Here is a 115343-nt window from a genome sequence, read left to right as displayed (position 1 = left end):
AAAGACTTTTTTATTGACAAAAAAATTGATAAATATGAGAGAGATTTAATGCCTATTATAGAAGTTAACGAACGAATTATTTGTGTTGGTGATATTTACACAGATAAATATTATAATGAAAAAATTTATATTTTAAAGGAGAAATAATGAAAAGACAGAAATCGAATTTTTTATCATTTTTAATACTAGTTATATTAATAATTCTGTTATTTCAGTTTGTAGGAGATTTTTTTCAATCTAACAATGAAATAGCTATTGAAAAGTTAATAAATAATATTGAAAATGATAGAGTCAAAAGTATTACAACAAAAGGTTCAAAAGTAGAGGGAATACTTAAAGATAATACTACTTTTAGATCAGAGTTGCCTCCAGAATTTCAATTTAATTTTTATGATAATTATTTAAAATCAAAGGTTGAATCTGGAAGTATTCAATATAGAGGATTACCTGTAGAAGGTGAGAGCATATTTTTTCAAATTCTACCAACAATTTTAATGATAGGTGGTTTTGCATTGATTTGGTATTTTATTATAGCTAGATCAGGTGGTGCAAATCAGGCTATGAAGTTTGGTAAAAGTAGAGCTAAAATGAATCTTGATAAAAATAATAATATCACATTTCAAGATGTAGCAGGATTAAAAGAAGAAAAAGAGGAAATGGAAGAATTGGTTGATTTTCTTAAAAATCCTAGAAAATATATTGAACAGGGTGCAAGGATACCAAAAGGTGTATTACTTGTAGGTCAACCAGGTACAGGTAAAACTTATATTTCAAAAGCAGTAGCAGGTGAAGCGAAAGTACCATTTTATAGTATAAGTGGGTCGAATTTTGTTGAAATGTTTGTCGGTGTCGGAGCATCAAGAGTTAGAGATATGTTTACTGAAGCCAAAAAAAATGCTCCTTGTATCATATTTATAGATGAAATTGATGCGGTAGGTAGAAAAAGAGGTTCAGGACTAGGTGGTGGACATGATGAAAGAGAGCAAACGCTAAATCAACTTTTAGTAGAGATGGATGGTTTTGATAAAAACGAAGGAATCATTATAATTGCAGCAACAAATAGACCGGATATACTAAATCCTGCATTATTAAGACCGGGTAGATTTGATAGAACTATTCAAATCGGTATGCCTGATGTTAGAGAAAGATTAGAAATTTTAAGAGTGCATACTAAGAAAAAGAAATTATCACCAGAAGTGAATTTAGAAAATGTAGCGAAATCTTCTGCTGGATTTTCACCAGCTGAATTGGAAAACTTAACAAATGAAGCAGCACTCTTAGCTGCTAGAAATAGACAAGACTGGATCACGCCGTCTATATTAGACGAAGCAGCTATAAGAGTTATGGCAGGACCTGAAAAGAAATCTAGGGTAGTTGTTGAAAAAGAAAGAAAACTTACAGCATATCATGAGGCAGGGCATGCAGTTACAGCACAATTCATTGAAGATTATGATCCAGTTCATATGATTACAATAGTTCCTAGAGGAAGTGCAGGTGGATTTACATCATATTTACCTAATGAAGATATTTCGTTTAATACAAAGACAGATATGCAAAATAGACTGATTGTATTATTGGGAGGTAGAGCAGCTGAGGAAATTGTGCTTGGCGATATATCTACAGGTGCATCTAATGACATTGAAAGAGCAACTAAAATTGCAAGAGCGATGATTAAAACTTATGGTATGAGTGATAAACTTGGACCAGTTCAATATAATGACGGTAGTGGAAATGTGTTTTTAGGAGGATTTGACTATTCAAGCGGAGACCATTATTCTGAAAAAATAGCTATTGAAATTGACAACGAAATCACAACACTGATTAAAAATGCTTATGAAAATGCTAAGGAACTTATTATTAATAATAGAGAATTCTTAGAAGAGTTAGCTCAAAGACTATTAGAAGTTGAAACAATAAGGATTGATGAGTATATAAATATCGCTAAAAAATATGATCAAAGTATAATAATTAGAGATAAGGAAGAAGATAATAAATTGAAGGAAGACGAGGTATAAAATGTTATTAACTCAAAATCAAAAACCAGGACCTAGTTCCGGGCTTGTTATATATATAATGTATGGAGGCCTTTCTCTATTTTTTATCTGGAAAATATTTAAGACATATCAAGCTCAAAAAAAATTAGAAGGAAAAATATTTAGATTTAAGAAAAATATTAGTAAAGTTATGATGGGACTTGGATTCCTAATTCTTGTATTTTCAGTATTAAGTATTTTTCAAGGCCAATATGTTACAGGTCTTTTAATGGCTTTACTAATAATAGTTTTGACTGTTGAATACACGACCCCTAATCATTTTGCAGAGAATGGATTTGTAATCGATTCAAAATTCATAGAATGGAATCAAGTAAAAAAATGGGCTTTTCAAGTTGAAAAGGGAGAGCTTGTAGTAGATTACAAAGAAGGGTTTCAAGAAAAGACTTCATATATGAAATTAAAACCACAAGATGTATCTGAAGTTGATGGATTATTTAGAACATATAAATTAAAAAAATAAATTAAAATAAAATATAACTGGTATCTTTATGAACTAGATTGGAGAAGAAATGAAAAATTTGAAAGATTTAACACTTTTAGGAGTTATGACAGCAATAATACTTGTAATGCTAGCAATACCTGGAATAGGATTTATACCAGTAGGGCCGATAAATGCAACAATAGTGCATATTCCTGTTATCATAATTGCAGTTGTAAAAGGTCCAAAGCTTGGAGCTATTTTAGGAGCTATTTTTGGTTTTGCATCTATGGCAAATGCACTACTTAGGCCAACAGTAACATCATTTATTTTTATGAATCCGATTATATCTGTCTTACCGAGAATTTTAATAGGATTGGTAGTTGGATATATATCAAAACATTTTGTTTTGTCTCAAAAAGGAAAAAAGATATATATTATGTTAGCTTCAGGAATTGGGTCATTGGTAAATACGATAGGAGTATTATCATTAATCTACATTATATATGCACAGCAATATATGACAGCAACAGGTAGAGCGGGTAAATCAGCACTAAGATTTTTATTTGGAGTAGCTACCACAAATGGTTTAGTGGAGATGATTCTAAGTATAGTAATTTCAACACCAATTATATTAGCTTTATTAAAATTTGAAAGAAAAAGGATTTAAGATGTTACTTTTAATAGATATTGGAAATACAAATATAGTTTTGGGAGTTTACGAAAATAAAAAAAAGTTAATTTCGTGGAGATTAGAGTCTAGAATCACAAAGACTTCAGATGAATATGGTTCTCAAATTACTTCTCTTTTAAAGACAGAAAATTTTAGCATTAATGATATTGATGATGTGATTATAGCTTCAGTTGTACCTACTTTACAGCAAACATTTAAGAGTATGAGCATAAAATTTTTAGACAAAGAGGCGGTAGTTGTAGGTGAAAATACAAAAACTGGCATGCCGATTAAATATGATAATCCTAGGGAAGTAGGAGCTGATAGAATAGCCAACTCTGTTGCTATGATTGAAAACTATAAACTGCCAGCTATTCTCATAGATATGGGAACGGCAATTACATTTGATGTAGTTTCTAAAAATGGGGAATATTTAGGCGGAGCAATTGCTCCAGGAATGGGAATTTCTTCAGAAGCATTATTTGAAAGGACATCAAAACTTCCGAGAGTTTCATCTGAAATACCAGAGTCAGCTATTGGAAAAACAACAATAAATGCTATAAAATCAGGGGTTGTATATGGTTTTGTGGGATTGGTTGATAATATAACAGAAGAAATAATAAAAGAATTGGGAACAAACACAAATGATTGCAGCATAATTGCTACGGGAGGATATTCAAATATGATTTCTGAAAAATCAAAATATATCCAAAAAGTAGATAAAGATATAACCCTTGAGGGTATGAGGATAATATATGATAGAACACAGAAGAGTAATATAAAAAATGAGAAAAAATAAAAAAATAAACCTATTAGAAGGTGATATTTTAAACAAATTAATACTACTTAGTGCTCCACTGATGGCTACAGCCTTTGTAAATATGGCATACAATATGACAGATACTGCATGGCTTGGACGATTAGGAAAAGGAGCAGTAGCTGCCAGTGGTGCAGCTCATTTTTTTGTATGGATTGCATCATCTATAATATTAATTTCAAGAATTGGAACTAGTGTTGATGTTGCACAAGAATATGGAGCAAATAGAAAAGAAAAAATGAATAATAGTATAAAAAATGGATTTATTCTATTAGTGATATCAATGGTAATATATACTTTGATAGTAAATTTATTTTCTAACTCTATTATAGGATTTTATAATCTTGAACCTCGTATACACGGGTTTGCAATAAGCTATTTAAATATTATGTCACTTGGATTTATAATTATGGGAACAAATATACTATTTTCAAGCATATATTATAGTCTTGGAAATAGTTTTTATCCATTTATAGCCAATGTAATAGGTTTGATGCTAAATATTATTTTAGACCCCCTTTTTATATTTGGTATAGGCCCATTTCAGAGTTTTGGTGTAGCAGGGGCAGCATACGCATCGGTTATATCACAGATAGTCGTATTATTAATATTAACATTTGACATTGTAAGAACTAAAAATGAAATTTATTATGGGATACTAAAAGGAAAATTTGAAATATCAGACATAGTAAATAAATTTAAGATTGGGATACCTGTTGGTATAATGAATATGTTTCATGCAATAATATCAATGATCTTAGTGAAATTTATTTCTGAATTTGGTACTACGCCAATGGCAGCATTATCAGTTGGCTCTCAAATAGAATCATTAACATGGATGACTTCGGAAGGTCTTGGTGGAGGAATAATTTCATTCGTAGGACAAAATTATGGTGCAAAGAAATTTGATAGACTAAATCAAATTATAAAAAAATCTATTACATTCATTGCAATTGTAGGTATATCTAGTACAGCGATAATAATAGGGTTTAGATACCAGTTATTTAATTTATTTGTTCCAAATGATCCTGTTACATTAGAAGCCGGAGCTAAGTATTTATTAATATTAGGATTTTCACAACTATTTATGGCTATTGAAATCGGAGTATCAGGTATATTTAATGGTCTAGGTAAAACCAGAATTCCCTCTACTATTTCAATAATATTTAATGCTTTAAGAGTACCTATTGCATATATTTTAATGCAGTATTATGGATATGTAGGTGTTTATTCTGCTATTTCTATATCATCAATACTAAAAGGGACTATAATTTTATACTTCCTGAAAAGAAATTACAATGAAATTCTTACAGAAAAAATATAAAAAATAAAAGAAAATAGATTCAAAATAAATATGATTCATTTTATTAAAGTTGTGTAAAATTAAACCACACGCTATTCCTATAAGAATTGAAAAATATTGCTAAAAAACCCTCCTTACTGTTTTGTACAGTAAAGAGGGTACTTTTCAAATCAAAATTTATACTGATAGAAAAATCACCAGTGTTATTATTATATTTAATTATTTATTGTAATAATAAACTCACTTCCTTTTTTAGGTGTAGAATTAACAGAAATATTATATCCAAGTAAGTCTATGAAATTTTTTGTTATTGATAGTCCTAGTCCATGACCACTTACTTTTGTGTTTCTTACATTATCAACTCTATAAAATCGATCAAATATTTGACTAATTTCATCAGTATCCATGCCGATACCATTATCGCTAATTCTAATAACATGTCTATTTGAAAATGATTCAATTGAAATTTCTATAAGGCCATTGTATTCTATAGCTTTTATAGCATTTGAAATGATATTTATAAGTATTTGTGTCATTTTGTTTTTGTCTGTTTCAATTATAATATTATCATTATAATGTTTTTCTAGTTTAATATTTTTTTCATTCATAAGAGGTAAAAATGAATTAGAAACATTTGTTACCAAATCTGATAAATTAATTTCTTCTATATTTATGGATACAAGCTCTTCAGTTTTGTTGAAAGAAGTTTCTAAGTTATCTATCATAACATTAATTCTTTTTACTTCAGATAATAATAGATCAATAGTTGTCTTATCAGCCTCAATAATTTCATCGTGGATACCTTCAAGATGAAGTAATAAATTGGTTATAGGTGTTCTAAGTTCATGTGCAATATCTCTTGCATAATCAGATCTATATTGTTCTTGCATATTGAGAGATTTTGCTAAAAAATTAATATCATCAGACAATTCGTCTAATTCGTAAATATTATATTTAACAGGAGTTAAATTATAATTTTTATTTCTAATTTTTTTAGTTTTTTCTTTTATATCAACGATAGAATTATTTAGTGACTTATTTATATAAATTGTAGCCCAATATGCTAAAATAAGAGTTAAGATAAATATAAAAGCATAGTTTCTTATCATATTAGTATAAAACTCTTTTGAGCTTTGATCATATTCAAAAACATCTTCAACGTATGAAATTTTCAGATATCCAATTTCTTTTTCTTCATCATTTACCAGAATATATTTCTCAGAAACTAAATTTATATTATTATTTTTTTCAGCGTTAATACCAATATAATGTCTAAAATATTCTTTATCCCTTTTTAAAAAATAAGTAATATTTATATTTTTATTTTTTGCGTAATTTTCTAAAGAATAGTCGGTTAAAGTATCTTTAGAACGTACTAATTTTTGAATATCTTTAGCTATTTGATTAAATTCTTTTCTTCTTTGATTTATGAGAAAATTATTAAGTGAATTATTAAAAAGTATAGAGGAACTTATTCCTGTTGCTAACAGTAATATTACTAAAACAACGATAAAACTCCTTTTTATTCTTTCACTAAACCTCATTTACGTCACCAGCTTTATATCCAAGACCATAAATGGTCTTGATATAAATAGGGTTTTTAGGATTATCTTCAATCTTTTGTCTGATATTTTTTATATGTGTATCTACAGCTCTATCGAAAGCGTCATAACTATAACCAAACGATATTTCTATTATTTCGTTTCTTGTAAAAGTTTTTGATGGATTTTTATATAGTGTTTGAATAATGAGAAGTTCGTTTTTTGTTAAAGCAACATCTTCATCGTTTTTTAACACTCTATTATTTTTAAGATCAATTTTTAATTTACCATTTTTAGTCACAATCATGTCGTCATTATTAGACGTTTTTACACGTCTTAAGACGGCTTTAACTCTTTCTACTAATTCATTTCCAGAGAATGGTTTTTTAATATAGTCATCAGCACCATTTCTAAGCCCAGAAATAACATCTTTTTCATTCACTTTAGCTGTAACTAAAATAACAGGAACATCAGAATGTTCTTTGATTAAACTTAATACTTGTTCACCACTTAGCTTTGGAATCATTAAATCTAATATTATTAAATCGTAATGATTTTCATAAAATAAATTAACAGCTTCCGAACCATCATGAGCTATAGTACATTCAAATCCAGATTTTTTTAAGTAATTTTGCTCCATTATAGCAATTCCTTTTTCATCTTCTACAATTAAAATATTTTTTTTCATGACACTCCTTTCACAATAATATAAATATACTATAATTATATTTATTTAAATTTTTAATCTTCTAAATCCTCTTCTTTATTAGTTTCTTCTGAATCTTGATTTTCCTGATTTGTTTCATTTTCTGTTTCAGGCCTAATTATTTCTGTAGAAACTGATCCATCAAGATTAGTTGTTTGAATTATAGTTATACCATCAGGACGGCTCTGTTTAACAACCACTACACCATTAGCTTTAGTAGTAGTCTCTATAATAGTGCCATCTTCAAGTGTTTTAGTTGTTGTAACATCTGTCCATGGTAAATCAGAAACTTTAGTTGGAGCATTATACGCCCAATCATCTGGGACTAATCCATTAAATTTTTGTGGATCATATTTAATAGGTCTATTTATAAATACTTTCTGATATACAAAAGAACTTGGTGTGTTTTCTTGAGCGATTAAATTATTTCTTCTATCAACATTAAGTAATACATGAGAATTAGATTTAACTGAAGGAACATAATTTTTTCTAAAGTATTCAGTTATAATTTTGCTTCCTCTTGGATCACGACTTGTATATTCATTTGGTAGTAGACCATCAACAGCACTTACTTCAGCTTGAGTTATATTTTTCGGTTTCTCAAAATTTGCTGATTCTTTTCCTTCAAGTATCTTATTCATATACATACCAAAGAATTTTGCAGCTAAGTTTGATGATCCTGGCATTGTTAATCTTGAATCGTCATAACCAATCCAAGTTGTGGCTGTGTAATATGGGTTATATCCACTAAACCAAAAGTCATTATTTGAGTCAGATGTACCTGTTTTACCGGCAGTGTCTATTCCGTATGAATTTGTAGTGCCTTTATAGTAACTTCCACTTACTAAGTCTTTCAAAACATCAGTCACTAAAAATGTTGTTTCTTTTGAAAATATTTTTATCGGCTTGTCATCCTTAATATATATATCTTTATCTTTAGCAGAAATTTTTGAAATAATAGTAGATTTTATTCTTTCACCATTATTCGCAAGAGTTTGAAAAGCTGAAGCAACCTCTTTAACTGTAAATCCTTTAGACATTGCCCCTATTGATAGTGCTAAATTTTCATCATTTTGTTTTGGATTTTCTGCTTTAGTAATAAAATTATCATTTTCTGGGTTAGTTTCACTAATGATACCGTATTTTTTCAAATATTCTTTAGCGTTTTCTATTCCTACCTCATCATTAAATATTTTAACTGCAGGAGCATTCATTGATTGTCTTAATGCTTCACGTGTAGTTACTATACCTTTATAACCATGATACACATTTTGTGGCCATGGTTTATTATTTAACATTTGTAAAGGTGTATCATCGACTGGAGAAGCTAAGGTTCGACCGGATTCAATAGCAGGTCCATATACTAATAATGGTTTAATAACTGAAGCGGTAGGTCTAGGATAGTTAGTTGCTCTATCAATAGTGTTATCTTTACTATTACCTCTTTTACCAACCATAGCAACAATATCTGCAGTTCTACTATCTATAATGACAGTTGATGATTGTGGTTGTACGGTACCCTCAGTTTGAACGTTGTAATACTTTTTGTTTATTACTAATTTATTATCTTCAATTCTATAAAAATCTTTTACTTTTTTTAGGTATTCGGATTTTATTGTAAATCCATTATTAGTTTTTTCAACACTTTCTTCAGGTAGTTCAACAGAAGAAATATTGTATGTTACAATTTCATCTTTATCATTTATTTTATAGAATGGTGAAACATAAAAACCGTATTTAGTTCTTGTTAATCTAGATGCTTCAATTTTTAAGTCTCCATTATCAGACACATTAAAGTATCCCTTTGGTACGTAAATTTCGTTATTTTTTGTAAGTAAATTATCTTCTTTATAGAATAATGTTTTTCCATTTGCAATAATATTTTTATTTTCATCTAATTGAACTTGTTTTCTAGGATTGCCATTATTTTTCTTAAATAAATTAGTGAAATTTTCGTAGGTTTCCTCTAGTTTCTTTTGAGCATCCCAGTCAATTGTTGTATATATATTTAGACCACCAGTATATAAAAGATTTCTCGCTTCATCTTTATTAAGTTTTTGACTTTCCATAATATGATTTATAGCTTCGGTCTTTATATAATTTGAAATTTGTGATGGGATATCAGCAACTTTTTTAGTTCCAGCTTTAACGGATGCCATCACATCTTCATCCTTAGCTTTGTCATATTCTTCTTGAGTAATAAATCCTTGTTTCAACATATTATTAAGTACAAGATTTTTTCTAGGAATAACTTTATCATTTTTTACTGCGACAAATTTCATTCCAACAGAACTGTATTCACCAGCTGTTTCAGCATTTTCAGGTACTGTGGAAGGTTTATATGCCTTAAAGAGTGAAAATGACGAAGGAGATTGAGCTATAGCAGCGATTGTAGCTGATTCAGCTAAAGTTAAATCTTTTGCTGATTTTGAAAAATAAGTCTGAGCTGCAGCTTCTACTCCATAGGCGTGTTGCCCTAAAAAAACTCTATTTAGATATGCTTCAAGAATTTGATCTTTTGATAAGGTTTTCTCAACTTTTAGAGCAAGGTACATTTCTTTTATTTTTCTATCCCACTTTACTTCGTTTGTTAAATAAACGTTCTTAACTAATTGTTGAGTTATTGTGGAACCACCTTCAACTATATTACTAGATTTCATATTTTGTATAATAGCTCTAATGATACCAATAGGGTCAATACCAATATGTTTATAAAACCTTTCATCTTCAATTGCAACAATAGCATCGAGTAAATGCTTTGGAATATCTTTATGTTTCAATAATTCTCTATATTCATCTAATGCAATTGACTCTATTAATTTTCCATCTTTATCATATATTCTAGAATTTTCATTTAATGATAATAAAATATTATTCGGGTCTATATCAGGAGATTTTTCAGCAACTTTTACCATAGATATTCCCAACATGGCACCTATGATTGTCACTATAATTCCTAATACAAACAAGAATAAAAGCAGTACTTGAAATATTTTTTTTGATACACTTAATAAAGTATTATTTAAATTTCTTTTCAATTTAGTCTCCTTTTAATAGGTTTTGTTATTTTTAATTATAGCATATTGGGTATCTAAATTAAATATTAAGACTAATTGGTTATGTTATAATAAATAAAGGTGTAAAAAATATGTTTAAAGAAAAAATAATTGTAGTACATTTAAATAGAGATAGTAAAATAACTCAAGAAGAATTAGATTCTAAAATTACTGAAATAAAAGAATTGGTTAGAGCATCTAAGTCAGAAGTTGTATCAACAGTGATCCAAAACTCGGAAAAAATAGATGCTAAATTTTATATAGGATCTGGAAAGGCACAAGAAATTTGTGAATTAGCCAAAAGTTTAGAAGCTGATACGATCGTATTTAATAATGAATTGACTGGTTCTCAAATTAGAAATTTAGAAGAGGTTATAAATAAAAAAATTATAGATAGAACAGGCTTAATATTGGATATTTTTGCTACTAGAGCAAGAACTAAAGAAGCTAAATTACAAGTTATGTTAGCTCAGCTAGAATATAGATTACCCCGTCTTGTTGGATTTAGAAATTATCTTTCTAGAGAAGGTGCTGGTATAGGTACAAGAGGACCGGGGGAGCAAAAATTAGAAACTGATAGAAGAGCTGTGCAAAGGGAAATTAATACCATTAAAAATAAATTGGAAAATGTTGCAAGACAAAGAGGTGTAAAAAATTCCAGAGATCCAATTCAAGCATACCTGTTGTATCACTTATTGGATATACTAATGCTGGAAAATCAACAATCTTAAATAAAATAGTAGAAAAATTTTCTGAACATGAAAAAGGGGTATATTCAGATAATTTACTTTTTGCAACTCTAGATACATCAGCTAGAAATATAAAATTACCAAATAATAAAAATATAATTTTAACGGATACAGTAGGATTTATTTCAAATTTACCAACAAAACTAGTTGAATCATTTAAATCTACATTGGATGAAATAGAATATTCGGACCTAATCATAATAGTTGTGGATAGTTCAAACGAATATTATAAAATTCAACTAGATGCTACAAATAGTGTATTAAAAGATATGAATATAGAGGGTAAGAAAATTTTGTATGTGCTTAATAAAATTGATAAAAATAAAAATTTTAGATTTTATGAAGAGGCGGAAAATGAAATATATATTTCTGCATATAATGATGAAGATATAGATAAACTTGTTGAAGAAATACAAAAATTACTTTTTGAAGATTATAATTCCTACAAAGTATTATTGCCATACAATAATTATGACAAGTTTTTTGAATATATAGATATAGAAAAAAAAGATGAAGAAAAATTCAGAGGAGATGGAGTTGAAACTCATATTTATATTAAAGATAAACAAATGGAAAAATTTAGAAAGTATTTTATAAATGAATAGAGAATATAAAACAATATTAGGGCAAAATAAAATCGAGAACGAAATTAAGAAATCTAGATTTATTGCGAATATTAAGAGATGTAATAATGAAGAAGAGTCTGTAAAATTTATTGAAACAATTTCTAAAGAACATAGAACAGCAACACATAATTGCTGGGCTTATATTAATGGTGATACTAAATTAACACAAAGATATAGTGATAATGGAGAACCTCAAGGTACAGCAGGGATACCAATGCTAGAAGTTCTTTTAAAAGAAGACTTAACAGATGTTGCAGTAGTTGTGACAAGATATTTTGGTGGTATAAAACTTGGTGCATCGGGGCTTATACGAGCATATGGCGGTGCAGTAAGTGATGTTTTAAAATTAACAGATATAGTCTGGATGAGAAATCACTATAAAGTAAGTATTTCTTTTGATTATACTTATTTGGGTAAGATAGATAACTATATAAGTGAAAATAATTTTTATATAAAAAAAAGAGATTATTTAGAAAAAATTAAAGATATAATGTATATTAGAATAGAAGAATTTGAGAGATTCAAAACCGACTTATTGGAAATAACGAGTGCAAATATAGAAATTAAAAATCTTGAAACTATTTTACTACAGGTGAAAAATGGAGAAATAATTGAGTGACTTTAAAAATAAATTAAATAATATTTGGATAAACAAATTTTTCAGAAAAATACTTGCCTTTATATTGGCTTTATATTTTGTTTTATATAATATATTAGTTCCAGTAAAAAATATAACAAATGATACGGATTATTATAAAGAATTTTCTCTTAAAAATGATATAAAGAGTTATGCAGGGGTAAGTCAGGAAAAACTAGAAAAAACATATAATAAGCTTATAAAATATATAGATATAGGTGATGAAAATTTGTTGGATGATTTTAACGAAAAAGAAGTTCGACATATGAGAGATGTTCATGGACTTTACAATATTGCAGATTACTTTAGTAATAGTTTTATTATTTTTGTAATTTTAGCATATTTATTTATTTCTAAATCAACAAAAATTAAAAGTGAAAACATAAAATATTTTACATTTTCATGGTTTAGTATACTAACTATTTTTACAATAATTGCAATATTAGCATCAATAAATTTTGATGTAGCTTTTGTTAAGTTTCATGAAATATTTTTTAATAATGATTTATGGTTATTAAATCCAAATACAGATTTAATGATTAGAATGTTGCCGCAAGAATACTTTATGAGTCTAGCTATTGAAATAGCTAAAAGTTCGGGAATGATACTAGTAATAAATTCAGTTATTATTGGTGCATATTATTTTATAAAAAAAGATAGGAGTTAAATATGTTTGAATATAATGGAAGTAGAATAGCATTTTCATTTTTAGGTATAGAAGTGTATTGGTATGGAATATTAATAGTAGCAGGGATGCTTTTAGCTACAATTTTATCAGCAAGAGAATTAAAAAGAAGAGGTGGAGATGAAGATATAATCTACGACTTAGCATTATGGATATTGCCAGCAGCAATAATTGGAGCTAGAATATATTATGTAATTTTTGAATTCGATAAATTTAATAATATAATTGATATGATAAATATTAGGGATGGAGGTCTTGCTATATATGGAGGTGTAATAGCTGGTGTGATAGTAGGTTATATACTAGCAAAAAAGAAAAATTTAAGTTTTTTCAAGATATCAGATATAATTGCAATATTTATACCGCTAGCACAGTCAATAGGAAGATGGGGGAATTTTTTAAATAATGAAGCACATGGAGGACCGACAGATTTACCATGGGCATTAATTATTGATGGAAAAAAATATCATCCAACTTTCTTTTACGAATCTTTGGGTAATTTTATAATATTTGCAATACTATATTTTTATGTTAGAAATAAAAATACAAAGCCGGGAACTGAAACATCGATTTATTTAATAGGATACGGCGTTTTAAGATTCTTCGTAGAGGGATTGAGAACTGATAGTTTATGGTGGGGACCAATTAGAGTATCTCAACTTGTATCTATTATCTTTATAGTGATTGGATTAGTGATATTATATATAAATAGAGAAAAAAACAGGGACAAATTTATTACAGTAAAGACAAATTAAAATATCTAAAAAGTAGGAGATAACTCCTGCTTTTTAGATTAAAAATATTTATTGCAATAATGTAATTATAAATATATAATGTATCAGATAATAAAAATATACTTATTAAAGAATATAAACACATAATTATTAGGGAGAAAAATATGCAATCTACAAGCGAAGTTCTAATGATAGAACCAATTAGATTTAACTATAATAAACAGACTTCAATAGATAATTTATATCAAAATGAAACCGAATTAAATGATGAAACCATTCAATTGTTAGCGCTTAATGAATTTAATAATTTTGTGAAAATACTATTAGAAAAAGGTGTAAAAGTAAATGTATTAAAAGATACACTAACACCATATACACCAGATAGTATTTTTCCTAATAATTGGTTTTCTACACATAATGGAGATTTAGTGATTTATTCAATGTTTACTAAAAATAGAAGAAATGAGATAGATAAATTTAAAGACGAATTATTAGAAATATATAATCCTTCGAATATTATTGATTTATCAAAACAAGATGTTGTATTAGAAGGTACGGGAGCAATTGTTTTTGATAGGAAAAATAAAAAATCATATTGTTCATTATCTAAAAGAGCTGATAAAAAATTATTTGAGGATATATCTTTGAAATTAGGATATACCCCATTTTCTTTTATTTCTAAACAAATGGGCAAAGAAATATACCATACTAATGTGATGATGAGTGTAACATCGGATTTTGCATTTGTTGCTAAAGACCTGATTGAAGAAGAATATAATGATGATATTATATCCGAACTTTTAAAAACACATGAAGTAATAGAGTTAAATGGAGAGCAAATATTAAATTTTTCTGGTAATATACTTGAGCTTCAAGGAGAACAAGGAAAATTTATAATAATGTCAAGAACAGCTTTTAGTGCATTAACAAAAGAACAAATAAAAAAAATTGAAGTAAAACTTCCAATCACCATAGTAGAAATAGGTATAATTGAACAATTGGGCGGTGGTTCAGCAAGATGTATGATAGCAGAGATATTCAGATAGAGATTTCATACTAATGCGTTTTATTTATTTTTCAAAAGAAAAAAAAATAAATTATTACAAAAGTAAATAAGGAGATTGTGATGGACATAAAGACAATAGTTTTAGATATAGATGGAACACTATTAGATAGTAATTTTAATATTATGCCTAAAACAAAAAAGGCCTTACTAGAATTGCAAAAAAAAGGTGTTAGATTAATTTTAGCCTCAGGAAGACCTATAAAGTCTATGTTAAATCTAGCAAAAGAATTAAAAATTGATCAATATTCTGGAATTATTGTTTCAAATAATGGTTCGATAGGTTATGATATTAAAAATAATAAGTATATATATGATACACCCATAGATAAAACTTTGGTACAGGAAATATTAAAATCTTTTGAAGATAAACCAATTTAACCTATGCTAGAATATGGCAAATATTTTTTAGTAAAAAATGTGTATGGTGGAAATATAACATTGAATGGAGAAGCTCATAATATAATGGAAAGAGAAGCTAGGGTAGGCGGATTTTTATTAAAAGAAGTTGAATTTATTGAAAATTATGCCAATGATCATATAAATAAAATATTAACCATAGTTGAACCTGAAATTATAAAAGAAACTATAAATGAATATAAGGATAAATTTGGAGATAAAATACATGTTGTGCAAACGGCTCCATTTTTCATGGAATTTATAAGACCTGAATCGAATAAAGCTTATGCTTTGAAAAAATTAAATCTTGATCCTGAAACTATGATGTCCTTTGGTGATTCTATGAATGATAAAGAATTAGTAGAGTTTTCTAAGTATGGTGTTGCTATGGGAAATGCACAAGAAGAGGTAAAAGAGGTAGCTAATTATGTAACTAAAGATAATGACAGTGAAGGAATTTACGCAGCTTTATTACATTTTGGATTTATACAATAATTATATGGTCAAAAAAATACGTATATACATTTTTTAATATCATTAAAATATAAATATAAAAATAATGTAATAATATCAATGTAATTATTTAATTAAATAGCTACTTTACATATTATATTCACATTAATTTTACGACTTTTTATTATAAAAACTCGTACTTAATAAAAAAAACAAAAAAATTGCTGATTAATTTTTTAATCAGCAATTTTTTTATTTAAAAGTCTTGCAATTTAGATAATAATTATATAAAATATAATCAAGTGGATAGATAGTGGTAGCTTAGTGGAAGAAAGTGGTGTAATATGTTTATTGGCGAATATACACATTCAATTGATAATAAAGGAAGAGTCATCATGCCATCAAAATTTAGAGATGGTTTAGGTAATAGTTTTTACGTAACCAAGGGAATGGAAGGTTGCGTATTTGTGTATGATCAAAATGAATGGAAAAGATTGGAAGAAAAGACAAAGCTGCTTAAACTAACATCAAAAAAAGCTAGACAATTTGAAAGACTATTTTATGCACCTGCTAGAGAACTAGAATTTGATAAACAAGGAAGATTTGTAATTCCACAAAATTTAAGAGAATATGCCAATATTAGTTCTGAAGCACAAATCATAGGTGTTTCATCAAGAATTGAAATTTGGGACAAAGAAAAATACGAAGAGTATATAAACGACTCTACAAATTCATATGAAGATATAGTAGAAGATTTTGAAGAATTAGATATTTAGATATTATATTTAAAAACAAATAAAATAAATGAGAAAGAGATGAAAGTTATGCAATTTAATCATGAGCCTGTATTGTCAAAAGAAACAATAGAAGCGTTAAATATTAAAGAAAATGGAATATATGTAGATTGCACAGTTGGAGGAGCTGGCCACTCAATAGAAATTCTTAAAAATATGGGGCCAAATGGTAGGCTTGTAGCCATAGACCAAGACCAAGATGCACTGATTCATGCAACAGAGGTTCTAAAAGAATATAGAAATAGAGTATTTTTTATAAAATGTAATTATGCATATTTAGGTAAGATTTTAGATGAATTAGGAATTGATCTAGTAGACGGAGTTTTAATGGATATTGGAGTTTCCTCATATCAGTTAGATGAGGGAAAGAGAGGATTTTCGTATCATCAAAACGCTGAATTAGATATGAGGATGAATCAAGATTCTGATTTTACAGCAAAAGACATAATCAATACTTATTCAAAAGAAGATTTAGAAAACATTTTTTGGAACTATGGAGAAGAAAAATGGGGAATGAGAATAGCTGAATTCATTGTAAATGCTAGAAAAGAAAAAGAAATAGTTACTACCTATGATTTGGTAGAAATTATAAAAAAAGCAATTCCTAAAAAAGTGAGAATGGAAGGAAAGCATCCAGCAAAAAAAATTTTTCAAGCATTAAGAATTGAAGTGAATAAAGAACTGGATGTACTTGAAACAGGGATACATTCTGCGGTAGATAGGTTAAAAAAAGGTGGAAGATTAGCAATTATAACTTTTCACTCTTTAGAAGATAGAATTGTAAAGTCTAACTTTAAGGATTTATCAAAGGGGTGTTCATGTCCACCTGAATTACCTATTTGTGTGTGCAATAAAAAAGAACAAGTAAAAGTCATAAATAAAAAACCGATAGTAGCAAGCGAAGAAGAAATTAAATCTAATAATAGATCAAGATCTGCTAAATTAAGAGTTTGTGAAAAGTTATAGGAGTAAAAATGGAAAATATTAAATCCCTTAATATGGAAAGACAATACGATAACTTACACAAAAAAGAAAAAATTATTAGTTCTGAAAGAATTGCAAAAAGAAAAAAATATTTAACAATTAAGAAAAAAATTATCGTCATAAATATTTGTGCAACAATAATTTTAATAATGATGTTTATCGTAGGTTACGCAGAAATGGTAGGCATAAATAGTAATAAAAATGTTATTACTGCTGAAAATAAAGATTATAAAATAGAAATTAATAATCTTGAAAATATAGCTAAACCATATAGATCAGCTGAAAGGATTAGAAGTCTTGCCACTTCAAAGCTGGGGATGGCATTTCCGAAAGATGAACAAATTGTAAAACTTGAAAATAAAGGTACCAGTGTGGAAATACGTGATTCTAAAGCTGAATCTACAACACAAAATCCTAAAACAAATATATTTTCAATATTTTCAAATATATTTAGATAATGAGGAATAAAATGAGAAAAAAAAGAGAAAGCTAAAAACTAATGAAAAAATACGTATTTTCACATTGTTTTTAGCTTTATTTCTTTTTATATTTATATTTAGACTTTTTAATTTGCAAATATTAGATGCATATGATTATAAACATAAAGGAAAAAACACATCAAAAGTAGGAGAGATTATAAAGCCTGAAAGGGGAAATATCTTTGACAGAAAGGGAAACCCACTAGCTATTTCGCAAGAAATCGAAAATTTATACATTATGCCCGTGACATCTGTAGAGAAAAGTGAACTGGCAGAAAATATAAAAAAGTCTGATAAAGAATTTAGTAAATTGAACGAGGCAGAAAAAGAAGAAGTTTCAAAGTTGGCATCCTTACCAACTTATAAAAGAGAAGATATATCAAAGATCGCTAAAATACTTGAAATAGATGAATCGCATATATATAAGTATATTAATAAAGAAATAGAAGGACAAATATATAAAAATATTTCTAAAAGTCAAAAATCACGATTGGAACTATTAAATATAAGCTATTTAAGATATATAAAATCTAATGAAAGATTTTATCCAAACAATGATCTTCTTTCTAATACAATCGGATTTATTGACAATAATGGAAAAACTAAATATGGATTAGAAAATTATTATGATAATGTGCTGTCTGGGAAAAATGGTTATAGGGAATTTTATAAAACAATACAAGGAACAGAAATTCCATATTTAGATAAGAGTAAAATTGATCCAGAAAAATCAAGAGACATTTCCACGACCATTGATTTAGATATACAAAAAATACTTACAAAAACACTAAAAGATGCATTTACTAAGTATTTACCCATGAATATAAAAGCCATAGTTATGAATCCAAATAATGGAGAAATCCTTGCCATGGAATCTCTTCCAGGATTCGATTTAAATAATCCTAGAAAATTAGAATCGGAAATAGATCAAATTTTCTTAAACAATTTAAAGCCTGAAGAGATTGGGAAATATTTACAATCAAGATGGAATAACAAGACAGTTTCAGATCAATTTGATCCGGGCTCAGTCCATAAAACAGTTACTTCGGCAATAGCATTAGAATCACATCCAGAACTAGAAAATAAAATTTATGAGGATAAGGGATATCTTGATATCGCTAGAGGTGTTAGAATATACAACTATAAAAAATCTCCTTTTGGAGAAATGGATATGAAAAAGGCACTTGTAATGTCTTCAAACCCTGTTTTTGTAGAAATAGCAAAAGATATAGGTGTTAAAGATTATATTGATTTTGGAAAAAAATTTAGGTATGGCAAAAAAACTGGAATTGATCTACCAAATGAAGTTAGTGGATTTTTCCCTCAAAAATATGATATTAAAAATGTTGATTTTGCAACATTAAGTTACGGTCACTATTTAAATGTAAATTCATTTCAAATAATATCTGCTGTAAACTCTATTGTAAATGGAGGTTATTATTATAAACCACATTTATTAAAAGAAGTAAAATCAAAATCAGGTGAAACCATTCTAAAAAATAATAGTAATTTTTTAGGGAGAACAATTTCTAAAAAAACGTCAGAAATTATGAGAGAACATATGAGGGCAACCGGTGAAGATTATAATCTATATAAAGACTTAGGAATTAATGTAGCAGCCAAAACAGGTACTTCTGTTAAATATAAAAAAGAAACTATATTTGATATAAAGAGTGATGAAGAAAATGATGAAGCTGTAGCTACATCTATATACGTAGCTTTTCCTGCTGAAAATCCTAAGTATTCTATATATATAAATTTTGACGAGCCTCAAATAAGTAAGCGTTCATCTGGGGCGCCAACACAAACTGTTAAAAAAATAATAAAAGAAATTTTAGATTTAGAGTCTCAAAATTCTCCAATTATAAATGATAAAAATATAAATGTACCTAATATCGAAGGTAAAAGTGTAGAAGAAGCGATGAAAATATTAGAAGATATAGGATTATCATTGAAATCAAATAGAAAAGTTGGAAAATATAATATTATTAACGAGCAATATCCAAAAGTAAATAATTTGATTGAAAAGGGTCAATCGATTAATATTGATATATCAGAAAACATTAAAATGCCTAACCTTATTGATATTGATATAGATCAAGCTAAAGAAATTTTAAAACAAAATAATATTAAATTTAAGATAGAAGGAAATGGTAAAAAAATAAAAAAACAGTCGATTGAACAAGGTCAAATATTCAATAATAGTAAAGAAGTAATTTTATACACGGGGGAATAAAATGCAAGCACAAATAGTAATATTATCAATATTGTTTACTATTATATTATTGATAATACAGATACCTGTAATTAAAAATCTAAATTTTGGGCAACCAATCAGGAAGGAAGGTAATCAAGGGCATTTATCAAAAAGTGGTACACCAACAATGGGAGGGATAGCATTCATTATATCTTTTTTAATAATCAGTATACTTTTTGTTAAAATAGATTCAAATTTTATATTTATAATACTATCCACTTTAGCATTTGGAATAATCGGCTTTATAGATGACTTTGAAAAAGTAACTAAAAATAGTAGTCTTGGATTAAGTGAAAGACAGAAATTATTAATTCAAATAATCACTTCATTTGTATTGTTGCTAGTATTTTATTTTATATTACCAATACCAATGGGAAATTTAGAGATACCCTTTTTTAATTCGAGTTTGAATTTAGGAATATTATCAATTCCAATTTTAGTTTTTATTATGGTTGGTTCAGTTAATGCTGTAAACTTTACGGATGGTATAGATGGGTTACTCTCGTCTGTATCAATACCAATATTAATAGGTATATTTATAATGACAAGTATTGAAAAATCATCAATAGCAGGATTGGCATTATCATTAATAGGAGCATTAATAGGATTCTTAGTTTTTAATACTTATCCAGCTTCTATTTTCATGGGCGATACTGGTTCTATGGCTATAGGGGGAGCGATAGTTTCAATGTTGATTGCAATCAATAAGCCTATATATTTAGTTATAATCGGTGGAATATTCTTCATTGAAGCACTTTCTGTTATTATTCAAAGAATTTATTTTAAGAAAACAAATGGGAAAAGATTTTTCAAGATGACCCCTATACATCATCATTTTGAATTAGAGGGATACAAAGAAACTAAGATAGTTGCAACATTTACAACTATAAGTGTACTGTTGACGTTGTTGACTTTGGTAATAATTTAGGCGAGTAATATGAAAAAAGTTATAGTTTTTGGAATTGGAATTACAGGAAAGGCCTCAATTGAAGCGTTAAAATTAAAAGATTATGATGTACTAATTTATGATGATAGAGAATTAAACTTTATTTTATCAGAACTTTCATTTTTGAAAATTGATGAAAGTAAAATATTAAAAAACATTGATTTAATAAGATGGGATGAAATAGAGTTTGTTTTAAGAAGCCCAGGGATAAAAAATACGCATAAATTAATAGAAAGTGCCATAGAAAATGATATAGAAGTAATATCTGATATTGAACTAGCATATAGGTTTTATGGTGGGGATAGATTTATTGCTATAACTGGTACAAATGGTAAAACCACAATAACGTCTTTAATTACAGAAATACTTAAAAAAAATAATATTAAAGCAAAATCTGCTGGAAATATAGGTACGGGAATATTATTAGATATGTTAAATGAAGATGAAGACACTATATATATTATTGAAATGTCAAGTTTTCAATTAGACTCTACGTATATGTTTAGGCCTAAAGTCGCCGTGATTTCAAATATTACCGAAGATCATATCGACTGGCATGGTAGCTTTGAAGCATATAAAGATGCAAAGCTGAAAATTTTTAAAAATCAATTAGAAACAGATATACTAATTTTAAATAAAGATGATGAAATTTTAAAAGACATAAAGTCAAAATCAAAGATATTATATTATTCTACAAAAGAAAAATCAGATGCTTATTTACAAGATGATTTAATATATGTTATGGGCTCAAGTATTAAGACAAGTGACGTTAAACTTTTAGGAAAACATAATATGGAGAATATTATGGCGGCAATACTTGCCACAAAAGAATATATAAATGATATAGCAAAAATATTTGAAACTGTAAAATCATTTAATTCAATTGAGCATAGAATGGAATATGTGACAAGTATAAATGGTGTAAAATATTTTAATGATTCTAAAGGTACAAATGTAGAATCGACAAAAGTAGCACTAAATTCATTTAAGCATAATGTATTATTAATCGCAGGTGGATATGATAAAGATTCTAATTACGATAACTTATTTATGAACAATAAAAACATTAAACTTTTGGTGCTTTTTGGAGTTACAAAATATAAGATTGAAAAATGTGCAAAAAAACATAATATCAAGGAAATAAAAATAGTAGAAGATTTAGAAGAAGCGGTTAAATTAAGTTTTGACAAATCAGTAAATGGAGATACTGTATTATTTTCTCCAGCTTGTGCAAGTTGGGATATGTATAAAAATTATATAGAACGTGGAAATCACTTTAAAAAAATAGTAATGGACTTATATGAAAAAGAAATATAAAAAACTCGGAATAATAAATACTTTTAAAAATGAGTATTTTAAGAGTGAACATAATAAAGTAAAATTTAATAATAAAGTTGCTTTTATTGTTATCGCACTAGGAATAATGGGTTTATTTATTTTATTGAGTTCTAGTTCCTATTTAACGGTAAAGTTTGGATTAAGTAAATATTATTACTTTACAAGACAAGCTATTTTTTTTATTGTTGGAGTATCATTGATGTTTATAGTATCTAGATTAGATTTTAAGCTCTATTACAGACATTCATTTACGCTTTATGCTATTTCTATAGTATTACTTATATTGTGTTTTGTTCCGGGAATATCAGTACCGATAAATGGTGCTAAAAGAATGATAAAGCTAGGGATAACATTTATGCCATCAGACATTGCTAAAATTACTAGTATAGTTTTTTTTGGATGGTTCCTTGATAAGACTAAAAATACTCAACAAGATATAAGACAATTTATAGTAACCGGATCAATAATATTTGTTCCTTTTATCCTTATATTTTTGCAAACAGATTTATCTACATCAATTGTATTGTTATTAACATTAGGAATAATGTATTTTGTAGGTGGATTTAATAGTAAACACATACCTTTACTACTAGTTTTAGTTATACTATCTATTTTTTTATCTACAAAGATTTTGAAACCATATCAGTTAGCGAGAATTACTGGTTTTATAAATCCAGAAGCACACTATAAAACATTAGGATGGCAAGTCTTAAATGGTTTATTTGCTGTTACAAGAGGTGGAATAGATGGTGTAGGATTTGGGAGATTTATATTCAAACAAGGATACCTAGGTAATGAAGTGAACAGTGATATGATATTTGCGGTGATAGCAGAAGAATTTGGATTTATAGGTTCGGTAACAATACTTTTAATTGTTTTTTTATTATCTTATCTTGTTATTCGAGAAGCTCTTAGATGTAGGGATAGATTTCCTAAACTTGTAGCCTTTGGAATAGGTGTTATGTATTTAATTCAGTCGTTGATCAATATAGGTGTATCATTATCAATAGTTCCAAATACAGGAATTAATTTACCATTCATATCAAATGGAGGGACCTCAATGATATCTTTTTATATTATGTTTGGAATATTTTTGAACATATCTAGAAAAAATAATTATGATGAAAAAAAAGAAATAAAAAGCAATAAATTTTAATAAAATCTATTTTAAAAATTAGTAATTTACTGATATAATTGAATTAGATTAATTTAATAAAATATGAAATAAACTATTATCGGAGGAAAAATGAGTAATTTTAATATGGAAGTTAGTGGCGATGGTTTAGCAAAAATCAAAGTAGTTGGTGTTGGTGGTGGTGGTAATAATGCCATTAGTAGAATGAAAGAATCAGGATTGGTAAAAGGTGTAGAATTTATAGCTATTAATACTGATAAGCAAGCATTAGATTCACTAAATACAGATCAACAGTTACAAATTGGAGTTAAATTAACAAGAGGACTTGGCTCAGGTGGTAATCCTGAAATAGGTGAAAAAGCAGCTGAAGAAAGTAAATCAGAAATTGAAAATATTTTACAAGGTGCAGACATGGTGTTTGTAACTGCAGGTATGGGCGGTGGAACAGGTACAGGTGCAGCTCCAGTTGTTGCACAAATAGCAAAAGATATGGGCATATTAACAGTTTCTGTTGTAACAAAACCATTTATGTTTGAAGGTAGAAATAGACAAGTTCAAGCTGAAAGCGGTGTTGATAGACTAAAAAAAGCAGTTGATACATTAATCATAGTGCCAAATGATAAATTATTACAAATGGCTGAAAAAAGAACATCATTTATTGAATCATTTAAGATGGCGGATAAAGTCTTATTAGATGGTATTAAAGGTATATCTGATTTGATTGCTGTTCCAAACATAATTAATTTAGATTTCGCTGACGTTCAATCAGTTATGAAAGAGCAAGGTGTTGCTCACATGGGTATTGGTTTTGCATCAGGTGAAAATAGAGCAATCGAAGCAGCTAAAGCAGCTATCAAGTCACCATTATTAGAAACTTCAATAGATGGAGCAAAGGCGGTACTAATCAATATTACATCATCAGACTTAGGCTTACTTGAAGTTCAAGAGGCAGCAGATTTAATTAAAGAACATGTAGACGTAGATGCAAATATTATATTTGGTGCAGGTCTTGATGAAAATCTAAAAGATGAAGTTAAAATTACGGTAATTGGTACTGGATTTGATTTTAATAAAATAAGTTCTTCATCTTCAAATAATGATAAAAAAAATAAGAATAAAGACAATGAAGATAGAGGATTTATAATTCCGGACTTTTTAAGATAAGATTGAAGGTGATTTATGAAATGTCCTTTTTGTGGTTTTATTGATTCTAAAGTAATAGACTCAAGACCAACTGATGATAATGAAAGTGTAAGACGTAGAAGATCTTGCTTAAATTGTGAAAAAAGATTTACAACATATGAAAGAGTGGAAGATCAGACTATAGTTATCATCAAAAAAGATGAAACTAGAGAAACATTTCAACGTGGAAAGCTATTGAATAGTTTAATAAAATCTTGTGAAAAAAGACCAATAAAAATTGATGTTTTAGAAAAAGCAGTCGATAAAATTGAACGTGATTTAAACTATTTAAATCAAAAAGAAGTTACATCTGCATACATTGGAGATTTAGTAATGACAATGCTAAAAGAAATCGATAAAGTCGCATATATTCGTTTTGCTTCTGTATATAGAGAGTTCGAAGATGTAGAATCTTTTGCTGATGAAATAGAAAATTTAAGAGACTAATTATAATGCCTTATATTAAAATAAGGCATTTATTTGTTTAGGAGCTAAAAATGTATGAAAATATGGATTTTTTCAATATGAATAAGGAAGAAGAAATAAAACGTAACAAACCCTTAGCAGCTAGATTGAGACCTAAAAATTTAGACGAATATATAGGACAGAGTCATCTTATATCTAAAGACAAGCCACTTTATAGAATGATTAAAGCAGATAAATTATCATCTATGATATTTTACGGCCTTCCAGGAACTGGAAAGACAACACTTGCATATATAATAGCAAAAACCACAAAAATGGATTTTGTAGAATTATCTGCAACTTCATCGGGGGTAAAGGAAATTAAGTTAGTAATATCCAGAGCTGAAGAAAATATATCGATGTATTCATTAAAAACATTATTGTTTGTCGATGAAATTCATAGATTTAATAAATCACAACAAGATACACTCTTACCTCATGTTGAAAGTGGCCTTATAATCTTAATAGGAGCTACAACCGAGAATCCTTTTTTTGAAGTAAATAAAGCACTTATTTCTAGATCTCAAGTATTAAAGTTAGAGAGATTTAATGATGAAGAATTAAAACAATTAATAAAAAGAGCATTAAATGATAAAATAAATGGATATGGCGACCTTGATATAGATATTACAGAAGATGCACAAAATTATCTAATAAGGACTAGCTCGGGAGATGCTAGAATTTTACTTAATAGCTTAGAAGTTTCAGTGTTGTCGACTGAAAAGATAAATGGAAGAATAATATTAAATTTAGATGTAATGCAAAATTCTATTATAAAGAAGGCTGCTATATATGATAAAAATGCGGATGAGCATTATGATACTATTTCAGCATTTATAAAATCAATGAGAGGTTCAAATCCAGATGCGACTGTTTACTATTTAGCAAAAATGTTAATTGCGGGTGAAGATATTAAGTTTATAGCAAGAAGAATAATAATTTTTGCGAGTGAAGATATAGGATTAGCAAATCCTAACGCTATAAATATAGCTAATTCAGCTTTTCAATCAGTGAATGTGGTTGGTATGCCAGAGTCTAGAATTATACTATCAAATGCTGCAATATATATGTCTTTAGCACCAAAATCTAATAGTGTATATAATGCGATTAATGATGCAATGGAATTTGTAAGAGAAAATAAACACCTTGAAGTTCCAAAACATTTAAGAGATAGTAATTATAATACAAAAAAAGAATTTGAACACGGCGTAGGATATAAATATCCGCATTTACAAAAAAATGCTTGGATAGATCAACAATATTTACCAGATGAAATTATAGACCAAAAGTTTTATAATAGAAAGCAGATAGGATTTGAAAAATTGATAAATAAAAATTTAAATGAAATTAAGGAAGGTAATAATGGAGATAAAAAAACTTTTTAGAGAATATAAAAACTATATTAACAAAGAAGTAGAAATTCATGGATGGATTAAAAAATCTAGAGAGTCTAAAACTATCGGATTTTTAGAAATAAATGATGGTTCATTTTTTAATAATTTACAAGTGGTAGTTAGTTCAGAATTAGAAAACTTTGATAAAATTTTTTCATTAGGAATTTATGCAGCTGTTAATGTTAAAGGTGTTTTGGTTGAACCTGAAGGGGCTAAGCAATCCTTTGAAATACAAGCTAAAGAAATAGAAATACTAAATGATTCTGATAAAGATTACCCATTACAAAATAAAAGACATACATTTGAGTTTTTAAGAACTTTACCTTCACTAAGAGTAAGAACAAATGCTTTTAATGCTGTTTTTAGAGTAAGAAGTGAACTAGCTTTTGCTATTCATAAATTTTTTAATGAAAGAGAATTTGTATATATTCACACTCCAATTATAACAGCGTCAGATGCAGAAGGTGCGGGAGAAATGTTTAGAGTAACGACAATGGACTTTGAAAATCCACCTAAAAATGATGAAGGGAAAATAGATGATTCACAAGACTTTTTTGGTGCATTATCAAACCTAACAGTTAGTGGACAACTTGAAGTTGAAGGGTTTGCCATGGCATATTCAAAAGTATATACATTTGGACCGACATTTAGAGCTGAAAATTCAAATACACCTAGACATGCAGCAGAGTTTTGGATGATTGAGCCTGAAATAGCATTTGCAAATCTAAATGATGTTATGAATACGGCAGAAGATATGGTTAAATATATAATAAAACATATTTTAGATAAATTACCAGAAGAAATGGATTTATTTGACAAATTTGTTGAAAAAGGAATTAAAAAAAGACTTGAAGATTTAGTTAATTCAGAATTTAAAAGAGTGACATACACTGAAGCAATTGAATTATTAGAAAAATCAGATAAAAAATTTGAGTACCCTGTATCATGGGGATTAGATTTACAGACTGAACATGAAAGATATTTAACAGAAGAAGTATTCAATGGACCAGTATTTGTGATCGACTATCCAAAGGATATTAAATCGTTTTATATGAAATTAAATGAAGATGGGAAAACAGTTGCTGCAATGGATATGCTAGTGCCTGGTGTTGGAGAATTAATCGGTGGTTCTCAAAGAGAAGATGACTTTGATACACTACAAAAGCTGATGGATATAAAAGGAATTAATAAAAAAGATTACGCATGGTATTCAGATTTAAGAAGATTTGGCGGTGTAAAACATGGCGGTTATGGATTAGGATTTGAAAGAATGGTGATGTATGTAACTGGTATGAAAAATATCAGAGATGTATTACCATACCCAAGAACTGTAAATTCAATGAAGGAAAGTAAATAAATAGTATAAAGCTAAGGGATACCTTAGCTTTAACTACCTTGTTTAGGGGGAATATATGCGAGCATACTTATATTTATTTATTAAATCTAAGAAAAACTATTTTTTTGAAAAATTTAAATTTTTAAATGGAACAAAATTGAGTAAATGGTATTTAAGTATATTTTTTATAAAAAATATTTTTATCAATATTATGTTGTATATGTTGCTGATAAAATTTCCTTTTTTTAGACCTTTATTAGTATTAATTCCACTTATTATTTCATTTTCTAAGATTTTAGCATTAGATGTAAAAAGGTGGGGACATTTTTATAGAAATGATTGGTTACAATCTTATCCTGATGATGGACATAGATTTTTCAAAATACTATTTGCTAATTTATTTATTGATTTTTTTATAGAAGATAATCTACTATTATTTATACTGGTGCAATTGCAATTTATAAATATTTATTTATTAATAATTGTTTATTTTATAATTATTAGTTGTTATATTATTGTTACTTCTTTTCATTTGGTGTTGATGCAATCTAATGTTTGGTTGAAAAAAATATACTCTTTTATTAATTATGTACTGTCTTCTATAAGTACAGCATTTGTATTTTATGTTGTTATTAGTACAGTCGTTTCGTTAATTACATTTATTTCAACAAAGCAAAATATTGTTTTTAATTTTATTCAAATCCTACAACACCGTACTATCATTATTCAACAATTTTTACACAGTAGGGGTATACTAATTTTAGTCTCTTTGTTTATTGTGTTACTTTTAAATATGTTATTTATTTATAGTTGTCTCATTAAAAACTATTTTCAAAATGGGAAACAAGGAATTAACGCCAAGTTTTCAGATTTACTAACAATGAAATGGTATAGTTCATTATTTTCTTTAATTTATCCTGAATCTAAGGAACATATGACAAAAGAATTGGCTTTAATTGTGGAATTATATTCATTTAATTTTAGAGAGTATTTTAATACATTCTTTGTAGACAGATCTATTTTTATGTTAACAGGAATATTTATTTTTATTAATTCTTTCAACTTAGCAAATGCTCAATATATAATTGCGCTACTGATTGTTTTATTTTATTATATTGACATTAGCTCCGGAGTTAACGTTAAATTAATTTCAAATATGAGTTTTATTTCGGATTATTATACAATACAAATTTATAATACGATGAACAAAAATATTCAAGAGTTAGTAAAAAGAAAAATAGAATTTTTTAGAGTGATTCGAATTCCGTCATTTGTCAGTTATATCATATTGTCTATATGTTGTTCATTTGTTTTTAAATTTTCGGTATTGACATTTGTCATTGTTATTTTATTGTTAAGTTTTTTTTGGAAAGTATTACCCTATGTAATGATAACAAATAATTTAATTTATGTTAGACCTAACTATGAAAAATTTTCTAAATATATTGAAGATAATGTTGTTATCGCAAGAGAAATGAAAGATTTTTTTGTAATAGAGTTGTGTTATCGTATTTTTGTAATTTCAGTAATTGCTGGTATTATTCTTTCATTGATATTTAATGATATATTCCACATGTATTTAATAATAAATAGTGTTATTTTGTTTGATATAAGTATACTATCTGTAATTATGTCTCGGGTTAGAAAAAATATTTGTACATCATTGGAAATGGGGGATTATAGTGTTGATATTTCTAGAATATTTAAAAAGTAAAGATGTTAAAAATAAAGTGATAGGTTCAATTATTATTACAGTTATTTTGATTTCTATTATATATTTTTTAGCGTACTTTACTGAAATTAGTTCTGATTCTGATTTTGATATTTCAATGATAAAGCCCAAAACTATTGATTTTAATTATGTTTTTTTAAGTAATTTTAAATTAATTTTATTAAATTTGCTACTAGGACTAATCACATTTGGAATATTTCCTATATTTTCAGTTTTTCAAAATGTATACACATTGGGAATTATTTCTAATGCAATAGTAAAAAATGGGAAAGAATTTCTTTTATTAAGAATCGTTCCACATGGCATATTAGAGATATTTATATTAAGTTTATCATTGATAATATTGTTTAGTATATGGGTAAATGCTTTTTTGTTAATAAAGAATATTATATTGAAAAATAGCATAGGTTACTATGTTAAAAAACTATACCAAAATTTAGTATTTGATATTTTTATAGTTTTTATTTTGTTAATTGTAGCTGGAATAGTAGAATACTTTGCTTCAATATACTTATAATACTTATAGGAGGTGTTGCTATTATGCTTGAAGTTAAAAAATTGTCATTTAGTTATGACCAAAATCCAATTTTTGAAAATTTTGATTTAATAATTAATAAAGGAGAACTTGTTTTACTCAATGGTCAAAACGGTTCAGGGAAAACAACATTATTAAAATGTATAGCAGGAATTATTAATGGAGGGAAGGACGTTTATCTTAATGATATTGAATTGAAAAATAACAAAAAATCAAGAGATATTTCATATATTATGTCAGAAGATACACTGTATGAATATCTGACTGTAAGTGAAAATATTAATTTTTTTCGTGAGTTATTTGACGAAAGTGAGGAATTTGTAAAGAGTTCGCATGGTTTTATATCTATGTTTATGTTGGATGAATATAAAGATTATTTAGTAAAAAATTTATCTAAAGGAATGAGACAAAAAGTTTATTTATCCATTATGTTGTCTAAAAAAGCAGAAGTATTTATTTTTGATGAGCCTTTTTCCTCGTTAGATGTTGAAACTCAAGAAAAAATAAAGACAATATTAATAGAGTTGGCAGAAAACAATAAATATATAATCTATAGCACACATATTCAGGAGTTTAAAGAATTGGCGTATAGGGAAATTAAATTAAAAACCGAGGAGAAATAAAATGAGAACAGAAATATCCGTTATCTTATTAATAATCTTTGTTGGATTTATTATTTATAATAAAAAAAATAAAAAATAAAAAATAATATTTTAAAATTATTTTACCTATCTAGGCAGAAATGCTTGGATAGGTCTTTTTTTATTTTTGAAAAATTTTAAATAAAACATCCGATTTTACCCTCTATCAAGGCTATCTATCAGAGAGAAATAAATAGAATACCCTCTAAAAAGGAGAAACACCATGAAACATCCATAAAAAGTCAGTGTTTCAAAAACATCGTCCTTAGAAAATATATTGAGTTAAATTTTTAAGGTCTATCGTAGATTTTTAGTCTACGGTAGGTATATTTTTTTATAAAAATTTGTTGACTTTTGAATTTCAGAGTGTTATTATCAAAAAAATAACAAAAATTGAGAGATGATAAATAATATTTAGAAAGTATGCAACAATATTACAACATAATCAATGAGATTGTGCAGCTGCTGTAGTTTCAACAGTACTTAAAACGCATGGGCAAAAATATAGTATTATGAAGAATTAGATAATATATTTCAAGAAATAGCAATATTTATAATTCCGAAATCTGATTTTGAGGTGAAAAAAGATAAGTCTGGATCAATGTTTAATATATTTAAACAACTGATTTTACCACAAAAGAAATTATTCATAACAGTAATACTTGCATCTATATTATTAAGTTTAAATGGAGAGATAAAAGTACTAGGAAATCATGAAGAATTAATGGACCTAGATGGAAATTATTTTAATATGGTTAAAATTCAAAATTATAAAATCGATGAAACTCAAAAAGAAAGTATAATTGAAAATGATTCTGAAATAATAACATACACGTAGGAATGCCACTAAATTTATGATGAATATCATAAAGAACAATACTAGTAAAGGAGGATAATATGGAATTAGTATTACCGCAAAATTATGTGGATATAGAACAAGAAGAGATGATGTATTTGGATGGACAAGGTGTTCCTAGATGGGTGGCTACGGTAGGATTTGATTTTGCTTTGCTTGCAGTACCTGCATTAGCACCACTTGCTGGAATAAAGTTTTTAGGGAAGAAAGCAGCACAAAGATTAATAAAGAAATTTGCACCAACACTTGCCAGAGCTATAAAGAAAGTCGCTACAAATGTGTTAGGGTTTTCAATCTCATTTTCAGCGAATAGAATAGCTAATGTTATCATAGATGGGGCATCAAACTTTACAAGTATTGGTGGTGTTGCAGCCTATGCACTTGATTATTTAGACGGTGATTTAAATGGTTGGATACTTTAGGGGGTTCTATGGAGATACTTGTAGAGTACAAAAAAGATACAATTCCAAAATATCTTAAAATTACTTCTGATAAAAAAACATATGCTTTTGAAGAACTTAAATCTAAAAATATTTTCAATATTGATAAAATAGATAAATTAACTATTGAATTATTGCCATATTATGAAAAAAATCTAATAAACAAAATTTTTTATTATTTAAATTTTATATTAATGTTTTTAACTGGAATAAGTGATGAGAATATGTTTGAAGATATAAAATCTACACAAATAAAATTCATTAATTTAAAAACAGTTGATAAAATAGAAATTAAAATTATAAAAGACATATATGTTAGTGAAGGTGTTCAATATATATGTAATGAGTATGTAAAAAAAGAACTCTTTATTCCCTTTTTCGTCTTATTCTGCATGCCTATTTTTCTATTACTAGGATATACATTTATGACTACTTTTTATGTTAAAGGTAATTATATTTTGAAGTATACACTTTTATTATTTATAAGTGGTTTGTTTATTATATTTTTCTTAAAAACATTTAAGTTGATAAAGATTGTTAAGTAAATATTTGTATAATTAGGCATAGATTTAAAACTCAGTAATATCTATGCCTGAATTATTTTAATAAATAATATTACTAAGTAAATAGTACAAAATAGAGTGAATAAATTGTTGAGATAAAATATTATTAGTAAATTATTATTATAGAAAAAACGTATATTTTAAAATGAAATTCCATTGAATTTACAAAAAATCTTTTATATAATAATAACAATAATAAAGTAAAGAAAGTCGGAAAATGGTATTTAAAAAGTATGCAACAACATTACAACATGATCAATCAGATTGTGCAGCTGCTGTAGTTTCAACAGTACTTAAAGCATATGGACAAGAATATAGTATTATGAAGAATTAGATAAAAGGGATGGTAAACATGATGGATGGATTAAGGTATTTTAACTTAATTATTGGCTTAATATCTTTAATAATTAGTTATATTATATTAAAACTATTTAAGAAGAATGAAATTATTATCAACGTGTCCGTTATTATTTTATTAATTGTTATTTCTTTACTAATAGATCTTAATGAAACAATGCAAGTGATTTTTGGATTTATTTTTGGAGCTACGCTTATAAGTATTTTAGATTTATTTAATAAATAATATTTTTATTAGTGAATTTAATAGTAATATAAAGTTACAAGTTAAACATTTCTAACTTGTAACTTTAATTGTTCACTTTAGTGAGTTGAGTGAACGTAAGTGAACGAAACAATAAACCACCTGCTATGCAGGTGGAGATTTAAATGGTTGGATTGGATAAGAGAAAATGAGCATAAAAATTAATACTAAATTATTAGATGTTCCGTTACAGTTAATTTATAAAGGCAAAGAGAAAGAAAATAAAAAATTAAAATTAACCAGTAAATTTATAGAATTTGATAAATTAGAAGATTCAGAGCTTAAATTTCAATTTTGTGATGAAAAATCTAATAAAATTTTATTTATAATAGGATATATTATTTCAGCTATATTAAATTCAAATGGATCAGAAATTTTTGATATTTTAACAATATATATATTAAAAATAAATGAAACTGTGGATGATTTAACTATAAATTATTTAGGAATGGGGAAATTTGAATTTAATAAAAATGTAGAATATACAGTTACTAAGAAATATAAAAAAATGGAAGGTTTCATTTTTATATTATTAGAAACTTTAATTGTAGTTTTATTTGGTGTACTTATGTATTTTATGCTAAAAAACGGATTAAATGTAATTAATATACTACTATCAGTAATATTCTTAGGAGTCAATATATTTTTATTAGTATCAATAATTAAAATAATAAATAGAATTGATTTTAGCGAATAAAAAATAGTGGTAAGACCACCAATTTTATGCTTTGCATAAAGAACACAAAATAAAATTTAAAATAGGAAGACAATATGGAATTAGTATTACCTAAAAATTATGTGGAGATAGAACAAGAAGAAATGGTTTATTTGGATGGTGGAGGAGTTGGTTATCATTGGTGGAATAAAGCACAAAATGTAGGAACCGCTTTAGATGTAATTTTTTCAGCTGTTGGATTTGGAGTAGGAATTTATAATTCATATGAATTAAAAAAATTCTTAAGAAAAAATGGTAATAAAGCAGTTAAAATGGTTTATTCTAAAATAGTTGGTTTTGCAGGAATGACTGTAGGAGGGGTTGCAGCAGGAATAGCAAATTTAGTTATGACAGCTGTAGGAACCTCTTTAGGACAAATAATGGCAAATGTATTAGATAGACTAGATGGAAGATATGATGGATATCTTTGGGCATATTAATTTATTTTTATATATAGCGATTATAATCTCAATAATAGGGTTATTAACTTATTTATATCTATTACATATAGGATTTAAAAATAAAGATTTTAGTAAATTATCAAAAAATATTAATATTATTATATTTATTATGATAATTGCTTTAATTTTAGGTATCATAGGTATTTTAACAAAATAAAAAATATTTATTTTTATATACAGAATTAATGAAAGTAATTATAGGGTTTAATAAATCTTATAGTTATTTTCATTAGTCTATAATTATTGTATTAAGTTTATAATGTAGGGATAAATTGTCAAAAATAGAAATAAAAGAAAATAAAAAATTAATATTAAAAAAAGTAGTAAATAAAAGATTAAGTAATATTGAACTTCAAAATTTAGATATAGAAATAAATAAGTTTTACAACAATATCCAAATGTTAAAAATACAAACTTTTGGACCTCTAATAGTAAGAAATAAAGGGGTAAATGTAAGTGAAGAAGGCAACATTACAGCAGATTATGATTTATACATTCAAGCACATAATTATAAACAATATAAAAATCAATTTAATATATTTTATAGTATTTATTTTGATAATTGGAATAGACACCTCAAGCAAAATAAATAAAAATTACATAGTAAAAGCATAGGGACAAATTTCAGATAAAAATGTAGCCTATATATCATCAAATGTGAATGGAAGTATAAAAGAAATTGTAAAAAAAGAGGGCGACTTTGTAAAGTCAGGAGATACTATACTAATAATATCTAATGGCGAAGAAAATACTCAAAGATTGGAATATAAAAATATATTAAAAGAAAATGAAGAAAAAATAAAATTATTAAAAAAATATAGAAAATCTTTAGATGAAAAGATATTAAAAGAAAAACAAAACAAATTAAAAGATTTAAAAGTAGAATATAGAAAATTTACAAAAGTACAAGAAGAAAAATCGAAAATTGATTCAGAATATGAAAATATAAAATCAAAATATGAAGGCTTAAAGACAGAAATAGAAAGTTTAAAAGATGAAATATCTCAATTAACTAGACAAAAACTTGGAGGAAAGCAATCAGAACAAATATATTTACAGCTTGTAAATGAGATAGGTTCAGAAATAAAAAATATTGAAAAAACAAATTTAGATATAAAAATGAATATATCTGTGCTTAAAAATAGAGATACAAATTATGAAATAAAAGCAAATAAGGATGGGGAAATTCATTATGTCAATCCACTAAAAGAAGGCGTAAACGTTCAAGTAAATCAAACACTTATTGAACTTTCTAAATTAGATAAAAACAATTTTTATGTAGATACATATATAAATATATATGATATTTCTAAAGTAAAAGTAAATCAAGAAGTAGATATAGCAATACTTGTAGTAATAGAAGATGGAGTAGTAAATATACAAGGGCAAGAAGGAAATAATAGTTTTTATAAAGCAAAAGTAGAAATAGAAAACAAGTATTTGGAAAAAAATAATGAAAAAATAGAACTATTATTATCAATGCCAGTAGAAGCAAGAATAATATATGATAAAGAAACATATTTAGAATATGTATTGGAAAAGCTGAATTTTAGGGAATAGTTTATATATTTAGGTTGGATTGGATATTAAAATGAATAAATTAGTTATTTTATCAATAATTGGAATAATTTTAGTTTTAATCGGTCAATATTTTGCACCACTGTTAAATTGTGATGAAACTGTATCGAATATAATTTTTTGGATTGGAATAGTTATATTAGTAGTAGTATTAATTTTAACAAGAAAAAAATAAAAATTAATGTTGAGATTGTATAAAATTTTGTGTATAGAAATCTTCTGATTAGGATAAGTAAAAATTAATCAGGAGGAATTTTTATGCTAAAAAAAAACAGAAACAAAAAGAAGCAAAATAGCAAAAATGTTAATTGAAGAATATCAGCCCTCACTGTTTCAAGAGAAGAATTTAAGTCATTAAATAGTTTAGTATCAACACCATCGATGAATATCTCTGTATCAGCGATAAGTTCCTTAAATTTATCATGTGTAGCAATTTCACAAAGTAGACGGTTATTGATAGAAGCACTTAATAGTAAATCAGTCATATTATCACTCAAGTGTAGATTAGTTAAATCTGTATTTGGGTGATTTTTATTTCCTGTAAGGCAAAGTAAATAGTCGGTAGGAACCTTATAGAACTATGCATTATTTGTGTAGAATTTATATGCTCTTTGAAAAATATTATTAGATGGTTTTTTGTCACATATGTTTGACAACTCTAGAAGAAAGAAAAAGTTAGAGGCAACAATAAAAACTATTGACAAATGAAAGATATTATAGTATATTTAAATTAACCAAAAACTAGATGTTAAGATTTTGGGTAATAGAATTGAAGAGTATAGGAAACCGTTAGGATTATCCCAATATAGATTGGGTAAAAAAATAGGAATATCAAGAATAAGCATAAATAAAATAGAAACTGGAAAGACTGTGCCTACTTTGAAAATTGCAAATGATATAGCAAATGCTTTAGAAGTTTGTATGTATAAAATTTTCGATTTAGATAGTATAGGTGAATATAGGTGTAATAAATGTGAGTATGTATATAGTCAATAAAAGATGCTTATTACATATAGACAGAGGGAGGTGGAATTATATGAAAAATTATAAGATTCCTCAAAGGTATAAAAATGGAGATCGGTTCTTTTTGTAATAATTATTATCAATTAAACAATCAAACAAGGAGGAAAGCTATGAGAAAGACAAATATTAAAACTAAGTTATTTGCAGGTGTTTGTGCTATGTTAATGATGGGTACTATGGTTGTTTCTGCTAGAAATGTTGCAAACTATGATATGATTATGCCTAGATTTGGTGGTGTAATTAAGACAGATTCATTATATAAAACAAATCAAACAAGAGCTGTAAATAATAATACCTCTATTGGTGGAGGCTACACAATGCACTGTGCTATTTACAGAGGAGGAAATAAGATGACTTCCACCTATTTAGTTGGTAGTGGTGACAGAATTTATTTGGACTACAATAGTCCATCAGATGCTGAAGGGTCTAAACTTAAATTAGGAGGATGGACTAGGTTGTTTACATATGTAAAGGTTCAAACTAGTGGTTCATGGAGTCCTGATGAATATTAAAAATATATAATTATATAGTGGGGTGAGCATGCTTGCTCATCCCATTTATTTTGTGGGAGGAAATCATGCGTTACTATGTTAATATATTTTTGAAAGGTATAAGAGATAAGAAATTCTTTTTAGCATTGCTAATTATTTTACTTTCCATGATATTTTCTTTAATTGCATTTATCGAAGAGGGAATGGATTATTTTTTTCATCATGACTATATAATGACATTTTTACAGGGATACAGTGGAGATAGGACATTACTAGGTGGTCTTGCTCCTCTTATTGCAACAATGCCTTTTGCTGCACAACATATCGAAAATAGAAGAAGTGGAGCTATGAAATACATCGTGTCAAGGATGGGATATAAGAAGTATTTTAATTCTATTTTTATTACAAATGCGTTGCTATCATTTGTAGTGTTCGTTTTTGGAATGCTTTTATTTTTACTAATATCAATTTTATTTTTTGATAAGAGTATAAATATGAATATTTATTATGGAATAACAAGAGGTTCTGTTTATGAAGCAGTTGCGAAAACATCACCTTTGTTATACATAGGAGTAATTATTTTACACTGTTCTCTTGTTGCTGTTGCATATAGTAGCGTTGGATTAGCAATGTCGTATTTTATAAAAAATAAATTTGTTGCATGGGTATCTCCATTTATTATAGCTACAATAGCTTCATTGTTTGCTATATTTATCGGATTTACTAAACTTGAACCAATGTCAATTTTCGATGTTACAAGAGTAAAAGGAATAAGCATTATATTTGTTTTTATATATTTGATACTTGCAGTAAGTTGCTCGTATGTGGTGTCTTATAAAAAATTTAAAAAGGATATAGAAACTGATGAAGAAATTTAAAGGATTAAACAACAAAGAGGATTTCTATATAGGTTTTATATATTTGTTGGTTGCCTGTGCTATATTAGCAAATTTTAGTCAACTGATAGTCTTGAAAAATAAATTTGGAAATTTTAATTTTGGCGAGATGATTCTAATTATGTTTAATGATTCATATACCGGATATTTTACATTTCCATTTTTATTGGGGTTTGTGCTGATGATACAAAGTCCGGTGGAACAAAATATATTTTTTGCACTAACTAGATATTCAAATAGAAAAGAATTTTATAAAAATAAGCATGTCAAAGTTATCAAGAGTGTGATTTGCTATGTACTTAGTATTTGTGCATTTTCTATTATAGTAGGAATTGGGGATACGGGTTTTGATATGAGTATTTCGATAGCCACAAAAAAATTTTTAGAAATATATTTATTTGGAAATTTTGAAACGAATATGTTAATATTCGAAATAATCAAGATAATTGTCTTACAAAGTTTATTGCTGTACTTCTTTTCGTTGGTACATGCACTTTTAACACAATTTAGAATTTCTCAATCTATTGTATTTGTTATATACACCAGTATTATGATTGTTATGGCGGGTATGTCATTGGGATATTTAGGTGAACAGCTTAAAGCATTTTCTTTGTTTTCCATTGCAGGTTCAGTATATGAATACGGTATAAATTTCTTTAGTAGATTAGGAATATTAGCATTTATAGATTTAATATTGATTCTGTTAAATTTTAAAATATTTGAGAATAAAGATATTATGCTACCTAAAGGAAGTAAACAGTATCAAAATGAGTAAGGAGTTGGTGAGTATGAGTTGCATAAAAATAGAACACCTTTCAAAAAAATTTGAAAAAAAGTGTGTTATAGACGATATTAGCTATGAGTTTGAATCTGGTAAGACATATGGAATTATAGGAGCAAACGGTTGTGGAAAAAGCGTGCTGTTTAAGTTGATTTCAGGCTTAATGAAACCGACTTGTGGGAAGATTGTAGTTGGAAGTGTAGTTGTTGGAGAAAATGGAGCTATGCCACTTAACGTAGGATTACTTATTGAACACCCAGGTTTTTTACCGAATTTGACGGGGTTAGAGAACCTGGAACAATTAGCAGCAATAAAAGATCAGATTACTAAGACAGAAATTGAAGAAGTATTGAAGAAAGTATCTTTATATAATGATAAAGATGTAAAAGTAAAAAACTACTCGTTAGGTATGTTACAGAGGTTAGGAATTGCTCAGGCTTTAATGGAGAATCCTAAAATTTTACTTTTAGATGAACCGTTTAATAGTATGGATTATGAGGGAGTAAAAGAGCTTAGAGAAATTATAAAAAATTATGTAAGAACCAATGAAGCTACTATGATAGTTACATCTCATAATAAAGATGATATTGAAATACTATCAGATGTGGTACTTGAATTGAAAGATGGAAAATTAAATAAACTAGAAGATTAATGATAAAAAGGATTGGGTATGTATTGCTCAATCCTTTTTATCATAAAAAAAGGAGGGTGATGAAAGAATTAGAAAAATAATGGAAGAAATTGAGAAAGAAACATGCAAAATTGAAAAGGTACGAAACAGAAAAAAGCTACTTAATCAAAATAAAAATTAATTAAAGAGAGATTGGAACTAAAACTGTTGCAATTATTGGTGGTGGAGTATTAGCATTAGGCGGAGCAGGAGGCTTAGGATTTTATTTAGGTTATAAATAAGCTGTGGGAATTGTAGGTGGTTCAGCAACTGTGGTTTATGTTGCTGGGAAAGCTGTTAAAAAAGCTAGAGATTGGATAATATCAAGATTTTAATAATACAATTATTTAAAAAAAAAGCATTGGAAGGAGACGAGTATGTACAGAGAAATGAAAAGAGTTCTTAAAATTGTAATTTTATTTTTTGCTCTATTTTTAGTCAATATATTAGTTTTAATTACTTTATCTAAAATTGGGTTTGATATACAAGCAACAGAATTAAGTTATTTATTTCCACCTTTGTTCTCAACAGTAGTCTTATTAATTATAGATAAAATGAAAAGGAATAAAAGCAATAACTAACTATAATTATTAATTAAGTATGCGGTGGTTACTTAAAAATATATTTAAAATGATAGATCGTTATCTTACCTATTTTACTATAAAGGAACGTTAGCTTATAAAAAGCTGGATGAATCAGGTTTAAGTTTTAGAGAATCTTGTAAATGTTGAGGTAAGGTTTTACAATTATGAAAGTAAGTATAATTAAATTGTTATCAGCATAAATAACTTTCATTATTTTTGTAACTTCTCATAGAATTTTATTATGACCTTATTAAAAAAGATTAATTTAAAATTAGATTAATTCTAAAAATAGTGTAAGAAGAATTTATTTGATGTAGAGGAGTATTTAACAAATGGGGATAAAATAATACTCAAAAGAAACAGTATTATTACAAAAACATAAAATAATAAAATTTTAGAGATTTGGTGTAATAGTTTGGGTATAAAGCTATTCTAATAAGAAAAAAGTAGCTTATTATAATAGATTTAATATTTATTGCTCAATATTGTAAATATTTACTATTAGTTCTATTATCCTAATCTACCTATAAGCTTAAAAGTCACGAATGTATTTCATAATATATCCGTTTTGGAATTATTTCTAAATAGAATTGAGATATATGAGTTAATCATTTATAATATACTTAGAATAACTTCCAAAACGGAAATAATTCTAAATAGGAAGAGGTGTTTACGATGGATATAAAGGAAAATAACATAGATATCTACGAATTGTATACCAAAATGCCGGTTTTATTCAAAATAGCAATTTGGACTTATATAATAGCTGCTGGATTAAATTTTTTTTTATAGTACAGGATATAGAGTAGGCGAATTACTTAAAAACGTTTTATAGAAATAAATTAATACAGAGATAAGGTTTTGATAAAGAATCTGTCTTACAAGAAACTATGATAATAAAGGTTAAAAAGACAAGGATACTCCCTGAATTTATAACAATCACATCTAATAATGGAAATTTTGATTTTAAAAACACAACAATTTTTTAAGCAGATTATGATTTAGTTGTTTCTAAAGAAAATAAATATATATATTTAATTATAAATGAAGAAGAAGCAAGTACAATAAAACAAGTAAAAGAGTGGAAAGATACTTTGCCAAGTTTGGGATTAAAAATGAAAACAGGATTAACTGTGGATTTTAGAAATAGTGAAGTATTGAGAGATAGATTTAAAGAAGAAAAGAGACGACTACAATGTGGAGTATATTTAGCAAAAAAATATCCAGAGTATGAAAAGATAAGCGCTTAAAATAAATTGAATTTTATAACTGGATTTGAAAATGATCTGAGTGTTTAGTATATGGGTTATATGTGGTTCTAAATTCCACTTTATATGATCAGCATTATAGAATTTTAAATGGTTCAACTCAAGTTAATTTAACAGAAATTAATTCTATGCCAGCTCCTTCACTGGAATACATTGAGAATATGGGAAAAGATTTAATAAAAATAAAACACATGTCAGAAAAAACATGTGATGAAATATTAGGGAGATATATTTATGCCTAAATTAGAAGAAGCAAAAGAGTTTTTAAAGTAAATGCAAGTATCAGAAAGACAACAGTCGGATTTATGTGGATATGTTATATTGGCTTTAGATAATATTAAGGATAAAGAATTATTGTGCAATGCAACTAATAATTGGATAAGGATACATGATATTATATTATTTATATCAGAGAATTATGGAATTGCATATGCTAAAAATAGTAGAGAGACATTTCGAAAACAGGCAATACACTACTTTAGAAATTATATCAAGTAAAAATTATACATATTTCACTTTTAATAACTTAAAATACTTGACTTTTATATTCATTTTTGGTAAATTAAAATTATTCATAAGAATAAGGATAAAATATGAATAATAGAATCAAATAATACAGAAAACTTTTATGGTTATCTAAACATAGATTGGAGAAAAAAATTGGAATATTAAGAGTAAAGTGTAAACAAAATTGAAAAAGAAAAGGTTGTGCCAGGATTGAAGGTTGAAAATAATATAGCGAATGTATTGAGTGTTTGAATGTATAAGATACTTCATTTAGATGGAACAGGTAGTTATAGAGGTACATATTGTAAGAGTAATTGGTAAAGTAATAAGCTTATTTATTAGTTTAAATAAAAGAGCTTGTAAGCTATGAATTACAATAACCCTCAAAGGTATAGGAATGAAGATAAATATATACTACAAGGGTATTTGACTTTTGTAGCTGAAAGAAGGGCGTTTAAAAGGAAACAGAAAAAGAGAGGGGATTAAGATGACAAAATTATATAAGAATACCAAGAAAAAAATAGTAGGGCTTATGGCGGCGATGTTAATAATGGCATCTGTGCCAGGAATTGTTCATGCAGCATCAAAAACTGTGTATTATAAAGGTTATCCAGTATATTGGGAATATGGTCGTGCGTGGGGATTATATAGTTATTCAGAAGTTCAAACACATAGATTCACACATTCAGCAACTGCAAACGGTACATTCTCAGGATGGGAAAAACCAGGTGTTTTAGCAAAAGCTTCTCACTATATAGGTTTGGGTACTGCACGAGCTTATTGGGATTGTAAATAATAAGTACAAAAACAGGTTATAAATAGTATGGAGTTAATGCTTTTACGGATTGGAAATATTATAAGCAATCTTGTTAGTAAATAGTAATACTTGTTGCATAAGAGGGAGACTTTTATTAAATTTAATTGGCACAAACTAATTTAATAAAAGTCTCCCATTATTCTTATTATTGAAGATTTCAGAAAAAAATATCCATTAAGAATATGAATTAGTTTTTTAACAGATTTAGTAGTTTAATCAGAAAAAAATCTTTGATATGAATCTAATGTAATAATTAATATGAAATTTAGGCATAGAATTACAAGTGTTCTCTGTACGGTAATTAGGAGAATTTTATGAAGAATATTTTAAATAATAAACTACTGAAGTATCTAGTTTGCACTATGGTAATTACACAAGGAATTTTATTTTCTTTTTTGGTAACATTTTATATGGATTTGAATTATTTCAATGAATTAAATAACCAACCAAATTCTGGTTTATATATAAAATTAAAAACTATTCCAGAAGAAAAATCAGATGAAACATTTAGATTTTTAAAAAAATATTCTACTGAAAAAGGGATATTTTATATAAGAAAAGACTATTCGCTTGATAAAGATGGGTATCTAAGTGGAATTATATTTAGTGTAGATGGAGATTTAATAAAAAATAAAGATAAGATAAACTTTGAATTTTTGGGACAAAATATTATTAATTATGATAAACTAGAAAAACTATTAAATAGTAAGGAAAGTAATGCAACATTGGGAGTGCAAGAAACTTCATTAGAAAGCATTGGTACAATTCCAAAGTTTAAATATGGAAAGAATATTGTGTTTAAAAAGTTGGAAAGTGTTGTAAAAGAAACAAAAACAATCAATGGAGAATACAGAATCGTTGGTTTGAAAGAGTCACAAAGATTTGATTTTTTGAAAGGATTAAGTGATGCAAGTGGTGTTGATAGTAAAGTTTTTTTTGATGGGAAATCTGGTTATAATATAGATAATTCCTTTAATGAAATGATGATAGTAGGAATATTTATTGTTCATAGTATAGTTTTATTGGCATTAATGGTAGTAATAACTATTAAATCATTACCAAATTTAGGAAAGTTTATGCTACAAGGTTGGTCTAGATATAATTTTGCAGTTAAGCTCTACCAGCCAATGTTATATACCGGATTCATTTTAACAGGTTTATTTATATTATTTGGGATGTTTTTGACAAATATGACATTTAATTCCATTACATTTTATAGCTTAATGTTAGGTTTTGGATTACTCAACTTTATAATAATCTTACTTATTCTATCTATATCTTCAATTTTCATATTTTTAGTTAGTCCTATTGCAGCTATTAAAGAAAGATTCCCTAAAAAAGTTTACATGTTGACAGCTTTGGTAGTGTATATTGTATTCAATCTAATGTTAATAGGAATAAGTAGTTATATTGATGGGCCATACAGGGAAATTGAAAAAAATATAGATATTTTAAATAAATGGGATTGAGTTTCTGAATATAAGATTCTAAGAAAAGTTGGTATAGGTGAGGATCAGGCCAGCATTAATGGACAATCAAAAAAATTATTTAATGATTTCTATAATTGGTATAAATCTATTTCTGAAGATAAAGATGTTAGTATAGTAAAAACTACATATATCTCAAAAGATATATTAAATGCTTATAAGAAGCATAAAATATATAAATATGTTCCCAATGAAGCTTTTTGGATTTTTACTGTTTCACCAAATTACTTAAAAAAAATGGGGATAAATATAGATGAGAGTATTATTAAAAAAGCTAAATCAGGATCAAGAGTATATCTGATACCAGAAGATAAAACAAATGAGGAGAGTAAATTACTTAGAGAAATGCTTAAGGAAAATGATACTAGTAGCATAGGACAAGATGATATAAATACTATATTTAATAAAAAACAGGAGTTTGATTTTATAAAATATAACTCCGAGAAAGATATGTTTTCATGGAGTACAAAATCATTAAATAATCTTATGATAAAAAAGCCAATTATATTGATAAGCACACCAAATAACATGATTTTTGAAGAGTCTGAAAGCTTGATTGCAATAGGGCTTGAAAGTTCATTTGTTAAACTTGAAGGAAAAGCTTTGGAAAAATATGCAAATGTAGAATATTTATCTAGATTTAATTTAAGCGATAACGAAATTAAATTTGAATCTGTTAAGTCCTTTGTTGATGGAATTCAAAAAAATTTATGGACTACTATACAAATGTTTTTTGGATTAATGGCAGCAATAACATTTATAATTGTTGTGTTATTAATTACAATTATATTAGTTTTCCAAAACTCATACAAGGAGAAAATATTTATAAAAAAATTTTTGGGTTATAGTAACTTTAACATATATAAATTTCCAATTCTTATTATCTCTTTAGTAATAGCTTTTGATATGATATCAGTAATACTGTTAAAATCAAAAATAGGAGTAGTTTACATTTTATTGGTGAATATACTGCAATTAATTTTGGCTTATAAAGTTGTTAGCAGTAATCAAATGAAAAAAATGATTGTTTTCTTAAAGTCATAGGAGGTAATTCTAAATGAATATTATAGAATTAAAAAATGTTAGCAAAAGTTACGATGGAAGAAAAATTATAGATAATTTGACGATATCCATTCCCGAAAATTCTTTAGTTGCAATAACGGGAAAATCAGGTTCTGGTAAAAGTACTATTTTGAATATGATAGGACTTTTAGAGAGTGTAGATAGTGGGAGCATAAAAATTAATGGGAATAATATTCCTAATATTAATAGCTCAAAGGCAACTATGCTTAGACGAAAAACCATAAACTACTTATTTCAATCCTATGCACTGATTAGTGATATCACTGTATTGGATAATTTAATGATTGCCATGGAGTTTTTAGATTTATCAAAAAAAGAAAAAAATGATGAAATTGATAAAGTTTTGAGAGATTTAGATATATTTATTTTAAAGAATAAGAAAGTTAATACATTATCTGGAGGAGAGCAACAAAGAGTGGCTCTTGCGAGATGTGTTTTAAAACCGGGGAATTTAATTTTAGCAGATGAACCTACAGGTTCACTTGATCCCAAAATGGCAGAGATAGTCTTTGAATTAATAAAATATCTAAGAGTCAAATACAATAAAACAGTTATAATAGTTACTCATGATATTTCATTAGCAAATAAGGCAGATTTTATTGTAGATTTAAACGAAATTAAAAAATAAACTAAATTTTATTATAAATGTCAAAATAGAAATGGAAAATTAAGAAGGTAAGATTATCCACAAAAATGACATGTGAAAGGGGAATCCTATAGTAAGAGAAAAATTGTACTATGAAATAATGCCTTTACATCAATATTTTTTCAAAATGTTCTGTCGAAAATAAACAATTAAATATTTTTTATAAATTTGGATTTACATAATAATTTTATTTTTAATAGATAAAACTATAAATAAAAAATGTAACTCTTTATTTATAAAATATATAATTTTAACACTGATAATAATCAGTATATTTTTACAATGGTAAAAGAGGATACAATTTAAGATAGTTATTTTATATATTTTATCCGCTTCACTTATCGATATTTAGTTTATTAAATATATTACTTTTTTTAGTAAATTTAAGATTATAAAATTAAGAATATGAATTATATAATTTATTACTAAACATAATTAATAACTTATGTTATTATAATATATATATTAAAAGTGACAGGAGATTAAAATGATTGAACGATATAATCCTAATGCCATAGAAGCTAAATGGCAAAAAATATGGGATAAAGAAAAAACTTTTAAGACAATAATCAATAAAGATAAAGAAAAATTTTATGCATTAATAGAATTTCCTTATCCATCAGGAGCTGGATTACATGTAGGACATCCAAGGTCTTATACAGCACTTGATGTTGTTGCAAGAAAAAGAAGGATGCAAGATCAAGTAGTTTTATACCCGATGGGATTTGATGCTTTTGGTTTACCAACAGAAAATTTTGCTATTAAAAATAAAATACACCCAAGAATTGTTACAGAAATGAACATAGCAAACTTTACTAAACAGCTAAAAAGTATAGGTTTTTCATTTGATTGGGATAGAGCAATTGACACAACTCAACCAGATTATTATAAGTGGACACAATGGATATTCATTCAAATGTTTAAAAAAGGACTTGCATATAAAAAAGAATTTCCAATAAACTGGTGCCCATCATGTAAGGTAGGGCTTGCAAATGAAGAAGTAGTACAAGGTACATGTGATAGATGTGGAGCAGAAGTTGAACATAAAGTAAAAAATCAATGGATGCTTAAAATTACATCATACGCAGATAGATTAATTGATGACTTAAAAGAAGTAAATTATCTTGACCATATTAAAACACAGCAAACAAATTGGATTGGTAAATCATTTGGTGCAGAAATAGATTTTCCAATTGTAGGAGAAAACAACAATTTAAGAGTGTACACGACTAGACCCGATACTATTTTTGGATCAACATATATGGTTATTGCTCCAGAACATCCAATTATTGAAGAATATTCAGAATTTATTGAAAACATAGATGAAGTGAGAGAGTATCAAGATTTTGCAAATAAAAAATCTGAATTTGAAAGAGTAGAATTATCCAAAGAAAAAACTGGTGTTCAACTAAAAGGTCTAAAAGTTAAAAATCCGGTATCAAACAAGGAAATTCCAATTTGGATTTCCGATTATGTTATGATTACCTATGGTACGGGTGCTATAATGGCGGTACCGGCACATGATAAGAGAGATTATGAATTTGCTAAAAAATTTAATTTAGAAATTATAGAAGTTGTTGAAGGTGGAGATATTGAAAAAGAGGCATACACTGGAACAGGAAAAGCCATTAATTCTGATTTTATAAATGGTTTAGAAACAGATAAAGCTAAATCAATGATGATTGAATATTTAGAAAAAAATAATCTTGGAAAAAGCAAGAAAAACTTTAAATTGAGGGATTGGGTATTTTCAAGACAAAGATACTGGGGAGAACCTATTCCTATGATACATTGTGATGAATGTGGATGGCAACCAGTTGATGAGGAAAGTTTACCTATAACATTACCAGAAGTGGAAAATTATGAACCATCTGAAGATGGATTTAGTCCACTCGCTACAATTGACGACTTTGTTAATACAACATGTCCTTGTTGTGGTAAACCAGCAAAAAGAGAAACGGATACTATGCCACAATGGGCAGGATCATCATGGTATTATTTAAGATATATGGATCCTGAAAATAAAGATTTTTTAGTTGGTAAAGATGAAGTTGAATATTTTTCTCCAGTTGACTGGTATAATGGAGGTAATGAACACACAACATTGCATCTATTATATTCAAGATTTTGGCATAAATTTTTATATGATATTAATATAGTTCCTACGAAAGAACCATACATGAAAAGAACTTCCCACGGAATGATACTTGGAGAAAATGGAGAAAAAATGTCTAAATCAAAGGGGAATGTTGTAAATCCTGACGATATAGTAGAAAATTTTGGTGCCGACACTCTTAGAACGTATGAAATGTTTATTTCAGAATTTGACAAGTCAGTTCCATGGTCAGATGAAGCAGTAAATGGTGTTAGAAAATTTTTAGATAGAGTTTGGAGACTCCAAGAAATTTTGATAGATGGAAATCATTTTACAAAAGATATGGAAGTTCTCATAAATCAATGCATTAAAAAAGTTTCAGAAGATTATGAAAATTTAAAATTTAATACAGCTATTTCACAAATGATGATACTTTCAAATGCCTTTATAAAGAAAGGGGCAATAACTAAAAAGGAATTGGAAATATTTATTATTTTATTAAACCCTTGTGCTCCACATATTACTGAAGAAATATGGGAAAGATTAGGAAATAAAACTCAGATTGCAAATCAAAATATATGGCCCAAATATGATGAAGCAAAGCTTGTAGGAGATACCATAAAAATTCCTGTTCAAGTAAATGGTAAAGTAAGAAGTACCATTGAGGTGGCTGAAGGTGAAACAAAAGAAAATATAATTGAACTGGCACAAAAAGAGGAAAATGTACTTGCATTTATAGATGGTAAATCTGTAAAGAAAGTTATTTATGTACCTGGAAAAATATTAAATATTGTTGTTGGATAATAATTAAAATATTGTTGCATATTCACAAAAAAGTGAGTTTGCAACATTTTTTTACTCTAAAACAGAAGATGATGAACTTTAGAATACACAGTATAATTAAATTGTTTTTATATCACATAGTTTGATAAACTTAGATTAAAATTAGACAATCCTAACTTAATATTCTACAACATTTAATTAATTCGTTACAATGAATCTTAGAATTAATAAATAATAGAAGGATTTATGAGAAAAAATAAAGTTAGTATATTTAGTTTGTTACTAGAAATGATGCTGATATTATCAAATATTATACCAGACTTGTTATATTATTTTTAAGTGCAACATCGATATTAATCTATATTGAAATAAGAAAAAAGTAAATAAGTACAACCTAAAATAATTTAATAAATTTACCCAAAAGTAGCCTTCTAGTTAGTCCTTCCAAATAACCTAACTAGAAGGTCTTTTATAGTTTAATAAAAAAATCCCATAAAAGCAAGTATTAAAACTTAACTTTTAGGGATTGAATTTGTATGCATTTTACATATTTTTTAACAATACTTTTCCATCTATAATCTCATAGATCTTATCTGTTTGTCTAGCTACATTTATATCGTGGGTTACAATTATTATTGAAATATTTTCAGAAATTAAAGTTCTAAATAATTGCATTATTTCTTCTGAAGTTGATTCATCTAAAGCACCTGTAGGTTCATCTGCTAAAATTAACTTAGGATTGTTAACTAACGCTCTTGCGATACTCACTCTTTGTTTTTGCCCACCACTTAGTTTTGATACTTTTTTGTTATAAAAATCTTTACTATATCCAACTTTATGTAGAGCCTCATACGCTTTTTTATTAATTTCTTTTAATGGAACTTTTGAATCAAAATATAATGGAGTTTTTACATTTTCAATAACTGTATCTTCTTCAATCAACATATAATCTTGAAAAATAAAACTTATATCTTTTCCTCTGATATTCTCTATTTCTTTCAATTTCAATTTAGAAATATCTTTACCATCAAAAAAGTATTCTCCATTCTGAAAAGTTTCAAGACAACCAATTATATTTAATAATGTCGATTTACCGATTCCACTCGTTCCCATTATTGATACATATTCATTTGAATTTAATGTAAAATCTAAATCTTTTAACACATGTAATTCATTCTCTTTATCTTTGTTATAAAATTTATTCAACTTTCTAATCTCAATCATTAAACTTTCTCCTTATATAGCTCTATAACAGATTTTTTGAAATATTTTCTAATTGCAAAGTATGTGAAAATAAGTAATAATACTAAGAATAAGCTAAATACAAATACTATAAAGTCCAACTTTAAAGAATACCTATTTAAACCAAAGATACCTTTTAATATTACACTATCAATAGTTATAAATAAAATACAAGCTATTAAGAAAGAAAATATATAAATTGCAATAGTTTCAGATAAAAGCATTGTATAAAATTTTCTTTTCTTTATTCCTAAAAAGTTATATATAAAATATCTCTTTTTTCTATTATTTAAAATATTCCAATATACAAATAATATATTGAGTATAGATAAAGCTAACACAGTTAAAATTATAGGATACATTCTTTCGATGCTTTCCTGCATTCCACCAGATGTATCGATTTTCGTATATACATTTTTCCCCATTAAATTATTTATTTCACTATAAATATCAAGTCTTTTTTCTTTAGATATATCATCAGTTAAATTTATCTCAGCTTCAACTGATTTTAAATTCAATTTTTCCGCTGTATTTAAGGAAACAACAAAAGCATCGTGACCGCCAGCAAAATCTGTAAATCCTATCACTTTTAATGATAGTCTATTTATATCAATATAATCGCCTATTTTTATATCATTATTCAATGAGTGAATAAGAGGAATAGCCACTTCTAAATTATTTGAGTCGAAGTCTGGTAATGAACCCGAGTATATCTGATAAGATTTTTTAAAATTATATATAGTATAGAAATAATCACTTATTTCATTTTCTCCAAAATCCTTATTCACAGTGAAATTTTGAGGGTATTCATATCTTATATCATATCTATTAATATTTTTATATTTATTTAATATTTCTATATGTTTAGATTTGTCTAAATTCTTAAATATAAAATTTGCACTTATATTTTTATCTGTTAGAGCTCTTCTGTCGTCTATTCTCAGTTGATTTGAGGATAAAATTTGAAAACAAAATACTGCAGATAATATCAGCACTATTATATACAAATACATTTGTTTTATATTTCTAATAATTTCTTTTGATATCAATTTCATATTTTACCTCTCACATTACTAAATTCTTTCTTTAATTCTAATATTGGTAAAATCGAAACGAGCATACTTAATATAATTGATCCCACTAATACAACGATAAATGTTATCATATCAAAACTTAGCTCAGATCCTGCACCTGTAGTCGCAAACCTACCAAATATCGAAAAATCATTTAGTAAATATTTTACAATTATTTTGTAAAAAAAGATGTATGACAATATACTTATAATAAATATAGTCAAGTAATTATAAAATGTTATTAGATATAAATCTTTTTTTGATGCTCCATTAACAATGTAAATTTTAAATCTATTTTTCAATAAATCTTTGTTAATATATGCCACACTCACCACTGTAATTATTACTATCCCAACAAGAGATATCATTACATCTAAATATCGCTGTAAAGAACTTAAGTATAATTTATATTGTTCTGCTATTAAATTTTTCGTGAATTGATAATAGCCTAAATTATTTTCCTTTATATAATTTTCAAACTCAATAATTTTTTCTTTTTCTATTTTATCATTAAAATAGATAATATTCGCTTGAAATTTAGGAATTCCAAAGTCCTCAATATATCTATACAAGTTTTTGTCATATGCTACAATAAAATTAGGCGATTTATTTCTGTTTTCAGGAAACAAACTAGATATTGGAAATGAACTATTTGAAATCATTCCGAGCGATGGAAGTTTTGTATCATCGTCATAATATCCTTTTACAATAATTTTTACATCTTTTTTTTCATTTAAATAAAATCCATCACCAATTTTATATTCATTTGAATGTGAACGTTGCACTACAGCTGGTACAACATTGTCTTTTATATTAAAATCAATATTGTCATCAAAATTTTTACTCAAGATATTTAATGTAGTTTCATCATACATATTTATATTTTTATTAATATCTTCAATGTAAAAATCAGTTTTAATTCTAGTAAAACTTTTGAAATCATCAGGATGACTTTCTATATACTCTTTTACTAAATTATAATTATTTATTATATCATCAAGATTTGATTCAGCATTTTTATCTCTTCTATTAATATAATCAGGTTTATTCATATAAAATAGAGCATTATTTAATGAACTATTTTTAAGGTAATTATACTCAGATATAATAGAACCTATTTCTTTCACATTTTTAACAGAATATAATAACATGAAAAATATTTGACATATGATTATAAAATTAATAAATTTCTTTTTTTTAAATAAATTTATACTCATTAATAAGTTTTTCATAAAATCATCCTATTTAGTAGTCATTCTTTTTCTCATAAATTCCCTTAATCCCACATCACTATACTTTATAGACACATAATTTTCTCTACTACCTTTAGCATATGAATAAATTCTAGAATTATCATAAGGTATTGGCGTACCATTTTCTATCATCTAAAACCTCCTATTTGTTTTATGGAATCATCATATAATAAATTTTATTAATTTTCAACTATTTTTATTTTTAAGAATAATATCCTTAAATTAAATAAATTTTCAATATTCTGCAGATTTTTATATAAACTTAATTATAACAAAATTATGAATAATTATAAATCGCATCCAAATATGATTCTAGAACTCAGTCATTGACATTTGACCTATATTCTAATCTTAATGATGTTATCAACGAAATGGATTATTCTGGAGATAATACTCAAAAAGAATTACCAAAAGCACCAGAATTAAAACCTTTAAAACCGGAAAATCCAGGTACTGGAGATATCGGAATTGTAAGTTTAGTAATAGCGATGATAGTATCAGCTGGTGCGTATCTAGGTATTAGAAAAAGAAAATAGTTCAAGATAATAAGTTGCTACAGAGTAGAGTAAATCTATTCTGAGCAACTTTTTGATTTTTATGGTTAAACAATATCTGTTGAACCTAAATTATTTTAAGGATAGCTTTTTTGCCACATATATTTGACAACTCTAGAGAATTTATTTGAATATAATATGATAGCCCCTTTATAATTATTGTAATATCTAGTATAATAGATATAAGTGTAAATATAGCAATTACCTTTAAATTATTGTATCAATTTGATATATTTAATATATTAATTGTTAGATTGGAGATTATATGAATTTAACGACTAAAACTGAATATGGTCTACGTGCATTACAATATTTAAGAGATAAGTATGATGATGGACCTATTAATATTAATGAAATATCTACCAATTTAAATTTAAGTAAGACATATATTGAGCAAATTTTCAGAAAATTGAAAAAGGCTAATATAATTGAAAGTACAAGAGGTAAAAACGGAGGATATCAATTAAAGAAGATCCGTCAAAAATAATTGTTGGAGATGTAATAAGAATTTTGGAAGGAAATATTGAGCTATCTCATAAATGTAAAGTAGAAAATTGCCAAGTTGAAGAATGTGCATCAAGAGATGTTTTTAATAGGATTGATTCAGCTGTATCAAATGTTATAGATACAATTACTTTAGAACAAATATAGTCAATAGATGAGGTTAATATGAAAAAAATGAATTTAAACCAGCTTAGAAAAGAGTATTTAGATTTTTTCGAGTCAAAAGATCATTTGAGGCTAAAGAGCTACTCTCTTATACCAAATAAAGATAAGAGTTTACTTTTAATAAATGCAGGTATGGCACCATTGAAGGAATATTTTTTAGGTTCTAAAAAAATGTCAAAAAATAGAGCTACGTCCTCACAAAGATGTGTACGAACCGGCGATATTGATAACGTTGGGAAAACAGATAGACACGGTACATTTTTTGAAATGCTTGGAAATTTTTCTTTTGGAGCATATTTCAAGAGAGAAGCAATTAAATGGGCTTGGGAATTTTTAACAGAAGTAATTGAAATGGATAAAGATAAATTATCAGTTTCAGTGTTTTTAGATGATGATGAAGCTTATGATATCTGGAAAAATGAAATTGGGCTTTCTGAAGATAAAATTAAAAGATTTGGAAAAGAAGATAATTTTTGGGAGATAGAACAAGGACCATGTGGTCCTTCTTCTGAAATTTTTTATGATAGAGGGGAAGATTACGAAGGGGATGACAGATTTTTAGAAATATGGAATCTAGTATTTACACAATTTAATAAAGATGCAAATGGGGAATATAATAAATTAGATAATCCAAATATAGATACAGGTATGGGACTTGAAAGGCTTGCCCTTGTAGTTGAAGACGCTAATAATATTTTTGAATTAGATACATTTAGTCCACTTAAAGATAAAATAGAAGAATTATCAGGTAAAAAATATAAATCATCTAAAAAAGTTGATGAATCAATAAGAGTTATAATGGATCATATAAAAGCTATTACCTTCCTAGTTTTTGATGGTGTAGTACCTTCAAATGAAGGAAGAGGATATGTTTTAAGAAGGTTAATTAGAAGAGCATATCGCCACGGAAAATTATTAGATATAAACGGTCATTTTCTAGAAAAATTATCACAAATTGTTATGGATATATATAAACCAGAGTATCCAGAACTTAATGAAGATAAGAATAGAGTATTAAAAATAATAAGAAAAGAAGAAGATAATTTCCAACAAACTATTGATCAAGGCCTTGATATATTAAACGATTTCTTAAAAGAATTAGAAAATAATAATAAATCCATACTAAAAGGAGAGGATGCATTTAAGCTTTATGATACTTATGGATTTCCTCTAGACTTAACTAAAGAGATTGCTGCGGATAAGGATATTGAAGTAGACAATCTTGGATTTGAAAAATCTATGAAAGAGCAAAAAGAAAAATCTCGATCAAATAAGAATTTCAAAGATGGTTGGGAAGATGAAAAAATTGTCGTAAATGGTTTTGAAAGTACAGAATTTGTGGGATATAATTTTCTAACATCAGATTCAAAAATAATAGGAATTATTGGAAATGATAAAGAAAGTATAAGTGAAGGTGAAAGTTCTATAATAATATTAGATAAGACACCATTTTATGCTGAATCAGGTGGTCAAATTGGAGATACAGGATTTATTATAAGTGACCATGGAAAATTAAAGGTTACAGATACAAAGAAAACTGGTGATGAAATATTTTATCATTTTGTAGAATGTATAGAAGGAGAGCTATCATTAAATGATCATGTCGTAGCAAAAGTAGATGCAAATAAGCGTGAAGCGATTAAGAAAAACCATTCAGTTACTCATTTGTTGAATAAGGCACTAAAAGAAGTATTGGGTAATCATATTACTCAAGCTGGATCTATGTTTCTGATGAAAGAATGAGGTTTGATTTTACACATTTTGAAACTATTAGCAAAGATGATTTAACTGAAATTGAAGCGAGAGTAAATAAAGCAATTTTTGAAGGATTAGAAGTAAATATTTTTGAAACAAGCCTAAAAGAGTCATCTGAATTAGGTGCAGTTGGGGTATTTGAAGATAAATATAAAGAAGTAGTAAGAGTTGTTGACATGGGAGGATATTCTATTGAACTTTGTGGTGGTACTCATGTAGAAAACACAAGCAATATAATGATGTATAAAATACTATCTGAAACAAGTATCGCTTCAGGGGTGAGAAGAATTGAAGGGATAACCGGTCTAAATGTATACAACTATTTAAATGAATATATAGATAGAGAAAATAGAATAGCTGGATTATTGAAAGTTCAAAAAAATATAATTGAAGATAAAATCAAGTCAATAATAGAAATTGAAAAAGAATTAAAATCTCAAATTGAATCGTACAAGCAAGCACAAGAAGCAAATGTATTAGGTGAATTGTTAAATGATACTAAAAATATTTGTGGAGTGGAGTCAATAATAGCTAAATTAGATGGTGTAGACATGGATTCATTAAAAGGAATTGCTGATAAATTTAAGACTGATAGAAATACAGAAAATAAAGTATTGGTATTAGCAAGCGTAGTCGATGATAAAATTTATTTTGTTACAGCCGTTGCAAAAAATCTAATTTCAAAAGGATTAAAAGCAGGAGATTTAGTTAGGTTTGTTGCTAAATATACCGGTGGTAATGGTGGTGGAAGACCAGACTTTGCACAAGCAGGTGGAAAAGAAATTGATAAAGTAGATGAAGCATTAGTAGAAGTAGAAAATTTTATTAAAAATCAACTTCAATAGGAGGAGTTATGGCAGATTTTGGCGAAACAATGCGTTTTAAACTTGGCGAAGATGAGCATGATGAAGTATCAGAAATTTTTAAATTAGTTTATGATGCTTTAGTTGAAAAAGGATATTACCCTACTAACCAAATTATTGGATATTTAATATCAGGGGATCCTACGTATATTACTTCACACAATAACGCAAGAAAAACTATTCAACAAATAGATCGAAATGATTTGTTAGAAAAAGTTTTAAATTTTTATTTTGAAAAGAATGATATTAAAAAATAATTAAAAAGAGGTAGTTTTTTCTGCCTTTTTTTAATGAGATGGAGAAAAATGGAAAGATATATAGGATTAGATATTGGTAGAAAAACTATTGGTGTTGCAATATCGGATCCATTTTTAATGTTTGCAAATGGTCTGACAACAATAAAAAGAACAAAAGTTAAAGAAGATATAAAAAAAATTTTACAAATCACAAAAGAAAAAGAAGTTATAAAAATAGTTGTAGGTATGCCATACAATATGGATGGATCAATGGGACCATCTGCACAAAGAGTTATGAGTTTTGTAGACTTATTAAAAAAGGAAACAGATATAGATATTATATACGAAGACGAGAGATTGACAACAGTTTCAGCTGAAGAAGTGCTGATACAAACAGGAGTAAGAAGGGAAAAGAGAAAGGAACATATAGATAAGATTGCGGCAAGTTTTATTTTGCAATCGCATTTAGATTCGAGGTTATAATGGAAAATTTAGATAATGTAGAATATATAGAATTAAATGACGGTAATGAAACTATAAAACTTTTATTGCTAGATACATTTGGAGTAGAAGAAAAAGATTATGCGGCATTATTGGATGAAAATGATGATCAATTATATATATTAGAAATACATTTAGAAGATAATGAAGTAGTTTTTGAAACAATAGAAGATGAAGAAGAATTTAATGAAATCCTAGCTCTTTATGAAGAATTAATAGATGAAAGCTATGAAGAGTAGAAAGGTAAAAAATGAAACATAATTACAAAAGAAAAGTTAGAAAATCAAAAATAAAAATTATACCGCTAGGTGGAGTGGGGGAAATCGGTAAAAATATGACTGCCGTAGAATACAATAATCAAATAATTATTGTAGACGCAGGTACAATATTTCCAGATGAATCTATGCCAGGTATTGACATAGTAATTCAAGATTACACATACTTAGAACAAAATAAACATAAAATAAAAGGTCTAGTTATTACACACGGTCACGAAGATCATATAGGAGCTGTACCATATTTGTTGAAAAAAATAAATATGAGAGTATATGCTACTAGGCTTACCATAGGATTGATAGAATCAAAAATACAAGAGCATGGATTAGATACTTCGGTATTGAAGAAAGTATCTCAAGGTCAGACGATTAGATTAGGCGACTTTGATGTGGAATTTATCGCTGTAAATCATTCTATACCAGATTCATGTGCTATAGCTCTTCATACAAATGAAGGAGTTATATTATTTACTGGTGACTTTAAGGTTGATTTCACACCAATCGATGGCGTTCAAATGGATTTACAGAGATTTGGAGAACTAGGGAGAAAGGGAGTGCTTTGTCTTTTAAGTGATAGCACAAATGTTGAGAGACCCGGTTACACTATGAGTGAAAAATCAATTCGAGAAACGTTTAAGAAAGTTTTTGCAGAAGCAAAAGGTAGAATTACAGTAGCGACATTTGCCTCTAACTTACATCGTATTCAGCAAGTATTTGATGCCACAGAGTATCACAATAAAAAAATGTTTATATCTGGTAGATCAATGGTTAAAAATATAAATATTGCTGTTAATTTAGGATATTTAAAAGTAAAAAAAGATACCATTCAGGATATTAAACATATAGACAAATATGATGACGAAGAGATTGTAATGCTTACAACGGGTAGTCAAGGTGAACAAATGGCTGCCTTAACAAGAATGGCGAGAGAAGAACATAGAAAACTAAAATTACAAGAAGGTGATACTGTAATAATTTCAGCAACACCTATTCCTGGTAATGAAGAGTCTATGGGAACTGTTATAAACAATCTATCTAAATTGGGAGTAAACGTTGTATATTCTAAGCTTGCAGATGTTCACGTTTCAGGACATGCATCAAGAGAAGAATTAAAACTAGTTTTATCATTGGTTCAACCAAAATTCTTTATTCCGGTACACGGAGAATATAGACATCAAAAAATGCATAAAGATTTAGCAGTTGAGATGGGGATGCATCCAGATAATGTATTTATAACAAATATCGGTGATGTAATAGAATTAGATAAAAATAACGCAAATAAAGTTGGTGAAGTACCGGCGGGTAAAGTACTTGTTGATGGCTTAGGAATTGGTGACGTTGGAAATATTGTCTTAAGAGATAGAATGAAATTAGCAGAAGACGGACTAATAAGTGTTACTTTAGTGTATAGTAAAAGCAAAAAAGAAGTTGTTGGTTCATTAAGAATGATATCAAGAGGATTTATTTATGTAAAAGATTCAACAGATATTATGTCTGGAGCATATAAACAGCTAGATTTAATTAAAAACGAAATTAATTCTAAAAAAATAACAGATATTTCACAAATGAAATATTTAATAATTGATAAAATGAGAAACTATGTTTACTCAGAGCTAAAAAGGGATCCAATGGTTTTAGCAATGGTGGTTGAAATAGATTAATGCGAGGTTATAAATGTTGAAAAAAACAAAATTTAATTTGAAGAAATTAGTTTATATATTACTAGGTTGTGCAATAATGTCAGTTGGAGCATTCTTCTTTAACATTCCTGCAAATATTGCTGCGGGTGGTGTAACTGGTTTCGCACAAATTATTAAACATCTTATACCAGGAATAAACGTAGGTTTAGTAATGATTATTCTAAATGCTTTGATACTTGTTGCTGGAGCTTATTTCTTAGGTAAAGAATTTGCCTTTATACCATAGTAGGTTCTTTTGGATATTCAACATTTGTTGGTGTTTTAGATTCTTTAGTAAAGTTAGATGGTCCTATAATCAAGGATAGCTTAGTTAATGTTGTAATTGGTGGTGCTTTAATTGGTATAGGATTATCAATAGTGTTTATGGAAAACGCATCAACAGGTGGAACAGATGTTATAGCCAAAATAATTGAAAGATACACTAATTATAGTGTTTCTATAGGAATGATTATAGCAGATTCTACAGTTATTATATTTGCTGCAATAGTGTTTGGATTAGATAGTGGTATATATGCACTAATTTCATTATTTATAACATCGTACACGGTAGATTATGCAATAACAGGTTTTAACTCTAAAATTGCAATGACGATTATTTCAGATGAAATTGATAAAATAAATAATTTTATATCTACAGAGATTGTTAGAGGAACTACGCTATATAAAGCAGTTGGTGGATATACAAAAAAAGATAAATTCATATTAGTAACGGTAGTGGATAGAAAACAATATATAAAAATAAGACGCTTTATTCAAGAAGTAGATGAAGAAGCCTTTGTTTATACAAGCAATATAAGCGAAGTAATTGGATATGGTTTCTCAAGGGAGTTTATACATGATAAAGTTGGGGACAACACAAAAATTACAGATTAAAAGAATCACGTCAATTGGGGCCTTCATAGGTGAAGTAGATAATGAAAATTTAGAAGAGGATATTTTATTACCTAGAAAATATCTAAAAAAAGATAAAGAAGTAGGCGATGAAATTGAGGTGTTTATATATAAAGATAATAGCAATAGACCAATTGCAACAACTAAGAAATCTAAAATAGAATTGGGAGAGTTAGCACTTTTACAAGTGCTTGATACAACTAAAATTGGTGCTTTCTTAGATTGGGGACTTGATAAAGATTTGTTATTACCTTTTGAAGAGCAATTAGGACAAATAAAAAAATATTCATATCATTTAGTTGGACTTTATGTAGATAAATCAAAAAGACTATGTGCTACAATGAAAATAGACGATTACTTTGAAACGAATGTTCCCTATAAAGAAGATGATTGGGTAGAAGGGGTAATATATTCATATAACAGCGACATTGGTGCATTTATTTTAATAGATGGAAAATACAATGGATTATTACCTCAAATAGAAATTACGGGTGTTCCTAAGGTTGGTGATAATATCAAGCTTAGAGTTAAAAATGTAAAATCAGATGGTAAAATTGATCTAACAACAAATAATAGATCTCATGTTGAATTGAATCAAGATGCAGATTTTATTTTTTCCATACTCAGAGATAATGGTGGATTTTTAAGAGTTAATGATAAGAGTGATCCAAAAGTAATTAGAAAAGTTTTTAATATGAGCAAATCACAATTTAAGAAATCTATCGGTAGATTATATAAACAAAGAAGAATAGTATTTAAGAATAATGGAATACAAATAAATAAAGGAGATAATTATGTCAAATAAAGTATATTACAAAGTTAATGGAAGAGAAATAACAGAACAAGATGTTACAAAATTTATAGCAAACTTAGGTCAAGATGGATTTAGATTTAATTCACCAGAAGGAAAAAAACAAGTTGCTGAAGAATTGTTAAATCAAGAATTATTACTATTAGATGCTTTAGATAATGGGCTTGATAAAGAAGAAGATTATAAAACTGAAGTGGAGTTTGCAAAGGATCAAATCTTAAAACAATTTGCAATGAAAAAAATACTTAGTTCAGCTGAAGTAACTGATGAAGAAGCAAAAGAATTTTACGAAAAAAATCCGAGCCACTTTTCAGAAGTTTATGAATTTCATGCGTACCACATTCTAGTAAAAGATGAAAAAGAAGCAAAGAAAATCAAAGAAAAAATTGATAATGGAGCAGACTTTGAAGAATTGGCAAAAGAAGATTCAACTTGTCCATCAAAAGAAAAAGGTGGTGATTTAGGTCACTTCCAATCAGGTCAAATGGTTCCAGAGTTTGAAAAAGCATTATTGAAATTAAAAGATGGGGAAGTATCGGAACCGGTTAAAACACAATTTGGATATCACATCATAAGATTAGATCACAAACATTTAATTAAAGAAAATAACTTTGAATCATACAAAGAAGATTTAAAAAGAACTATGATATCTCAAAAGCAACAAGAATTATACTTAAATAAAACAAAAAAATTGAAAGAAAAATTTGACGTTGTAGAGGGGGAATAATGCAAGAATTAAAAAATTCAACCGCAGCTCTAGTTTTTAAACATTTTGAGTCAATAAATCAAATACCTAGATGCTCACATGATGAAGAGAAAATTTCTCAATTTATGTATAACTTTGGTAAACAATTAGGCTATGAAACTACCAGAGATGAATTTGGAAATGTAATTATAATTAAACCGGCAACAAAAGGTTTTGAAAATAGTGATACTGTAATATTGCAAAGTCATTTAGATATGGTTTGTGTTAAAACGGATGACTCAGATCATGATTTTGCATGTGATCCAATTGATATGTATATTGATGGAGACTTTATTAAAGCTAGAGGAACTACATTAGGTTCTGATGATGGAATTGGTGTAGCTTTAACTATGGCAATCTTAGAAGATAAAGATTTAGAACATCCTGAAATTGAAGCTTTATTCACGACTACTGAAGAAACAGGAATGGATGGTGTCAAAGGATTATCAGATAATATTTTAAGAGGTAAAAAATTAATAAATTTAGATAACGAAGAAGATTGGAAAGTATTTGTTGGTTGTGCGGGTGGTGCAGAAGCTAGATTAATTAAATCATTTGATAGATTCGAAAAATCTCAATACACTAATTTTGAAATAAAATTAAACGGTTTGCAAGGTGGACATTCAGGATTGATGATTCATGAAAATTTACTTAATGCTAATAAAGAATTATCTTCAATAATTAAAGATTTATTCACGAAATTTGACCTACTTCTTATTGAAGTAAAAGGTGGATCAAAGCAAAATGCGATTCCAACAAATTCAGAATATAAAATTGGTGTTAAAAATTCTGAAAAAGATGAATTTTTAAGAGAATTTGAAACATTAAAGTCTAGACTTTTAGAAATAAAAAAAAGAATTGAACCTTCAATTAATATTGAAATCAATGAATTAAATGAATGCAGAAAATATATAGATAAAGAAGATTCTAAAAATATTATAGATGCTATAATTAAATTACCACATGGTGTTAATTCAGTGGATGATAACTTAAATATTGTAAAATCATCAAATAATTTGGCGATACTTAAAACAAATGAAAACGAGTTTTACATTCATACATCAATTAGGTCATCAGATTCAAAAGATATGGACGAATTAAGTGAAAAAATTGTACTTACTGGAAAAGAATTTGGTTTTGAAGCGAAATTTAATGATAGATATCCAATGTGGGAACCGAAATTTAACACAAAGCTATTAGAAGCAACAAAAAAGGTATATAGAAACTTAACAAATAAAGATATTGAAGTCGCTGTAATACATGCTGGTCTTGAGACGGGTACATTAAGTCAAAAATATCCTAATATTGAAATGATTAGCATAGGGCCAACAACCACAGGTGCTCATACGCCATCTGAACAGGTTTCAATCACATCAGTTGAATTCGTTTTCAAATATTTAATAGAGTTACTAAAAAATTTGTAGAAAATAATAAAATAGGGTATATTTAAATAAAGAATTTTAGGAGGAATCTAATGAGTGATGATAAAAACAGATATGAAAAAGAAGATCTAGAATTTAATGATGAAATCGAAGAATATGAAGAGGATTTCCAGGAGTTTACATTAGTACTTGAGGATGATACTGAATTAGAGTGTGTAATAATAGCACAATTTAATGTTGATGAACAAGGTTACATTGCGTTATTACCAATAGAAGGCGAAGAAAATAGTATATTATTATATAGAGCGATAGAAAACGGTGATTCATTTGATGTATCAATGATTGAATCGGATGAAGAGTTTGAATTAGCCAGTGAAGCATATTATCAAGTAGTGGATGAAGATCTAGAGTTTGTAGGTCATGAACATGAGCATAATTGCGGATGTGGAGAGGATGGACATCATCACCATGATGCTTGCGGTTGTGAAGGTTGTAGTTGTGAATAATTAATTCAAAATAAAGGAAGGATGGTATATTATGGTTAAACTAATACTAGGAAAATCAGGTAGTGGTAAAACAAAATATTTAATTGATAATGCTAATGAAGAAAAATCAAGAGGTAACGGTAACATAGTATTTATTGATACTGATGATTCTCATATTTTTTCACTAGATTATGCTGTTAGATTGATAAATGCAAAAAAATTTGGAATAGATAGTGTAGATTCATTATATGGTTTTATTGCAGGGATTATATCAAGGGATTATGATATCGAAAAAATCTATTTAGATGGAATATATCAAATAATAGATTTTAATAAAGAAAACACAAAACACCTGCTTTCTAGATTGAGTAAACTATCTGAAGAAAATGAAATTGAAGTTTTATTAGGGTTTGATAACGATAAAGACGAACTTCCTGAAAATGGAGAATTTGAAATTGTAGAGATGTAATGATAATAACAGATGAAAAAAAATTAGAAAAATTTATTAATTTGAGAAATCAATATATTGATTTACTAGTAGAAAAGAAAATTACAAAGCTAGAATTTAATATGTTAAATAATGAAATATATTACAAAATAAATCTAAGACCATTCGTGGTCTTAGATTCTTTTAATAAAGCTCTATTTAACTATAATTATTTCAATTCAAAGGCGAAAATATACTTAGAAGATAGTAAGAAATATAAAAATTCTAAAAATGTAAGAGATCAAAAAAGATATAAATTGGCAGAAAATAATAAAATAAATTGCTATCATCATAAAGATAAATCAATAATAGCAATGATAAACCTTGAAAAACCAGAAAAGATTATAGCGTATAATATTAAATTACACTCTAAAAATTTATCAAATGAAATTTTTGAGATATATTTTATGAATAAAGAGAAAATAATATTACATACCAAAAACTCAGAAATAAAAAAGTTACTTATATCATTAAATATTTTTGAAGAAAAAGAGAGAGAATCCTTAATTTCATCATATATCAATAATTAGAGCCTACTTAGATATAAATATCTAGTGGGCTTTAATTAGTTTTTAGCATTTATGCTATAATTATTATATTAAGGAGTAATATATGCGAGAAATAAAAATAGGTGTAAATGATGATAATCAAACTGTGATTAAGTATCTCAATAAGTATATATCAAAAGCACCAAATTCACTTATATATAAGTGGATTCGTAAGAAAAAAATAAAAGTCAATAAAAATAGAGTTGAACCAAGTACGATTATGTATAAAGGCGATATACTTTATCTATATATTTATGATGAAGAAATTGAAAAATGGCAAGAAGAAAAAAAAAGTATTAAGTCTAAAATTAATTTAGACATTGCGTTTGAAAATGATGATGTAATGGTAATAGATAAGCCTCAAAATGTTTTAGTTCATGCAGCAAGCCCAAAAGATTATGGTAAAAATGTTGTAGATTTTATTGTCGATTTAATGATAGAGAGAGAAGAGTATATTCCAAGACTAAATCCCACATTTAGACCGGCAATAGTAAATAGGATTGATAGAAATACTATGGGACTTGTAATTGGTGCAAAAAATAGAAAATCGCTTTTACAATTAAATGATGCTATTGATAATGGAATGATTAAAAAATATTATCTTGCAATAGTTAAAGGGAAATTGAATAAAAAACTTACAATTAAAAAAAAACTTGAGAAAGATGATAATAATAATGTATCGGTAAGTGAAAATGGTAAAGAAGCGATTACAAAAGTTAATCCAATTTTAAGTACAGAAAAATATTCATTAATAGAAGTAGAAATATTGACTGGTAGAACACATCAAATCAGAGTTAGTCTTGCAGATATTGGGCACCCAATTATTGGAGATAGAAGATATTCAGACGATAAGGATATTTTGTATAAAGATCAACAATTGGTGGCATATAAATTAATATTTGATGAAAAGATTTCAGTAAAGTCATTAAAAAACAAAATAGTAATAAGCAAATATGAGAAATATATTAAGGATTTATTTACAAAATTAATTTAGGAGGAAAAATGCCAAAAGTATTATTAGTTGAAGATGAAATTGCAATTAGAAAATTCACCAAAATAAATATTGAAAAAGCGGGATTTGATGTAATCGAAGCCGGCACAGGAGAAGAAGGAGTAGAGTTAGCATTAGTATTAAAACCGGACGTTGTGATACTAGATGTTATGCTACCTGGAATGAATGGATTTGAAGTTTGTAGTGTGCTAAGAAATGAAATTCCAAATTTAGGGATAATAATGCTCACTGCAAAAACACAGGAAGTAGACAAAATTTTAGGTCTAGAACAAGGAGCAGATGACTATATGATTAAACCATTTAATCCTCAAGAATTAGTCCTAAGAATTAAATCCTTAATTAGAAGGATAGATATTAATAATGGCGGGAAAATAGAAGCAAATGAATTAAAATATGGACCATTTACATTAAATCTATATTCTAAAAAATTTATGAAAAATGATGAATTAATTGATTTAACGCCAACAGAACTATTAATTATTAAAATATTTTTAGAAAATGAAGATAAAGCATTTTCAAGAGAAGAGCTAATGGATTTAGCTTGGGGTGGAGAAAATAAAGTCGACACTAAAATTATTGATGTTAATATAAGAAGAATTAGGGCTAAGATTGAAGAGAATCCAGCAAAACCAAAATATTTACATACAGTTTGGGGAATAGGTTATAGATGGGGAAATTAAAAGGTTTTATATCAAAAAATAAAAATAGTTTAAAGACTAAGTTAGTTGTTTATCAATTAATTCTATTCACAATATTTATAATTGGATTTGAAATTTTTACATTTATTACAATAAGGGAATATTATTATAATAATTTAAAATCTAATATGTTGTCACAGGCAGAATACAGTTTAGAACTGTACTCTTCATCTGTGTCAGGATATTCTCTTTCCGAGATAATATCAAATGAACGTTTTGAATTTTTAAACAACATGAAAGGGAAAGTTCAAATACTAGATAATTCTGGAAAACTTTTATATGACAATACAGGTGGGATAAAACTGGATACTAATGTTGAAATGATTGAACAACAATCAGACATTGTATTTAGCTTTTACGAGGATACAGAAAATAAATTATTAATATTAAATTATCCGATAATTAACAAAAATAATCAAGTAGGTGTACTTAGAAATATTACGAGTATTAAAATAGTTGAAAATGAAATATCTATGAGAATGGCAGTATTTATTTTATTTGGAGCTATTGCCGTATTTTTAAGTATTATAATTAACTATATATTTGGTAATTCATTTTTAGCTCCAATCAAAAAATTAAATAATTTAGCAAGTAAACTTTCAAATGGTCAATATAATGAAAGGTCAAATATGCCATATATAGGAGAGATTGGCGAATTAGCAAAGACGATGGATGAAATGAGCGAAAATATTATAAATAAGGAGGAAATAAAGCAAGATTTTATTTCTTCAGTTTCTCATGAATTACGAACTCCGTTAACTTCAATAAAAGGATGGGCGATAACATTACAAGATAAAGATATAGAACAAGAAACTATTAATGATGGTTTAACAATAATAGAAAAAGAATCGGATAGACTTGCAGGTATGGTTGAAGATTTACTTAATTTTTCAAGATATACTTCTCCTAAATTTAGTCTCACAAAATCTGAATTTAATATTATTTTAATTGTAAAAAATATTATAAATCAATTGTCGCCTAGAGCCAAAGAAAAAAATATAAACATGGTGTATAATCACGAAGATTACGATGTAAATGTAATTGCAGATGAAAATAGACTAAAACAAGTATTTATAAACCTTATAGATAATGCACTTAAGTTTACGGATAATGAAGGTACAATATTAGTGAATATACAAGATGGAGAAGATGAAATAAAATGTCAGATTACAGATACGGGAATTGGTATAAGTGAAGATGAGATAGATTTAGTTACAACTAAATTTTATAAAGGAAGTTCAAGCCAATCACATACAGGTTTAGGTTTATCAATATGTGAAGAGATAGTTCTTCTCCATAATGGTAAATTTGAAATTTCAAGTATAGAAGATGAAGGAACAACGGTTAGTTTTACTATACCAAAAGGAGTTAGAAATGAAAATTAAAAAGGGATTTTTATTTTTTATATTTATATTTATTTTAAGTGGTTGTTCTAATTTATCAGAATATTTTGTCGAAAAAGCATCCACTACTATTATTAAACCGGATCAAAATCTGGAAATATCGGGTATATGGAAAAATACTGACATTTATAATGTTAATGCTGAAAATAATTTAGAAAAAGTTAAAAATGAAGATTTGGACAATATATTTTTATCAAATACGGCATTTGATTTCAAGAAAAATTATGTATTAAATCCTAATATATCTTCAAGATTTATTGAGTTTAAATCATATATACTTACAAGGTTTACATCAATTCCAGATGAAATAAAGCCAGAATCTGAGGAGGTACCAGTAATAAAATTTACGAATAAAACCTCTTTCAATCAGGAATTTGTATTAATTGGTCATAATAAATTAATCACAATCTACTTAGGGAAAATATATGTGTATGAAAAAATGACTTCGATAGATAAATCAATTGAAGACAAAAAGTTTATGCAAATACAATCCTTAATAAGAGGAGTTGGAGAAACTTCAAAATCAAATTTTGGTCTATCTATTGCTTTTAGAAAAAGGAATAGATCAAGTAATCAAATAAACTATGATTATTATACTTATTACATTAAACAAACGGAAAATGATGACACACCAAATATATATAAAGTATCAGATGTTGTAATACCTAAGTTTACAGGATTATGGTCTATTGTATCATCAAAAAAAGATATAAAAAACAAATCATATGGTACTTACTCCCTATCCGCAAATCTTACATCTTTAAGTAATAATAATGAGGCGGTAAATAAAATCGAAGATACCATCTATAGAAGAATTGATTATGTAAATAGTGACTATATAGCTGTTACGAACTTCGACTATCTATCAAATGAAGTAAAGGAATCATACAATATATTTAGTATGGAAAATTTATCGAAGAAAGAACCATTATCAATTATGAATATAGCAGGAGCAGTTGGAAATGAAGTATTGCTTACAACTTATAAAGAAGTTTCCAACAGTTTGCTTAATAGAGGGTTAATAAATATAGCTGAGTCAACTCCAAATCCTACAAATATTGGAATTAAGAGAGTCAAAAATTCATGGGAATTTTACTCAAATATAGAGCAAACAAATATTGATAGTAGGAAATCAAAAGTTTATAAGAATTATGACTTAAAAATTGCACCAATTATAAATATAGCTGGTTCCAATGAAAAAAGCATGTTTTCATGGTCAGAAATAAAAAGAAGACGTCCTGAAGCTATTGATGCTACAGTATCACCGGATAATAAATACGTCTTAGTTCAATTAAAAAATTCACTAGAGTTTTATCCGATATATTTTAATTACATTGGGAACAAACCATTATTTACTATTCAAAATGTTGAAGATTATGAAATTGTTATGAGTCAATGGATTACCAATGAGAATATTAATAGTATATATAATGAATATTCTAAACTTAAAAATTTGAATAGCTACATAATTTACCATTAAAAATAAATAGTTATAATAATGAGATATTTTATTTTTATGATATAATATTAAAGTGAAAATTTAAAAAGGAGAATATATTATGAAAAAAATAACCATTGTAACTGATAGTACGTGGGATAGAAGTAGCGAAGATGCAGAAAGATTAGGGGTTAAAGTTGTACCCTTAAATGTTCATTTTGATGATGAACAATTTTTAGATGGTGTTACTATTGATCAAAAAATGTTTTTAAGAAAACTAGCTTCATCAAATTCTTCACCAACTACATCGCAACCTTCACCAATAGAATTTGAAAAAGTTTTTAGAGAAGAGTTAAAAAAAGGGAATAAAGTTTTATATATTGGAATAGATGGGATAATAAGTGGAACATTTAATTCAGCAACTATAGCAAAAAATACAATTGAAAGTGATGATATTTATTTAATAGATTCAAAAACAGCAACTGCTGGATTATCTATTTTAGTTCAAATTGCATATGATTTAGTGCAAAAAGAGGATGATATTGAGATAATAATTTCTAAAATTAATGAAATAAAAAGAAAAATAAAAGTTTACGCTTATGTAGATACATTAAAATATTTACAAAAAGGTGGTAGACTTTCATCAACACAGGCATTTATTGGAGGAGTACTAAATCTTAAGCCAATTATATTATTAAAAGATAGCGTTATTTCAAGCTATGACAAAGCTAGAGGTAAAAAATCAGCATTAAAAAAAATAGTAGAAGCTGTAAAAAAAGATGGAATAAATACAGATTATCCAGTTGCATTTGCAAACATTGAATCTCGAGATAGTATCGATTATTTAATTAAAGAATTTGAAGAAGCATTTAATATAAAGGAATATTGGATACAGGAACTAGGTAGTGTTGTTGCTACACATGCTGGTCCTGGAGCGGCAGGTTTTGCATTTGTAATGAAATAATTTTTTCAAAAAATAAAAGGGACTTTATAAAGTCCCTTTAAAATGAAAAATCCGCTACAATTGTAACGGAAATTTATTATTCACCATCTACATTTTTATTTTTATAACTTGGTCTTTCAACTAAGCCTGACTTTAATGCTGCTGTGGATACCCAAATTCTCTTAACTTGGCCATCTACTACAGCCTTAACTCTTCTTAAGTTTGGTTTGAAAAATTTTTTAATTTTTTTGTGTGAATGAGTTACAATATTTCCAGATTTTTTCTTTTTTCCTGTGATTGCACATTCTCTTGCCATTACAAACACCTCCTCGCTATTAATTTCCTGTACTCGAAATATTATAACACATGTCATTAATTTTTTGCAAGTTAATGTTAAGACTGATATAATCTAATTATAAAAATAGAAGGAGGACAATATGTCAGCTGTACTAAAAAATAAATATGGACAAATTGTAATCGAGGATAAAGTTATTGCAACAGTGGCAGCTCTATCTGCACAAGAGTCATACGGAATAGTGGGATTAGTTGCTCAAAATACAAAAGATGGATTATTTGAATTGTTAAGATTTGATAATAAAACTAAAGGTGTAAATGTTGTTGTAAATGGTAATGTAGTAGATGTTGAACTTACAGTTATGTTAGAGTACGGAGTTAGAATTGCAGTTGTTTGCGAAAATATAATTTCTAAAGTAAAATATAATATTGAAAATAATACACATTTGAAAGTTAATTCTGTGAATGTACTAGTTCAAGGAATTAGGGTTTAATGGGGGATAGATGAAAAATATAAAAGCTAAAGATTTAAGATTAGGATTGTATGGTGCATTTGAAAATCTTGAATCTAACAAAGAATACGTTAATGGATTAAATGTATTTCCAGTGCCAGATGGAGATACTGGTACGAATATGTCCTTAACATTTAAATCAGTAGTTAATAAACTTCAAGATGCAGAAGATACAACAGATTCAATATCTAAAGCATTGTCAACAGGATCATTAATGGGAGCTAGAGGTAACTCTGGCGTTATTTTATCCCAATTATGCAGAGGAGTTGCAAATGTTTTTTCAAAGGTTGAGACTATTGAAATTGTAAACTTAGTTGAAGCTCTTGAAAGTGCAAAAGAAACAGCGTATAAAGCTGTATTAAAGCCTACAGAGGGAACCATATTAACAGTAAGTAGGTATATCGCAGAGTTTGCTAGACGAGAGTTCTTAAAGTATGGCGAAATAGATGTATTTTTAGAAGCTATTATTGTGGAAGCAAAAAGAGCATTGGATAAGACACCTGATATGTTGCCAGTTTTAAAAGAGGCTGGCGTTGTTGATGCCGGCGGACAAGGATTAGTCTTTATTTTAGAAGGATTCCATAGAGCATTGATAGGTGAACCTGTAAAATCTGTAATTAAAGATACGGATTTAACAGATGTAAATCTAAAGGATACGATACATCATCATTCTGATGTTAATCCAGAAGATATTGTATACGGATATTGTACAGAATTTTTAATTAATCACGATGGCTCAAAATCACATGAGGATTTCAAAGAGCAAATTCTTTCTCATGGAGATTCAATTGTATGTGTTGGCGATGAAAATCTAATTAAGACACACATCCATACGGATGATCCAGGACAGGTACTTTCCTTAGCAAGAAAAATGGGTGAATTAAGTGATATTAAGATTGAAAATATGAGATTTCAAAATGCTGAAGTAAATATGAGAAGAGAATCTCAACAGTCAAAGGCTTTTAATATAAAAGAAGAAAAAAATAAAAAATATGGATTCGTGACAATAACTATTGGTGAGGGATTTGATGCAATCTTTAGTGAGATGAATGTTGACAAATTGATTAAAGGTGGACAAACAATGAATCCTTCTACTGAAGATATTGTTAAAGCTGTAGAAGAAGTTAATGCAGATAATGTATTTGTATTTCCAAATAATAAAAATATAATACTTGCTGCGAAACAAGCAGCAGAATTAGTAGATAAAAATTTAATAGTTATTGAAACTCAATCTATTCCACAATCATTTACAGCCTTAATCAATTTTGATGAGAGTCTTGATCCACAAGAAAATTTTAACAATATGACAAATTCACTTGAGGATGTTACATCATTACAATTAACTTATGCAATAAGAGATACTAAAAATGGTGATTTAGAAATAAAAGAGGGCGACTTTATTGGTCTAGAATCAGGAAAGATAAAAGTGAAAGGAAATGATTTAAATCAAACATTTATGGATTTAGTTAAAAATTCTGTAAGTGATGATCATTCATTATTATCAATTTATTTTGGTGAAGATATTAGAGAGGAAGAAGCAAATAAATTAGCTGAAAAACTTGAAAAATCAAATCCTGATTTAGATATAGAAGTCTTCTTTGGTGGTAAGCCATTGTACTACTATATTGGATCATTAGAATAAAATGAAATTAACCGATATTAAAGGTGTTGGTGTTAAAAAAAGTGAATTATTAAATCAGCTTGGAATATATACAGTTAAAGACTTAATAAAATATATGCCTAAAAGATATGAAGATAGATCAAAAAGAGTGCTTGTGTCGGATGCTATACATGGGGTAAAACAATATTTTAAGTTAGAGATAAAAAAGATATATAAAATATATTTTTATGGAAACAATAAAACAATTTCTAGAGTATCGGCAAAAGATAAAAGTGGAGAGATTTCGATATTGTGGCATAACAATAGATTTATAACAAATAATCTTAGACTAGATGAAACATATAAGTTTTTTGGTAATTACGACAGAGAAAAAAAATCCTTGGTCAATCCAATTATTTGTAAAATAGATGATGATAAAATAGGTGGGATTATTCCCATCTATTCTACTAACAAGGGTTTAAGCGAAAAAAATATTATAAATTTTAAAAAATCTGCCTTGGAAAAATATTTTTTTACGGATTATTTTAATGAAAATATTTTTGAAAAGTATTCTATTTTAGAGATAAATAAAATGTATAAAATTCTAAATAGTCCTGATAATAAAATGCAATTATATAGGGCTATGTTTACGTTAAATTTAAGAATGATTTTTTTAGAAAAATATGCTATTAGAGAATATAAAAAAAACTCAAAAAATAATTATATTTCTTTTAATCATATAGAAATAAATTCTATATTAGATAAATTAGAGTTTAAGTTGACGTCATCCCAATCGAATGCGTTAGATGACATATTTAATGATATGAAAAAAGAAAAACGTATGAATAGAATAATTATTGGAGATGTTGGTTCGGGAAAGACTATTGTTGCTATATTAAGTTCGATTTATGCAATAAAAAATGGATATCAAGTTGCTTTTATGGCACCCACTGAAATATTAGCGATTCAACACTTTGATAAGTATAATGTTTTTCTATCAAAAATTGGAATTAAATCACAACTTTTAATTGAATATACACGTGCTAGAGATAAAAAAGAAATATATGATAAATTAGAACACAATAAAATTGATATAATTTTTGGAACTCATAGTTTATTTCAAGAAAAAGTTAAATTTTCAAAATTAGGTCTAGTAATCACTGATGAACAACAGAGATTTGGAGTGTATCAAAGAAAATTATTAAATGATAAGGGGAAAAGTCCGGATACATTACTTTTATCTGCCACACCTATCCCCAGAACAATAGCACTTTCACTTTATAGTGAACTCGATATTTCTTTTATTGATACGATGCCTTCAAATAGATTACCTATCAAATCGTATGTAACTAATATATACGCCGAAAAGAAATTCATAGATTTTGCGTATAATAAGATTTTACAGGGAGAACAGGCGTATATTGTTGTTTCAAGAGTAGAGGAAAACGATAATTTAGAATCAGTATCAAGACTTTATAGAAAGTTAAATAAATATTTCGATAAAAAGGTCAGATTAGATTATTTGCATGGACAAATGTCTTCTGAAGAAAAAGAATTAAAACAGAAAAAATTTTATAATGGGAAAACAGATATACTAATAGCCACATCAATTATAGAAGTAGGAATTGATAATCCAAATGCAACCGTAATGATTATATATGATGCGAATCAATTTGGTATTTCTCAATTACATCAGATAAGAGGTAGAGTTGGTAAATCTTCACTGCAATCATATTGTTTTTTCGTAGTGTCGGACGATGCGTCAAGTTTTGAAAAAATAAAGTTTATAGCTGATACAAATGACGGATTTAAAATCGCCAAGAAAGATTTGCAGCTGAGAGGCTCTGGAGAAATGTATAGCTCAAATCAGTCTGGTTTCATAGAAATGGATAATTCTTTTATATACAACGAAAGTTTACTTAATGTTTGTGGTAAAATATTAAATGAAAACATTTCAAACCCAATATTAGATGAAGAAATAAAAGAAAAATTAGATAATTTAGATAAAATAATATTAAATTAGGAGAGTTATGAGTTTAAGAGTAATAACGGGACTAAGAAAAGGTCATAAACTAAAGGGCCTAGAAGTGGAGATGCAAGACCAACAGAAGATAGAGTAAAAGAGTCTATTTTCAATATAATTGAACCACTTGAAGATGATGCTGTATGTCTAGATTTGTTTGCTTGTACGGGTAACATTGGAATAGAGTTTTTGAGTCGTGGTGTAAAAAAAGTTTATTTTTCAGAGCTTGAAAAGAAAAACGTAGAAGATCTTGAATGGAATCTAAATCATACAAAATTTACGAAACAAGCAGAAATTTTTACTGGAGATTTTAGAAGAAATTTACTTGGCATACGAGAAAACATAGATTATGTATATTTAGACCCACCATATACATCATCCTTTTATGAGGAAGCATTTAAGATTATGATTGGCAATAAATATTTTAAGCACGCTCTCTATATAACAGAAATGAATGTGGACGAAAATTTTTCAAATAAGTTTAAGACTCTTGAACTGGTCTATGAAAAACAATATGGAAAAAAATATATTAAATTTTATAGGGAGTACGAATGAAAGTGCTATATCCGGGGAGTTTTGATCCCGTAACAAATGGACACTTAGATATAATTGGAAGAGCAGCAAAAAGTTTTGAAGAGGTAATAGTCTGTGTTGCAGTAAATAAATCAAAAAAATATTTATTTTCAATGAATGAAAAGATTGAAATGTTGGAAAAAGTGTTGTATGATTATGATAACGTGAAAGTTGTAAAACACGAAGGATTAATTGTGGATTTTGTAGAAAAAAATAATATTGATGCGATTTTAAGAGGAATAAGAGCTATATCAGATTATGAAGCAGAATCACAATTTGCTCAAATGAATAAATTATATTCTAAAACAAATGTAGAAACTTTATTTATGGTAGCAGAACCAGAGATGTCATATCTAAGTTCTTCTATCGTAAAGGAAATAGCATCGCATGGAAAAGATGTATCGATGTTGGTTCCAAGTATTGTAGCAAAAAAAATCAGGGAAAAATATTAAGAAAAACTAGGAGGTTATTAATGAACATTATTTCATTAATTCAAGAATTAGAAGAAATTATAGATGATGCTGGATCAGTACCATTTTCAAAAAAAGTGACAGTAAATCCGGACGACATTTATTCAATTATAAATGATTTAAAGGACTCCATTCCTCAAGAAATCAAAGATGCAGAATGGGTAAATAATGAAAGAGATAGAATTTTAAGTGAAGCAAATTCTCAAGCAAATTCAATAAATGAAAAAGCTAAATTAGAAGTTCAAAAAGCTTATGATGAAGCAAATAGAAGATTTAAGGAATTGGTGAGCGAACATAATGTAACACAGACTGCAAATGAAGAATCAGAAAGAATTATTGCAGAAGCAAAATCTACAGCACAAACAATTACAACTAATTCATTAGCATATGTAGATCAAATTTTGTCCAAAACATCAGATGATTTGAGAAATTCAATAGATAAAATTGAAGAAAATAGATTGAAATTAAAGTATTAATTCCTGACATAATATAATTATAAAAAGACAAGAAGAAATTAAGCTGAGTCCACAAAGTTGGACTTTATACCAGAGACATTTAGAGATATTTGTCTCTGGTTTTTTGGTATGACGGGCATGTCATCAATCTGTGGTGAAAGTCCACTAAGGGCGTAGTTGCCAACGAACCTCACAGTAATTCCCAAGGTTTGCACCGTGAGATGCAGGCGAGAAGAAGGGATAGCAAAATTGTAGCCTGACGAACAGAAACCTAATACTAAGGCTTGCACGGTGGACAAGCGGACCAAAAGTCGTGAAGTCCAAAAGGCAACCGTAAACCATGCAAGTAGATTAGGCAGGTAGACAAGGAAAGATTGATGGCTTATCCCGTGAGGTCTCACTAGCGAATAAGTAGTAACAACGAATAGTGAGAAGTCAGCAAAAGCCATAGTAGTATTGAAGCCTTTGTAATAGAGGTGGAGCGAAGGGCTGAATAATTCAAAGTCAAATGGACTTGCAAAAGTCTGTATCCATATCCGACGAGAAAATCGTACCAAAGACGTAACGGCGGAAAATTTTCACAGGAGTTAGGAGTAAGAGGATACAGAGCATAACAAAGAAAGGAGACAATCCAAATGTCAGAACTGCTAGAACAAATACTCAGTAGAGAAAACATGTTTGCAGCATTAAACAAAGTGAAAGCAAACAAAGGAGCAGGAGGAATAGATGGAATATCCACCGAAGAAATAGACCAACATCTCAAAAACAACTGGGTAGAAATTAGAGACAAAATTCGAAGAAGAAAGTATAAACCAAAACCGGTCAGAAGGGTAGAAATACCAAAACCAAATGGAGGTGTACGCAATCTAGGAATACCAACAGTAGTAGACAGAGTAATAGAACAAGCAATTGCACAAGTTCTAACACCAATAGCAGAACCACACTTTAGTGATAAAAGTTACGGTTTTAGACCAAATCGCAAAGCACAACAAGCGATAGTGAAACTTCTTGAATACTTTAACGACGGATACAGCTATATTGTAGACATAGACCTAGAGAAATTCTTTGATAACGTCCCGCAAGACAAACTCATGACCTTGGTTCATAACCTCATAAATGACCCAAACACAGAATCCTTAATTAGGAAATATCTTAATGCGGGAGTAATGATAAAAGGAAATTATGAAGAAACACCCAAGGGAACACCACAAGGAGGAAATCTATCGCCCCTTCTAAGTAACATAATGCTAAACGAATTAGACAAAGAACTAGAAGCAAGAGGACTACACTTTGTAAGATATGCAGACGACTGCATAATAGCCGTAGGAAGTAGCGCAGCAGCTAACAGAGTAATGGCAACAGTAACAAAGTGGATAGAAAAGAAACTAGGACTAAAAGTAAATGCAACAAAATCCAAAGTCACAAAACCAAGAAAACTAAAATATTTAGGATATGGTTTTTGGAAAGACAAAGCAGGATGGAAAGCAAGACCACACAAAGAATCAATCCGAAGGTTTCAAAGAAAGTTGAAACAGTTGACAAAGAGGAGTTGGTCAGTACCAATGACCTATAGAATCAACAGACTGAACCAAGTAATTAGAGGGTGGATAAACTATTTTAGACTAGGAGATATGAAGACGGTCCTTAGAAAGATAGATGAACGACTTAGAACAAGAATGAGAATAGTCATATGGAAGCAGTGGAAGACAAGTGGGAAACGCCTATGGGGACTTCGAAAGTTAGGCGTTCCGATGTGGATGGCAAAACAGTCAGTAGGATTTGGAGACCACTATCAAGCGGTTGCCAAAACCACAGGACTACATCACATAAACAAAGAAATCCTCGCAAAGCGAGGACTTCAAAGTTGTTTGGATTATTATTTGAATTAAACCGCTGTATGCCGAACGGCACGTACAGTGGTGTGAGAGGGGCTACATGTTAGCTCCTACTCGATTAGTCCTAATATTCCCCCTAGGGGAAATCGCAGCTAAGCTGATCGTTATAATTATAATAGTAAGTTACCATTAATAAGTAAACAAATTGATTTATCAATCTACATTTAAATAAGGTATTTCTTTATAAATTCTATCAATATCTTTAATATTAAAAATATTTTGAAGTTTATATGCTTTAATATCAATATTTAAGTATCTTTGATTATTAGGATTTTCAGTAAATTTAACTATATTATTTATTATCTCTATGTCGGATATTTTCTTGACTTGTTTGATCATATCAGCACCCCTATTATTAAATTTGAGTGGAGAAATATATTTCAAATTATTCAATTCTAAAACATCTTTCATTTTTATTTCTAACAAATAATTAAAAACAAATCTATTTAGTCTAGTTGTTGAATATCTCTTATTGTGAGATTTTTTAATAGCTTCACTTAAACTTCCAGTAAAATTATTAAGCAATAAATTCAACATTCCATTTTCATATCCAGCTATATGATCAGGGGGGAATTTTTGAATACTTGCCTTGTTATAAAAAATATCTGAATAATCATCGATATTTACAATATTTGACACTTCTAATTTTAAAACTGTTTCTTTTGGGGTATATTTTGAAATGTCTTTATTATTCTTAAATTCAGAATCTGATTGTACTTGCTGATTGGAACTTAAATTCATCTAAATTAGAGCTATCATAACCACCATCGAGTCTCCGTATTGGAAAGGGAATAATAGTACTATTTATCTTTTTCAATGCTATAACATAAAGAAATGCAAGTGTATTATTAGGTTTCTTTAATATACTTGAATCTATATTGAGTTTATCCAATGATAATAAAAATGCCTTCTTATATGAATTGCCACTTTTAATAAGCTCTTTTTGAAGTTTATCAATTTTATCTTTATCATTAATTATTTTTTCAACATTAGAATTAAAATTATCCAATTCATCTTCAATTCCAAATGAAATATAATCTACAATAGACATTTCATCCAAAATTTTAACACAATAATGTGCAAAATAATCTGCACTTTGAAGACTAACTATGGCAGGTATCTCTATTACAAGATCAACGCCATTTAAAACTGCAATTTCTGCTTTATCGAATTTATTAAGTATAGAAGCTTCTCCTCTTTGTACGAATGAGCCACTCATCAAAGCGATTATTCTAGAATCGGGAAATCTTTTTTTTATTTGACTAATTTGATGAATATGACCATTGTGCATCGGATTATATTCACAAATAATTGCTATATTTTTCATAATATTGTATTTTCCTTGTATAATTTGTTATAATAAGTTATATGCTTATATATATAATAAGTTAAAAACATATATAAATAAAGGAGTAATTATGGATATTCTAATTATAAATAGTGGAAGTTCATCACTTAAGTATCAATTTATGAACTCAGTTAAAGGAACAGTTTACGGTAAAGGTCTAATTGAACGAATTGGGCTAGAAGGTTCAAATATTTCTCATAAAAAAGATGGTAAAGAGACAGTAATCGAAAGAGATTTACCAACACATAAAGAAGCAATTCAATTATTATTTGAAGTATTATTAAATGATGAGTACGGTTTGATTAAAAATATGGATGAAATTGAAGCTATTGGTCATAGAGTGGTTCATGGTGGTCCAATTTCAGAGCCTACACTTGTAACAGACGAAGTTCTTGAAACGGTTAAAGAATATATTAAATTTGCTCCACTACATAATCCGGGAGCGATTCAAGGGATTTTAGGTGTTGAAGAAGTAGCACCTAGTAAGCCAAATGTAATTTGTGTTGATACAGGTTTTCATACAAGTATACCTAAAGAAAATGCAGTATATGCAATTCCTTATGACTTATATTCAAAAGATAATATTAAGAGATATGGTGCTCACGGTATTTCACACGAGTATGTAACAATTAAAACAGCAGAATTATTAGAAAAGCCAGTTGAAGAAACTAATGTTATTACATGTCATTTAGGTAATGGAGCTTCAATTACAGCAGTTAAAAATGGTAAATCATTTGATACATCAATGGGACTTACACCATTAGAAGGCTTAGTAATGGGTACAAGATCTGGTGATTTAGACCCTGCGGTCGTATTCACACTATCTAAGCAACATAGTTTAAGTAGTGAAGAGATAGATAATTTATTAAATAAACAATCAGGTCTACTTGGATTAAGTGGCGTTTCATCTGATTTTAGAGATGTCCAATTAGCAATGGAAGACGGAAATAAAAGAGCTAAATTGGCATTAGATGTATTTGCACATAGAGCTAAAAAATATGTTGGTGCATATATGGCGATACTAGGAAGAGTTGATGCTATTACATTTGCTGGTGGTATTGGTGAAAATTCAGATTATGCAAGAAGAGAAGTTTTAAGAGGATTGGAATCATTTGGAGTGGAGATTGATCTTGAAAAGAACAATGTAAGAGGTGAAGAAAGATTAATATCAACCGACAAATCTAAGGTTAAAGTATTTGTTGTACCAACTAATGAAGAGTTAATGATAGCAAGAGAAACACAAAAAATAGTAGAGAAATTGTAAAAAAGTTTGACATTTACACAAAATGTATGTATAATACATTTGTTATTTAAAAAGATTTAAAAGATTAAGGGGGTGTTACTATGGCAGTACCAAAGAGAAAAACATCTAAAGCTAAAACAGCTTCGAGAAGAGCTTCATCATACACATTAAATAAAGTAAATTTTGTTGTTGATTCAGAAACAAACGAAGCGAGATTACCTCATAGAGTAAGTCCTTCAGGATATTATAACGGAAGAAAAATATTTGAAACTGAAGACGAAGAGTAAAATTAACATTTAGCAAATGAAAACGCACAAAACATTATGTTTTGTGCGTTTTTTAGTATACAATTTTCTTGAAAATATTACAAAAATATTATATATGAAAACGCTTGTTATAAATACATATTTTATATATAATATATAATATAAAAAAAGGAGGAGTAAAATGGGAAAATTTATGAAAAAAGGAATTTCTTTTTTATTAGCAATCATAATAATATTGTCAATGGTACCAATTTTTAGTGTTAGAGCTAAAGACTCTAATTCTGATAGAATAGAAGGGGAAAATAGTGTTCAGACAAGTAATAGTAATACTAAAAAGAAGGATACTAAAGAATCAAGTGAAAAAACAAAACTAATTGTTCATTTCAATAATACTACTGAAAAAAAATGGGATCTTCATATTTGGGAAAAAGGAAAAGATGGAAAAAAATATGAATTTACTAAAAAAGATGATTTTGGAGATGTTGCTGAAATTGAATTTGAGGGTAGTGTAGAAAGTGTTGGAATAATAGTAAAGGATGATAATTGGAATAAAAATCCTGATGGAGATAGATTTGTTGAGATAAAAAATAATCCTCAACATATTTGGTTGAGAGATAGAGACCCAAATATTTATTATAAAAAACCAGCTAGGATTCAGGATGAAAAAGTAAGTTTTAGTTCATTTAATATTGATAAATTAAGTGAATTAACACTTAAGATGAACAAAAAATCTGATTTATCATATATAAAAAACAATTATAAACTATATATAAACGGCGTATTATCAAACGATAAAATAAAAGAAGTTTTATCATATAATAATGAAAAAATTTCAAATACTGAAGGTTTAATTTTTAAATTAGCAGAAGATATTGATTTTAATAGTGAAATAGTATTAAAGGCAAAAAATTCAGAAATAGAAAAAGAACAGGAAATCAAGGCTACAATTGGTAATGTGGTGTCTTCAAAAGAGTTTGATGAAAAGTTCGCTTATAAAGGAAAATTAGGCTCTATTTATTCTAAGGATAAAACAAATTTTAAAGTTTGGGCACCTACAGCAAAATCTGTCGATTCTTTTAATCTTTGAAGGAGAAAAGGTAAAAGAAAAAATACCAATGAAAAAAGGTGAAAAAGGTGTATACAGTCATGAATTATCTGGAGATAAATTGGGAACAGTTTATATGTACGATGTTTACTTTGAAGGAAAAGTAAATAGATCAGTAAATCCATATGCGAAGGCAGTTACTATAAATGGTGAAAAAAGTGTAGTAGCAAACCCGATTTCAAGTACAGTAGAAAGACCAAACACAAAAGATATAAAAAATCCGATTATATATGAATTACATGTAAGAGATTTATCATCACAAGATATAAGTGGTATTAAAGATAAAGGGACCTTTAATGGATTAGTAGAAAAAGGTACTAAAACTCCAACAGGACAAATAACTGGTTTTGATTATATTAAATCATTAGGTATAACACATGTTCAATTATTACCAATTTATGATTATAAAACTGTTGATGAAAAAAATCCTAAATCCGGATTTAATTGGGGGTACAATCCATTAAATTATAACTCAGTTGAAGGTTCATATTCTACAGAACCACATAAACCATTTAAGAGAATTGAAGAATTACAAAATGCAGTAGATGAGATGCATAAAGCCGGATTAGGTGTCATAATGGACGTTGTATATAATCATGTTTTTGATCCAGTAGGACATGCATTTGAGAAAATTGTCCCAGGTTATTACTTTAGGAAGGATGAGAAAGGTAATTTTAAGGGCGGTACTGGAGTAGGTAATGAAACTGCATCCGAAAGAAGTATGGTTCAAAAATTTATTATAGATTCTATAACCTATTGGGCAAAAACATATAATTTAGATGGGTTTAGATTTAATCTTATGGGAACTCATGATATTGCAACAATGAATAAAATACATGCAGAACTTAAAAAGATTAATCCCAACATATTTATTCTCGGTGAGGGTTGGAATATGGATATGGGCATTCCAGAAGATTTGAGAGCTACACAACGAAATGCAAAAGAAATGCCTAATTTAGCATTTTTCAGTGATAACATTAGAGATGGAATTAGAGGATCAGTTTTTGAAGAAAAAGATAAAGGGTTTGCTACTGGAAAACCGACAAATGAAAGCTATATCATCCAAAATATTAAAGGTGGTAAGGGATTACAATCGTATCTATCAGCTAGTCAAGTAATTCAGTATGCAGAGGCACATGATAACTTAACACTATGGGATAAAATAAAGGCTACAAATCCTAACGAAGATGATACAATAAGCTTAAAAAGACAAAAATTGGCAACTTCTATTGTTATGTTCTCACAAGGGACACCATTTTTCCATGCCGGACAAGAATTTGCTAGGACAAAAAATGGGGATGAAAACTCATATAAATCTCCGGATTCAGTAAATCAATTCGATTGGACAAGAGTTGAAAAAATGAGTGAAAATATAGACTATTTTAGAGAAATAATTAAAATTAGAAAAGCATATGATGTTTTCAATATAAATGATTATAATGAAATAGATAAAGTATTTACTACAATTAAGAAATCAGATGGCGTAGTCGCATACAGCTTATTAAATGAAGATGAATCTAGACTATATATTGGTCATAACGGTTCAGAGAAAACTAAGGAAATTGAACTTCCAAATGGAAAATATAAAGTTTTAGTAAAAAATCAAAATGTAAATCATAAAGGTATAAAAGAGATCGAAGTTACAAATGGAAAAGTTGAAATCGAAGCATTGTCATCTTTAGTACTACTTTCATCTGAGAAACAAAAATTAGCTGATAAAACAGAATTAAAAAATTTAGTAGATAAAATTAAATCTATAAAAAGTGTAGATGAATATACCCATGAAAGTGGTGCAGAAATTAGAAGAAATTTAGGTGAAGCTCAAAGAGTTTATGAAGACATATCTGCAACACAAGAAATGGTAAATGAAGCAAAAGATAAATTAAAAAGTGCTTTTGAGAATCTTGAAAAAATTGATGAAGATTCATCTAAAGAAACTGAAACAGAAACTGAAACAGAAACTGAAACAGAAATTGAAACAGAAATTGAAACAGAAATTGAAACAGAAATTGAAACAGAAATTGAAACAGAAACTGAAACAGAAACTAAAAAAGAAACAAATAATGATAAAAACGTAGATAATCAATCAAATCCTAATACAGGAGATTTGGGGATTGGATTACAATTTATTATTATAGCAACAGCAAGTTTAGGAAGTATAATTTTGTCTAAAAAGAAAACTAAATAGTGAGATATTAAATAAATACGGAATTTACATTTCGTATTTATTACCTTAAAGTATATTCTATAATTAGCTAATATTGTATTAAAATTTTAGAAATTAATATAATCGAATTTCAATTTATATTTTGTTTTATATAAATGTTCATATATGGTATTATATAAAATATATGAAATGGAGATTATATGAAATTAATAGTTGATTTATTGGGTGCTGATTTAGGTCCGAAAGAGATAATAAATGGTGTAATAGACTCTCTAGAAAAGACAAAGTTTAACTTCGTTTTGGTTGGTCCTGAAAATTTAGCAAAAGAAATATTGAAAGAAAAGAATGTTGAATTAAAAAGATTTGAATTTATTGACACAAATGATTATATAAGTAACGAAGAAGATCCGGCTAAATCAATAAGAAGAAAGAAAAATTCTAGTTTAACTTTAGGATTAAATAAGTTAAATGAAGATGGTGACGGCTTTTTATCTGCAGGAAGTACAGGAGCACTGCTTGCAGGTGGTATCTTTATAACTAAAAGAATAAATGGTGTAAAAAGATCAACACTTGCTACATTTGTACCAAATAAACAAAAAAGCGTGACGGTATTAGTTGATAGTGGCTCAAATGTTGATTCAAAACCGGAGATGCTGGACCAATTTGCAATAATGGGATCCATAACTTCAAGAAATTTTATTGGAAAGAAAAATCCAAAAGTATATCTAGCAAATATAGGAACTGAAAAAGGTAAGGGAGATAGTTTATCAAAGTCAGCTTATGAATTGTTAGAACAAAATGATAAGATTAATTTTATGGGAAACATTGAGCCAAGAGATTTCCTTTCGGGGAAAGCAGATGTTATAGTAACTGATGGATTTGCTGGAAATATGATGATAAAGGCGACTGAAGGTGCTGCATCAGTTTTATTTGATGAAATTAAAGAGCAAGTAGAAAGTAGTTTCTTAGTTAAATTAGGTGCGTTATTAATGAAACCAGCGTTGAAGGCTGTTAAAGATAAATACGATTATAAAAAAGTTGGAGCTGGAGTAATATTGGGTATAAATAAGCCATTGTTTAAGGCTCATGGTAGTTCAAATAGAGAAGCAATAAAATACGCAATTTTTAAGGCCGAAGAATTTATAATGAGTAATACAAATAAAAAAATGGAGGAAAATTTATGGTAAGAGAAAGAATTTTAGAATTAGCAAGTGATGAATTGATGTTAGATAATGTAAATTTGGATGCAGATTTTACTAAAGAATATGATTTAGACTCGATTGCATTATTAGATTTTATTATGACAATTGAAGAAGAGTTTGATGTTGAAATTTCAGAAAAAGAATTAAATAAATTAAAATCAGTTAATGATATTATTGCACTAATAGAAAATAAACAAAAATAATTTTAAGTATGGAAATATTACAGTCCAGATTAAAAAAATTAAATAATCTAGAAAAGACAATAAACTATGAATTTAAGAATAAAAATTTATTAAATTTAGCTTTAACTCATACATCATACACAAATGAGCATTCAACAACTAAAGGAAAGGATAATCAAAGATTAGAATTTTTAGGTGATGCAGTACTTGAGTTGGTATACACTGAAATACTTTACAAAACATTTTCAATCAAAGATGAAGGCTACTTAACAAAACTTAGAGCAAGCCTAGTCTGTGAAGAGGGATTTGCAGAATTAGCTGATTATATAGATTTATCAAATTATTTGCTTTTAGGTAAAGGTGAAGAAAAAACAAATGGGAGAAATAAACCATCAATAAAATCGGATGCATTTGAGGCTTTAAATGGAGCAATGTATTTAGATGGAGGATATTCTGTTGTTTATACTTTTATTTATGAAATTATAGGTAAAAGAGTAAAAGAAATAAAATCCCAAAAAAATAAAAATAATGTTAAAAATTATAAATCTGTTTTACAAGAACATTTGCATAAAACTAAAAATATTAACTGTGAATATCAGCTACAAAAAGAAGAAGGCCCATCGCATGATAAAATTTTCTATATAGATGTGTATTATGGTAGAAAATTATTAGGAAGTGGAAATGGTAAAAATAAAAAATTAGCCGAACAAATGGCGGCTAAAAATGCATTAGAAAATTTAAGACTTATCTAAAAAATGTAGCAAATTTATCAATATAATTGGTAGAATTGCTACAATTCTTTTAGAGGAATATTTTAGGAAGATAATATGAAATTAAAATACGTTGAATTATACGGGTTTAAGAGTTTTGCAGAAAAAACAAAATTGCATTTTAATAAAGAAATATCGGCTATTGTTGGACCGAATGGATATGGAAAATCTAATATTGCAGATGCTATAAAATGGGTTCTTGGAGAGCAATCAGCAAAATCGCTGCGTGGTTCAAATATGCAAGATGTAATATTTTCAGGTACCGATAAAAGAAAACCTATGAATATGGCACAAGTATCGTTGATATTAGATAATAGCGATAAATCTTTACCTATTGCATTTGATGAAGTAAATGTAACTAGAAGAGTATATCGAACCGGTGAGAGTGAATATCTACTAAATAAAGCTACAGTTAGATTAAAAGATATAAAAGAACTCTTTTTAGATACTGGTCTAGGTAAAGATGGTTATTCTATGATAGGTCAGGGGAAAATAGATGAAATATTAAACGGTAAGAATGAAGATAGAAGATATATTTTTGATGAGCCTGTGGTATTTCAAAAAATAAGTATAAAAAAAGTGAATCAGAAAAAAAACTTGTAAAAAATGAGGAAAACCTTAAATTTTTATTGCAAGAATTAAAACTTAAGAAGCAAGAAGTTGATATCTTACAAAAACAGTCTGAAAACGCAAAGGAAGGCATAAAACTTACTTCAAAATTAGAGAAATTAGAATTAAATTTATTATTTAAGTCAATTGAAAAATACTCCTTAGATTTAATAAAAGATAAGGAAAATTTAATTGAGTTAAATCTAAACTTAAATAAAGAAATTGATATCTTAGAAAATTTAGAACAAAATATTCTTCCCCTAGAAAATAAGATAGAAGAGGATGAAAATAGACTCTTAAATTTAAGATCTCAACAAATAAATAAAGATAAAAAAATATCAACAATAAGCTCTGAAATAAATGTATTAAATGAAAAAATTAAATTCTTTAATCAGGATAAAGACAGAATCATTTTAGATTTAAAAAATAAAAATAAAAAACTTTCTGATTTCAACAATATTAGAGAAAACAAGATTAAAGAGAATAAAGATTTATTAGAAAAAAAAGAAAATATCAATGAAAATTATAAAGAAATAAAAGAACAGGTAGGCAAGTTTGAAAATGAAATATCAATTTTAACTAATGAAAAAAATGAAATTAATGATTTTATAGAAAAAAATAAAAATATACTATCGAATCTTCAAATTGATAAGTCAACAAAAGAAAAACTTGATATAAGTAATGAAAAACTTAAAGAAAATTATTTATCAGAAATTTTATCACTTAAATCTTTAATTTTGAAAAAAAACAAAAATCTTAATGAAAAAGAAAATAATATAAAAAGTATTAATGAATTGCTTGATAAAAATGGAAATTATATTAATGAAAGCATTGATAAGAGAACGGAGTACAATTTACAAATAAAATCTTTATTAAATAAAAAAGACATTATAAAAGATGAATATATAAAATTAGAATCTAAAAAGGATTTATTAGAAAAACAATATAAATCATATGACGGGTATTATAGATTTGTTCAAAATCTTTTACAAACGGCACAAAGAGATAATAATATTTCAGATAGAATTGTTGGTGTGTTAGCAGATTTAATTCAAGTAGAAGATGAATACAAAGTAGCTGTAGATGTTGCCTTGGGCTCCTCTCTTCAAAATATAGTTATTAATAATGAAGACGATGGAAAATATCTTATTAATTATATTAAAAAAAATAATATTGGGCGAATTACATTTTTACCAATAAATAAAATTAGCGGAAATAGACACAATGTAAATCATCCAAAGTCGATAGGAACACTAAATGATTTAGTTAAAAATGATAATAAAATTGATGGCATAATAAATCATTTCTTATCAAGAACAATTTTAGTTTCTAATATGGATGATGCGATCATAGTGTCAAAAGAAACAAAAGGTTTTCGTATAATCACGCTTGATGGGGAAATTATTAGTTCATGGGGCTCTATGGTAGGTGGTAATACATTTAAAAAAGAATCCAATTCTCTTCTAAATAGAAAAAAAGAATTAGATGAAATAACTAAACAGCTTAAAATAAAAAAGTCGGAAATAGAAAAAATTAATACTAGAATTGAGAATAGTAAAAATTTACTTTCTGAAATTTTATATACTCTTGAAAATTTAGATAACAAAAATATTGAATTATTATCACAAAAAAATTCTATAATTAGTTCTATTCAAGAAGTTAAATTAGAAATAGGATTTAATAATAAGCGTCTTAGTGAATATGAAGAAGGTCTAAATAAAATTAATCAAGAATTACAAATCAAAGATTTTTCACAAATTGATAAAATTAAATCTGATATAGATGAAAATGTTCAAAGATTAAATGAAATTAATATAAGCCTTGAAAAATATTTAAATCAAAAATTAGAATCAGACAAGAAATTAGTGAAAATTAACTCTGAAAAAGATGTAGTAGTTAGAGATTTATCTATATTAGAAAATGAAATAGAAAACATTAAAATAGAAATTGAAAATTTAGAATCTGATATCAAAATTGGTATTAAGAGCAGTGAAAAAATATCTACAGAATTAAAAAATTCTATAGATATACTGGATGAATTAAAGGATGAGTTAAATAATCTTGAATCAACAACTGATAGAGATGTCTTAGATATAGATATATTGAATAAAAAAATTGTTTTAGATAAGCAGTCTATAAAATCCGATAGAATAAAAATTAATCAATTGAAAGAAAATATTTCAGAAAATGAGAAAGAAAAATATCGTATCGAATTAAAAATTGAAAATAATGAAGATAAAATTAAAAATTTAAGATTAGATTATATGGAAACATATTCTCTATCAGATGAAGAATTTAATTTAAAATTGGAAAATCTAGAATATATTAATGCAACAAAAAAAGAAGTTATAGATATAAAAAATAGACTTTCAGAAATAGGATACTTCAATTACGAAAGTATTGAAGAGTATGTTAAAGTAGAAGAAGAATATAGCTTTATGCAAAAACAATATGAAGATTTAGTTATATCTAGAAATGATATAATTAAAATGATAAAAAACATAGAAAGAGATATGAAGGAAACATTCGAAGAAACTTTTAAGAAGATTCAAATTAGATTCAATGAAATATTTTCTACATTATTTAATGGAGGAGAAGCGACAATAAAACTAGATGATGATGATATACTTACAGCAGGAATAGATATCACGGCTAGACCTCCAGGTAAATCATTGAAAAATATTACACTTTTATCGGGGGGAGAAAAGGCACTAACAGCAGTTGCATTACTATTTTCAATATTTGAGATAAATCCAGCACCATTTTGTGTACTTGATGAAATAGATGCGGCACTTGATGAAGGAAATATTAGAAGATATTTTGAATATCTAAAATCACTTGTAGATAAGTCTCAATTTATAATTATCACCCATAGAAAACAATCAATGGAAATGGCATCTATACTATATGGTGTAACAATTGAAGAGCAAGGAGTTTCAAAAGTTGTAACATTAATGCTAGAAGATTTTGATGAAAAGAAATAACTATGAAACCAGAGATATTAAGTCTCTGGTTTTAGAATATCTAATAATAAGAAAAAGCATTTATGATATAATAAGCGTATCAAGAGCTAAGGAGTGAATATGTTTAAAAAATTATTTGGGTTTGGGAAAAAAGATAAAGAAAAAGAAAAAATAAAGGACGAATTAGAAAAATCTATCGTTAATGAAAAAGATATTGAAAATTCATCACTACATGATAATGAGCTGCATGGTGAAGGTGTAAATCATTTTAATGAATATAAAGAAGAATCTAAAAAAGAGAATATAGAAAACTTCTCTGAAATAAAACACGAGGTTAAAAAATTAGAACCGGAACTTATTGAAGTAGAATATTTTGATAAAATTGAAAATGAATTACAAAAAAATAAGTTTCAAAATAAAGAAGAAAACACATTAAATAATAATGTACAAGAATCATTTAATAAACCGGAATTGTATGAAGATAAACCTAAGAAGACGGGATTCGTTGATTGATTAAAAGAAGGCTTATTTAAGACTCGTGACGCCATGAATTCTGCATTTGACAATTTAATAAATGGTAAAGCAACTATTGATGAAGAATTATACGAAGAGTTAGAAGAAATATTAATTTCTGCTGATATTGGCGTTGAAACAACAATCAAGGTTATAGATGAATTGAGAGATGTTGTAGCTAAAAAACATATCAGAAATACTAAGGATATTAAGATTGAACTTGAAATTATATTAAAGAATAATTTGGAATTAAAAAATAAAGATAATAAATTAAATATTTATAATGGAAAACCTTCAATAATACTAGTGATTGGTGTAAATGGAGTAGGAAAAACTACAACCATCGGAAAGTTAGCATATAATCTTCAAAAAGAAGGAAAAACAGTTATGCTTGCTGCCGCAGATACATTTAGAGCAGCAGCAATAGAACAATTAACAGAGTGGTCAAGAAGAGTAAATGTTGAAATTGTTTCACATCATGAGGGAACTGACCCAGCATCAGTAGTATATGATGCAATTAAATCACAAAAATCAAGTGATAAAGATGTTTTGATAATAGATACTGCTGGAAGACTTCATAATAAGAAAAACTTGATGAATGAATTAGAAAAAATCAATAGAATAATTGATAGAGAACATTCAAGTGCAAATAAAGAAACTTTATTAGTGTTAGATGCCACAACTGGACAAAATGCAGTGTATCAAGCTAAAGAATTTAATAAAGTAACAGAAATTACTGGTATTGTACTTACAAAACTTGATGGTACTGCAAAAGGTGGAGTAGTATTTCCGTTACAAGTTGAGCATAATATTCCAATTAAATATATTGGTATAGGTGAGCAAAAAGATAATCTTGAAAAGTTTGATTCAAAGAAATTTGTTGATGCGTTATTTACAAGTAAGTAGGAGAAAATATGGATAATATATTACAATTACTTGATAATAAGTATATACAAGCATCAATTGCAATTTTAATTATTTTTGTCATAACAATCTTTATTAAAACTTTGTTAAATAAGAAAAATATTGAGGGTAACTTTACATCTTGGATATTTATATCAATGATGATAATATTCATTTTAAATTTCTTTGGTGACAGAGTTTTTATGAATACTGAAATAATAAGAATAGAAAATTTTGTAATCAATATGAAATTTATTCTTATAATTACGTTAGCAGGAATACTAGCGTCAAAAATATCACAACTTTTAATAGTAACATTAATGGATAAGATATATATAAAATATGGTGTGAACGAAAACTCTAGATTTACATTTAATTCAATAATTAAATTTATTTCAATTGTAATAGTATTGATTGTTTCATTAAATTCATTAGGGCTTAGTCTAAATTCTTTAACTGTATTTGGTTCAGTATTAGGGGTTGGACTAGCGTTTGGATTGCAAAATATTACATCCAACTTTGTATCTGGTATTATTCTAATGTTTGGTACACATATAAAAATTGGAGATAGATTAATTGTTGATAATGAAGTTGTGGACGTTGAGAGAATAAATTTTAGAGCAACAGTTGTAAAATCTTTAGAAGATAAAAGAATAATTGTACCAAATTCATATTTTTTAGAAAATTCAATTGTTAATTTATCACATGGTTCGCCAATCACTAGATTAACTCTACCTATTGGAGTTTCATATGATAGTAATGTAGATGAGGTTGAAAGAATATTAATGGAAGTTGCTGATGAAATGCAAAAAAAATATAGTGCAGTAATTTTGAATCCAAAACCTTTTGTATTTTTTAAGAATTTTGGAGATTCATCTTTAGATTTTGAACTTTTCTTATGGACTTCGGATCCAAAACAAGGTATTAAATTAAGGTCAGCAGCCAATTTTATGATATTTAAGAAACTTAACGAAAATAACATTGAAATTCCTTTCCCACAAAGAGACTTGCATTTAAAAACAAAATTTACATTAGACTAATAATTAAAATCAATGTATTTGGGTATAAATATATAAAGAAGTTGATACAAAAATAAGGAGATGGATATGAAAAAGATAGCAATATTAGTTGAAAATTTATTTGATGAAGAAGAATTAATAGCACCATACCATAGACTAAGAGAAGATTATGAAGTAGTATTAGTCGGTACAGAAGCAGATAAAATTTATAAATCAAAGTCAGGCTATACTAAAAAAAGTGATGTAGCATCTAGAGATATTAGTGCAAATGATTTTGCCGGTGTGATAATTCCAGGAGGATTCTCACCTGATTATATGAGAAGGTCTGAAGATTCTGTAAAATTTGTTAAAGAATTATATGAGCAAGGAAAACCCGTTGCCGCAATATGTCATGCAGGTTGGATGTTAGCAGAAAGTTTAAATCTTGATGGAGTAAAACTAACATCTACACCTACAATTAAAACAGATTTAATTAATGCAGGTGCCAATTGGGTTGATGAAGAGGTTGTTGTAGATAAAAACATAGTTACATCAAGAAATCCTAATGATATACCAGCATTTATCAAGGAATTTATTAAATTAATTGGATAGAATAGAGCATTGAGTTATCGAAAAAGGTTAGAAACAGATGTAAGTTTCTAATCTTTTTGTGGTTAAAATATTTATTAATATTTTATAACCGTTATTTTTAAAAAATTTATAATCAATCTAAATAGTGTTAAATTTACCGATATAAAGAAAAATAAACAGTTAATATATAATGAAACACAATAAAAAGTTTATAAAAATTATAGAAATACTGAGGTGAATACATTTGAACAATTTAATGTAAATCAACTTTAGATATTAGTATGATATAATACATTGAAAGAGTAAGTCGACTAGGAAACTATAAAGGAGGAAAAGTGTCAACTTTATTAAAAAATAAAAAAATAGTTATAGGAACAATAATTGTGTTATTGATATCCGTATCTATAGTATCATTTCCAATATACAATTTTTCTAATGAGTCAAGTAATAGTGGAGTAGATGTTGTAAGAATAGCATTTTTATTTTCAATTTTTACATGTGCAAGCTATTTGGAAAAATTATTAAAGAAAAATAGTATTATAAAATCAATTTTAATTTCTATAATAGCTTCATTAATTGGAGTAGTTTTAATATATATATTTCCATTTTTAACAAAAATCTCAGTAGAAAATATACTAAAGATGGAGCATATTATAGTACATATGTTTACATTCATTTTAATGTCATTTTTAGGAAGTATATTAAATCTATACAAAATTAATAAATAATTGTTTCAAAAATTATATATTTTATCTAGATGAACTAAAAATATTTCTAATAAATTGACTTTATTGATGAAATATACTAATATATACAAGTGTCAATGAAAAACCTTGACAGGAGTAAAGATGGACAAAAATGTGGAAATAGGAATTCTATATGAATATTATGGAGGATTATTAACAGAAACACAGTCTGAATCAATTGAAAAATATTACTTAGAAGATTTATCAATTACAGAAATAGCCGATATGATGGGTGTTTCAAAACAGAGTATTTCAGAAAATTTAAAAAGGTCTGAGAGGACATTATTGAATTTTGAAGAAAATCTCGGTTTATATAAAAAAATGATTAGTTTAAGTGAATTAATTGATATTTTAGACAAAAACTTGATCGAAGATTTAGATGATTATAAATACAGTAAATATCTAAAATTAATATATGAGATCAAATCAAAACTAGTATAGGAAGTGCTAAATGTTTGAAAATTTATCAGAAAGACTTCAAAACTTAATGTCAAATCTTAGAGGAAAGGGTAAACTTTCTGAAAAAGATATTGACCAAGCAATGAGAGAAATTCGTCTATCCTTGTTAGAAGCAGACGTTAATTTTAAGGTTGTAAAGAGTTTTGTAGCTAAAGTTAAAGATAGAGCTTTAGGTGCTGAGGTTATGCAGAGTTTAACTCCTGGACAAATGGTTGTTAAAATTGTAAATGAAGAGCTAATAAATTTAATGAGCGATGAAGAACAAGACCTTAAAATATCATCAAAATCACCAACAGTTATTTTAATGTGTGGTTTACAAGGTGCAGGTAAAACAACTCAAACGGGTAAGTTAGCTCTACATTTAAAAAAGAAAAACAAAAAACCATTACTTGTTGCAGGAGATATATATAGACCTGCTGCTATCGATCAAGCTAAAAGTTGTAGGTAAGCAAGTAGATGTACCTGTTTTTTCTTTAGGAAAAATCAGTCCAGTAGAAATAGCAAAAAGAGCGATTGAAGAAGCTAAGAAAAATAGAAATGATATAGTTATACTTGATACTGCTGGTAGATTGCATATTGATGAAGAGCTTATGCAAGAACTTAAATCTATCAAAGAAGCAGTAGATGTAACTGAAACTATTTTAGTAGTTGATGCTATGACTGGTCAAGATGCTGTAAATGTTGCTGAAACTTTTAATAAAGAATTAGATGTAACTGGTATTTTGATGACTAAACTTGATGGTGATTCAAGAGGTGGTGCTGCACTTTCAATAAGAGCAGTGACAAATAAACCTATAAAATTCATCGGTGTTGGTGAAAAGATGGGAGATTTGGAACAATTTCATCCAGATAGATTGGTATCTAGAATTTTAGGAATGGGAGATGTTTTATCACTAATTGAAAAAGCTGAACAAGCAATCGATAAAGAAAAAGCTAAAGAACTTGAAGAAAGATTAAAAAATCAAACATTCAATTTCAATGATTTTCTTTCACAAATAGAACAAATGAAAAATATGGGACCTCTCGAAGATTTAATTAAAATGATACCAGGTGTAGATCAAAAAGCACTCAAAGGTTTTAATTTTGATTCTAAACAAATAGATAGAATCGAAGCGATAATTAAATCTATGACAAAAAAAGAAAGAGAGAAACCTACATTAATCAACAATTCTAGAAAAAAAAGGATTGCAAACGGCTCAGGTACAACAATAGGAGATGTAAATAAATTACTAAAGCAATTTGAAGAAACCAGAAAAATGATGAAAAAAATGGGTGGATTCAAAAAGAAATCTAAAAAAGGAAAATTTAAGTTTCCTTTTATATAATTAAAATGGAGGATAGGATATGGCAGTAAAGATTAGAATGAAAAGATTAGGTGCTAAGAAGAGACCTTTTTACAGAATTGTAGTAGCAGATGAAAGATCTCCAAGAGATGGTAAATTCATCGAAGAAATTGGATACTATAACCCAATTTCAGAACCAAAGGAATTCAAAATTAACAGTGAAAGAGTTGAGTATTGGTTAGGAGTAGGTGCAAAACCAACAACAACAGTAGCAAGATTATTAAAAACAGACTTTGAAGATTTAGCAGAAAAAGTTGCTGAAAAGAAAAAAGCAGAAGCAGAAAAAAAAGCGAAAGAAGCTGAAGAACTAAGATTAAAATTAGAAGCCGAAGAAAAAGAAAGATTAGAAGCTGAAGAAAAGTCAAAACAAGAAGCTGAAGCCGCAGCAAAAGCTGAAGAACAAGTTGAAGAGTCAACTGAAGAAGCATCGGACGAAGAATAATGAATGATTTAGTAGAATATATCGCAAAAGTCCTAGTAAATCATCCAGAGGACGTACAAGTAGATGTAACAACAGATGGTGGAATTGTAGATATAAAATTACTAGTGAATAGTGAAGACATGGGTAAGGTAATAGGAAAGCAAGGTAAAATTGCTAATTCTATAGATTCATATTAAAGGCTTGCGCTATTAAAGAAGAAAAAAAAGTTAATCTAGTGATTGATGCAAAAGAATAATATGAATTATATAAAAGTTGGTGATGTAGTTAACACTCATGGAATTATAGGTGAGTTAAAAATTATTAGAACTGGTGCTGAAGAATTTAATAGAGATATTAATTATTTTATTGAAAAAACAAAAGTTATTATTGAAAAATCAAGATTTCATAAAAATTCATTTATTGTAAAATTGAAAAACTATGACAATATAAATGATGTAATAAAATTTAAGGGAAAATCAATTTATATTTCTGATGAAGATTTGATTGATCTTGAAGATGAATATTATTACATTGATTTAATTGGAATGGATGTCTTTGAAAATGACAAATTAATTGGTAAATTAATCAATATAGATTCATACAAAGCAAATGACGTATATACAGTTAGAGCAGAAGATAGAGATATTTTAATTCCAGCTGTTGATGAATTTATATTAAATATTGATGTCGAAAATAACAAGATAGATGTAAAGCTAATAGAAGGTATGTAATGAAAATAGACATCCTTACTTTATTTCCCAATTCATTTAATTTTTTAGATGAATATGGAGTAATTGGAAAAGCGATACAAAACGATATTATAAATATTAATAGAATTGACATAAGAGAATTTTCGATAAATAAACATAGAAATGTTGACGATGAACTTTATGGCGGCTCAGCTGGTATGTTGATGACATGTCAACCTGTAATCGATGCCATAGAAAGTGTTAGAACAGATGAATCATTAGTTATATTTTTAAGTCCTCAAGGAAGAGTACTTAATCAGTCATTGGCGATAGATTTATCTAGAGAAAAACATTTGATATTATTATGTGGTCATTATGAAGGAATTGACTCTAGAGTGATTAATAATTATGTTGATATAGAAATATCAATTGGAGATTATGTTTTAACCGGAGGAGAAATTCCAGCAATGGTTTTGATAGATACAGTTACAAGACTTATAGACAGTGTACTTGGAAATGATGAATCATATAAAACGGATTCACATTACAACTTATTATTACAGCACGATCATTTTACTAGACCCAGAGAATATAGGGGGCATAAGGTACCAGAAGTATTATTTTCTGGTAATCATAAATTAATTAAAGAATGGCAAATTAAAAATAGTATTGAAAACACTAAGAATAAAAGACCCGACTTATATGATAAATATATAGAAAGTCTGAAAGGAAAGGAATAATTATGGATATCATAAGACAATTAGAAGAGGAACAAAAAAAAGATTCTGTAGAAGAAATCTCTGTTGGTGATTATGTAAAAATTGATTACAGAATTAAAGAAGGATTAAGAGAAAGAATACAAATGTTTGAAGGTACAATCATCAAAATTCAAGGTAAAGGTATAAGAAGAGCATTTACAGTTAGAAGAGTTGCTTACGGTGTAGGTGTAGAAAGAACATTCTTGTTACATTCACCAAGAGTTGAAAAAATCAACATTGTAAGACATGGTAAAGTAAGAAGAGCTAAATTATTCTACTTAAGAAATAGAGTTGGTAAAGCTGCTAAATTAAGAGAAAAAACAGATTACTAAAAGAAAGTCAGTTGAGAATATTAACTCAACTGATTTTTTAATATATATAATAAGGAGGATTTATGCAAATAAACTGGTATCCAGGGCATATGAAAAAAACTATTGACCAGATGAAGGAATCACTAAAAAAGGTTGACATTGTATGTGAATTAGTCGATGCAAGGATTCCATTTTCGTCAAGAAATCCAGTTATTGATGATATTTTAGGTGATTTTCCAAGAATAATAATTCTAAACAAAATCGATATGGCAAATCATGGAGAAACCAAAAAATGGATTAAATATTTTAATGGAAAAGGAATTCAAGTTTTAGAATATAATTCACAAAAAGATAAAAAAACGGATGAACTTTATAAAATAGCTCAAAAAGCATTAATTGAATTATTTGAAAAAAGAAAATCAAAACAGATAACAAATAAAACTATAAAAATGATGGTTGTAGGGATTCCAAATGTTGGAAAATCTACATTTATTAATAATATTTCTATGAAAAAGGGAACAAAAGTCGGGAATAGACCTGGAATTACACGCTCTAATCAATGGATAAAGACTTCATCTGATTTATTATTATTGGATACTCCAGGAGTGTTGTGGCCAAAATTAGATTTACCTGATAACGGATTAAATTTAGCCTTTTGTGGAACTATTAAGGATGAAATATTAAATATAGAAGATTTATGTTTTGAATTTATAAAAAAAATAAAAGAAATTGCACCAGAAGCAATAGAAGAAAGATATGGTATTTCATCAGAATTGAAAGCTCTTGAAATAATGGACAAAATTGCTACAAAAACAGGATCCATTCTTAAAGGTATGGAAATAGATTATTATAAGGTATCAAATATTATATTAGACGATTTCAGAAAAATGAGAATGAAGAGAATTACTTTAGAAAGGGTCGAAGATTATATTAATATTTTGTAATAAATTTGACAGTATTAAAGTGTTGTAAAATTATATAATGAGGATATATGAGAGTAAAACTAAAAAAAGAATCAATTAAATATTTTAGTAGAAAAGAGAAAATCGTACAATTTAGTTAGTGGAATTGATGAGGTAGGCAGAGGATGCATTGCTGGTCCAGTAGTAAGTTGTGCTGTGATAATGGGTGGAGAAAATATAGAAGGCGTAAAAGATTCCAAAAAATTAAGTGATAAAAGAAGGAGGATTTTAGCTAAAAACATTATATCTAACGCAATAGCAATAGGATATGGGATTATCGATAATGATTATATTGATAAAAATAATATAAAAAAATCAAGTCAAGATGCAATGAAATTTGCAATAAATAATCTTAAAGATAAAAATGGTAATGAAATAGCCCCAGATCTATTATTAATTGATGCGGAAACTATTGAATCTGAAATTGATCAAATATCCATAATAAAAGGGGATGATTTAGTTTATGATATATCTTGTGCTTCTATTTTAGCAAAAGTATATCGAGATAATATCATGATAGAGTATTCAAAAGAATTTCCTGATTTTATGTTTGAAGCACATAAAGGCTATGGAACAAAAAAACACTATGATGCAATTGATGTACATGGTATAACTAAGATTCATAGAAAAACTTTTATGAAAAAATATTATGAAAGAAAAAAATAATTTAATAGGAAAATTAGGCGAAGAAATCGCTGTAAATTACTTGATAAAAAAAGGATATAAAATAATAAAAAGAAATTATAAAAAAAGATTTGCTGAAATTGACATAATAGCTGTAATCGATAATATAATTGTTATTATTGAAGTAAAAACTAGGAAAAATACAGAATTTACAAAGGCATCTTATGCAGTAAATCAAATAAAACAAAATAAAATTAAAGACTTGACGAATATTTTTATACAAGAACAATCGATTTATGATTATAATATTAGATTTGATATTATTGAGTGTTATTGGCAATATAAAAAAATTAATCATATAAAAAATGCATTTTGAGGTGGTTATGAGAAATATACGTGAAGTCTTACTATTCTTAAATATAATAAAATTTTCAAATAAAAAAACTTTGTTATTACTTGAAAAGGGATTACTTGATAATTTAATTAATTTAAAAAAAAATAAATTGATACAATTAGACTTTTTAACAAATAAAGAATGTGAGTTAATTGTAAGTGAATTTTCAAAATTTAATATTGAAGAAGAATTAAACAAACTACATAAATTTAATATCAAATATACAACAATTATAGATAAAAATTATCCTGAAAGACTAAAAAATATTTTTAACCCTCCAAGTATTTTATACTACAAAGGTAGAAATCTTGATATTTTAACAAATCCCTTAGCTATTGTCGGAACTAGAAAGGCTACTAGTTATGGTATATGGGCAGTAAAGAAAATAGTTTCTGAATTTAATAAATACGATATACAAATTGTATCAGGAATGGCAACAGGTATAGATTTTTACGCACATAATGAAGCGATTAATAATAACATACCTACAGTTGGAATTCTAGCCTCATCTTTAGAATACGAATATCCAAAATCAAATCATCATTTATATCAAAAAATGAAAAATGAACTTTTAATTTCTGAATTTCCATTAAATACACCACCATTAAAATTAAATTTTGTACTTAGAAATAGAATTATATCCGGAATTTCGTTTGGTACACTTGTAATTGAAGCTGCACAAAAAAGTGGTTCTTTAATTACGGCTAACTATGCTATAGAGCAAGGGAGAGAAACTTATACCATACCAGGTAATATAAATCAAATATATTCGATGGGATGTAATGATTTATTAAAAAAAGGAGCAAAATTAGTAGAATCGGCAAGTGATATTATAGAAGAGTTACCATTTATAAATGAAGTGGACAAAATAAGTATATATTCTAAAAAATTCAATCTATCAGAAGATGAAATAAAAGTTTTAGAAATTTTAAGTCAAAATTTTCTTACAATAGACGAGATTGCATATGAAACTAAGATTGAATTAAGAAATTTATACTTAATACTCACAAAGCTCGAATTTAACGATATTATTAAAAGTGAGGATAATAAATTTATACTATATTGATGGTTATTTGCTTTATCATAGGGTATAATCATACTTGAATAAAAAAAAATATATGATATTATATTTTTTTGAATAATTAATGAAAGGGGATTATATGGCAAAAAATTTAATTATTGTTGAATCTCCTACAAAAGCTAAGACTATTGGAAAATTTTTAGGAAGAAACTATAAAGTTATGGCATCCATTGGTCATTTACGTGATTTACCCAAAAGTAGATTAGGGGTCGATATTGAAAATGATTTTGAACCAGAATATATCAAAGTTCGTGGAAAAGCTAAAACAATTAATGCTATAAAAAAAGAAGCAAGTAAAGCAGAGAACATATATCTAGCATCTGATCCAAATCGTGAAGGTGAAGCTATTGCATGGCACTTATCATATTTATTGGGTCTAGATATTAATTCTAAGAATCGAATTGTATTTCATGAAATTACAAAAGATACAGTTGATGAAGCATTAAAAAATCCAAGAAAAATTGACTTAAATCTTGTTGATGCACAACAAGCAAGAAGAGTTTTAGATAGAATTGTAGGATATAAACTTTCACCAATTTTATGGAAAAAAGTAAAAAATGGACTTTCTGCAGGCAGAGTTCAATCTGTAGCACTTAAATTGATAGTTGATAGAGAAAGAGAAATTAAGGCATTTATTCCAGAAGAGTATTGGACAATAGAAATGAACGCAAATGTAGATAATATGGATTTTGAAGCAGATTACTATGGAAGATACAAAAAAAATAAATTGACCACGATAAAGCTAAACAATGAAGAAGATGCTGATAAAATACTTAAAAGCATTGGCAAGAAATATGAAGTTGTTTCAAAAGATGTAAATGAAAGAACGAGATCACCGTATCAGCCATTTACCACATCTACTCTACAACAAGAAGCTTCTAAAAGGATTTATTTTTCTACGTCAAAGACTATGTCTGTGGCACAACAATTATATGAAGGTATTAAATTAAACGAAGGTACAATCGGATTGATTTCATATATGAGAACAGATTCGACCAGAATTTCAAAAAACATTATTGATGAAGCTGTTAAATTCATAAAAGATAATTATGGAAAAGAATACTCAACAAAAGGAATATCATACAATAAAACAAAAGGAAACTCTCAAAATGCACACGAGGCCGTTAGAGTATCATCTGTAAATAGGACTCCAGATAGTATAAGAGAATTTTTGAGTGATGATCAATATAAATTGTATAGGTTGATATGGGAAAGAACGGTTGCATCACAAATGAAACCAAGTAAATACCTTTCAACCAGATATGATTTAGAAAATAATGGTGAAATTTTTAGAGTAAATGGCTCAATAGTAACATTTGATGGTTTTACTAAAGTTTGGAATATAAACGATAAAACTACAGTTTTACCAGATATGAAAGTTGGAGATAAATTTGAATCTAAAAGAGAAGAAAAGACGCAACACTTTACTAAACCAAGGGGAAGATTTACAGAGGCCACACTAGTTAAAGAACTTGAAAAGAATGGTATCGGAAGACCGTCTACATATTCTTCTATTATTAAATCTCTACTTTCAAGATATTATGTAATATATGAAAACAAATCTCTAGTTCCCACAGAAGTTGGATTTAATGTTAATGATTTATTATCAGAATATTTCAATACAATAATTAATGAAGAATTTACTGCACAAATGGAAAGTGAATTGGATAGTATTGAAGAAGACGAAATTGATTGGAAGAGATTGTTGGCAGATTTTTATAAAACATTTAAGCCTAAATTAGAAGAAGCAAAAAAAACGAATGATAATTTTGAAATAGCAGATGAGTTAATTGATGAAAAATGTCCAGAATGTGGACATCAGCTCGTAAAGAAAAAAGGTAGAAATGGAGAATTTATCGGCTGTTCAAATTTTCCAGAATGTAAGTTTACAAAAAATATCGTTAAAGAAATAGGTGTAAAATGTCCTAAATGTGGTGGAAAAATTATTGAAAAAATCACTAAAAGAGGTAAAGTATTTTACGGTTGTGAAAATTATCCTAATTGTGATTGGAGTTCCTGGAATAAACCTACAGGAGATATATGCCCAGAATGTGGTGATTTAATGGTTCATGAAAAAAATCGGAAAGTTGATCATATTATATGTAACAATGAAAATTGTGCTAAGAATAAATAAATTGAATGAAAAGGTTTTTTATGTTAAAATATAGCTAAAATAGTTAGGAGGATTTTTATGTCTAGAAAACCAACAATGGAAGATGTAAAAAATCTTGCTGGTGTATCAATATCAACAGTTTCAAGAGTAATAAATGGAACTAGAAAAGTTTCAGACGAAAAGACTGAAGCTGTTAATAAAGCAATCGCTAAATTGGGATACAAACCTAACGAGTTAGCAAGATCTTTAGTTATGAAGAGATTTAACACTCTGGGAATTATCTTAGATGATATTGGATATAGTTACATGGCACAGTATATTAGAGGAATTGACGAAATTGGTAAAATGTATAAATATGACATTTTGTTATACTCAACATTTGGTGATTTTGAAATTCAAAAAAAAGCTGTAGATTTTTTATCTTCAAAACAAGTAGAAGGAATAATTGTTATTTCTGAAAAAATTAATACAGAAATACTTTATTTAATAAAAGAGCATGATATACCATATATCATATTAGATAATTATTATAGTCCAGAAGAAGTTAAAACTGTAGGAGTTGACTTTGAAGAAGCAATGTCATCAATGACAAAATTTGTGATTGAGAATAATCACAAAAATATTGCTCTATTTAGAGAAAAATCAGCATCAGCATCGACAGATTTAAAAGAAAATGGATATGTTCGTTCTATCAATGAAAGTAACCTAGAAACATGGGTGTTTAATGCTGTAGGAGATAACATAGAAGCAGGATATTCTTTAATGGAAAAAAATATAAGAAAAATTAAAGATAATAAAATATCTGCTATAGTTGCAACATCAGATGATATTGCATTGGGGGCGTTACATTATTGCTTAGATAATGATATAAATGTTCCTGAAGAAATTTCAATATCAGGATTTGGAAATAGAGACTTTTCTTCTTTAGTAAGACCGAGTTTAACAACTGTTAGACTTCCGTATTATGATATTGGAGCGATAGCTGTAAGATTATTAATAAAAGTCATAAGAAAAGAAGCTGAATTTAATCAAACTGTAAACTTAAATTATGAAATTTTAGTTAGAGATACAATAAAAAAATTAAACAAATAAAAAATAATTGGAGGAAATTATGGTAGAAAAAAAAATAGTAGTAAAAAATGAAACGGGTCTTCACGCAAGACCAGCAGCAGCTTTAGTACAGTTTGTAAAAGGTGTTGAAGGCGAAGTAGAATTAGTAAAAGATGGAAAAGTAGCTAATGCAAAAAGTATTTTTAGCGTTATGTCATTAGGTATATCTAAGGATACAGAAGTATTAGTTAGAGTTACTGGAGAAAATGAAGAAGAAGATTGTGATAAAGTTGTTCAGTTTATTGAAAATTTAGCTGACTAATTTATGTAGGATGCTCTAATAGGGTGTCCTTTTTCTTAGGAGGAAAAGTGAGTAAAGAATTACAAGGAATAGCAGCATCAGAAGGAGTCGCTATTGGAAAAGTATATTTATTTGAAAAAACTCAAGTGGATATCAACGAAGAAAAGATAGATGAAAGTAATGTAGACGATGAAATAAAAAAAATTGAAAATGCTATTTCTGAATATAAAGTAGATTTAGAAAATAGGAAAACAACTACTGACGCAGAAAAAGAAGTAGCATCAGCTCATATTGAATTAGTTACAGATCCAGCTATGATTGATACAGTATCTGAAAAAATTAAATCACAATTATTTAATGTAGAACTAGCTTTGTCTAGGTCTATTGATGAAATGGCATCAGTATTTGAAATGATGGATGATGAATATTTAAGTGAAAGAGCAGCTGACTATAGGGATATAGGAGAAAGACTTTTATATAAATTAAAAGGAATAGAAGCTAATTCATTAGAAAATCTTGATTCTGATTATATTATTGTATCAAAAGAATTGACACCAACGGACACATCAACCATGGATAAAAATCATGTAATTGGTATTGCATCAGATTTTGGAGGAAAAACAAGTCATTCTTCTATTATTGCACAAACATTAGGGATACCTGCTGTAGTGGGGATGAAGACTGTGACAGCAGATTTAAAACATGGTGATTTTATTATTTTGGATGCACTTGAAGGAAAGATTATAACAGATCCATCAGATAAGCAGATAAAAGAATACGAAGTAAAACGTCAGGATATTATAAGAAATAAAGAACTTGCTGAAAAATATAAATTTGATCATGCCATTACAAAAGATGGTAAAGACATTGAAGTTGTATGCAATATAGGTAGTATTGAAGACTTAAAATTAGGAATAGATAATGGTGCTGAAGGTGTTGGTTTATTTAGAACAGAATTTTTATATATGGAAGATTCAGATTTTCCAAGTGAAGATAAGCAATTCTTAGTATATAAAGAAGCTGCAGAAAAATTAGAAAGTAAACCATTAATAATTAGAACACTTGATATAGGTGGAGATAAAGGTTTAGATTACTTTAAATTCCCTATTGAAGAAAATCCATTTTTAGGATGGAGAGCATTAAGAATTGGATTTGATAGAAAAGATATCCTAAGAACACAATTAAGAGCAATTTTAAGAGCTTCTGCATTTGGAAATGTAAAAATTTTATTACCGATGATTATTAGTGTAGATGAAATTAAAACTGTACAAGGATTTATAGAAGATTTTAAGCAAGAATTAAGAAATGAAGGTATAGAGTTTGATGAAAATATCGAGGTAGGTATAATGATTGAAACTCCAGCATCTGTATTTATGGCAAAAGATTTAATTGAATTTTGTGACTTCTTTAGTATTGGAACAAATGACTTAACACAATATATTTTAGCTGTAGATAGAGGGAATGAAAAAATTTCTCATTTGTATGATTACTTCAATCCAGCGGTATTAAGAGCGATTAAAGAGGTAATTGATGCATCTCATGATGCAAATAAATGGACTGGAATGTGTGGATCTATGGCATCAAATCCATTAGCAACATACTTATTATTAGGTATGGGATTGGATGAATTTTCAGGTGTTGCAACAAAATTAGCTGAGGTAAAAAGTATAATAATTAATTCAAGCCTCTCTGAATCAGAAAAATTTGCAAATGAAATTCTAAAAAATCATGATACACAAGAAATTAGAAAGCTTTTAGAGTCTAAAACTAATGAAATCGAATTATAATAAATATTTTGATAAATTAAATAAACTAGATAATATTGAAAAAAAAGAATATATTAATAACTTAAGAGAATATTTTTTGGATTGTCATAATATTACTTCTGAAGGATCATGGTATGATCAATTTTTAGTGGATGTAAATTATTCCATGTATCAACATGGATTAATAAAAGACCAGGGATATAAAAACTATCTTATCGTTGATTATCTTAAAGAAAATTTATATATATGTAAAAATCGAAAAATGTATAGATTAATAGAAAATTCTTCCATTATAGAATTAGGATTTAATGAAAATTTGATGATTGAAAAGGCTTTTTCATCTCAGTATGGTGATTTTGTAAAAGATTATGTAGACTTAAATCTTATTGCATTTAATGATAAATACTTAGCTAAAGAAATTATAAAAACTTTTGACTTAAATTTTAAAAATTTAACTTTTGCTAAATTATTTAAGCTTTATACAACAAAATATCTCATAGATATTTTAATACAAAAAGAGAAGATTAAAGATGAAGAAATTTTGGAAAAATATGATGAATTTATAAATTTTATATATACAGAATATGATGATTTTACAAGAAATATCCCTTATTGGGTTGAATAAAAAAAGGATTTCATTTTGAAATCCTTTTTTATTTACAATTTTCACATAAGCCAGAAAACTCAAAATTATGTGATTTAATTTTAAATTTAGTGTTAGCTTCAAGTTTTTCTTTTATGTCACGCAATGGACAATCATCTATGATAACCGATTTTCCACATTTTATACATACTAATTGGTGCTTATGTTCCTTACTATTTAATTGATAATATGAAATACCATCCAAGCCTATAGTTTTAATTAATATTCCTTCTTCTTCGAAAATAGAAAGATTTCTATATATAGATGAAAGTTTTATGTTTTGACCATTTAACTTACTGCTAATTTGTTCGGCACTTAACAAAGAATCATTTTTTAATAACTCTATAATACTAATTCTCGTTTTTGTAGTTTTTAGCCCTACATCTCTTAAAATTTCCATTTTTTCTCCTCTATTGGTATTATACTCATAAATTTGACTTTTTTCAATAAATGTATATAATAATAATGATAATAATTCTCAATAAGAATATTTTAGGAGGAAAGATGAAAAAAAGAGTTATATCGTTTTTATTAGCATTTACACTATTATTGACTGCATGTGCAAATCCTAATAACGGTAACAAAAATAATGAAAGTAAGAAAGAAACAAATGTAGAAGAAAATAAAGGTGATAAAGCTAATGGTAAAAAACTAAATATAGTTGCATCATTTTTTCCAGTATATGATTTAACGAAAAAAATTGCAGGGGATAAAGCAAATGTTCTAAATTTAACTAAAAGTGGCGATGCACATGGATTTGAACCTAATATTAAAGATATGGCTACCATAGAAAAATCAGACTTGTTAGTTATTAATGGTGCTGGTATGGAGCCATGGGTTAATAATATTAAAACTAATTTTCCAAAATTAGATACTTTAGAATTAGCTAAGAGTGGTGAATTACTAAAAATGAAGGATGTTAAAGAGTATAACATAATAAATGAGAAAGATGACCATGACCACGATCATGACCATGACCACGACCATGGTGAAGAAATTGATCCACACATTTGGATAAGTCCAAAACTTGCTGAAAAGATGTTGTTGTCTATTAAAAATAAAATTGTAGAATTAGATTCTAAAAATAAAGATTATTATGAAGCAAACTACAAAAAATATAAAGAAGAATTAGAAAAATTATCTAAAGAATATGACGAAACATTAAGCAAGCACAAAGGAAAATCCATAGTTGTACCTCATGTAGCATTTAATTATATTTTTACTCCATATAAGATCAAACAAATTGGTATTTCAGGTATAAATTCAACAGAAGGACCAACAGCTACAAGACTAGCTGAAATTGTAAAATTATTAAAAAACAATGATATCAAAACAGTATTTTATGAATACGGTGGTTCTGATAAAACAGCTAAAGCAATTGCCAATGAAATTGGTGGAGATGTAAAACCAATTTCATCATTAGAAGTTATAAGTCAAGCCGACATTGACAAAGGTGATGATTATATCAGTTTAATGAGAATGAACTTAAAAAATATTTCAGATGCATTTGAAGGAAAATAATGAAAATAATAGAAATTAAAGATTTGAGTTTTAGCTATGCTAAGGCTCAAATCTTACATAATTTAAATTTTATAGTTAAAAAAAATGATTTTATTATAATAAGGGGAAATAATGGTAGTGGAAAATCAACCCTTTTAAAACTTATAATCGGCCAATTGAAGAATTATGAAGGTGAAATAAAACTTTTTAATAAAAATTTACAAAGTTTTGATTCATGGGAAAAAATAGGTTATGTACCACAAATTGATACTCATAATACTACCAATTTTCCAATTTCAGTAAGAGAAATGATAATGCTTAATTTATATTATGATTTTAATATTTTTAATCTTCCAAAAAAGAAACATAAAGAAATGGTAAATGATGCAATAACCACCTTTAATTTAAGAGAATTAGCAGATAAAAATTATAATGAATTAAGTGGTGGAGAAAAACAAAGAGTAATGATTGCAAAAGCTATGGTACATTTTCCAGAGATACTAATTTTTGATGAACCAACAGTTGGCGTAGATAAAAATAATAAAAAGAAATTTTATGAATTAATTGAACATCTGCATTCTCATCATAATATAACTATTATATTAGTTACACATGAAATAGAAGAAGAAAAGCTAACTAAAGTAAGAAGATTAGAATTAAAGGATGGTGATATTAATGAACTTGCTTAATATATTTGAATTATCCTTTATGAGAAGAGCATTTATTGCTGGATTTTTTATTTCAATAATAATACCCATGATTGGTACAGTTGTAGTCAATAGAAAAACATCAACAATAGGAGATGCATTATCACATACAACTTTATCTGGTATTTTTTTAGGGGTATTATTAGGTTTTAATCCAATTGTTGGTGGGATTATAATTAGTATATTTTCTGCTTTTTCATTAGAGTTTTTAAGGTCAAAATTCCCTAAAAATGGAGATATGGCAACTGCTATTGTTATGAGTTTCGGTATAGGTTTGGCTTCGATACTTTCTGACTATATTGCAGCTGCTAAAAATTTTGAATCATTTCTTTTTGGATTTATTGTAGCAGTAACAGACTTTGATGTATATATAATTATGGCTATGTCTATAATTGTTGTTATTTCGTTTATATTTACTTTTTATGGGCTATTATTTATATCTGTCGATAAAACATCGGCGAGGCTTTCTGGAGTGAAAACTAAATTAATAGATTATCTTTTTACATTGCTTCTAGCAATTACAATAGCAGTTTCAGCTAGAATTGTAGGGATATTAATAGTTTCATCATTGATGATATTACCTGTTGCTACTGCAATGCTAATAGGTAAAAATTATAAACAAACAGTAATTATTTCTATTATTTTAGGTGTTTTATTCTTTTTTATAGGATTGACTGGTGCATACGTATTATCCCTTAAGCCGGGTGGTGCAATAATTATGACATCTGTGATAGCTTTGTTAATTACAATGCTATACACATATGCTATAAAGAAAAAAGAAAATTAAATTATATGAATATAATAAAAAGTCAGGTTTTAAGTAAGCTTAAAACCTGACTTTTTTATTCAACTAATTCAAATCCATCTAAATCAGACTCTAGATTAATTCTAATTGTATTGAAATTATTGTAGTAGACCATACCCGGTTTTGAACCTTTAGCTTTATATACATTTTTCTTTTGTGTATAGTCCACATCTATAAATCTGTCACTAGAATTTTTACTATATTTTGCAGCTAAATATGCCGCTTTAATAATATCATCCTGACTTATCTCATATGTGGATTTTAAGATTACATGTGATCCAGGAAAATCCTTTATATGAAAGAAATAATCATCTGAATTTGCTTCTCTTAAAGTTAATTCTTCATTTTGCTTGTTATTTTTACCTACATATATAAAGTTATTAGAGTTAGTAATAAATTTAAGAGGTTTGGATGGTTTATCATTCTTTTTTTTCTTATGCTTTGTTCGTTTTATTAATCCTTCTTCTGTCATTTCATCTTTTATTTCATCAATTTCACTATGACTTTCAACATTTTCGATCTGATTTATTAATGAATTTAGGTATTTTATTAAATTTTTTTGATCAGGAATCGATGTTTGTAATAAATTATATGAACGATGTAATTTTTTTGATATCTTATATTTTTGCTCAATATTATCCCAAGCATTCTTTTTGGGATTTAGTTTGATTTTAATTTTCTCATTGGTATAGTAATTATTTACCTCGATACTCTCTTCACCTTTTTTGATTTCATGTGCGACAGTTGAAAGCAAGTCTCCTTCAATTCTATATGTATCATAGTCTTTAGATTGTTCTAAATCTAAATTTAGATTATCTAGCTTAGTTATCGCTCTTAAAACTAACGATTCAATATTTTTTCTTAAATTCTCTTTAGCTTGATTTAAGCTATTATCATTGACATTTTCACGATAATATATATCCATTGCTTCACTTATAGAGCTATAAATATGAAAATTATTTCCTAAATGGTTTAATTGTAACGGATAAAAGTCGATAATTTTTGAATTTTTAACATATAGATGTGGTGTGAAATTGCTATTTTTAATTTGTGTGGTAATATTCTTATATACATCATTTAATTTATTTTTTTCATCAACACTTAGTTGTCCCCATTTCGAATTTAAATCAATTTCTGCCCTAAAGGCTATTTCATTACCGATTTGTGGTCCAAATCCAGTGAAATTCATATAAAAAATTTTATTTATTTTGTAATTTTCAGGTATATTTAAATTGTTTAAGGAAGTTTCAACTTCAAGTATATTTAATTTATCATCCTCCAATTTAGAAAAATGAGTGCCTGGATAAACAGCACGAACACTGCTCATTTCATGTGAAATTCTCTTTATCGCATCTATTACCATATACTTATTATCAGTCAATACAATATTTGAATGTTTTCCCATTATATCTATCATGAGTCTTTTATCAACATTAAAACCAAGTTCATCTTTGCTATCTACTACGATTTCAATACTCCTATCCATATTAATTTGATAAATGCCTTTAATAATTGAATTTTGAAGATGCTTTCTTAATATCATACAAAAGCCAGGTGGTTTAGTAGGATTTTCGTAATTTTGTTTTGTAAAATGTATCCTAGTATTCTGAGGATTACTTGAAATTAATAAGCTATAATTTTTTTTATTATTATAAATATTTAGAATTATAACATGGTCATTTATTTGATAAATCTTTTGTATTCTTCCTCCAATAATCTCTTTTTTAAGTTCATTTGTAACTGCCTTAATTGTTATTCCATCTATTGCCATAATTACTCCTTTATAGTCTATTATAACACATAAAATATTAAAAAAAATTAACATTTATTTGAAAAAAGCTTGCCAAATATAATATTATTATCAACAATAAGATTATATTTTGTACTACAATAATATAAGAAGTATAAACTAAGTCCATATAAATGAAATAGGAGGAGAAATGTCAGGATTTTTATTAGTAATGTCAGGACCATCAGGTGTGGGTAAGGGCACATTAGTAAAAGAAATATTAAAATTGCATGATGATGTAGTAGTTTCAGTATCTGTTACTACTAGATACAAGAGGAAAAATGAACAAGAGGGTAGAGAATACTTTTTTGTCGATAAAGATAAATTTGATAAAATGAAAAAAAATAATGAACTTTTAGAATCTGCTCGTGTACACGATAATTTTTATGGTACGCCCAAAAAATTTGTTGAAGATAATATTAAAGAAGGGAAAACAGTAATATTGGAAATTGATGTTCAAGGTGCAGAGCAAGTGAGAGATAATTTTAATGATGCAGTTAATGTATTTGTTATTCCTCCTAAAAAAGCTGATATAGAGAAAAGACTTAGAAAAAGAGGAACTGAGTCGGAAGAAAAAATAAAGACTAGAATTAATAATGCTGATGTCGAATTAGAGCAAATAAAATATTACGATTATTTTTTAGTAAATGATTATATAGATGTAGCAACAAGAAGATTAGAAAGTATAATAAATGAAGAAAGAAGAAAGAGAGCATAATATGATAAATCCATCTTTTCAAGAATTAGAAAAAATTAGTAAATCAAGATACGAAATTGCCATGATGGCTGCAAAAAGAGCGAAACAAATAGTTAGTGGTGACAAACCTCTTGTTAAAGGCAAAGGTTCAAAACCGGTAACTATTGCTTTAAGTGAAATTATGTCAGATACAGTAACAAAAATTGATCCAAATAAGGTGTCAGAAAAAATTGAAATTAATGATGCTGAAGGTGAGGAAAAATAATGCTTAAAGGCAAAAAAATTCTCATTGGTGTAACTAGTGGAATTGCTATATATAAAACTCTAAGTCTTATTTCAAAATTAAGAAAAAAGGGTGCTGAAGTTGAAGTTATTATGACGGAAGCTGCAACTAAATTTATTAGTCCAATAACATTTGAAACTATTTCTAATAATAAAGTTTATACTGATATGTGGATTCACCCTGAAAAAGTACTTCACATAGATATTACTAATGATAAAGATTTATTTTTAATTGCACCAGCAACAGCCAATACAATCGCTAAAGTAAATGCTGGTATTGCCGATAATTTATTAACTACATCTATACTTGCTTCAAAAGTACCCGTAATTTTTTCACTAGCTATGAACACTTTAATGTTAGAAAATTCTATTACAAAAAGAAATATAGAGTCATTAAGAAATTTTGGATATAATTTTATAAATTCAAATGAAGGACAATTAGCTTGTAATACAGTAGGAAAAGGTAGAATGGCAGAACCAGACGAAATACTAGATTACATAGACGCTAAACTTGAAATTAAAGATTTACAAGGGAAAAAAATTATAGTTACATCTGGTCCATCTATTTCCCGTTTTGATCCAGTAAGATATGTTACTAATGATTCAAGTGGAAAAATGGGATATGAAATAGCCAAAAATGCAAGAAATAGAGGAGCTGAAGTTATTCATATAACAGGAAATGTTAGTACTCCAAAGCTTGAAAAAGTTAAAAATATTTCTTTTATAGATAATCAACAATTAAAAATGGCCATTGAAAGTGAATTTGATGATGCAGATGTATTAATAATGGCTGCTGCACCTGTTGATTACGAATTTTTAGAAACACACCAACATAAAATAAAAAAAAATGACAAAAAGAACGATGTAATAACATTTGAAATGAGAAAATCTGAAGATATACTTAAATATTTTACTAATAAAAAGACAAATCAAAAAATAATCGGATTTGCAGCAGAAACTGAAAAATTAATTGAAAATGCAAAAATTAAATTGGATAAAAAAAATTTAGATTTTATTGTTGCCAATGATATATCAAAAGAAGGTGCTGGATTCAATGTAGATACTAATATCGTAACATTTATAGGAAAAAATTATATTGAAGAATTTCAAATTATGAGTAAAGAAAAAATTGCAAAAAAAATATTAGATAAATTGGTGAAATGATGTATTATGACATTATATTAAAGTCTAAAGCTTCCTTTTTAGATCAAATGTTTACATATAAATCTGATGTAGAAATTAAACCGGGTGTAAGAGTTATTGTTCCGTTTGGTAGAGGTAATGAAAAAGTAATTGGAATTGTAATTAGAAAAAATTTGAATAATATTAATTATAAAGTAAAAGAAATTAGTATTATACTTGATAATAAGCCTATTGTAAGCAAAGAGTTATTAAAAATCGCTTTTTATATTATAAAAAATAATATTTCTGACTATTCTTCTGCAATAAGCACTATATTACCTCCAGGAAGTATTGATAAAGTTGAAGAATATTATAAAATAAAAAATGATAATAAAGAAATAGACCAAGAATTAAAAAATTATTTATATGAAGAACATAACTTTAAACAAATTTCAGAAAGATTTGGCTCAAAATATAGTCGTTCATATATAAATCATTTGGTAAATAAAAATATTTTAGAATCAACATTTGAGCTAGTTAAAAAATCTAGTACTAAGTATATAGAATATGTAATACTTATCGATAAAGATTATATAAATAAGATTAGAAAAGATGCAATTAAACAAATAGAAATATTAAAAGTTTTGGAAAAAGAAAATAAGATTGAAAAACAAAAACTATTAATGCTTTCCAATTCAAGTTTACAGAGCTTAAAATCGCTGGTTAAGAAAAATATTGTTGAAATACAAAAAGTAAAAACTACGAGGGATATATTATCAGATGTTCCTATATATAATCAGCATATTTTGAATGTAGAGCAAAAAGCCGTTTTTGATAAAATCATCAATTCAGATAAGAATAATTTTCTAATTCATGGCGTTACAGGTTCGGGAAAAACTGAGATTTATTTACAGTTGGTTAGTCACTTTGTAAGCCAAGGAAAAGAAGCAATAATATTAGTACCTGAAATATCACTTACCCCACAAACAATAGATAGATTTCAAGGTAGATTTGGAAAAAATATTGCAGTATTGCATTCAAAGTTAAGTATTAGTGAGAGAGCAGATCAATGGAGTTTGATTAAAAATAAAAAAGTTAAAATAGTAGTAGGAGCTAGATCGGCAATATTTGCTCCATTTGAAAATTTGGGAATAATTGTTATTGATGAAGAACATGAATCTTCCTACAAATCAGAGCATAATAGTAAATATTCTGCAATAGAAGTTGCAAAAGAAAGAGCAAAGTATAATAATGCAAAATTGATATTAGGAACTGCAACTCCTTCAATAAAGACAATGTCGGATGTATTAAATAATAAAATTGAAATGGTTACATTAAAGAAAAGAGTAAATAACATAAAACTCCCACAGGTATCAATTGTAGATATGAGAGAAGAATTAAAATCAAATAATTTTACGATGTTTTCTCATTTACTTAAATTAAAAATAAATGAAGCACTTGTAAAAAAAGAACAAATCATTTTATTTTTAAACAAACGAGGACACACATCATTTGTTTTCTGTAAATCCTGTGGATATGTGCACAAGTGTGATGCTTGCGATGTTGCAATGACATACCACAAAAAAAATGACAGATTAATTTGTCATTATTGTGGTAGAACAGCGTTAAAACATAAAACTTGTATTAATTGTGGAAG

Annotated in this window: 121 protein-coding genes and 6 pseudogenes (2 of these 127 running past the window's edge); 115 read left to right on the top strand and 12 right to left on the bottom strand. The window is 27.3% G+C overall.

The features are described 5' to 3' along the window. The 6 genes in view from tilS to AC4KN9_RS04845 are tightly spaced (at most 49 nt apart) and all read left to right on the top strand, a layout consistent with a single transcriptional unit that may run on beyond the window. Positions 1-147: the final stretch of a tRNA lysidine(34) synthetase TilS gene (gene tilS, locus AC4KN9_RS04870; RefSeq protein WP_491017509.1), read on the top strand. 1131 nt of this gene lie to the left of the window's left edge; the window shows 147 of its 1278 coding nt (coding positions 1132-1278); its start codon lies beyond the left edge, outside the window; the stop codon is at positions 145-147. After that, positions 147-2015, top strand: coding sequence for an ATP-dependent zinc metalloprotease FtsH (gene ftsH, locus AC4KN9_RS04865; RefSeq protein ID WP_491017508.1), 1869 nt, complete (start codon positions 147-149; stop codon positions 2013-2015). The genes tilS and ftsH overlap by 1 nt, the downstream gene beginning before the upstream one ends. A 1-nt stretch (position 2016) precedes the next feature. After that, on the top strand, positions 2017-2514 hold the full coding sequence (locus tag AC4KN9_RS04860) for a DUF5673 domain-containing protein (protein WP_491017507.1): 498 nt from the start codon (positions 2017-2019) through the stop codon (positions 2512-2514). Between the two features lie 49 nt (positions 2515-2563). Further along, positions 2564-3142, top strand: a complete 579-nt coding sequence (locus tag AC4KN9_RS04855; RefSeq protein ID WP_491017506.1) for an ECF transporter S component — start codon at positions 2564-2566, stop codon at positions 3140-3142. 1 nt (position 3143) lies between these two features. Continuing rightward, positions 3144-3944 carry a type III pantothenate kinase gene (locus AC4KN9_RS04850; RefSeq protein WP_491017505.1) on the top strand — a complete coding sequence of 267 codons (801 nt, stop codon included), beginning with the start codon at positions 3144-3146 and terminating at the stop codon, positions 3942-3944. Next, positions 3931-5286: an MATE family efflux transporter gene (locus AC4KN9_RS04845; RefSeq protein ID WP_491017504.1), complete on the top strand. Its 1356-nt coding sequence runs from the start codon at positions 3931-3933 to the stop codon at positions 5284-5286. The genes AC4KN9_RS04850 and AC4KN9_RS04845 overlap by 14 nt, the downstream gene beginning before the upstream one ends. 194 nt (positions 5287-5480) lie before the next feature. On the opposite strand, the gene AC4KN9_RS04840 is transcribed toward AC4KN9_RS04845, so the two are convergent. From AC4KN9_RS04840 to AC4KN9_RS04830, 3 genes are read right to left on the bottom strand one after another with little or no spacing between them, the layout of a single operon-like run. Beyond that, positions 5481-6809, bottom strand: a complete 1329-nt coding sequence (locus tag AC4KN9_RS04840) for a sensor histidine kinase (protein ID WP_491017503.1) — start codon at positions 6807-6809, stop codon at positions 5481-5483. Next, positions 6799-7494, bottom strand: a complete 696-nt coding sequence (locus AC4KN9_RS04835; protein WP_491017502.1) for a response regulator transcription factor — start codon at positions 7492-7494, stop codon at positions 6799-6801. The genes AC4KN9_RS04840 and AC4KN9_RS04835 overlap by 11 nt, the downstream gene beginning before the upstream one ends. Before the next feature lie 53 nt (positions 7495-7547). Next, positions 7548-10550, bottom strand: a complete 3003-nt coding sequence (locus tag AC4KN9_RS04830) for a transglycosylase domain-containing protein (RefSeq protein WP_491017501.1) — start codon at positions 10548-10550, stop codon at positions 7548-7550. A 110-nt stretch (positions 10551-10660) separates the two neighbouring features. On the opposite strand from AC4KN9_RS04830, the gene hflX reads away from it, so the two are divergent. From hflX to leuS, 45 genes and pseudogenes are all read left to right on the top strand, one after another. Beyond that, the gene (gene hflX / locus AC4KN9_RS04825; protein ID WP_491017500.1) at positions 10661-11299 is read left to right on the top strand and encodes a GTPase HflX; all 639 of its coding nucleotides are present in this window, start codon (positions 10661-10663) and stop codon (positions 11297-11299) included. Further along, positions 11188-11922, top strand: coding sequence for an HflX GTPase family protein (locus AC4KN9_RS04820; protein WP_491017946.1), 735 nt, complete (start codon positions 11188-11190; stop codon positions 11920-11922). Before hflX ends, AC4KN9_RS04820 begins: the two co-directional genes overlap by 112 nt. After that, positions 11915-12562 (top strand): YigZ family protein, encoded by a 648-nt coding sequence (locus AC4KN9_RS04815; protein WP_491017499.1) that lies wholly within the window; start codon positions 11915-11917, stop codon positions 12560-12562. Before AC4KN9_RS04820 ends, AC4KN9_RS04815 begins: the two co-directional genes overlap by 8 nt. Beyond that, on the top strand, positions 12555-13247 hold the full coding sequence (locus AC4KN9_RS04810) for a TIGR01906 family membrane protein (RefSeq protein ID WP_491017498.1): 693 nt from the start codon (positions 12555-12557) through the stop codon (positions 13245-13247). The genes AC4KN9_RS04815 and AC4KN9_RS04810 overlap by 8 nt, the downstream gene beginning before the upstream one ends. Before the next feature lie 2 nt (positions 13248-13249). Next, positions 13250-14020 (top strand): prolipoprotein diacylglyceryl transferase, encoded by a 771-nt coding sequence (gene lgt, locus AC4KN9_RS04805; protein WP_491017497.1) that lies wholly within the window; start codon positions 13250-13252, stop codon positions 14018-14020. Between the two features lie 143 nt (positions 14021-14163). Beyond that, positions 14164-15045 carry an arginine deiminase-related protein gene (locus AC4KN9_RS04800; protein ID WP_491017496.1) on the top strand — a complete coding sequence of 294 codons (882 nt, stop codon included), beginning with the start codon at positions 14164-14166 and terminating at the stop codon, positions 15043-15045. Between the two features lie 80 nt (positions 15046-15125). Next, a pseudogene (locus AC4KN9_RS04795) lies at positions 15126-15956 on the top strand (Cof-type HAD-IIB family hydrolase). A gap of 302 nt (positions 15957-16258) precedes the next feature. Next, on the top strand, positions 16259-16690 hold the full coding sequence (mraZ, locus tag AC4KN9_RS04790; protein WP_491017495.1) for a division/cell wall cluster transcriptional repressor MraZ: 432 nt from the start codon (positions 16259-16261) through the stop codon (positions 16688-16690). A gap of 48 nt (positions 16691-16738) precedes the next feature. Further along, complete coding sequence (rsmH, locus tag AC4KN9_RS04785; RefSeq protein ID WP_491017945.1) at positions 16739-17674, top strand: 16S rRNA (cytosine(1402)-N(4))-methyltransferase RsmH; 936 nt, start codon at positions 16739-16741, stop codon at positions 17672-17674. Positions 17675-17682: 8 nt separating this feature from the next. Further along, positions 17683-18150 (top strand): hypothetical protein, encoded by a 468-nt coding sequence (locus tag AC4KN9_RS04780; protein ID WP_491017494.1) that lies wholly within the window; start codon positions 17683-17685, stop codon positions 18148-18150. 112 nt (positions 18151-18262) lie between these two features. Continuing rightward, entirely contained in the window at positions 18263-20407 is a 2145-nt protein-coding gene (locus AC4KN9_RS04775) for a penicillin-binding transpeptidase domain-containing protein (RefSeq protein ID WP_491017493.1), read from the top strand. A 1-nt stretch (position 20408) separates the two neighbouring features. Continuing rightward, complete coding sequence (gene mraY / locus AC4KN9_RS04770) at positions 20409-21356, top strand: phospho-N-acetylmuramoyl-pentapeptide-transferase (RefSeq protein ID WP_491017492.1); 948 nt, start codon at positions 20409-20411, stop codon at positions 21354-21356. A 9-nt stretch (positions 21357-21365) separates the two neighbouring features. Continuing rightward, positions 21366-22691, top strand: coding sequence for a UDP-N-acetylmuramoyl-L-alanine--D-glutamate ligase (gene murD / locus AC4KN9_RS04765; protein ID WP_491017491.1), 1326 nt, complete (start codon positions 21366-21368; stop codon positions 22689-22691). Then, positions 22675-23868 carry an FtsW/RodA/SpoVE family cell cycle protein gene (locus AC4KN9_RS04760; protein ID WP_491017490.1) on the top strand — a complete coding sequence of 398 codons (1194 nt, stop codon included), beginning with the start codon at positions 22675-22677 and terminating at the stop codon, positions 23866-23868. The genes murD and AC4KN9_RS04760 overlap by 17 nt, the downstream gene beginning before the upstream one ends. A 90-nt stretch (positions 23869-23958) precedes the next feature. Further along, complete coding sequence (gene ftsZ, locus AC4KN9_RS04755) at positions 23959-25011, top strand: cell division protein FtsZ (RefSeq protein WP_491017489.1); 1053 nt, start codon at positions 23959-23961, stop codon at positions 25009-25011. A 15-nt stretch (positions 25012-25026) separates the two neighbouring features. Next, positions 25027-25476, top strand: coding sequence for a transcriptional regulator NrdR (nrdR, locus tag AC4KN9_RS04750; RefSeq protein ID WP_491017488.1), 450 nt, complete (start codon positions 25027-25029; stop codon positions 25474-25476). A 62-nt stretch (positions 25477-25538) separates the two neighbouring features. Continuing rightward, positions 25539-26879: a replication-associated recombination protein A gene (locus AC4KN9_RS04745; RefSeq protein WP_491017944.1), complete on the top strand. Its 1341-nt coding sequence runs from the start codon at positions 25539-25541 to the stop codon at positions 26877-26879. After that, positions 26857-28245, top strand: coding sequence for an asparagine--tRNA ligase (gene asnS, locus AC4KN9_RS04740; protein WP_491017487.1), 1389 nt, complete (start codon positions 26857-26859; stop codon positions 28243-28245). The genes AC4KN9_RS04745 and asnS overlap by 23 nt, the downstream gene beginning before the upstream one ends. 55 nt (positions 28246-28300) lie before the next feature. Beyond that, the gene (locus AC4KN9_RS04735; RefSeq protein ID WP_491017486.1) at positions 28301-29938 is read left to right on the top strand and encodes a hypothetical protein; all 1638 of its coding nucleotides are present in this window, start codon (positions 28301-28303) and stop codon (positions 29936-29938) included. Next, entirely contained in the window at positions 29907-30473 is a 567-nt protein-coding gene (locus AC4KN9_RS04730) for a stage II sporulation protein M (protein ID WP_491017485.1), read from the top strand. Before AC4KN9_RS04735 ends, AC4KN9_RS04730 begins: the two co-directional genes overlap by 32 nt. A gap of 23 nt (positions 30474-30496) precedes the next feature. Beyond that, positions 30497-31114 (top strand): ATP-binding cassette domain-containing protein, encoded by a 618-nt coding sequence (locus AC4KN9_RS04725; RefSeq protein ID WP_491017484.1) that lies wholly within the window; start codon positions 30497-30499, stop codon positions 31112-31114. A 619-nt stretch (positions 31115-31733) separates the two neighbouring features. After that, complete coding sequence (locus tag AC4KN9_RS04720; protein ID WP_491017483.1) at positions 31734-31970, top strand: hypothetical protein; 237 nt, start codon at positions 31734-31736, stop codon at positions 31968-31970. A 59-nt stretch (positions 31971-32029) separates the two neighbouring features. Continuing rightward, a complete protein-coding gene (locus tag AC4KN9_RS04715) occupies positions 32030-32410 on the top strand; it encodes a hypothetical protein (RefSeq protein ID WP_491017482.1) in 381 nt (126 codons plus the stop codon). A gap of 8 nt (positions 32411-32418) precedes the next feature. Then, entirely contained in the window at positions 32419-32973 is a 555-nt protein-coding gene (locus AC4KN9_RS04710) for a hypothetical protein (protein ID WP_491017481.1), read from the top strand. A gap of 235 nt (positions 32974-33208) precedes the next feature. Continuing rightward, complete coding sequence (locus tag AC4KN9_RS04705; protein WP_491017480.1) at positions 33209-33325, top strand: cysteine peptidase family C39 domain-containing protein; 117 nt, start codon at positions 33209-33211, stop codon at positions 33323-33325. Between the two features lie 18 nt (positions 33326-33343). Continuing rightward, positions 33344-33574: a hypothetical protein gene (locus AC4KN9_RS04700; protein ID WP_491017479.1), complete on the top strand. Its 231-nt coding sequence runs from the start codon at positions 33344-33346 to the stop codon at positions 33572-33574. 166 nt (positions 33575-33740) lie between these two features. After that, positions 33741-34289, top strand: coding sequence for a hypothetical protein (locus AC4KN9_RS04695; protein WP_491017478.1), 549 nt, complete (start codon positions 33741-33743; stop codon positions 34287-34289). A gap of 74 nt (positions 34290-34363) precedes the next feature. Then, positions 34364-34747, top strand: a complete 384-nt coding sequence (locus AC4KN9_RS04690; RefSeq protein ID WP_491017477.1) for a hypothetical protein — start codon at positions 34364-34366, stop codon at positions 34745-34747. A gap of 293 nt (positions 34748-35040) precedes the next feature. After that, positions 35041-35361 (top strand): hypothetical protein, encoded by a 321-nt coding sequence (locus AC4KN9_RS04685; RefSeq protein WP_491017476.1) that lies wholly within the window; start codon positions 35041-35043, stop codon positions 35359-35361. A gap of 28 nt (positions 35362-35389) precedes the next feature. Then, entirely contained in the window at positions 35390-36328 is a 939-nt protein-coding gene (locus AC4KN9_RS04680) for an HlyD family secretion protein (RefSeq protein ID WP_491017943.1), read from the top strand. Positions 36329-36359: 31 nt separating this feature from the next. Further along, entirely contained in the window at positions 36360-36521 is a 162-nt protein-coding gene (locus AC4KN9_RS04675) for a hypothetical protein (protein ID WP_491017475.1), read from the top strand. A 581-nt stretch (positions 36522-37102) separates the two neighbouring features. Then, complete coding sequence (locus AC4KN9_RS04670; RefSeq protein WP_491017474.1) at positions 37103-37342, top strand: helix-turn-helix transcriptional regulator; 240 nt, start codon at positions 37103-37105, stop codon at positions 37340-37342. A gap of 137 nt (positions 37343-37479) precedes the next feature. Continuing rightward, positions 37480-37881 (top strand): hypothetical protein, encoded by a 402-nt coding sequence (locus tag AC4KN9_RS04665; protein ID WP_491017473.1) that lies wholly within the window; start codon positions 37480-37482, stop codon positions 37879-37881. Positions 37882-37946: 65 nt separating this feature from the next. After that, complete coding sequence (locus tag AC4KN9_RS04660) at positions 37947-38738, top strand: hypothetical protein (RefSeq protein ID WP_491017472.1); 792 nt, start codon at positions 37947-37949, stop codon at positions 38736-38738. Next, positions 38725-39531 (top strand): hypothetical protein, encoded by an 807-nt coding sequence (locus tag AC4KN9_RS04655; RefSeq protein ID WP_491017471.1) that lies wholly within the window; start codon positions 38725-38727, stop codon positions 39529-39531. Before AC4KN9_RS04660 ends, AC4KN9_RS04655 begins: the two co-directional genes overlap by 14 nt. Positions 39532-39544: 13 nt before the next feature. Beyond that, positions 39545-40189 (top strand): ABC transporter ATP-binding protein, encoded by a 645-nt coding sequence (locus tag AC4KN9_RS04650; RefSeq protein WP_491017470.1) that lies wholly within the window; start codon positions 39545-39547, stop codon positions 40187-40189. A gap of 395 nt (positions 40190-40584) precedes the next feature. Continuing rightward, positions 40585-40788, top strand: a complete 204-nt coding sequence (locus AC4KN9_RS04645; protein ID WP_491017469.1) for a hypothetical protein — start codon at positions 40585-40587, stop codon at positions 40786-40788. A gap of 1118 nt (positions 40789-41906) precedes the next feature. Next, positions 41907-42041, top strand: a complete 135-nt coding sequence (locus AC4KN9_RS04640) for a hypothetical protein (protein ID WP_491017468.1) — start codon at positions 41907-41909, stop codon at positions 42039-42041. Positions 42042-42103: 62 nt separating this feature from the next. Then, positions 42104-42301 (top strand): hypothetical protein, encoded by a 198-nt coding sequence (locus AC4KN9_RS04635; protein WP_491017467.1) that lies wholly within the window; start codon positions 42104-42106, stop codon positions 42299-42301. Positions 42302-42332: 31 nt separating this feature from the next. Then, on the top strand, positions 42333-42557 hold the full coding sequence (locus tag AC4KN9_RS04630; protein ID WP_491017466.1) for a hypothetical protein: 225 nt from the start codon (positions 42333-42335) through the stop codon (positions 42555-42557). 496 nt (positions 42558-43053) lie between these two features. Next, positions 43054-43362, top strand: a complete 309-nt coding sequence (locus tag AC4KN9_RS04625) for a hypothetical protein (RefSeq protein ID WP_491017465.1) — start codon at positions 43054-43056, stop codon at positions 43360-43362. 335 nt (positions 43363-43697) lie between these two features. After that, positions 43698-44852 (top strand): hypothetical protein, encoded by a 1155-nt coding sequence (locus AC4KN9_RS04620; protein WP_491017464.1) that lies wholly within the window; start codon positions 43698-43700, stop codon positions 44850-44852. Positions 44853-45107: 255 nt separating this feature from the next. After that, the gene (locus tag AC4KN9_RS04615; protein ID WP_491017463.1) at positions 45108-45914 is read left to right on the top strand and encodes a hypothetical protein; all 807 of its coding nucleotides are present in this window, start codon (positions 45108-45110) and stop codon (positions 45912-45914) included. Between the two features lie 13 nt (positions 45915-45927). Then, positions 45928-46581, top strand: a complete 654-nt coding sequence (locus tag AC4KN9_RS04610) for an ABC transporter ATP-binding protein (RefSeq protein WP_491017462.1) — start codon at positions 45928-45930, stop codon at positions 46579-46581. Positions 46582-47089: 508 nt separating this feature from the next. Then, positions 47090-49498, top strand: a complete 2409-nt coding sequence (leuS, locus tag AC4KN9_RS04605; RefSeq protein ID WP_491017942.1) for a leucine--tRNA ligase — start codon at positions 47090-47092, stop codon at positions 49496-49498. 522 nt (positions 49499-50020) lie between these two features. Here leuS and AC4KN9_RS04600 read toward each other — a convergent pair. From AC4KN9_RS04600 to AC4KN9_RS04585, 4 genes are read right to left on the bottom strand one after another with little or no spacing between them, the layout of a single operon-like run. Further along, a complete protein-coding gene (locus AC4KN9_RS04600) occupies positions 50021-50701 on the bottom strand; it encodes an ABC transporter ATP-binding protein (protein WP_491017461.1) in 681 nt (226 codons plus the stop codon). Next, positions 50701-51774 (bottom strand): FtsX-like permease family protein, encoded by a 1074-nt coding sequence (locus AC4KN9_RS04595; protein WP_491017460.1) that lies wholly within the window; start codon positions 51772-51774, stop codon positions 50701-50703. Before AC4KN9_RS04595 ends, AC4KN9_RS04600 begins: the two co-directional genes overlap by 1 nt. Further along, positions 51771-53024 carry an FtsX-like permease family protein gene (locus AC4KN9_RS04590; protein WP_491017459.1) on the bottom strand — a complete coding sequence of 418 codons (1254 nt, stop codon included), beginning with the start codon at positions 53022-53024 and terminating at the stop codon, positions 51771-51773. Before AC4KN9_RS04590 ends, AC4KN9_RS04595 begins: the two co-directional genes overlap by 4 nt. Before the next feature lie 9 nt (positions 53025-53033). Then, a complete protein-coding gene (locus tag AC4KN9_RS04585) occupies positions 53034-53177 on the bottom strand; it encodes a hypothetical protein (RefSeq protein ID WP_491017458.1) in 144 nt (47 codons plus the stop codon). A gap of 194 nt (positions 53178-53371) precedes the next feature. On the opposite strand from AC4KN9_RS04585, the gene AC4KN9_RS04580 reads away from it, so the two are divergent. From AC4KN9_RS04580 to AC4KN9_RS04485, 20 genes and pseudogenes are all read left to right on the top strand, one after another. Beyond that, a complete protein-coding gene (locus AC4KN9_RS04580; protein ID WP_491017457.1) occupies positions 53372-53581 on the top strand; it encodes a hypothetical protein in 210 nt (69 codons plus the stop codon). 283 nt (positions 53582-53864) lie between these two features. Further along, positions 53865-54250: pseudogene (locus AC4KN9_RS04575) on the top strand (RrF2 family transcriptional regulator). Positions 54251-54268: 18 nt separating this feature from the next. Further along, a pseudogene (gene alaS / locus AC4KN9_RS04570) lies at positions 54269-56868 on the top strand (alanine--tRNA ligase). A gap of 8 nt (positions 56869-56876) precedes the next feature. Continuing rightward, positions 56877-57143 carry an IreB family regulatory phosphoprotein gene (locus AC4KN9_RS04565; protein WP_491017456.1) on the top strand — a complete coding sequence of 89 codons (267 nt, stop codon included), beginning with the start codon at positions 56877-56879 and terminating at the stop codon, positions 57141-57143. Positions 57144-57191: 48 nt separating this feature from the next. Next, positions 57192-57605 carry a Holliday junction resolvase RuvX gene (gene ruvX, locus AC4KN9_RS04560; protein ID WP_491017455.1) on the top strand — a complete coding sequence of 138 codons (414 nt, stop codon included), beginning with the start codon at positions 57192-57194 and terminating at the stop codon, positions 57603-57605. Further along, entirely contained in the window at positions 57605-57862 is a 258-nt protein-coding gene (locus tag AC4KN9_RS04555; protein WP_491017454.1) for a DUF1292 domain-containing protein, read from the top strand. The genes ruvX and AC4KN9_RS04555 overlap by 1 nt, the downstream gene beginning before the upstream one ends. A gap of 11 nt (positions 57863-57873) precedes the next feature. Then, a complete protein-coding gene (locus AC4KN9_RS04550) occupies positions 57874-59559 on the top strand; it encodes a ribonuclease J (protein WP_491017453.1) in 1686 nt (561 codons plus the stop codon). Positions 59560-59572: 13 nt separating this feature from the next. After that, positions 59573-60168: pseudogene (locus AC4KN9_RS04545) on the top strand (YitT family protein); the annotation flags it as partial. 15 nt (positions 60169-60183) lie between these two features. After that, complete coding sequence (locus tag AC4KN9_RS04540; RefSeq protein ID WP_491017941.1) at positions 60184-60471, top strand: DUF2179 domain-containing protein; 288 nt, start codon at positions 60184-60186, stop codon at positions 60469-60471. After that, the gene (locus AC4KN9_RS04535) at positions 60434-61294 is read left to right on the top strand and encodes a CvfB family protein (RefSeq protein ID WP_491017452.1); all 861 of its coding nucleotides are present in this window, start codon (positions 60434-60436) and stop codon (positions 61292-61294) included. Before AC4KN9_RS04540 ends, AC4KN9_RS04535 begins: the two co-directional genes overlap by 38 nt. Further along, complete coding sequence (locus tag AC4KN9_RS04530; protein WP_491017451.1) at positions 61284-62027, top strand: peptidylprolyl isomerase; 744 nt, start codon at positions 61284-61286, stop codon at positions 62025-62027. Before AC4KN9_RS04535 ends, AC4KN9_RS04530 begins: the two co-directional genes overlap by 11 nt. Next, positions 62027-63469 (top strand): aminoacyl-histidine dipeptidase, encoded by a 1443-nt coding sequence (locus AC4KN9_RS04525; protein WP_491017450.1) that lies wholly within the window; start codon positions 62027-62029, stop codon positions 63467-63469. Before AC4KN9_RS04530 ends, AC4KN9_RS04525 begins: the two co-directional genes overlap by 1 nt. Positions 63470-63519: 50 nt before the next feature. Then, positions 63520-63933: a DUF1292 domain-containing protein gene (locus AC4KN9_RS04520; protein WP_491017449.1), complete on the top strand. Its 414-nt coding sequence runs from the start codon at positions 63520-63522 to the stop codon at positions 63931-63933. Positions 63934-63964: 31 nt separating this feature from the next. Next, complete coding sequence (locus AC4KN9_RS04515) at positions 63965-64381, top strand: hypothetical protein (RefSeq protein WP_491017448.1); 417 nt, start codon at positions 63965-63967, stop codon at positions 64379-64381. Continuing rightward, a complete protein-coding gene (locus tag AC4KN9_RS04510; RefSeq protein WP_491017447.1) occupies positions 64381-64929 on the top strand; it encodes a DUF6648 family protein in 549 nt (182 codons plus the stop codon). The genes AC4KN9_RS04515 and AC4KN9_RS04510 overlap by 1 nt, the downstream gene beginning before the upstream one ends. A gap of 82 nt (positions 64930-65011) precedes the next feature. Continuing rightward, positions 65012-65941, top strand: coding sequence for an RluA family pseudouridine synthase (locus tag AC4KN9_RS04505; protein WP_491017446.1), 930 nt, complete (start codon positions 65012-65014; stop codon positions 65939-65941). Positions 65942-65949: 8 nt separating this feature from the next. After that, a complete protein-coding gene (locus AC4KN9_RS04500) occupies positions 65950-66639 on the top strand; it encodes a response regulator transcription factor (protein ID WP_491017445.1) in 690 nt (229 codons plus the stop codon). Continuing rightward, positions 66627-68042: a sensor histidine kinase gene (locus AC4KN9_RS04495; protein ID WP_491017444.1), complete on the top strand. Its 1416-nt coding sequence runs from the start codon at positions 66627-66629 to the stop codon at positions 68040-68042. Before AC4KN9_RS04500 ends, AC4KN9_RS04495 begins: the two co-directional genes overlap by 13 nt. Beyond that, on the top strand, positions 68032-69540 hold the full coding sequence (locus AC4KN9_RS04490) for a hypothetical protein (RefSeq protein WP_491017443.1): 1509 nt from the start codon (positions 68032-68034) through the stop codon (positions 69538-69540). The genes AC4KN9_RS04495 and AC4KN9_RS04490 overlap by 11 nt, the downstream gene beginning before the upstream one ends. Positions 69541-69619: 79 nt before the next feature. Then, positions 69620-70462: a DegV family protein gene (locus tag AC4KN9_RS04485; RefSeq protein WP_491017442.1), complete on the top strand. Its 843-nt coding sequence runs from the start codon at positions 69620-69622 to the stop codon at positions 70460-70462. 76 nt (positions 70463-70538) lie between these two features. Here the strand turns inward: AC4KN9_RS04485 and rpmB are convergent, their stop codons facing one another. Then, positions 70539-70757 carry a 50S ribosomal protein L28 gene (gene rpmB, locus AC4KN9_RS04480; RefSeq protein ID WP_491017441.1) on the bottom strand — a complete coding sequence of 73 codons (219 nt, stop codon included), beginning with the start codon at positions 70755-70757 and terminating at the stop codon, positions 70539-70541. Positions 70758-70878: 121 nt separating this feature from the next. Between rpmB and AC4KN9_RS04475 the strand changes: the two genes are divergently transcribed. The 7 genes from AC4KN9_RS04475 (at position 70879) to ltrA (ending at position 78257) form a co-directional block, all read left to right on the top strand. Next, positions 70879-71229 carry an Asp23/Gls24 family envelope stress response protein gene (locus AC4KN9_RS04475; protein ID WP_491017440.1) on the top strand — a complete coding sequence of 117 codons (351 nt, stop codon included), beginning with the start codon at positions 70879-70881 and terminating at the stop codon, positions 71227-71229. 10 nt (positions 71230-71239) lie between these two features. Further along, positions 71240-72889, top strand: a complete 1650-nt coding sequence (locus AC4KN9_RS04470; protein WP_491017439.1) for a DAK2 domain-containing protein — start codon at positions 71240-71242, stop codon at positions 72887-72889. 1 nt (position 72890) lies between these two features. Then, complete coding sequence (locus AC4KN9_RS04465) at positions 72891-74870, top strand: ATP-dependent DNA helicase RecG (protein ID WP_491017438.1); 1980 nt, start codon at positions 72891-72893, stop codon at positions 74868-74870. A gap of 105 nt (positions 74871-74975) precedes the next feature. Then, entirely contained in the window at positions 74976-75425 is a 450-nt protein-coding gene (locus tag AC4KN9_RS04460; protein WP_491017940.1) for an RsmD family RNA methyltransferase, read from the top strand. Next, positions 75422-75895 (top strand): pantetheine-phosphate adenylyltransferase, encoded by a 474-nt coding sequence (gene coaD / locus AC4KN9_RS04455; RefSeq protein WP_491017437.1) that lies wholly within the window; start codon positions 75422-75424, stop codon positions 75893-75895. The genes AC4KN9_RS04460 and coaD overlap by 4 nt, the downstream gene beginning before the upstream one ends. Before the next feature lie 20 nt (positions 75896-75915). Continuing rightward, positions 75916-76389, top strand: a complete 474-nt coding sequence (locus AC4KN9_RS04450; protein WP_491017436.1) for an ATP synthase subunit B family protein — start codon at positions 75916-75918, stop codon at positions 76387-76389. 614 nt (positions 76390-77003) lie between these two features. Then, the gene (gene ltrA / locus AC4KN9_RS04445; RefSeq protein ID WP_491017244.1) at positions 77004-78257 is read left to right on the top strand and encodes a group II intron reverse transcriptase/maturase; all 1254 of its coding nucleotides are present in this window, start codon (positions 77004-77006) and stop codon (positions 78255-78257) included. Between the two features lie 159 nt (positions 78258-78416). Here ltrA and AC4KN9_RS04440 read toward each other — a convergent pair whose 3' ends face one another. Both AC4KN9_RS04440 and AC4KN9_RS04435 read right to left on the bottom strand, forming a co-directional pair. Further along, a complete protein-coding gene (locus AC4KN9_RS04440) occupies positions 78417-79004 on the bottom strand; it encodes a nucleotidyltransferase family protein (protein WP_491017435.1) in 588 nt (195 codons plus the stop codon). After that, the gene (locus AC4KN9_RS04435; protein WP_491017434.1) at positions 78964-79590 is read right to left on the bottom strand and encodes a nucleotidyltransferase family protein; all 627 of its coding nucleotides are present in this window, start codon (positions 79588-79590) and stop codon (positions 78964-78966) included. Before AC4KN9_RS04435 ends, AC4KN9_RS04440 begins: the two co-directional genes overlap by 41 nt. Positions 79591-79681: 91 nt before the next feature. Here AC4KN9_RS04435 and AC4KN9_RS04430 point away from each other — a divergent pair, with 91 nt between their 5' ends. From AC4KN9_RS04430 to AC4KN9_RS04285, 30 genes and pseudogenes are all read left to right on the top strand, one after another. Beyond that, entirely contained in the window at positions 79682-80875 is a 1194-nt protein-coding gene (locus AC4KN9_RS04430) for an acetate kinase (RefSeq protein WP_491017433.1), read from the top strand. 80 nt (positions 80876-80955) lie between these two features. Continuing rightward, a complete protein-coding gene (gene rpmF, locus AC4KN9_RS04425; protein ID WP_491017432.1) occupies positions 80956-81141 on the top strand; it encodes a 50S ribosomal protein L32 in 186 nt (61 codons plus the stop codon). Between the two features lie 160 nt (positions 81142-81301). After that, positions 81302-82207: a pullulanase-associated domain-containing protein gene (locus AC4KN9_RS04420; RefSeq protein WP_491017431.1), complete on the top strand. Its 906-nt coding sequence runs from the start codon at positions 81302-81304 to the stop codon at positions 82205-82207. Beyond that, on the top strand, positions 82137-84413 hold the full coding sequence (gene pulA, locus AC4KN9_RS04415) for a type I pullulanase (RefSeq protein ID WP_491017939.1): 2277 nt from the start codon (positions 82137-82139) through the stop codon (positions 84411-84413). Before AC4KN9_RS04420 ends, pulA begins: the two co-directional genes overlap by 71 nt. A 179-nt stretch (positions 84414-84592) precedes the next feature. Then, positions 84593-85579, top strand: a complete 987-nt coding sequence (gene plsX, locus AC4KN9_RS04410) for a phosphate acyltransferase PlsX (RefSeq protein WP_491017430.1) — start codon at positions 84593-84595, stop codon at positions 85577-85579. Continuing rightward, positions 85573-85797 (top strand): acyl carrier protein, encoded by a 225-nt coding sequence (locus AC4KN9_RS04405; protein WP_491017429.1) that lies wholly within the window; start codon positions 85573-85575, stop codon positions 85795-85797. Before plsX ends, AC4KN9_RS04405 begins: the two co-directional genes overlap by 7 nt. 8 nt (positions 85798-85805) lie before the next feature. Continuing rightward, positions 85806-86528 carry a ribonuclease III gene (rnc, locus tag AC4KN9_RS04400; protein ID WP_491017428.1) on the top strand — a complete coding sequence of 241 codons (723 nt, stop codon included), beginning with the start codon at positions 85806-85808 and terminating at the stop codon, positions 86526-86528. Between the two features lie 75 nt (positions 86529-86603). Further along, complete coding sequence (locus AC4KN9_RS04395) at positions 86604-87149, top strand: AAA family ATPase (protein ID WP_491017427.1); 546 nt, start codon at positions 86604-86606, stop codon at positions 87147-87149. 26 nt (positions 87150-87175) lie between these two features. Beyond that, entirely contained in the window at positions 87176-90139 is a 2964-nt protein-coding gene (locus AC4KN9_RS04390) for a coiled-coil domain-containing protein (RefSeq protein WP_491017426.1), read from the top strand. Between the two features lie 99 nt (positions 90140-90238). Further along, positions 90239-90631, top strand: a complete 393-nt coding sequence (locus tag AC4KN9_RS04385; RefSeq protein ID WP_491017425.1) for a hypothetical protein — start codon at positions 90239-90241, stop codon at positions 90629-90631. 33 nt (positions 90632-90664) lie between these two features. Beyond that, a complete protein-coding gene (ftsY, locus tag AC4KN9_RS04380; RefSeq protein WP_491017424.1) occupies positions 90665-91537 on the top strand; it encodes a signal recognition particle-docking protein FtsY in 873 nt (290 codons plus the stop codon). Positions 91538-91545: 8 nt separating this feature from the next. Beyond that, complete coding sequence (locus AC4KN9_RS04375; RefSeq protein WP_491017423.1) at positions 91546-92574, top strand: mechanosensitive ion channel family protein; 1029 nt, start codon at positions 91546-91548, stop codon at positions 92572-92574. Between the two features lie 66 nt (positions 92575-92640). Further along, the gene (locus tag AC4KN9_RS04370; protein WP_491017422.1) at positions 92641-93144 is read left to right on the top strand and encodes a type 1 glutamine amidotransferase domain-containing protein; all 504 of its coding nucleotides are present in this window, start codon (positions 92641-92643) and stop codon (positions 93142-93144) included. Positions 93145-93458: 314 nt separating this feature from the next. Continuing rightward, on the top strand, positions 93459-93851 hold the full coding sequence (locus tag AC4KN9_RS04365; protein WP_491017421.1) for a hypothetical protein: 393 nt from the start codon (positions 93459-93461) through the stop codon (positions 93849-93851). A gap of 120 nt (positions 93852-93971) precedes the next feature. Continuing rightward, positions 93972-94310: a YlxM family DNA-binding protein gene (gene ylxM, locus AC4KN9_RS04360; protein WP_491017420.1), complete on the top strand. Its 339-nt coding sequence runs from the start codon at positions 93972-93974 to the stop codon at positions 94308-94310. A 10-nt stretch (positions 94311-94320) separates the two neighbouring features. Next, a pseudogene (gene ffh, locus AC4KN9_RS04355) lies at positions 94321-95653 on the top strand (signal recognition particle protein). 19 nt (positions 95654-95672) lie between these two features. Then, positions 95673-95903: pseudogene (gene rpsP, locus AC4KN9_RS04350) on the top strand (30S ribosomal protein S16); the annotation flags it as partial. 209 nt (positions 95904-96112) lie between these two features. After that, complete coding sequence (locus tag AC4KN9_RS04345; protein WP_491017419.1) at positions 96113-96289, top strand: KH domain-containing protein; 177 nt, start codon at positions 96113-96115, stop codon at positions 96287-96289. A 60-nt stretch (positions 96290-96349) separates the two neighbouring features. Then, on the top strand, positions 96350-96823 hold the full coding sequence (gene rimM, locus AC4KN9_RS04340; RefSeq protein ID WP_491017418.1) for a ribosome maturation factor RimM: 474 nt from the start codon (positions 96350-96352) through the stop codon (positions 96821-96823). Beyond that, on the top strand, positions 96823-97521 hold the full coding sequence (gene trmD / locus AC4KN9_RS04335) for a tRNA (guanosine(37)-N1)-methyltransferase TrmD (RefSeq protein ID WP_491017417.1): 699 nt from the start codon (positions 96823-96825) through the stop codon (positions 97519-97521). The genes rimM and trmD overlap by 1 nt, the downstream gene beginning before the upstream one ends. Positions 97522-97523: 2 nt before the next feature. Beyond that, positions 97524-97871, top strand: coding sequence for a 50S ribosomal protein L19 (gene rplS, locus AC4KN9_RS04330; RefSeq protein WP_491017416.1), 348 nt, complete (start codon positions 97524-97526; stop codon positions 97869-97871). Between the two features lie 62 nt (positions 97872-97933). After that, complete coding sequence (ylqF, locus tag AC4KN9_RS04325) at positions 97934-98794, top strand: ribosome biogenesis GTPase YlqF (protein ID WP_491017415.1); 861 nt, start codon at positions 97934-97936, stop codon at positions 98792-98794. Positions 98795-98875: 81 nt separating this feature from the next. Continuing rightward, entirely contained in the window at positions 98876-99478 is a 603-nt protein-coding gene (gene rnhB / locus AC4KN9_RS04320) for a ribonuclease HII (protein ID WP_491017938.1), read from the top strand. Continuing rightward, complete coding sequence (locus AC4KN9_RS04315; RefSeq protein ID WP_491017414.1) at positions 99462-99812, top strand: YraN family protein; 351 nt, start codon at positions 99462-99464, stop codon at positions 99810-99812. Before rnhB ends, AC4KN9_RS04315 begins: the two co-directional genes overlap by 17 nt. Positions 99813-99819: 7 nt before the next feature. Further along, positions 99820-100896: a DNA-processing protein DprA gene (gene dprA, locus AC4KN9_RS04310; RefSeq protein WP_491017413.1), complete on the top strand. Its 1077-nt coding sequence runs from the start codon at positions 99820-99822 to the stop codon at positions 100894-100896. Between the two features lie 94 nt (positions 100897-100990). Further along, positions 100991-103045, top strand: a complete 2055-nt coding sequence (topA, locus tag AC4KN9_RS04305) for a type I DNA topoisomerase (RefSeq protein ID WP_491017412.1) — start codon at positions 100991-100993, stop codon at positions 103043-103045. Positions 103046-103102: 57 nt separating this feature from the next. Continuing rightward, complete coding sequence (locus AC4KN9_RS04300; RefSeq protein ID WP_491017411.1) at positions 103103-104116, top strand: LacI family DNA-binding transcriptional regulator; 1014 nt, start codon at positions 103103-103105, stop codon at positions 104114-104116. Between the two features lie 19 nt (positions 104117-104135). Further along, complete coding sequence (locus tag AC4KN9_RS04295) at positions 104136-104396, top strand: HPr family phosphocarrier protein (protein ID WP_491017410.1); 261 nt, start codon at positions 104136-104138, stop codon at positions 104394-104396. A gap of 47 nt (positions 104397-104443) precedes the next feature. After that, positions 104444-106162, top strand: a complete 1719-nt coding sequence (gene ptsP / locus AC4KN9_RS04290; RefSeq protein WP_491017409.1) for a phosphoenolpyruvate--protein phosphotransferase — start codon at positions 104444-104446, stop codon at positions 106160-106162. After that, the gene (locus tag AC4KN9_RS04285; RefSeq protein ID WP_491017408.1) at positions 106146-106766 is read left to right on the top strand and encodes a hypothetical protein; all 621 of its coding nucleotides are present in this window, start codon (positions 106146-106148) and stop codon (positions 106764-106766) included. Before ptsP ends, AC4KN9_RS04285 begins: the two co-directional genes overlap by 17 nt. Positions 106767-106794: 28 nt before the next feature. Here the strand turns inward: AC4KN9_RS04285 and AC4KN9_RS04280 are convergent, their stop codons facing one another. Beyond that, complete coding sequence (locus AC4KN9_RS04280; protein WP_491017407.1) at positions 106795-107184, bottom strand: Fur family transcriptional regulator; 390 nt, start codon at positions 107182-107184, stop codon at positions 106795-106797. 104 nt (positions 107185-107288) lie between these two features. Here AC4KN9_RS04280 and AC4KN9_RS04275 point away from each other — a divergent pair, with 104 nt between their 5' ends. From AC4KN9_RS04275 to AC4KN9_RS04265, 3 genes are read left to right on the top strand one after another with little or no spacing between them, the layout of a single operon-like run. Continuing rightward, complete coding sequence (locus AC4KN9_RS04275) at positions 107289-108305, top strand: metal ABC transporter solute-binding protein, Zn/Mn family (protein WP_491017406.1); 1017 nt, start codon at positions 107289-107291, stop codon at positions 108303-108305. After that, entirely contained in the window at positions 108305-108973 is a 669-nt protein-coding gene (locus AC4KN9_RS04270) for a metal ABC transporter ATP-binding protein (protein ID WP_491017405.1), read from the top strand. Before AC4KN9_RS04275 ends, AC4KN9_RS04270 begins: the two co-directional genes overlap by 1 nt. Continuing rightward, a complete protein-coding gene (locus AC4KN9_RS04265; protein ID WP_491017404.1) occupies positions 108960-109778 on the top strand; it encodes a metal ABC transporter permease in 819 nt (272 codons plus the stop codon). The genes AC4KN9_RS04270 and AC4KN9_RS04265 overlap by 14 nt, the downstream gene beginning before the upstream one ends. A gap of 55 nt (positions 109779-109833) precedes the next feature. Here AC4KN9_RS04265 and AC4KN9_RS04260 read toward each other — a convergent pair whose 3' ends face one another. After that, the gene (locus AC4KN9_RS04260) at positions 109834-111567 is read right to left on the bottom strand and encodes an Rqc2 family fibronectin-binding protein (RefSeq protein WP_491017403.1); all 1734 of its coding nucleotides are present in this window, start codon (positions 111565-111567) and stop codon (positions 109834-109836) included. 169 nt (positions 111568-111736) lie between these two features. On the opposite strand from AC4KN9_RS04260, the gene gmk reads away from it, so the two are divergent. The 4 genes in view from gmk to priA are tightly spaced (each overlapping or abutting the next) and all read left to right on the top strand, a layout consistent with a single transcriptional unit that may run on beyond the window. Further along, positions 111737-112303 (top strand): guanylate kinase, encoded by a 567-nt coding sequence (gene gmk, locus AC4KN9_RS04255; RefSeq protein WP_491017402.1) that lies wholly within the window; start codon positions 111737-111739, stop codon positions 112301-112303. After that, complete coding sequence (gene rpoZ / locus AC4KN9_RS04250) at positions 112278-112547, top strand: DNA-directed RNA polymerase subunit omega (RefSeq protein WP_491017401.1); 270 nt, start codon at positions 112278-112280, stop codon at positions 112545-112547. The genes gmk and rpoZ overlap by 26 nt, the downstream gene beginning before the upstream one ends. After that, complete coding sequence (coaBC, locus tag AC4KN9_RS04245; protein WP_491017400.1) at positions 112547-113728, top strand: bifunctional phosphopantothenoylcysteine decarboxylase/phosphopantothenate--cysteine ligase CoaBC; 1182 nt, start codon at positions 112547-112549, stop codon at positions 113726-113728. The genes rpoZ and coaBC overlap by 1 nt, the downstream gene beginning before the upstream one ends. Next, on the top strand, positions 113728-115343 hold the 5' portion of the coding sequence (gene priA, locus AC4KN9_RS04240) for a primosomal protein N' (RefSeq protein WP_491017399.1). The gene runs 745 nt beyond the window's last position; only the first 1616 of its 2361 coding nucleotides appear in the window; the start codon lies at positions 113728-113730; its stop codon lies off the right edge, out of view. Before coaBC ends, priA begins: the two co-directional genes overlap by 1 nt.

Source organism: Helcococcus sp. SA-HE-C1, from assembly GCF_985670335.1.
The sequence above is the reverse complement of the archived record's forward strand: the minus strand, read 5'-3'. Positions and strand labels throughout refer to the sequence as shown.

What these genes read in the sequence shown, in the direction of transcription:
- ftsH (WP_491017508.1), top strand. Translation starts at nt 147, where the DNA reads ATGAAAAGACAGAAATCGAATTTTTTATCATTTTTAATACTAGTTATA.
- AC4KN9_RS04860 (WP_491017507.1), top strand. Translation starts at nt 2,017, where the DNA reads ATGTTATTAACTCAAAATCAAAAACCAGGACCTAGTTCCGGGCTTGTT.
- AC4KN9_RS04855 (WP_491017506.1), top strand. Translation starts at nt 2,564, where the DNA reads ATGAAAAATTTGAAAGATTTAACACTTTTAGGAGTTATGACAGCAATA.
- AC4KN9_RS04850 (WP_491017505.1), top strand. Translation starts at nt 3,144, where the DNA reads ATGTTACTTTTAATAGATATTGGAAATACAAATATAGTTTTGGGAGTT.
- AC4KN9_RS04845 (WP_491017504.1), top strand. Translation starts at nt 3,931, where the DNA reads ATGAGAAAAAATAAAAAAATAAACCTATTAGAAGGTGATATTTTAAAC.
- AC4KN9_RS04840 (WP_491017503.1), bottom strand. Translation starts at nt 6,809, where the DNA reads ATGAGGTTTAGTGAAAGAATAAAAAGGAGTTTTATCGTTGTTTTAGTA.
- AC4KN9_RS04835 (WP_491017502.1), bottom strand. Translation starts at nt 7,494, where the DNA reads ATGAAAAAAAATATTTTAATTGTAGAAGATGAAAAAGGAATTGCTATA.
- hflX (WP_491017500.1), top strand. Translation starts at nt 10,661, where the DNA reads ATGTTTAAAGAAAAAATAATTGTAGTACATTTAAATAGAGATAGTAAA.
- AC4KN9_RS04815 (WP_491017499.1), top strand. Translation starts at nt 11,915, where the DNA reads ATGAATAGAGAATATAAAACAATATTAGGGCAAAATAAAATCGAGAAC.
- lgt (WP_491017497.1), top strand. Translation starts at nt 13,250, where the DNA reads ATGTTTGAATATAATGGAAGTAGAATAGCATTTTCATTTTTAGGTATA.
- AC4KN9_RS04800 (WP_491017496.1), top strand. Translation starts at nt 14,164, where the DNA reads ATGCAATCTACAAGCGAAGTTCTAATGATAGAACCAATTAGATTTAAC.
- mraZ (WP_491017495.1), top strand. Translation starts at nt 16,259, where the DNA reads ATGTTTATTGGCGAATATACACATTCAATTGATAATAAAGGAAGAGTC.
- rsmH (WP_491017945.1), top strand. Translation starts at nt 16,739, where the DNA reads ATGCAATTTAATCATGAGCCTGTATTGTCAAAAGAAACAATAGAAGCG.
- AC4KN9_RS04780 (WP_491017494.1), top strand. Translation starts at nt 17,683, where the DNA reads ATGGAAAATATTAAATCCCTTAATATGGAAAGACAATACGATAACTTA.
- mraY (WP_491017492.1), top strand. Translation starts at nt 20,409, where the DNA reads ATGCAAGCACAAATAGTAATATTATCAATATTGTTTACTATTATATTA.
- murD (WP_491017491.1), top strand. Translation starts at nt 21,366, where the DNA reads ATGAAAAAAGTTATAGTTTTTGGAATTGGAATTACAGGAAAGGCCTCA.
- AC4KN9_RS04760 (WP_491017490.1), top strand. Translation starts at nt 22,675, where the DNA reads ATGAAAAAGAAATATAAAAAACTCGGAATAATAAATACTTTTAAAAAT.
- ftsZ (WP_491017489.1), top strand. Translation starts at nt 23,959, where the DNA reads ATGAGTAATTTTAATATGGAAGTTAGTGGCGATGGTTTAGCAAAAATC.
- nrdR (WP_491017488.1), top strand. Translation starts at nt 25,027, where the DNA reads ATGAAATGTCCTTTTTGTGGTTTTATTGATTCTAAAGTAATAGACTCA.
- AC4KN9_RS04745 (WP_491017944.1), top strand. Translation starts at nt 25,539, where the DNA reads ATGGATTTTTTCAATATGAATAAGGAAGAAGAAATAAAACGTAACAAA.
- asnS (WP_491017487.1), top strand. Translation starts at nt 26,857, where the DNA reads ATGGAGATAAAAAAACTTTTTAGAGAATATAAAAACTATATTAACAAA.
- AC4KN9_RS04735 (WP_491017486.1), top strand. Translation starts at nt 28,301, where the DNA reads ATGCGAGCATACTTATATTTATTTATTAAATCTAAGAAAAACTATTTT.
- AC4KN9_RS04725 (WP_491017484.1), top strand. Translation starts at nt 30,497, where the DNA reads ATGCTTGAAGTTAAAAAATTGTCATTTAGTTATGACCAAAATCCAATT.
- AC4KN9_RS04720 (WP_491017483.1), top strand. Translation starts at nt 31,734, where the DNA reads ATGTTTAATATATTTAAACAACTGATTTTACCACAAAAGAAATTATTC.
- AC4KN9_RS04715 (WP_491017482.1), top strand. Translation starts at nt 32,030, where the DNA reads ATGGAATTAGTATTACCGCAAAATTATGTGGATATAGAACAAGAAGAG.
- AC4KN9_RS04710 (WP_491017481.1), top strand. Translation starts at nt 32,419, where the DNA reads ATGGAGATACTTGTAGAGTACAAAAAAGATACAATTCCAAAATATCTT.
- AC4KN9_RS04705 (WP_491017480.1), top strand. Translation starts at nt 33,209, where the DNA reads ATGGTATTTAAAAAGTATGCAACAACATTACAACATGATCAATCAGAT.
- AC4KN9_RS04700 (WP_491017479.1), top strand. Translation starts at nt 33,344, where the DNA reads ATGATGGATGGATTAAGGTATTTTAACTTAATTATTGGCTTAATATCT.
- AC4KN9_RS04695 (WP_491017478.1), top strand. Translation starts at nt 33,741, where the DNA reads ATGAGCATAAAAATTAATACTAAATTATTAGATGTTCCGTTACAGTTA.
- AC4KN9_RS04690 (WP_491017477.1), top strand. Translation starts at nt 34,364, where the DNA reads ATGGAATTAGTATTACCTAAAAATTATGTGGAGATAGAACAAGAAGAA.
- AC4KN9_RS04675 (WP_491017475.1), top strand. Translation starts at nt 36,360, where the DNA reads ATGAATAAATTAGTTATTTTATCAATAATTGGAATAATTTTAGTTTTA.
- AC4KN9_RS04665 (WP_491017473.1), top strand. Translation starts at nt 37,480, where the DNA reads ATGAGAAAGACAAATATTAAAACTAAGTTATTTGCAGGTGTTTGTGCT.
- AC4KN9_RS04660 (WP_491017472.1), top strand. Translation starts at nt 37,947, where the DNA reads ATGCGTTACTATGTTAATATATTTTTGAAAGGTATAAGAGATAAGAAA.
- AC4KN9_RS04655 (WP_491017471.1), top strand. Translation starts at nt 38,725, where the DNA reads ATGAAGAAATTTAAAGGATTAAACAACAAAGAGGATTTCTATATAGGT.
- AC4KN9_RS04650 (WP_491017470.1), top strand. Translation starts at nt 39,545, where the DNA reads ATGAGTTGCATAAAAATAGAACACCTTTCAAAAAAATTTGAAAAAAAG.
- AC4KN9_RS04645 (WP_491017469.1), top strand. Translation starts at nt 40,585, where the DNA reads ATGTACAGAGAAATGAAAAGAGTTCTTAAAATTGTAATTTTATTTTTT.
- AC4KN9_RS04640 (WP_491017468.1), top strand. Translation starts at nt 41,907, where the DNA reads ATGAAAACAGGATTAACTGTGGATTTTAGAAATAGTGAAGTATTGAGA.
- AC4KN9_RS04630 (WP_491017466.1), top strand. Translation starts at nt 42,333, where the DNA reads ATGCAAGTATCAGAAAGACAACAGTCGGATTTATGTGGATATGTTATA.
- AC4KN9_RS04625 (WP_491017465.1), top strand. Translation starts at nt 43,054, where the DNA reads ATGACAAAATTATATAAGAATACCAAGAAAAAAATAGTAGGGCTTATG.
- AC4KN9_RS04620 (WP_491017464.1), top strand. Translation starts at nt 43,698, where the DNA reads ATGAAGAATATTTTAAATAATAAACTACTGAAGTATCTAGTTTGCACT.
- AC4KN9_RS04615 (WP_491017463.1), top strand. Translation starts at nt 45,108, where the DNA reads ATGGGGATAAATATAGATGAGAGTATTATTAAAAAAGCTAAATCAGGA.
- AC4KN9_RS04610 (WP_491017462.1), top strand. Translation starts at nt 45,928, where the DNA reads ATGAATATTATAGAATTAAAAAATGTTAGCAAAAGTTACGATGGAAGA.
- AC4KN9_RS04600 (WP_491017461.1), bottom strand. Translation starts at nt 50,701, where the DNA reads ATGATTGAGATTAGAAAGTTGAATAAATTTTATAACAAAGATAAAGAG.
- AC4KN9_RS04595 (WP_491017460.1), bottom strand. Translation starts at nt 51,774, where the DNA reads ATGAAATTGATATCAAAAGAAATTATTAGAAATATAAAACAAATGTAT.
- AC4KN9_RS04590 (WP_491017459.1), bottom strand. Translation starts at nt 53,024, where the DNA reads ATGAAAAACTTATTAATGAGTATAAATTTATTTAAAAAAAAGAAATTT.
- AC4KN9_RS04585 (WP_491017458.1), bottom strand. Translation starts at nt 53,177, where the DNA reads ATGATAGAAAATGGTACGCCAATACCTTATGATAATTCTAGAATTTAT.
- AC4KN9_RS04565 (WP_491017456.1), top strand. Translation starts at nt 56,877, where the DNA reads ATGGCAGATTTTGGCGAAACAATGCGTTTTAAACTTGGCGAAGATGAG.
- ruvX (WP_491017455.1), top strand. Translation starts at nt 57,192, where the DNA reads ATGGAAAGATATATAGGATTAGATATTGGTAGAAAAACTATTGGTGTT.
- AC4KN9_RS04555 (WP_491017454.1), top strand. Translation starts at nt 57,605, where the DNA reads ATGGAAAATTTAGATAATGTAGAATATATAGAATTAAATGACGGTAAT.
- AC4KN9_RS04550 (WP_491017453.1), top strand. Translation starts at nt 57,874, where the DNA reads ATGAAACATAATTACAAAAGAAAAGTTAGAAAATCAAAAATAAAAATT.
- AC4KN9_RS04540 (WP_491017941.1), top strand. Translation starts at nt 60,184, where the DNA reads ATGACGATTATTTCAGATGAAATTGATAAAATAAATAATTTTATATCT.
- AC4KN9_RS04535 (WP_491017452.1), top strand. Translation starts at nt 60,434, where the DNA reads ATGATAAAGTTGGGGACAACACAAAAATTACAGATTAAAAGAATCACG.
- AC4KN9_RS04530 (WP_491017451.1), top strand. Translation starts at nt 61,284, where the DNA reads ATGTCAAATAAAGTATATTACAAAGTTAATGGAAGAGAAATAACAGAA.
- AC4KN9_RS04525 (WP_491017450.1), top strand. Translation starts at nt 62,027, where the DNA reads ATGCAAGAATTAAAAAATTCAACCGCAGCTCTAGTTTTTAAACATTTT.
- AC4KN9_RS04520 (WP_491017449.1), top strand. Translation starts at nt 63,520, where the DNA reads ATGAGTGATGATAAAAACAGATATGAAAAAGAAGATCTAGAATTTAAT.
- AC4KN9_RS04515 (WP_491017448.1), top strand. Translation starts at nt 63,965, where the DNA reads ATGGTTAAACTAATACTAGGAAAATCAGGTAGTGGTAAAACAAAATAT.
- AC4KN9_RS04510 (WP_491017447.1), top strand. Translation starts at nt 64,381, where the DNA reads ATGATAATAACAGATGAAAAAAAATTAGAAAAATTTATTAATTTGAGA.
- AC4KN9_RS04505 (WP_491017446.1), top strand. Translation starts at nt 65,012, where the DNA reads ATGCGAGAAATAAAAATAGGTGTAAATGATGATAATCAAACTGTGATT.
- AC4KN9_RS04500 (WP_491017445.1), top strand. Translation starts at nt 65,950, where the DNA reads ATGCCAAAAGTATTATTAGTTGAAGATGAAATTGCAATTAGAAAATTC.
- AC4KN9_RS04495 (WP_491017444.1), top strand. Translation starts at nt 66,627, where the DNA reads ATGGGGAAATTAAAAGGTTTTATATCAAAAAATAAAAATAGTTTAAAG.
- AC4KN9_RS04490 (WP_491017443.1), top strand. Translation starts at nt 68,032, where the DNA reads ATGAAAATTAAAAAGGGATTTTTATTTTTTATATTTATATTTATTTTA.
- AC4KN9_RS04485 (WP_491017442.1), top strand. Translation starts at nt 69,620, where the DNA reads ATGAAAAAAATAACCATTGTAACTGATAGTACGTGGGATAGAAGTAGC.
- rpmB (WP_491017441.1), bottom strand. Translation starts at nt 70,757, where the DNA reads ATGGCAAGAGAATGTGCAATCACAGGAAAAAAGAAAAAATCTGGAAAT.
- AC4KN9_RS04475 (WP_491017440.1), top strand. Translation starts at nt 70,879, where the DNA reads ATGTCAGCTGTACTAAAAAATAAATATGGACAAATTGTAATCGAGGAT.
- AC4KN9_RS04470 (WP_491017439.1), top strand. Translation starts at nt 71,240, where the DNA reads ATGAAAAATATAAAAGCTAAAGATTTAAGATTAGGATTGTATGGTGCA.
- AC4KN9_RS04465 (WP_491017438.1), top strand. Translation starts at nt 72,891, where the DNA reads ATGAAATTAACCGATATTAAAGGTGTTGGTGTTAAAAAAAGTGAATTA.
- coaD (WP_491017437.1), top strand. Translation starts at nt 75,422, where the DNA reads ATGAAAGTGCTATATCCGGGGAGTTTTGATCCCGTAACAAATGGACAC.
- AC4KN9_RS04450 (WP_491017436.1), top strand. Translation starts at nt 75,916, where the DNA reads ATGAACATTATTTCATTAATTCAAGAATTAGAAGAAATTATAGATGAT.
- ltrA (WP_491017244.1), top strand. Translation starts at nt 77,004, where the DNA reads ATGTCAGAACTGCTAGAACAAATACTCAGTAGAGAAAACATGTTTGCA.
- AC4KN9_RS04440 (WP_491017435.1), bottom strand. Translation starts at nt 79,004, where the DNA reads ATGAATTTAAGTTCCAATCAGCAAGTACAATCAGATTCTGAATTTAAG.
- AC4KN9_RS04435 (WP_491017434.1), bottom strand. Translation starts at nt 79,590, where the DNA reads ATGAAAAATATAGCAATTATTTGTGAATATAATCCGATGCACAATGGT.
- AC4KN9_RS04430 (WP_491017433.1), top strand. Translation starts at nt 79,682, where the DNA reads ATGGATATTCTAATTATAAATAGTGGAAGTTCATCACTTAAGTATCAA.
- rpmF (WP_491017432.1), top strand. Translation starts at nt 80,956, where the DNA reads ATGGCAGTACCAAAGAGAAAAACATCTAAAGCTAAAACAGCTTCGAGA.
- AC4KN9_RS04420 (WP_491017431.1), top strand. Translation starts at nt 81,302, where the DNA reads ATGGGAAAATTTATGAAAAAAGGAATTTCTTTTTTATTAGCAATCATA.
- plsX (WP_491017430.1), top strand. Translation starts at nt 84,593, where the DNA reads ATGAAATTAATAGTTGATTTATTGGGTGCTGATTTAGGTCCGAAAGAG.
- AC4KN9_RS04405 (WP_491017429.1), top strand. Translation starts at nt 85,573, where the DNA reads ATGGTAAGAGAAAGAATTTTAGAATTAGCAAGTGATGAATTGATGTTA.
- rnc (WP_491017428.1), top strand. Translation starts at nt 85,806, where the DNA reads ATGGAAATATTACAGTCCAGATTAAAAAAATTAAATAATCTAGAAAAG.
- AC4KN9_RS04395 (WP_491017427.1), top strand. Translation starts at nt 86,604, where the DNA reads ATGAAATTAAAATACGTTGAATTATACGGGTTTAAGAGTTTTGCAGAA.
- AC4KN9_RS04385 (WP_491017425.1), top strand. Translation starts at nt 90,239, where the DNA reads ATGTTTAAAAAATTATTTGGGTTTGGGAAAAAAGATAAAGAAAAAGAA.
- ftsY (WP_491017424.1), top strand. Translation starts at nt 90,665, where the DNA reads ATGAATTCTGCATTTGACAATTTAATAAATGGTAAAGCAACTATTGAT.
- AC4KN9_RS04375 (WP_491017423.1), top strand. Translation starts at nt 91,546, where the DNA reads ATGGATAATATATTACAATTACTTGATAATAAGTATATACAAGCATCA.
- AC4KN9_RS04370 (WP_491017422.1), top strand. Translation starts at nt 92,641, where the DNA reads ATGAAAAAGATAGCAATATTAGTTGAAAATTTATTTGATGAAGAAGAA.
- ylxM (WP_491017420.1), top strand. Translation starts at nt 93,972, where the DNA reads ATGGACAAAAATGTGGAAATAGGAATTCTATATGAATATTATGGAGGA.
- AC4KN9_RS04345 (WP_491017419.1), top strand. Translation starts at nt 96,113, where the DNA reads ATGAATGATTTAGTAGAATATATCGCAAAAGTCCTAGTAAATCATCCA.
- rimM (WP_491017418.1), top strand. Translation starts at nt 96,350, where the DNA reads ATGAATTATATAAAAGTTGGTGATGTAGTTAACACTCATGGAATTATA.
- trmD (WP_491017417.1), top strand. Translation starts at nt 96,823, where the DNA reads ATGAAAATAGACATCCTTACTTTATTTCCCAATTCATTTAATTTTTTA.
- rplS (WP_491017416.1), top strand. Translation starts at nt 97,524, where the DNA reads ATGGATATCATAAGACAATTAGAAGAGGAACAAAAAAAAGATTCTGTA.
- ylqF (WP_491017415.1), top strand. Translation starts at nt 97,934, where the DNA reads ATGCAAATAAACTGGTATCCAGGGCATATGAAAAAAACTATTGACCAG.
- AC4KN9_RS04315 (WP_491017414.1), top strand. Translation starts at nt 99,462, where the DNA reads ATGAAAGAAAAAAATAATTTAATAGGAAAATTAGGCGAAGAAATCGCT.
- dprA (WP_491017413.1), top strand. Translation starts at nt 99,820, where the DNA reads ATGAGAAATATACGTGAAGTCTTACTATTCTTAAATATAATAAAATTT.
- topA (WP_491017412.1), top strand. Translation starts at nt 100,991, where the DNA reads ATGGCAAAAAATTTAATTATTGTTGAATCTCCTACAAAAGCTAAGACT.
- AC4KN9_RS04300 (WP_491017411.1), top strand. Translation starts at nt 103,103, where the DNA reads ATGTCTAGAAAACCAACAATGGAAGATGTAAAAAATCTTGCTGGTGTA.
- AC4KN9_RS04295 (WP_491017410.1), top strand. Translation starts at nt 104,136, where the DNA reads ATGGTAGAAAAAAAAATAGTAGTAAAAAATGAAACGGGTCTTCACGCA.
- AC4KN9_RS04285 (WP_491017408.1), top strand. Translation starts at nt 106,146, where the DNA reads ATGAAATCGAATTATAATAAATATTTTGATAAATTAAATAAACTAGAT.
- AC4KN9_RS04280 (WP_491017407.1), bottom strand. Translation starts at nt 107,184, where the DNA reads ATGGAAATTTTAAGAGATGTAGGGCTAAAAACTACAAAAACGAGAATT.
- AC4KN9_RS04275 (WP_491017406.1), top strand. Translation starts at nt 107,289, where the DNA reads ATGAAAAAAAGAGTTATATCGTTTTTATTAGCATTTACACTATTATTG.
- AC4KN9_RS04270 (WP_491017405.1), top strand. Translation starts at nt 108,305, where the DNA reads ATGAAAATAATAGAAATTAAAGATTTGAGTTTTAGCTATGCTAAGGCT.
- AC4KN9_RS04265 (WP_491017404.1), top strand. Translation starts at nt 108,960, where the DNA reads ATGAACTTGCTTAATATATTTGAATTATCCTTTATGAGAAGAGCATTT.
- AC4KN9_RS04260 (WP_491017403.1), bottom strand. Translation starts at nt 111,567, where the DNA reads ATGGCAATAGATGGAATAACAATTAAGGCAGTTACAAATGAACTTAAA.
- gmk (WP_491017402.1), top strand. Translation starts at nt 111,737, where the DNA reads ATGTCAGGATTTTTATTAGTAATGTCAGGACCATCAGGTGTGGGTAAG.
- rpoZ (WP_491017401.1), top strand. Translation starts at nt 112,278, where the DNA reads ATGAAGAAAGAAGAAAGAGAGCATAATATGATAAATCCATCTTTTCAA.
- coaBC (WP_491017400.1), top strand. Translation starts at nt 112,547, where the DNA reads ATGCTTAAAGGCAAAAAAATTCTCATTGGTGTAACTAGTGGAATTGCT.